82 protein-coding genes, 3 pseudogenes and 1 riboswitch (1 of these 86 only partly in view) are annotated in these 104,590 nt (G+C 39.9%); of the genes and pseudogenes, 47 read left to right on the forward strand and 38 right to left on the reverse strand.

Translation table 11 applies throughout. The annotated features are described in order from the left end of the window. The 3 genes in view from H6G28_RS18830 to H6G28_RS18840 are tightly spaced (each overlapping or abutting the next) and all read right to left on the reverse strand, a layout consistent with a single transcriptional unit that may run on beyond the window. A protein-coding gene (locus H6G28_RS18830) for a hypothetical protein (protein ID WP_190673237.1) crosses the window boundary here: on the reverse strand, positions 1-72 show its beginning. 102 nt of this gene lie to the left of the window's left edge; the window shows 72 of its 174 coding nt (coding positions 1-72); the start codon lies at positions 70-72; the stop codon falls past the left edge of the window. Further along, entirely contained in the window at positions 69-1,085 is a 1,017-nt protein-coding gene (locus H6G28_RS18835) for a DUF6745 domain-containing protein (protein ID WP_190673054.1), read from the reverse strand. The genes H6G28_RS18830 and H6G28_RS18835 overlap by 4 nt, the downstream gene beginning before the upstream one ends. Then, entirely contained in the window at positions 1,072-1,365 is a 294-nt protein-coding gene (locus tag H6G28_RS18840; RefSeq protein WP_190673056.1) for a DUF8820 family protein, read from the reverse strand. Before H6G28_RS18840 ends, H6G28_RS18835 begins: the two co-directional genes overlap by 14 nt. Positions 1,366-1,836: 471 nt before the next feature. Here H6G28_RS18840 and topA point away from each other — a divergent pair, with 471 nt between their 5' ends. From topA to H6G28_RS18870, 6 genes are all read left to right on the forward strand, one after another. Further along, positions 1,837-4,485 carry a type I DNA topoisomerase gene (gene topA, locus H6G28_RS18845; protein WP_190588780.1) on the forward strand — a complete coding sequence of 883 codons (2,649 nt, stop codon included), beginning with the start codon at positions 1,837-1,839 and terminating at the stop codon, positions 4,483-4,485. A 561-nt stretch (positions 4,486-5,046) separates the two neighbouring features. Beyond that, positions 5,047-5,145, forward strand: coding sequence for a DNA topoisomerase I (locus H6G28_RS18850; protein WP_162491113.1), 99 nt, complete (start codon positions 5,047-5,049; stop codon positions 5,143-5,145). Positions 5,146-5,169: 24 nt separating this feature from the next. Beyond that, positions 5,170-5,622 (forward strand): type II 3-dehydroquinate dehydratase, encoded by a 453-nt coding sequence (gene aroQ / locus H6G28_RS18855; RefSeq protein ID WP_190588925.1) that lies wholly within the window; start codon positions 5,170-5,172, stop codon positions 5,620-5,622. Between the two features lie 164 nt (positions 5,623-5,786). Continuing rightward, entirely contained in the window at positions 5,787-6,713 is a 927-nt protein-coding gene (locus H6G28_RS18860; RefSeq protein ID WP_190673059.1) for an ADP-ribosylglycohydrolase family protein, read from the forward strand. Positions 6,714-6,781: 68 nt separating this feature from the next. Then, entirely contained in the window at positions 6,782-9,244 is a 2,463-nt protein-coding gene (locus H6G28_RS18865; protein ID WP_190673062.1) for an HD family phosphohydrolase, read from the forward strand. Positions 9,245-9,485: 241 nt separating this feature from the next. After that, positions 9,486-10,061, forward strand: coding sequence for a Uma2 family endonuclease (locus H6G28_RS18870; protein WP_190673065.1), 576 nt, complete (start codon positions 9,486-9,488; stop codon positions 10,059-10,061). 28 nt (positions 10,062-10,089) lie between these two features. On the opposite strand, the gene H6G28_RS18875 is transcribed toward H6G28_RS18870, so the two are convergent. The 3 genes from H6G28_RS18875 to H6G28_RS18885 all read right to left on the reverse strand — a co-directional run bounded on the left by H6G28_RS18875 (position 10,090) and on the right by H6G28_RS18885 (position 13,160). After that, a complete protein-coding gene (locus H6G28_RS18875) occupies positions 10,090-11,325 on the reverse strand; it encodes a DUF445 domain-containing protein (protein ID WP_190588927.1) in 1,236 nt (411 codons plus the stop codon). A 106-nt stretch (positions 11,326-11,431) separates the two neighbouring features. Then, on the reverse strand, positions 11,432-12,130 hold the full coding sequence (gene ubiE / locus H6G28_RS18880; protein ID WP_190673067.1) for a bifunctional demethylmenaquinone methyltransferase/2-methoxy-6-polyprenyl-1,4-benzoquinol methylase UbiE: 699 nt from the start codon (positions 12,128-12,130) through the stop codon (positions 11,432-11,434). Between the two features lie 73 nt (positions 12,131-12,203). Next, on the reverse strand, positions 12,204-13,160 hold the full coding sequence (locus tag H6G28_RS18885) for a response regulator (RefSeq protein WP_190588785.1): 957 nt from the start codon (positions 13,158-13,160) through the stop codon (positions 12,204-12,206). A gap of 242 nt (positions 13,161-13,402) precedes the next feature. On the opposite strand from H6G28_RS18885, the gene H6G28_RS18890 reads away from it, so the two are divergent. Beyond that, positions 13,403-14,494: a RuBisCO accumulation factor 1 gene (locus tag H6G28_RS18890; protein WP_190588786.1), complete on the forward strand. Its 1,092-nt coding sequence runs from the start codon at positions 13,403-13,405 to the stop codon at positions 14,492-14,494. 19 nt (positions 14,495-14,513) lie between these two features. Here H6G28_RS18890 and H6G28_RS18895 read toward each other — a convergent pair whose 3' ends face one another. The 3 genes from H6G28_RS18895 to H6G28_RS18905 all read right to left on the reverse strand — a co-directional run bounded on the left by H6G28_RS18895 (position 14,514) and on the right by H6G28_RS18905 (position 17,077). Continuing rightward, on the reverse strand, positions 14,514-14,969 hold the full coding sequence (locus H6G28_RS18895) for an HNH endonuclease (protein ID WP_190673070.1): 456 nt from the start codon (positions 14,967-14,969) through the stop codon (positions 14,514-14,516). Positions 14,970-14,981: 12 nt separating this feature from the next. Further along, a complete protein-coding gene (locus tag H6G28_RS18900) occupies positions 14,982-15,230 on the reverse strand; it encodes a hypothetical protein (protein ID WP_396019795.1) in 249 nt (82 codons plus the stop codon). Positions 15,231-15,337: 107 nt separating this feature from the next. Beyond that, positions 15,338-17,077 carry a glycosyltransferase family 39 protein gene (locus tag H6G28_RS18905; RefSeq protein ID WP_242054613.1) on the reverse strand — a complete coding sequence of 580 codons (1,740 nt, stop codon included), beginning with the start codon at positions 17,075-17,077 and terminating at the stop codon, positions 15,338-15,340. A gap of 260 nt (positions 17,078-17,337) precedes the next feature. Here H6G28_RS18905 and H6G28_RS18910 point away from each other — a divergent pair, with 260 nt between their 5' ends. The 4 genes from H6G28_RS18910 to H6G28_RS18925 all read left to right on the forward strand — a co-directional run bounded on the left by H6G28_RS18910 (position 17,338) and on the right by H6G28_RS18925 (position 21,709). Further along, positions 17,338-19,848, forward strand: a complete 2,511-nt coding sequence (locus H6G28_RS18910) for an ATP-dependent helicase (RefSeq protein ID WP_190673073.1) — start codon at positions 17,338-17,340, stop codon at positions 19,846-19,848. Between the two features lie 140 nt (positions 19,849-19,988). Continuing rightward, entirely contained in the window at positions 19,989-20,822 is an 834-nt protein-coding gene (locus H6G28_RS18915) for a metallophosphoesterase (RefSeq protein WP_190673077.1), read from the forward strand. A 98-nt stretch (positions 20,823-20,920) separates the two neighbouring features. Next, positions 20,921-21,310 carry a hypothetical protein gene (locus H6G28_RS18920; RefSeq protein WP_190673081.1) on the forward strand — a complete coding sequence of 130 codons (390 nt, stop codon included), beginning with the start codon at positions 20,921-20,923 and terminating at the stop codon, positions 21,308-21,310. Positions 21,311-21,430: 120 nt separating this feature from the next. Further along, positions 21,431-21,709 carry an acyl carrier protein gene (locus tag H6G28_RS18925; protein ID WP_190588791.1) on the forward strand — a complete coding sequence of 93 codons (279 nt, stop codon included), beginning with the start codon at positions 21,431-21,433 and terminating at the stop codon, positions 21,707-21,709. 138 nt (positions 21,710-21,847) lie between these two features. Here H6G28_RS18925 and H6G28_RS18930 read toward each other — a convergent pair whose 3' ends face one another. From H6G28_RS18930 to H6G28_RS18940, 3 genes are all read right to left on the reverse strand, one after another. After that, a complete protein-coding gene (locus H6G28_RS18930) occupies positions 21,848-23,341 on the reverse strand; it encodes a hypothetical protein (RefSeq protein WP_190588792.1) in 1,494 nt (497 codons plus the stop codon). 73 nt (positions 23,342-23,414) lie between these two features. Continuing rightward, the gene (locus H6G28_RS18935) at positions 23,415-24,176 is read right to left on the reverse strand and encodes a TIGR03943 family putative permease subunit (protein ID WP_190588793.1); all 762 of its coding nucleotides are present in this window, start codon (positions 24,174-24,176) and stop codon (positions 23,415-23,417) included. A gap of 117 nt (positions 24,177-24,293) precedes the next feature. Then, entirely contained in the window at positions 24,294-25,340 is a 1,047-nt protein-coding gene (locus H6G28_RS18940; RefSeq protein ID WP_190673084.1) for a permease, read from the reverse strand. Positions 25,341-26,174: 834 nt separating this feature from the next. Here H6G28_RS18940 and H6G28_RS18945 point away from each other — a divergent pair. Then, complete coding sequence (locus tag H6G28_RS18945; RefSeq protein ID WP_190588795.1) at positions 26,175-27,533, forward strand: sensor histidine kinase; 1,359 nt, start codon at positions 26,175-26,177, stop codon at positions 27,531-27,533. A 96-nt stretch (positions 27,534-27,629) separates the two neighbouring features. Here the strand turns inward: H6G28_RS18945 and H6G28_RS36905 are convergent, their stop codons facing one another. The 7 genes and pseudogenes from H6G28_RS36905 to H6G28_RS18975 form a co-directional block, all read right to left on the reverse strand. Further along, a complete protein-coding gene (locus tag H6G28_RS36905) occupies positions 27,630-28,169 on the reverse strand; it encodes a DUF2808 domain-containing protein (protein ID WP_396019796.1) in 540 nt (179 codons plus the stop codon). A 51-nt stretch (positions 28,170-28,220) separates the two neighbouring features. Next, positions 28,221-28,997, reverse strand: a pseudogene (locus H6G28_RS36910) (caspase family protein); the annotation flags it as partial. Between the two features lie 319 nt (positions 28,998-29,316). Further along, a complete protein-coding gene (locus H6G28_RS18955) occupies positions 29,317-30,810 on the reverse strand; it encodes a polysaccharide deacetylase family protein (protein WP_190673090.1) in 1,494 nt (497 codons plus the stop codon). Between the two features lie 77 nt (positions 30,811-30,887). Beyond that, the gene (locus tag H6G28_RS18960; protein WP_190588798.1) at positions 30,888-31,769 is read right to left on the reverse strand and encodes an SDR family NAD(P)-dependent oxidoreductase; all 882 of its coding nucleotides are present in this window, start codon (positions 31,767-31,769) and stop codon (positions 30,888-30,890) included. Between the two features lie 877 nt (positions 31,770-32,646). After that, a complete protein-coding gene (locus H6G28_RS18965) occupies positions 32,647-33,180 on the reverse strand; it encodes a ComEA family DNA-binding protein (protein ID WP_190673093.1) in 534 nt (177 codons plus the stop codon). A gap of 83 nt (positions 33,181-33,263) precedes the next feature. Further along, the gene (locus H6G28_RS18970; RefSeq protein ID WP_062291837.1) at positions 33,264-33,638 is read right to left on the reverse strand and encodes an NINE protein; all 375 of its coding nucleotides are present in this window, start codon (positions 33,636-33,638) and stop codon (positions 33,264-33,266) included. Positions 33,639-33,975: 337 nt separating this feature from the next. Next, the gene (locus H6G28_RS18975; protein WP_190673096.1) at positions 33,976-36,525 is read right to left on the reverse strand and encodes a dynamin family protein; all 2,550 of its coding nucleotides are present in this window, start codon (positions 36,523-36,525) and stop codon (positions 33,976-33,978) included. A gap of 1,479 nt (positions 36,526-38,004) precedes the next feature. Here H6G28_RS18975 and acpP point away from each other — a divergent pair. Further along, positions 38,005-38,262, forward strand: coding sequence for an acyl carrier protein (gene acpP, locus H6G28_RS18985; protein WP_190673218.1), 258 nt, complete (start codon positions 38,005-38,007; stop codon positions 38,260-38,262). Between the two features lie 120 nt (positions 38,263-38,382). Here acpP and H6G28_RS18990 read toward each other — a convergent pair whose 3' ends face one another. From H6G28_RS18990 to H6G28_RS19015, 6 genes are all read right to left on the reverse strand, one after another. After that, positions 38,383-40,854: a BsuBI/PstI family type II restriction endonuclease gene (locus H6G28_RS18990; protein ID WP_190673099.1), complete on the reverse strand. Its 2,472-nt coding sequence runs from the start codon at positions 40,852-40,854 to the stop codon at positions 38,383-38,385. 133 nt (positions 40,855-40,987) lie between these two features. Next, complete coding sequence (locus H6G28_RS18995) at positions 40,988-41,692, reverse strand: DUF4058 family protein (RefSeq protein WP_190673102.1); 705 nt, start codon at positions 41,690-41,692, stop codon at positions 40,988-40,990. 60 nt (positions 41,693-41,752) lie between these two features. Continuing rightward, positions 41,753-42,646 carry a hypothetical protein gene (locus H6G28_RS19000; protein ID WP_190673105.1) on the reverse strand — a complete coding sequence of 298 codons (894 nt, stop codon included), beginning with the start codon at positions 42,644-42,646 and terminating at the stop codon, positions 41,753-41,755. 145 nt (positions 42,647-42,791) lie between these two features. Continuing rightward, positions 42,792-44,165 (reverse strand): phosphomethylpyrimidine synthase, encoded by a 1,374-nt coding sequence (gene thiC, locus H6G28_RS19005; protein WP_190673109.1) that lies wholly within the window; start codon positions 44,163-44,165, stop codon positions 42,792-42,794. Between the two features lie 7 nt (positions 44,166-44,172). Beyond that, positions 44,173-44,269: riboswitch (TPP riboswitch) on the reverse strand. Positions 44,270-44,668: 399 nt separating this feature from the next. Continuing rightward, the gene (locus H6G28_RS19010; protein WP_190673112.1) at positions 44,669-45,436 is read right to left on the reverse strand and encodes a Uma2 family endonuclease; all 768 of its coding nucleotides are present in this window, start codon (positions 45,434-45,436) and stop codon (positions 44,669-44,671) included. Positions 45,437-45,602: 166 nt separating this feature from the next. Further along, positions 45,603-46,475, reverse strand: a complete 873-nt coding sequence (locus H6G28_RS19015; protein ID WP_190673221.1) for a phosphodiester glycosidase family protein — start codon at positions 46,473-46,475, stop codon at positions 45,603-45,605. Positions 46,476-46,596: 121 nt separating this feature from the next. On the opposite strand from H6G28_RS19015, the gene H6G28_RS19020 reads away from it, so the two are divergent. From H6G28_RS19020 to H6G28_RS19035, 4 genes are all read left to right on the forward strand, one after another. Then, positions 46,597-47,214 carry an rRNA large subunit pseudouridine synthase E gene (locus H6G28_RS19020; RefSeq protein ID WP_190673115.1) on the forward strand — a complete coding sequence of 206 codons (618 nt, stop codon included), beginning with the start codon at positions 46,597-46,599 and terminating at the stop codon, positions 47,212-47,214. Positions 47,215-47,403: 189 nt separating this feature from the next. Further along, the gene (locus H6G28_RS19025) at positions 47,404-48,693 is read left to right on the forward strand and encodes a PAS domain-containing sensor histidine kinase (RefSeq protein ID WP_190673225.1); all 1,290 of its coding nucleotides are present in this window, start codon (positions 47,404-47,406) and stop codon (positions 48,691-48,693) included. Positions 48,694-48,936: 243 nt separating this feature from the next. Next, on the forward strand, positions 48,937-50,934 hold the full coding sequence (locus tag H6G28_RS19030) for a serine/threonine phosphatase (RefSeq protein WP_190673118.1): 1,998 nt from the start codon (positions 48,937-48,939) through the stop codon (positions 50,932-50,934). An 85-nt stretch (positions 50,935-51,019) separates the two neighbouring features. After that, positions 51,020-52,279, forward strand: coding sequence for a protein kinase domain-containing protein (locus H6G28_RS19035; protein ID WP_190588805.1), 1,260 nt, complete (start codon positions 51,020-51,022; stop codon positions 52,277-52,279). 77 nt (positions 52,280-52,356) lie between these two features. Here H6G28_RS19035 and H6G28_RS19040 read toward each other — a convergent pair whose 3' ends face one another. After that, positions 52,357-52,575 carry a DUF4327 family protein gene (locus tag H6G28_RS19040; protein ID WP_062291811.1) on the reverse strand — a complete coding sequence of 73 codons (219 nt, stop codon included), beginning with the start codon at positions 52,573-52,575 and terminating at the stop codon, positions 52,357-52,359. Between the two features lie 760 nt (positions 52,576-53,335). Between H6G28_RS19040 and H6G28_RS19045 the strand changes: the two genes are divergently transcribed. The 3 genes from H6G28_RS19045 to H6G28_RS19055 all read left to right on the forward strand — a co-directional run bounded on the left by H6G28_RS19045 (position 53,336) and on the right by H6G28_RS19055 (position 59,371). Continuing rightward, positions 53,336-53,719 (forward strand): tetratricopeptide repeat protein, encoded by a 384-nt coding sequence (locus tag H6G28_RS19045; RefSeq protein WP_190673121.1) that lies wholly within the window; start codon positions 53,336-53,338, stop codon positions 53,717-53,719. Positions 53,720-53,798: 79 nt separating this feature from the next. Continuing rightward, complete coding sequence (locus H6G28_RS19050; RefSeq protein WP_190673124.1) at positions 53,799-57,167, forward strand: glycosyltransferase; 3,369 nt, start codon at positions 53,799-53,801, stop codon at positions 57,165-57,167. Between the two features lie 92 nt (positions 57,168-57,259). After that, positions 57,260-59,371 (forward strand): O-linked N-acetylglucosamine transferase, SPINDLY family protein, encoded by a 2,112-nt coding sequence (locus H6G28_RS19055; RefSeq protein WP_242054614.1) that lies wholly within the window; start codon positions 57,260-57,262, stop codon positions 59,369-59,371. A 160-nt stretch (positions 59,372-59,531) separates the two neighbouring features. Here the strand turns inward: H6G28_RS19055 and H6G28_RS19060 are convergent, their stop codons facing one another. Beyond that, positions 59,532-61,796, reverse strand: a complete 2,265-nt coding sequence (locus H6G28_RS19060) for a RelA/SpoT family protein (protein ID WP_190588809.1) — start codon at positions 61,794-61,796, stop codon at positions 59,532-59,534. 282 nt (positions 61,797-62,078) lie between these two features. On the opposite strand from H6G28_RS19060, the gene patD reads away from it, so the two are divergent. The 5 genes from patD (at position 62,079) to H6G28_RS19085 (ending at position 66,351) form a co-directional block, all read left to right on the forward strand. Then, positions 62,079-62,438: a heterocyst frequency control protein PatD gene (gene patD, locus H6G28_RS19065; RefSeq protein ID WP_190588810.1), complete on the forward strand. Its 360-nt coding sequence runs from the start codon at positions 62,079-62,081 to the stop codon at positions 62,436-62,438. 450 nt (positions 62,439-62,888) lie between these two features. Beyond that, positions 62,889-64,520 carry a DEAD/DEAH box helicase family protein gene (locus tag H6G28_RS19070; protein WP_190673128.1) on the forward strand — a complete coding sequence of 544 codons (1,632 nt, stop codon included), beginning with the start codon at positions 62,889-62,891 and terminating at the stop codon, positions 64,518-64,520. After that, positions 64,450-65,664: a DUF790 family protein gene (locus tag H6G28_RS19075; protein WP_190588812.1), complete on the forward strand. Its 1,215-nt coding sequence runs from the start codon at positions 64,450-64,452 to the stop codon at positions 65,662-65,664. Before H6G28_RS19070 ends, H6G28_RS19075 begins: the two co-directional genes overlap by 71 nt. A gap of 11 nt (positions 65,665-65,675) precedes the next feature. Continuing rightward, the gene (locus H6G28_RS19080) at positions 65,676-65,918 is read left to right on the forward strand and encodes a hypothetical protein (protein ID WP_190588813.1); all 243 of its coding nucleotides are present in this window, start codon (positions 65,676-65,678) and stop codon (positions 65,916-65,918) included. Next, a complete protein-coding gene (locus H6G28_RS19085) occupies positions 65,899-66,351 on the forward strand; it encodes a type II toxin-antitoxin system VapC family toxin (RefSeq protein ID WP_190588814.1) in 453 nt (150 codons plus the stop codon). Before H6G28_RS19080 ends, H6G28_RS19085 begins: the two co-directional genes overlap by 20 nt. 77 nt (positions 66,352-66,428) lie before the next feature. Here H6G28_RS19085 and H6G28_RS19090 read toward each other — a convergent pair whose 3' ends face one another. Then, complete coding sequence (locus H6G28_RS19090) at positions 66,429-66,731, reverse strand: hypothetical protein (protein WP_242054615.1); 303 nt, start codon at positions 66,729-66,731, stop codon at positions 66,429-66,431. Positions 66,732-66,832: 101 nt separating this feature from the next. Here H6G28_RS19090 and H6G28_RS19095 point away from each other — a divergent pair, with 101 nt between their 5' ends. From H6G28_RS19095 to H6G28_RS19110, 3 genes and pseudogenes are all read left to right on the forward strand, one after another. Next, the gene (locus H6G28_RS19095; protein ID WP_242054616.1) at positions 66,833-69,214 is read left to right on the forward strand and encodes a tetratricopeptide repeat protein; all 2,382 of its coding nucleotides are present in this window, start codon (positions 66,833-66,835) and stop codon (positions 69,212-69,214) included. 331 nt (positions 69,215-69,545) lie between these two features. Beyond that, a pseudogene (locus H6G28_RS37825) lies at positions 69,546-70,500 on the forward strand (Rpn family recombination-promoting nuclease/putative transposase). Between the two features lie 303 nt (positions 70,501-70,803). Beyond that, positions 70,804-70,992, forward strand: a complete 189-nt coding sequence (locus H6G28_RS19110; RefSeq protein ID WP_062295433.1) for a hypothetical protein — start codon at positions 70,804-70,806, stop codon at positions 70,990-70,992. An 80-nt stretch (positions 70,993-71,072) separates the two neighbouring features. On the opposite strand, the gene H6G28_RS19115 is transcribed toward H6G28_RS19110, so the two are convergent. Continuing rightward, positions 71,073-71,255: a hypothetical protein gene (locus H6G28_RS19115; protein WP_190673130.1), complete on the reverse strand. Its 183-nt coding sequence runs from the start codon at positions 71,253-71,255 to the stop codon at positions 71,073-71,075. 272 nt (positions 71,256-71,527) lie between these two features. Between H6G28_RS19115 and H6G28_RS19120 the strand changes: the two genes are divergently transcribed. Together H6G28_RS19120 and H6G28_RS19125 are read left to right on the forward strand one after the other, a co-directional pair. Continuing rightward, positions 71,528-75,253 carry a HEAT repeat domain-containing protein gene (locus tag H6G28_RS19120; protein ID WP_190673133.1) on the forward strand — a complete coding sequence of 1,242 codons (3,726 nt, stop codon included), beginning with the start codon at positions 71,528-71,530 and terminating at the stop codon, positions 75,251-75,253. Between the two features lie 74 nt (positions 75,254-75,327). Further along, on the forward strand, positions 75,328-75,579 hold the full coding sequence (locus tag H6G28_RS19125) for a TIGR03643 family protein (protein WP_062290197.1): 252 nt from the start codon (positions 75,328-75,330) through the stop codon (positions 75,577-75,579). Positions 75,580-75,732: 153 nt separating this feature from the next. On the opposite strand, the gene H6G28_RS19130 is transcribed toward H6G28_RS19125, so the two are convergent. Further along, positions 75,733-75,924: an RNA-binding S4 domain-containing protein gene (locus H6G28_RS19130; protein WP_190588819.1), complete on the reverse strand. Its 192-nt coding sequence runs from the start codon at positions 75,922-75,924 to the stop codon at positions 75,733-75,735. Positions 75,925-76,107: 183 nt separating this feature from the next. Between H6G28_RS19130 and H6G28_RS19135 the strand changes: the two genes are divergently transcribed. Continuing rightward, the gene (locus H6G28_RS19135; RefSeq protein ID WP_190673135.1) at positions 76,108-76,476 is read left to right on the forward strand and encodes a DOPA 4,5-dioxygenase family protein; all 369 of its coding nucleotides are present in this window, start codon (positions 76,108-76,110) and stop codon (positions 76,474-76,476) included. A gap of 12 nt (positions 76,477-76,488) precedes the next feature. Here the strand turns inward: H6G28_RS19135 and H6G28_RS19140 are convergent, their stop codons facing one another. Next, complete coding sequence (locus H6G28_RS19140; protein WP_190673139.1) at positions 76,489-77,157, reverse strand: class I SAM-dependent methyltransferase; 669 nt, start codon at positions 77,155-77,157, stop codon at positions 76,489-76,491. Positions 77,158-77,400: 243 nt separating this feature from the next. On the opposite strand from H6G28_RS19140, the gene H6G28_RS19145 reads away from it, so the two are divergent. From H6G28_RS19145 to H6G28_RS19175, 7 genes are all read left to right on the forward strand, one after another. Beyond that, entirely contained in the window at positions 77,401-77,910 is a 510-nt protein-coding gene (locus tag H6G28_RS19145; RefSeq protein ID WP_190673142.1) for a GNAT family N-acetyltransferase, read from the forward strand. Between the two features lie 51 nt (positions 77,911-77,961). Next, on the forward strand, positions 77,962-78,732 hold the full coding sequence (locus H6G28_RS19150) for an SDR family NAD(P)-dependent oxidoreductase (RefSeq protein WP_190588825.1): 771 nt from the start codon (positions 77,962-77,964) through the stop codon (positions 78,730-78,732). A gap of 423 nt (positions 78,733-79,155) precedes the next feature. Further along, positions 79,156-81,915: a hypothetical protein gene (locus tag H6G28_RS19155; protein WP_190673146.1), complete on the forward strand. Its 2,760-nt coding sequence runs from the start codon at positions 79,156-79,158 to the stop codon at positions 81,913-81,915. Between the two features lie 35 nt (positions 81,916-81,950). Next, complete coding sequence (locus H6G28_RS19160; RefSeq protein ID WP_190673149.1) at positions 81,951-82,652, forward strand: TIGR04283 family arsenosugar biosynthesis glycosyltransferase; 702 nt, start codon at positions 81,951-81,953, stop codon at positions 82,650-82,652. 74 nt (positions 82,653-82,726) lie between these two features. Further along, entirely contained in the window at positions 82,727-83,476 is a 750-nt protein-coding gene (locus H6G28_RS19165; protein WP_190673152.1) for a TVP38/TMEM64 family protein, read from the forward strand. Positions 83,477-83,536: 60 nt separating this feature from the next. Continuing rightward, positions 83,537-84,349, forward strand: a complete 813-nt coding sequence (locus tag H6G28_RS19170; RefSeq protein ID WP_190673155.1) for a TVP38/TMEM64 family protein — start codon at positions 83,537-83,539, stop codon at positions 84,347-84,349. Positions 84,350-84,464: 115 nt separating this feature from the next. Continuing rightward, positions 84,465-86,015 (forward strand): mercuric reductase, encoded by a 1,551-nt coding sequence (locus H6G28_RS19175; RefSeq protein ID WP_190673157.1) that lies wholly within the window; start codon positions 84,465-84,467, stop codon positions 86,013-86,015. Between the two features lie 134 nt (positions 86,016-86,149). Here the strand turns inward: H6G28_RS19175 and H6G28_RS19180 are convergent, their stop codons facing one another. The 4 genes from H6G28_RS19180 to H6G28_RS19195 form a co-directional block, all read right to left on the reverse strand. Then, positions 86,150-87,400, reverse strand: a complete 1,251-nt coding sequence (locus tag H6G28_RS19180; protein WP_190673160.1) for a RuBisCO small subunit-like domain-containing protein — start codon at positions 87,398-87,400, stop codon at positions 86,150-86,152. A gap of 87 nt (positions 87,401-87,487) precedes the next feature. Then, positions 87,488-87,868 carry a type II toxin-antitoxin system VapC family toxin gene (locus tag H6G28_RS19185; RefSeq protein ID WP_190673162.1) on the reverse strand — a complete coding sequence of 127 codons (381 nt, stop codon included), beginning with the start codon at positions 87,866-87,868 and terminating at the stop codon, positions 87,488-87,490. Next, positions 87,868-88,092: a type II toxin-antitoxin system Phd/YefM family antitoxin gene (locus H6G28_RS19190; protein ID WP_190588834.1), complete on the reverse strand. Its 225-nt coding sequence runs from the start codon at positions 88,090-88,092 to the stop codon at positions 87,868-87,870. Before H6G28_RS19190 ends, H6G28_RS19185 begins: the two co-directional genes overlap by 1 nt. 85 nt (positions 88,093-88,177) lie before the next feature. Beyond that, on the reverse strand, positions 88,178-88,858 hold the full coding sequence (locus tag H6G28_RS19195; protein ID WP_190673165.1) for a Uma2 family endonuclease: 681 nt from the start codon (positions 88,856-88,858) through the stop codon (positions 88,178-88,180). A gap of 385 nt (positions 88,859-89,243) precedes the next feature. Between H6G28_RS19195 and H6G28_RS19200 the strand changes: the two genes are divergently transcribed. The 4 genes from H6G28_RS19200 to ssuE all read left to right on the forward strand — a co-directional run bounded on the left by H6G28_RS19200 (position 89,244) and on the right by ssuE (position 93,158). Further along, positions 89,244-90,572, forward strand: coding sequence for an FAD-dependent oxidoreductase (locus H6G28_RS19200; protein ID WP_190673168.1), 1,329 nt, complete (start codon positions 89,244-89,246; stop codon positions 90,570-90,572). Positions 90,573-90,769: 197 nt separating this feature from the next. Then, positions 90,770-91,930, forward strand: a complete 1,161-nt coding sequence (gene ssuD, locus H6G28_RS19205; protein WP_190673172.1) for an FMNH2-dependent alkanesulfonate monooxygenase — start codon at positions 90,770-90,772, stop codon at positions 91,928-91,930. A gap of 28 nt (positions 91,931-91,958) precedes the next feature. Further along, a complete protein-coding gene (locus tag H6G28_RS19210) occupies positions 91,959-92,561 on the forward strand; it encodes a beta-class carbonic anhydrase (protein WP_190673175.1) in 603 nt (200 codons plus the stop codon). A 30-nt stretch (positions 92,562-92,591) separates the two neighbouring features. Then, positions 92,592-93,158 carry an NADPH-dependent FMN reductase gene (gene ssuE / locus H6G28_RS19215; RefSeq protein ID WP_190588843.1) on the forward strand — a complete coding sequence of 189 codons (567 nt, stop codon included), beginning with the start codon at positions 92,592-92,594 and terminating at the stop codon, positions 93,156-93,158. A 117-nt stretch (positions 93,159-93,275) separates the two neighbouring features. On the opposite strand, the gene mgtE is transcribed toward ssuE, so the two are convergent. Next, positions 93,276-94,676, reverse strand: coding sequence for a magnesium transporter (mgtE, locus tag H6G28_RS19220; protein WP_190588845.1), 1,401 nt, complete (start codon positions 94,674-94,676; stop codon positions 93,276-93,278). Between the two features lie 438 nt (positions 94,677-95,114). Between mgtE and H6G28_RS19225 the strand changes: the two genes are divergently transcribed. The 5 genes from H6G28_RS19225 (at position 95,115) to H6G28_RS19245 (ending at position 104,066) form a co-directional block, all read left to right on the forward strand. Next, positions 95,115-100,628 carry a translocation/assembly module TamB domain-containing protein gene (locus tag H6G28_RS19225; protein WP_190673187.1) on the forward strand — a complete coding sequence of 1,838 codons (5,514 nt, stop codon included), beginning with the start codon at positions 95,115-95,117 and terminating at the stop codon, positions 100,626-100,628. 386 nt (positions 100,629-101,014) lie between these two features. Further along, positions 101,015-101,773 carry an ATP-binding cassette domain-containing protein gene (locus H6G28_RS19230; protein WP_190673202.1) on the forward strand — a complete coding sequence of 253 codons (759 nt, stop codon included), beginning with the start codon at positions 101,015-101,017 and terminating at the stop codon, positions 101,771-101,773. Beyond that, positions 101,770-102,399 (forward strand): ABC transporter permease, encoded by a 630-nt coding sequence (locus H6G28_RS19235; protein ID WP_190673206.1) that lies wholly within the window; start codon positions 101,770-101,772, stop codon positions 102,397-102,399. Before H6G28_RS19230 ends, H6G28_RS19235 begins: the two co-directional genes overlap by 4 nt. Before the next feature lie 3 nt (positions 102,400-102,402). Then, positions 102,403-103,332: a glycine betaine ABC transporter substrate-binding protein gene (locus H6G28_RS19240; protein ID WP_190673209.1), complete on the forward strand. Its 930-nt coding sequence runs from the start codon at positions 102,403-102,405 to the stop codon at positions 103,330-103,332. Between the two features lie 11 nt (positions 103,333-103,343). Beyond that, positions 103,344-104,066 carry a phytochelatin synthase family protein gene (locus tag H6G28_RS19245; protein WP_190673212.1) on the forward strand — a complete coding sequence of 241 codons (723 nt, stop codon included), beginning with the start codon at positions 103,344-103,346 and terminating at the stop codon, positions 104,064-104,066. A 4-nt stretch (positions 104,067-104,070) separates the two neighbouring features. Here H6G28_RS19245 and H6G28_RS19250 read toward each other — a convergent pair whose 3' ends face one another. Next, a complete protein-coding gene (locus H6G28_RS19250; RefSeq protein WP_190588855.1) occupies positions 104,071-104,307 on the reverse strand; it encodes a hypothetical protein in 237 nt (78 codons plus the stop codon). Between the two features lie 149 nt (positions 104,308-104,456). After that, positions 104,457-104,590, reverse strand: a pseudogene (locus H6G28_RS19255) (IS630 family transposase); the annotation flags it as partial.

Raw genomic sequence — 104,590 nt, forward strand, 5'->3', positions numbered from 1 at the left:
TAAAAACGCCGTCTCCGACATAATTGGTATTACACAGTTGAATTTATTTTCACCCACATACTTATCTTTCAAGTTTCTATTATAAAATCATCTGGCTCAAGCCCCCAATTAACCCAGCGAATTGCTTCACGGGCTGACAGCATATTTGGGGGAACACGCAAAACATGAATAAAACCTGTACTGGGACAAGTCATTTTTAATAACAAAATTGGTTCAATATCAATAAAATCATTATCAATTCTTAACAGGGTATATCCGTCCCAATTATCTAATTCAATAGCTTGTAAATCTTGGCAAATGCGACTGTAACCTATACCTTGAATCAACACGCGCCGCAGTTCAGCATTGGTTTCTGTTAATAGCCATTGGGCTTGCCATTGTTGAGGATGTATCTTACCGTATTTTTCAGGTAAGGTAACACCGTGATAAGAGTAAAGGCTATAGCCATCAGCAAATTCAATTGCTGGTTCACCTTCGGCGTGGAGGCGGTTTTGATTATCGAAGCGGATATGAATCGGGCGATCGCATATTATACAAGCTTTTTTATACAAAAAAATCCAGCCACAAGATTGAACTAAAAAAACGTAATTAGACCATTCTCTCTGGTTGTGATGGCATTGCAAAACAGAAATACAGTAATCAAACGCACAAGAATCCACAGCTAATGCTTCTGTTTTTAAGCAATTCAGAACTAGTTCAGTATCAAGCGTTTCTCCTATTTGCTTATCTAACTGCCAACCAATAGTATTGATTTGTCCTGATAGTCTACCTCTAGCTTCATTCAGCAAATAAGTTAGAAGTTCAGGCTTTAACTGTTCATAAATTTGACTTAAAAAATCAACCCATAATTCTTGACAAAGTTGTTCACTTAGTTTGTGGTATGAATGAATTAAAGCTGCATAAGGACTAGCACAAAAAATAATTTCAGGCTCATTTAAATTAATATGTTTATATATTTCTTTAACTGCCTGGGCCGCTTTCCCTCTATCAATCCGTTCAGTAGACAGCGCAATTTTAAGCCACTTCTCTCGATAAACCGGAATTAAAGCTTCTTGCTCAGGCGTGAGTTTTTCAATCTGCGACATATCGCCAACCTTCCGGTTCATACTCACGCTGAATTTTAACTATCCAGTTACCTTGAGGAATAGGAATCGCTTGATGTTCTTCATGAGTTAACAATGCTATATCTGATAAAACACGCAGATAAAGGGTGCCATCCTTTTCATATAACTCTGCCTCTCCTTCACTAATTTTATGCTTGTGTCCTGTAACCTCACCTTCTGCCAAAATTAAATCAAGTTTCTTTTGTCCGTCAACCTGCTCCACAGGTAGTAAAATAACATCACCTTGGCGAATCGCTTTCATAGTCTTAACTTTGAGCTATACAGTAATGAACCCTACTTTGCTTTTAATCGCAATTTTGATTTAATTTTGGCACAACCTAAAAAATTCCAGAGGTCGCAGCACGCCAGCCAGAACCGCAGCAAAAGAATGTCAGATTGGGTTTTCCTATCGTTTTACCCAACCTTGCACCCCCACCCCCTGATAAAAAAAGTATCGTGCCACTACACTTGAACAGTATTTTGCCAACGGTAGTCGCCAATTATGCTTGAGATAAGTTAAAGATTGAAATAGTTGGAAATTCACCACCAACGTTTCTTTATCTTATGCTCTAAGAAAGACTGCTTCTGAAGTTTTGCGAATTTTCGCATTTCCAGGCAGTTTGTGTGAGGATGAATTCACAGCCCCCAAGCTCGAATTTTCTCTTGACATTTCACAGAACTTGCTTCAATTTGACTGTTTAGCTTGACAGCTATTCTTTTTTTTGAAATTTCCATGTCAACTCTCGTCATCGTCGAATCTCCCACCAAAGCTCGTACCATTCGCAACTACCTACCAAAAGACTATCGGGTAGAAGCGTCTATGGGTCATGTCCGTGACCTCCCCCAGTCAGCAAGTGAAATCCCCACGACCATCAAAGGGGAAAAATGGGCGCAGCTAGGGGTAAATGTGGACGCAGACTTTGAACCGGTGTATGTTGTCCCCAAAGACAAAAAGAAAGTTGTTACTCAGCTCAAAGATGCCTTAAAAGAGGCAACTGAACTCATCCTGGCAACTGACGAAGACCGGGAAGGAGAAAGCATCAGTTGGCATTTATACCAATTGCTGAAGCCCAAAGTTCCGACCAAGCGGATGGTGTTTCACGAAATCACCCAAGAGGCGATAAAAAAAGCCTTGAAAAACTGCCGCACTATTGATGAACAACTAGTCCGCGCCCAAGAAACACGCCGAATTTTAGACCGTTTGGTAGGATATACACTCTCGCCCCTGCTATGGGAAAAAATCGCCTGGGGATTATCTGCTGGGCGAGTCCAGTCTGTAGCTGTGCGGTTATTGGTGAAAAAAGAACGCCAACGCCGCGCCTTCCATGAAGGGACATATTGGGATTTAAAAGCCTATTTAGAACAGGCAAAAGCACCGTTTACCTCCCAGTTAGTGACCTTGGGTGGGACAAAAGTTGCCAGTGGCAGTGATTTTGACCCCAACACAGGACAAATTGCAGCTGGGCGCAATGTGGTGTTACTCACAGAAGCCGATGCTGTGGCGTTGAAAGAACGGTTAACAGGCAAAACCTGGAATGTTACCGAGATGGAGGAACGGCCAGTTACCCGTAAACCTGCGCCACCGTTTACTACCTCCACCTTGCAACAAGAAGCGAACCGGAAACTGAGGCTGTCGGCACGGGATACGATGCGGATTGCTCAAAACTTGTACGAGCAAGGGTATATTACCTATATGCGTACAGACTCGGTGCATTTGTCAGATCAGGCGATCGCAGCTGCTCGTGATTGTGTAGAAAAGCTGTACGGTAAGCAATATCTCAGCCCCCAACCCCGGCAATACACCACCAAATCTAAAGGCGCACAAGAAGCCCACGAAGCCATCCGCCCAGCCGGTAGCACTTTCCGCACACCCCAAGAAACAGGTTTAAGCGGTCGAGAACTCGCTGTTTACGACTTAATTTGGAAGCGTACCGTCGCCTGTCAAATGGCTGACTCCCGCCAAACCCAAATTACTGTGCAGTTACAGGTTGAGGATGCTGGCTTCCGTTCCTCTGGAAAACGCATCGACTTTCCTGGTTACTTACGCGCCTACGTCGAAGGTTCCGACGACCCCGAAGCCGCGCTAGAAGACCAAGAAATTATCTTGCCTAACCTGAAAGTAGGGGATCATCCAAACTGTAAAGAACTCGAAGCAGTTGGTCACGAAACCCAACCCCCAGCCAGATACACCGAAGCCACTTTGGTCAAAACCTTAGAAAGTGAAGGTATAGGTCGTCCTAGTACCTACGCCAGCATTATCGGCACAATCATCGATAAAGGTTATGCCCAATTGGTGAATAATGCTTTAATTCCCACCTTCACCGCCTTTGCCGTCACCAGCTTATTAGAAAAACACTTCCCCGATATTGTTGACCCTAGTTTTACCTCCAAAATGGAGCAAACCTTAGATGACATTGCCGAAGGTGAAGTTAACTGGCTACCTTACCTGCGGGAATTTTATTTAGGTGACAAAGGGTTAGAAACCTTAGTTAGAGAACAGAAAAGTCAAATTGATGCGACTAAAGCTAGAACCGTAGAACTAGAAAATTTAGCAGCAAAAGTCCGCATTGGCAAATACGGCCCTTACATCGAAGTGGAAAACGGTGATGCTGTAGTCACAGCCTCCATTCCCAAAGATTTAACCCCGGCTGACCTCGACCCTAAACAAGTAGAAGTTTTACTCAAGCAAAAAACCACAGGCCCCGACGAACTCGGTCGCCATCCCGAAACAGGTGAGCCGATTTATATCAAAATTGGGACTTACGGCCCTTACGTGCAATTAGGTGACAAAACAGAAGAAAATCCTAAACCAAAACAAGCTTCCATTCCCAAAAACGTGCCGAAAGAAAATGTCACTCTAGAAATAGCTGTTGGTCTTTTAGCACTTCCTCGGACTTTGGGAACCCACCCAGCGACAGGAGGCAGAATTCAAGCTAGTATCGGCCCCTATGGCCCTTACGTAGTTCACGACCAAGGCAAAGAAGGCAAAGATTACCGTTCGTTAAAAGTTGCGGATAATGTTTTAACAGTTTCTTTAGAAAGAGCTTTGGAAATATTATCAGAACCGAAAAAAGGACGGAGTTCGGCTAACAGTAAGTCCAAAGCGGCGTTAAAGGAACTAGGGAACCATCCCGAAGATGATTCACCAGTGAATATATATGATGGCCCTTATGGCCCTTATATCAAGCATGGCAAAACTAACGTCAGCATTCCTGAAGGACAGTCGGTGGAAGAAATGACCCTATCTCAAGCCCTGGAATTGTTAGCCAGTAAAGCTTCATCTGGGAAAAAATCTACCCGCAAAACTACTAAAACAACTAGTACCCGCGCTAAATCAACTGCTAAGTCATCTAAGACCACAGCTAAAAAGAGTGAGGGGTGAGGAGTGAGGTTGAGTTCAGGGGCTTCTACGTGACTCTCTTTATTTAGGGACAAGGGGGACAGGAAGACAAGGGAGACAAGGGAGACAAGGGAGACAGAACGATTAGTCGCGGCTACAGGAATAAAGCCTGCCTTTGCAGGCTGAAATTTCTCATTAGTACTCACACTTCGACTTACCTCGACTTCGCCCAGTGTACAGTACTCAGCACTCAGCACTTAGTGTACAGCCGTCTATTAAGTCTAGAAATCATAACTAATTTCCCATGACAAATGACCATTGACCATTGACAAATGACTCTTGACTATTTTGACAACATACCCATCTTGAGAGAGATGCAGTTCATTAGGTTGTGGATGTGATACTCTAAAAAGTAAGGGAAATCACAACTCGCAACTTTTAAAATGGCTAACCCAGAATCAGAAATTCGGGAATCAGCCAAGTTAGCAGCAAAACGTGTAATAATAAGCCAATTTCCGCGTAGCTGTTAATTAAAGTAGTTAGTAATTCAGGAGCGGTCAGTTCATGGACTATATAGAAAAGGTACTGGAAAGGCTGAAAGAAATGGCTCGCAAGCTAATTGAAGCCCTGCTGGGGCCAGAAGCTGAACCGGAACCGGAACTGATTCCGATTCCAGTCAATGAACGCTCCCGTCGTCGTTAAATCTGAAGGGACTGACAATTGCTGGTGCAACCTTTAAGCATTTTGGTACTGCATGGGCCAAACCTAAATTTGCTGGGACAGCGAGAGCCGGGGATTTATGGTGCTGTAACTTTGGCTGAAATTAACCGTTTATTGCAAGAACAAGCGGCAAAGATGCAAGCAAGTGTGTTTGCCATGCAGTCTAATCATGAAGGCGCTTTGGTAGATGCGATTCATGAAGCTTTAGGTAAACACCAGGGGATTTTAATTAATGCTGGGGCGTATACACACACTAGTGTGGCACTAAGAGATGCGATCGCAGCAGTTAATTTACCAGCAGTTGAAGTACACCTCAGCAATATTTACCGTCGAGAAGATTTTCGCCATCATTCTTACATCGCGCCTGTAGTGATTGGTCAAATTAGTGGTTTTGGCGCACAAAGTTATTTTTTAGGCTTACAGGCTTTAGTGCATCATTTACGAAAGGATGAAGTTTAGCAAGGTATAAATTACTCATACCAGTTCCATAAAAGGCTGCATATTGCCTTCGCTGGCAAATTATCTGCTTCTTCATATCGATTTGGTATAACTTATGCTGCGACTGCTATAAATTGTTAAGGCTGAAATTTCAGGCTTAACACTTTACACTTCATACTTGAGATATGCGCTATTCACTGTTCAGCCGCTTTAGAGGTACTATACTCGGAGCGTTATTAGGTGCAAATTTAGCTAAGTCGGGAGACAAATCACCTCAAGCTGTCTCAGATATTGGCAAATTAATGCTACTGGGTACCGAAAGTTTGGTGAAGCTAGGCAAATTAGATTTGGATGACTGGAAACAGCGTCAGCAAGAAGAATTGCCTAGTTTTTATCTTAATAATCATGCCACTTCTGAAATTATTTTAGCCGCCTTACCAGTGGCACTTTTTTTTCATGACAATTTGCTGAAGTTAAGAAATAATTTACTACACACGTACCAACTTTGGGGAGAAGATCCAGTGGTACGGGATGGAATATTAGCAGTAGGCTACGCGATCGCTTTATCTTTAACCGAAAAATTAGATCCGCAAACTCTTATAGCTCAAATTATTAGTTTTATTGGCGACACACCAACATCATTACCAAAAAAATTATTACAAGTTAATGATTTGTTATCTAAACATGCTGGGTTAGAAACAGCTAAAGCAGAGTTAAATACCAAAGACAAAACTAGCAGTGCGATCGCATTGGCATTTTATTGCTTTCTCAGTACACCAGAAGACTTTCGCTTAACAGTTTTACGCGCAAATCGATTGTTACCTTCACCGATAATAGGTGCGATCGCAGGTGGTTTATCGGGAACCTACAATAGTACAGCCGGAATTCCTACACAGTGGCGAGTTTTATATTTATCAACCGATAACTCTACTGGGATACTGGTCAATTATCCACAGATGTTAGAATTAACCGATGCACTTTTAGCTGTGTGGTCAGGAGTATATAACCTGTCCCTACATCCCAAACCATTGACTTTAGACGGATGTGTGATGCTGGACAAACAAAATTTTGTTTCTGTATTTGCTGCACCGCGCGTCATTCGCTCACGTTAATTAAGCCTTGATCAATATAACTACTTACATAAAATTAAATTTATAAACGCCCAACGGTACCCAGAACAATGACAAAATCGTTCAAAACTCAGACTGGAATGATCGCAGTCGGTTTAGGCTGGGTACATGAAAAACGTTCTTCTGTGGTATTTGCGATCGCAGTTGTTTCGTTAACCGGGGTACTGGGTCATAAGCTATACAACCAACCCCAACTGCAAGTAGGAACCGACGCACCACAAACTTTTAAAGCACCTTACGCCACCAGCATTGAAGATAAAAAACAAACTGAAGCTCAACGGAAAGAGGTTAGTAACAGTTCTATACAAGTCTTAAGGGTTGATGACAAGATTACCAACAAGATTAACCAAGAACTACAACAAATTCTCGACCAAGGTAATGAACTTCGTGCTGTTGCTGGGCCGTTTCCTTTTTTTGACACCGCAGTTTTATCTTTACCTACCCAACAATATCTCCGTGCTTGTTCTGACTCAGAATGGAAAGCACTATTAGTCACTGTCGAAAACAAGAGTAAACAGAAATTAGAACTCTCGCTAGGATTTCCCCAAAAACCTCGCTCTCCTAAATATCTTCCCTTATTTCCATCTGCCACAGGTTCATCTACCGAGCATAACCAGCCCATAACTATCATCCCCATACCATCTCAGTCACCCCAACCGAGCAACATTACCCAAAACAAAGACTTTCAAATAGCTGTAGGAGAATTAGAAGCTTACCGAATCACCACCTCAGCCCAAAATTTAGCTTCTTTGGTGCAGCAGATATCTCAAATCCGCCAAGCTTATATCCAAGCCAAGTCACAATTTTTACAACTAGATACAACTAACCCAGGGATAATTTATCAAGAAACAGTCATCTTAGATTTATCAGATGATGATTGGTCAAACACTTACACACAAATCAGCCAAATTGCCGATCGCATTTTGACCCAGGGCATTCCCGAAGGACTGCCAGATAAAATTTTACAAAATGCAGTCAGTACTCATGTGCAGTATGTTGTGCCGAAAGATGCGGAAGCTTTAGCATCTAAGTTGTTGTTGGCAGTTTTAGAACCCAACTTAAAAAAAGATGAAGAAAAAACGCAACTCAAGGCGAAACAAGCCGCAGAAGGAGTTTCACCCGTCTTAGTTCCGGTGCGCCAAGGTCAGATAATTGTCAACAAAGGGCAGAAAATTACTGAGTGGCAATTTGATGTTTTAGAAAAGTATAAATTAATTCGTCGGGAAAATAATTGGCTAGGACTGGCGAAGGTAGCCACGATGGTGACAGGCGCAATTGGGTTTTTTGTTTGGGTAGAAAGGCGCAATAAGTACCGCTTACGCCAACGCGATCGCCTGTTAATATTACTCCTAACTTTGAGTACCCCTGGTGTGATCGCAATGGGAATATTTCATACTAGCTGGAGTGCCGTTGGTTTACTACTAGGCAGTTTTTATGGACAGACTTTAGGTGCAACAGTCATAGGGTTATTGTTGCTAGTTATACCCTCAAGTGTGGAAGTTAGTAAAGTTGCCTTGGTGGCTGGTGCAACTGGAGGAATATTAGGTAGTTACATTGCCCAAAAATTGCGATCGCGGGAAGAATTAGCATTATTAGGTGTAGCGATAGCAGCGACCCAAGGTAGTGTTTATCTCATTGTGAGTTTATTGATAGGTACAGCATTTAGTACAGGCTGGTACATGGTATTTCAAGCAGCCGGACTGTTTGCTTTATCAGGTTTAGCTTGGAGTATCATCGCCTTGGGCGTAAGCCCTTATTTAGAAAAATTATTTGATTTAGTTACACCAATTCGGTTAGCAGAACTAGCAAATCCTAACCGTCCCTTATTAAAAAAACTGGCTACAGAAACTCCTGGAACTTTTCAACACACTTTATTTGTCGCCACCTTAGCAGAAGCGGCGGCGAAAAAATTAGGTTGTAATGTCGAATTAGTCAGGGCTGGGACTTTATACCACGATATTGGTAAAATGCACGACCCTTTAGGTTTTATTGAAAACCAAATGGGGGGGGCGAATAAACACGAAACAGAAATTCAAGACCCTTGGAAAAGTGCCGAAATTATTAAAAAGCACGTTAGTGAAGGGTTAGTTATGGCGCGTAAACATTCTTTACCCACGGCAATTCAAGCATTTATTCCCGAACACCAAGGTACAATGCTGATTGCTTATTTTTACCATCAAGCCCAGCAGCAAGCCCAAGCCGACCCCAGCATCAAATTAGACGAAGCTGATTTCCGCTACGATGGCCCCATTCCCCAATCACGGGAAACGGGAATTGTGATGTTAGCAGATGCTTGTGAAGCCGCCTTGCGATCGCTCAAAGAAGTCACACCCGAACAAGCTTTAACTACACTCAATAATATTTTGCGTGCCAGATGGCAAGATAATCAACTGCAAGAATCTGGACTAACGCGGGATGAAATGAAGCAAATTGCTGAAATTTTTGTTGAAGTTTGGCAGCAATTTCACCACAAGCGTATTGCTTATCCGAAGTTAAAGGTTAGTAATAAGTAGTCAATGCTAGGCTACATATAGCGGTAGTCATACCAATTCTATGTGAGACTGCATTTAATCTTTTATCTTTTTTTTCTTTGTGTCCTTTGCGCCCTTTGTGGTTCGTTCTTTAATTTAGTGCATCTTCATACAGAATTGGTATCAGAGATGTTAGGACGATTTGGGAATCGTAAAACTTTTACTCCTGCCTTGTGCCTCCTGCCTCCTGCCTTCTGCTATATATCAAGATTGAGGAACAAATATGACTGCTTTGATTCTTGACCTCAGCCCCGTCATTGAGTTAACGGATGAGCAGTTTTTTCAAATTTGTCAAAATCATCGAGACTTACGTTTTGAGCGAACAGCGCAAGGGGAAATCATTGTTATGCCGCCTACGGGATGGGAAAGTGGAAATCGTAATAGTCGTTTAAGTCAACGATTGAATAATTGGGCAGATATTGATGGTACTGGCTTAGTTTTTGATTCTTCCACGGGATTCATTCTTCCTAATGGTGCAACGCGATCGCCTGATGCGGCTTGGGTAAAAAAAGAAAGAATCGCAGCTTTAAATCCTGATCCTGCCAAGTTTTTACCTATGGCTCCTGATTTTGTGGTAGAGTTGCGCTCTGCTACAGATAGCCTAGAAAGATTGCAACTTAAAATGCGGGAGTATATGAATAACGGTGTGCGTCTAGGCTGGCTAATTGATCCGCAAAATCAACGAGTAGAAATTTATCGACAAGGAAAAGAAGTTGAAATTTTACAATCTCCTAGTAGCTTGAGTGGAGAGGATGTTTTACCAGGGTTTATTTTGGATTTAGCACAAATTTTGAGTTAGGCGTTTCAGTGCAATTTCATATCCATAATTACTGCTGACTCAAGATTAAAAATGCTGTTTGGCATAACCCGACAATAAAACCCAAAACTCCACCTAAAGTTACGATAGCCTGTAATTCATTTTTGACAATTCCTTCGATAGCTGCTTCTAAATCAGCCGGAGAAGTTGACTTTACACGGTCAATAATTACTTGGTCGATGGACAAAATTGGAATGACTTGCGCCACAATAGCTTCTAAATCTTTTTCTAAATAACGTTCTAAAATCAAAGCTAATTCTAAGCTGACCACTTCTAAAGAAGAATTGACCACAGGTGAAGCACTCAAGCGATTCAGCAATAATGTAGCGATATTTTCCCAATTTACAGAATCAGTGAATCCTTGTAGTAAGTCGCCGCCAGTACTTTGAATATATTGGCGGACTGTTTCGCGGGTGGTTTTGCGTAACTGTCTGACTGTACCAATGGGTAAGTTTTGTAATGATAAATTTTGCAGGATTTTTTTCAGGCGATCGCGCACTTGCAAATCTTGGGTTAATTCTTGCAACCGCGCATTTGTGGCTTCTTTTTCATCCAAACAAAAAGTTCTCAGTCTGGTAAGGGTGTTGCGTAAGCCGAACAAATTAGCGACTACCCAATAAGTACCACTAGTTTTTTCTCGAAAGCTTTCATCGATAATTTGAATTGTGCGATCGGTTAAAAAATCAACTATCGCCTGACGCAACACATCAGGAGGTAAAACTGTCTGCAATAACCAATCAGCTAATCGTGTAGCTTGCTCATCAGTCAATTGCAAATCTAGCAGGACTTGATCAAAAATTTGATTGATTTGCGCTTCTAAAAAGTCTTCTCTTCTGGCTAAGACTTTTAACAAGCGCGGTAGCGATTCGCCTAGCAAATCACGCAAAATTCCGGCGACTATTTTAGCACTTTTTTGGTCTTTATCTGCTTTAATTTGTTCAATTGCTAACCGTAACAACCACAGAATTGCCCCTTGGACTCGTTCTGTTTGCAACAAGCGCCGCGCCAGATTTTGTAATTCTTCTGGCGTGAGCAGCGAACCCATAATGGTATTAGAAATATTTGTAGCCAAACGCTCCTGGTTGCGAGGAATCAAACCGGGAGTAAAAGGCACTCGTCGTCCACCAATATAAATTGCTCGGTAGGGACGAAATAACATTTTGATGGCTATATCGTTTGTGAAATAGCCAATTACCCCACCTAATATCGGGGGAGATACATAAAGCCAAAGATGAGACCAATCCACAGGATTTTGGACTTGCCAATTTTGAACTTGGAAATTTAGACTCGGATATTGATTTCTCAAAGACTTCTGCTTCTTTGCCAGCAGCGCCAATCAAAAACCTCAAATCTCAAATCTCAGATTTACCAACTACCAACACTCCCATCATACCGTTCACAATGGGGTAATGTGTAACCGATGCAAAACCAGCTTGCTGGGCTAGTTCTTTTTGTTCATCTCCTCTAGGGAAACGATCTAAGCTGGGACTGATGTAGGCATACTGTTCTTTTAAGCCCAGACTCTCAGCCATTGGTACAACCATAGAATTTAAGTACCATTGTTGAAACGCTCTTAATTGCTCGTTGTTTGGGCGATGAAAATCTAAAATTGCCGCCTTTCCACCGGGCTTGAGAACGCGGTGAATTTCTCTCAGGCTTTGGGGAATGTCTGTAACATTTCTTAATCCATATCCCATTGTCGCTGCATCAAATTGGTTGTTCGCAAAAGGCAAATTGAGAACATCAGCTTCTACCCAAGTGATGGCGGGTTGGGGGTATTGTTGTTGAGAGCGTTCTTGAGCAGTGGCGAGTAGGTTGGGTGAAAAATCCACACCATAGACATTTCCTGTATTACCTACACGCCGTGCTAAACGCAACGCTAAATCACCGCTACCACAACACAAATCAATACAGGTGTCTCCAGGTTTAGCGCCACTCCATTTAATCGCCATTTCTTTCCATATCCGGTGTTGTCCCAAACTCAACCAATTATTTAGCTGGTCATACACGGGAGCAATACTGTCAAAAATGGCACGAACTTCTTGATTCATTGGTGATTAGTCATGGGTCATTAGTCATTAGTCATTAGTCAATGACCAATGACAAAGGACAAATGACTAATAACTACAGAGTTCCTTGATAGCAGCGACTACTAGTCAGAGCGATCGCTACTAGTTGAGCTGATAAATTAATCAGGTTCAGTTCATCTTCTCGCAAAGAGCAAGGTTGTTGCCATTGGAGTGACAACACACCTAACATATCATTCCGGTAGGTAATTGGGATAACTAAATGTGCTTGCACACCAGTTTCTTGATAGTGGGATACAGCAGCGAGTTTAGGATCTTTAGCAACATTTAGGGCGACTTGGACTTTGCCAGTGGCGATCGCTTCGTTTACCAAGGGGTCTTTGTCTAGCCAGTTGAGAGTAGTACCAGCACGGCTATGAGAACCAGAAACGCCTGCTAATTGATTTCCCTCTACTAACTGCAAAATACAGCCATCAGTAGCAAAACTATCACTAAAGGCTGTAGCAATGGGTTTGAGAATTGATTCTAAATTTTCTGCGGCTTGGGTAACTTGCACTAACACAGACAATAACGCCATTTGAGCATTAGCGCGGCGTAATTCTTCTGTGCGTTGCTTTAACAAATCATAGGTTTCTGCGGCTCTTTGGACGACTGCTTTGAGTTCGCCAGGGTCCCAAGGCTTGGTGATATATTTATAGACTTGTCCAGCGTTGATGGCTTCTACCAGGTCTTCAATATCAGTAAAGCCCGTCAGAATAATCCTAACTGTATCGGGAAACTGCGGCACAGTTTTGCTCAGAAACTCTGTACCCTTCATTTCTGGCATTCTTTGGTCAGAGATAATGACTGCCACTTCTCCTTCTGCTGCCAAAACTTCTAGGGCATTGATACCGCTATCAGCTTTTAAAACGTGAAAGTCGCGCCGAAAAGTCCGATAGAGTAAATCCAGATTATCTGGCTCATCATCCACTACTAATATTTTGAGTTTTTTTGCTCTTTCTAGAGTAGCTGTTTGCCGACGACTTGTATTTAATTCCTGCGTGGGATTATCCATGAGATAATTCCTGTAAATAATTTACTATAGTGTTATATTCCACACCAAGCTTAGTTGATAGATGGTGCGTAAGCCTTGCGTGAAGGTACTGATCAGTTCTAATCCAGAACTTGCGTGTACTATTGATAACCTATAATTTTGTTTGGTGCTAGAGTGAGAGATAGTCCGCTATTAAAGATTAGAATAAGACTTGCCGATCAGGTATCGGTAGTTTTATTTAGTTCAAGTTGCTCCTGCCAATTATGACTGACTTACCACTCAACGCCCCAAACCCTGACACCTCTGGAAATGACAACGCCCAGGAGTTACTGCGTCAGCTCAGGCAAAAGCAAGGTAATTGGGTAGAATGGGGAATTGCGATCGCCACTCTGCAAAAGTCTGGCTATAATCAGCAAGAAATTTTTGAAGCAACTGGATTTGAGCCAATTCAACAAAATCAAGTTGTGGTTGGCGCTCAAGTTTATAATTCTATAGAAAAAGTCGGGGCATCAGAAGCGGCGCGATCGCACTACAGTACAAGAGGTAGTGATGTTTTATATGAATTACGCTTACTCTCCCAAGAAGAACGAGCAGCAGCAGCAGAATTAGCCTTTATACATAAACTGGATGTTGATGGGGCGAGAGAAATAGCCAAGGCTATTAAAGATTATTCTTGGTTACGCAATTTACCCGAAGGATTTTCATCTGATGCGGGGGATGCGGTGGCTTATCAAGCTTGGAAATTAGCCAGACAAAATTCTGATTTGACAGAGCGATCGCGTTTAATAGCTAAAGGATTGCGTTTTGCTCACACAGATTCCGCAAGAACGCAACTAGAACAACTGTTGGTAGATTTTACCCGTGTTCCCAAGCGTCCGGTTCCCTTGCTGCCATTTTACCGCTTTGACTCTGAAGATGAACTACCACGGATTTTAGCGGTGGCGGGAAAATTACCTTTAACGCCCCAAGATTTGCAAGCTGTACCTTTAATTACCGCTAGTGAACCATTCCAAATGGTCAAGTTTGCTGGCGAACAAGCATGGGTTCCCTTACCGGGTTGGCAAGCCTTGTTAAATGCCGAAGATCCAGTAGTAATATTAGCAGATAGCGATCGCCTGCCCAATCAAGCCCAAACACAAAACAGACGAGAAGAAGTACTCTTAGTTGTTGACCGCGCTCAAAGACAATGGGATAACTCTAGCTATTTTGTGATTGATAATAACGGAACTTTAGATATTCAATGGTTAGAAACAGAACCAGAAATTTCTATCTTGGGTAAATTAATTGTTATTGTGCGTCCAAAGAAAATTTTGGATGAGGAAGTAACTAAAGAACCTTGGTTAATTGACGAATAGTTTATTAGTTAAAAACTTCTTATGACTCCTCGCTTTGAATTGGGTCGTTTTCTGGTGGATGCCTGCCAATTTCTCTATCAGCAGCACGAATATTAATTATTCTTTCTCGATTAAATGCTAATGCTGCTACTGTGGCGCATCCTATAGGTGTCAAACCAATAAGATATAGTGTATCTTTTGACCAAATAAAGTGTTCTGTCCAATTATCAGTGCGAGGATTAAATAAAGGAATTTCTGATGACGTATTTTCATCAAATACTTTGATTTTATCAGATTTCTTGCGATTGCAATGAAAACAAGCCAAAGCTAAATTATCAATTGAGTTAGCACCACCTTTTGCTAGAGGAATTACATGGTCTACTGTGAAAGAAACATACTGCCATTTTTCAGAAGCATGACAATATTCACATAGAAATTTAGCTCTTTCTCTCACTTGAGTTTGAATAGCTTCACTGATATAACGATTAGTAGACAAATATCTATTCCCTTATATTTGATTAATGGATATATTTCTGATAAGTCGATTAATCAAACTTAAATAATCATCTAACTCTTCATACTCAGTTAATTCTTGTTCCTCTTTGTTAGTAAGTGGAACTTCTTTTTGTTTAGCTAGTAATTCTTCAATTCTCTTCTGAACTAAAATAGAAGCCCGAAATATTGGTACTCCTTCCACTAACTCTATGCGAACAGCCCCCTCTAATGGCAAACTGTCTGGTAAGTGTGATAATTTCATAGGAAAGTTTATCGTCATATTAATCTGCTCATATACTGCTTGAAACAAGTAAAAGCATCACTGATTAGCAGTCAAAGTGCAGGTAAGGACATTTAAAAAATGGTTATTCAGTACATAGTAAGACTTTTAACTTCTGCCTTCTGCCTCCGGTTGGTGAGCGAACTTGTACTGAGCGCAGCCGAAGTAGCCGAACCACTTCCTCCTACTATACAACGATAAAGTTGATAAGGAATGCCTATCCGATAATGTTGTGTCGGGTCGATATTACAAATTATTTGTTCATTAGATAACTTAACTTGTGGTTGATAATCCCGTCTTCGTAAACCAGGGGCGACTATCCATAAGTTTAGCTGAGATACATCTTTTACAGAGAATTGTGCAAGCTTTTGCCAAAAAGGAATTACAGGCGAGTTTTGATTAATAAAGGCAAAGTGATCTGATTTATCAGCATTTCTTAATGGTTCTAAAGCTAAAGCAAAACTTAAACCCAATGCTACATCTTGATAACTACCATATCCAGTAACTAGCATTGTGGGAATAGTTGGATCTAAATTCATATTTTGAGCTACCTTGTCCGGTAGAAAAGGCTTTTGGAAAGCGAAGTTAAAAATTACAAAAATACAGCTAATAATACTAATAGTTAAGAAAACCAAAATTGATTTTTGACTTTTCCTGGTGTAATTAATCCCGGCTGCTAATAAAGCACAAAAGCTTGGGTAATAAACAAAGTGATATCGGGGAACTACAGAAATATCTTTTTGGGAAATGTAAATAATAATGAAAAATTCTGAAACTACACCAATAGTAAAAGTTAACAGAGTAATAGTTGAGATATTATTTTTATTATTGGATAATAAAAAATCTAATCCTTGAAAAACTTTTATTCCTGCCCAAATAGAAAACGATACCATGATTAAAACACTAATAATTGCCACTGGTAGAGGTTGCTTTTCTACAGGGAAATTAATGAGCATCAAAACCCAGTTAATTAAAGTTTGATATAAGGGGGAAATGTAGCTAGGGGTTGGCAACCAATTGGTTTCTGTACGCTGGGCATGATTGAAAATAACAAATAACCAAGGAAGAAAACTGATGCCAATAGTAGTCAGAGAAAGCAATAAAAATAGCCAGATTTTTTTGATAATTGCAATATGAAGTTGATATCGATAAGCTATAAATATTAAAGTAGCAATTTCTGAAATCAACGCAAGAACGAAAAAATAGTGGACATAAAAACCAAGAATATTCACAACTGTCCAAGATAGCCAAACCCAAAACCGCAAACGCGATCGCTCAAATATATCGCGCTGAATCTGGATCAATCCGAGTAACGACAAAGTAATCAGCAACATTGGTGCAGTATAGTGTCTCGCCTCTTGGGAAAGGTAGACAGCAAAGGGGGAAGTCGCCATCACCAAAGCAGCGATAATTCCCGATGACTGGGAAAAAGCAATACGATTTAAGCAATATATCGCCGGGATAATGGCGACACCTAATAAAGCAGGTAGCGATCGCAATTTAGTTACCCACTCTGTTCCTAAAGGAGTCATCCAGCTTAACCACCGATACATCGCACAAAAAAATAAAGGTGGGTGGGTAGACTGTGTATCAACATTAGTAGCGATTTGTGAACAACTAACGCCAGGATGAAAGGTGAAAATTTCCTGGACACGTTCTAAAGGAAATAAAACATCTAAAGGCAAATCATGATAATTTTTACCTAAACTAAAGATGGCTGTAATCACTTCATCCATCCACAAAGGTTTTAAATCTAAATGCCAAAAGCGCAAAATTGCACCCAGGGCGATCGCCCCAACTAAACCGAGATAATGTCTACTATTAGTCATTTGTTATTTATCATTGGTCATTGGTTAAAAGTAGGAAGCAGGAGGCTAAATAACGCTGTGTGCAACTTTATCTCAAACCTAACCCCCAATCCCTTCCCTACAAGGGAAGGGGAGCAAGAATCAAAGCTTATCTCCTCGCAGGGAAGAAGTTTGGAGAAGGGTTTAAAAATAAGTTGCAAATTGTGTTAAATAATCAAATTTCAGACTTCATAATTCACACTTCAGACTTCATACTTTTCCCCTCAGCCTCGGATTGTGATATGTCAGATACCAACTTTACTGCTACTGTGCCTTTAGAATCTGCTCCATCGGAATTATCTCAGTCATCGCCGCAGGTTTTGTCTTTGCGCGAAAAAATATTGGCGATTCGTAACGGCTTACGCCAAGGACAACAACAGATGGCTGATTGGGAATCAGGGCCATTAGCGGTTTCTGCGGTTCCGGGTGCGGGGAAATCGACGGGGATGGCGGCGGCGGCGGCGATCGCAATTGCGCGTCAGTATGAACGTTTGGCGCGATCGCGTTCTTCGGTTCACCGTCAGTTGGTAGTTGTGACCTTTACTCGTTCTGCGGCTGCCAATATTAAAGCGAAAATTCGGAAATATTTACGTGACGATTTATCTTTGCCGCAAACAGGTTTTGCTGTTTACACATTACATGGTTTGGCGCTGAATATAGCCAGTCGTTATCCTAATTTATCGGGGTTGGAATTAGAAAATCTGACATTAATTACCCCTAGTCAAAGCCATCGCTTAATTCGCACAGCAGTTGAACAATGGATTAATAATAATGCTGAAATATACTTCCGGTTACTGGAAGGACAACAATTTGACGGTGAAGAAACAGAAAGGTTGCGTCGTCAATCTGTATTGCGAACTGAAGTTTTACCAGACTTAGCAACAACAGTCATTCACGAAGCCAAAAGTTCAGGAATATCGCCAGAACAATTACAAAATTGGAGTCACGAAACTTCAGATAATTACGCCATTTTAAGCATAGCGGCGGGATTATACGAACAATACCAAAACTTAATGCGATCGCGCGACTTCATTGACTACGACGATATGATTCTCGCCGCCCTGCGCGTATTAGAAAATGACAGCGCCCGTCGCATTGAACAAAACCAAGTTTTCGCTGTTTTTGAAGACGAAGCCCAAGATTCTAGCCCTTTGCAAACTCGGTTGTTAGAGATTTTGGCAAGTGATGATCAGGGGGGTGAGGGAGACAAGGGGGACAAGGGAGACAAGGGGGACAAGGGGATTTCTTTAAACTCCCAACTCCCGGTTGGTGAGCGGAGTCGAACCACCACTCAGCACTCAGCACTCAGCACTCAGCACTCAGCACTCAGCACTCAATACTCAGCACTCAACCTCGTGAGAGTTGGTGATCCTAACCAAGCAATTAACTCTACTTTTACACCAGCCGACCCAATTTATTTTCGGCAATTTTGTGAAGAGTGCGATCGCGTGGCAAAATTGGCAACGATGAATCAAGCTGGGCGCAGTACAAGAATTATTATTGCTGCGGCTAACTTTGCGCTGGAATGGGTGAATAGTTTTTATGGTGCGAAAAATCAAAAATCGCCACGTCTTCCGGCTGCTTCTCCCTTCCGCCAACAGATAATTTACCCAGTGAGTACGAATGATCCGCAAAAAAATGCCAACCCAGCACCAGAAGGTAAAGGGTTAGAACTATACACACCGCGCGATATTCATCACACAGTTGAACTGCTGGGTAAAAGGGTAGTGGAGTTATTTGCACCAGACCCCAGTAATACCCGTGCGGCGGTGTTAGTGAGGGAAAATCGCCAAGGTCGATGGTTGGCAGAAATGTTAGCACCTGTATGTAAAGAGCATAATATTACACTTTACGATGTGGGCGAACGCGATCGCCGTTCTCATGTACCCCAAGAAATTTTAGCATTATTGCAATTTTGCGATCGACCCCACTCCCCAGATTACCTGAAAGCTGCCTTAGAAGTACTAGTACAACGGCAATTAATTCCCACCCAAGACCTCAACGCCTTAGCTAGTTTACCAGAAGAATTTTTATACCCAGGCCCCTTAGCTGCACCCCAAGCCGAACCAGTCGAAAAAGCGGCTCATCTTTGTCGTAGCTTACTCCGCGCTCGTATGGAATTACCGCTTTATCAGTTAATTTCCTTTCTCGCTTTGGCGTTGAATTATGACCAAGCAGAATTGGCGACTGCTGACAAACTTGCAGAACGAGTCAATCAGCAAATATCTGGCGGTAGTTCAATGGGTGCAATGCTCTCAGCTTTAAGCGAAATTGTCAATTCCGAACGCTTTGAACCTGTGGAAACCGAAGACTTAGAAGCACATTACACCCGTCCGAATCAACTCACCATTATTACCATGCACAAAGCCAAAGGGTTAGATTGGGACTATGTTTTCATTCCCTTTCTGCATGAGAATTTGATTCCTGGTCGTTTTTGGGTTCCACCCCAAAGCCAGTTTTTGGGAGACTTCACCTTATCAGAAGTCGCCCGCGCCCAAATTCGCGCCGCCCTTCACGGAGAATCGGGTATACCTGATGTCAGCCAAGCTTGGGAACAAGCCAAACACTTAAAAACTGCGGAAGAATATCGTTTACTTTATGTGGCGATGACACGCGCCAAACGTTTGTTATGGATGTCTGCGGCGCAAAAAGCACCCTTTACTTGGAGTAAACCAGAGAATTTACAAGAACAAGCGCCTTGTCCTGTGTTTCCAGCGTTAAAGCGCCAGTTTCCTGAATCGATTGAAGTGTGAAATAAAACTAGTACAACAAGGCAAAAGAAAGAATAGTTATCCCACAAACATTTTAGCAATTCTAGATGGTGTGTTTATTTCCGCCGTGGAGTACTAGCTATAAACTGCGATCGCACCTTATTTCTGACAAAGCATCGATAATGTTACAAAGTACAACAAATGATTTTTATTTTGCAGCAGTTGGTGATGTGCATGGACAGATGCAAAATATGGTTAAACTACTGAGTAAATGGGAATCTCGGTTGGGAATTAAATTAGCATTTGTGCTACAGGTTGGCGATTTTGAGCCTCATCGTCATGAAGCGGATTTATCTACAATGTCTGCACCAACAAAATATAAAAAACTAGGAGATTTTCCTGACTATTACTCTGAAAAAAAATTTTTCCCTTGGCCAATCTACTTTATTGGTGGCAACCATGAACCTTACGGATTCCTCGAACAGTTTCCTAAAGGACAAAAAATTATTAATAACTGTTATTATTTGGGTAGAGTTAGCAGTAATATTATTAAAGGATTAAACGTTGTTGGACTTTCTGGAATCTATCAGAAGGATAAATTTCATAGTCTAAGGCCACACTTTTTAGAGATTTATACAAAATCAAATAAAGAATATATCTACTTTAACGAAGATGATATTGCTCAGGCAATAGATTACAAAAATGCCGATATTTTATTACTGCATGACTGTCCATCTGAAATAGTAAATCCTAGCATAATAGCTGAAATTATAGGCTTTAGCATAAAATATGGTGATGAAATAGGTAATGAATTTGCTCGTATGTTAGTAGATTTACTTTTACCAAAAGTAGTATTATGTGGGCATATACACTATAAACACTATACTCACATTGTTACCAGTGATAATAGAAAAATAGAAATTTATTGTCTAGCTGATATAAACAAAGGTGATGCGGCAATTGAATTATTTCGTGTAACACCTGATGGTGAAATACAAAAGGTTCTAGTGGACTGACATAGCTACAAATTTAGCTTGAGTGGAGGAACGGAACCCAAGCTATATCTGAATCGGTGAAAGTGTGATTTCTGTAAAATCTAATTTAAAATATTTGTATGGATAAAATAGAACTGAATAAAAAACTAAATAATGGGGAACAATGGGGTTTTAAAAAAGATACAAATGACCCTGAATATTTGGGCTGGATTTTAATTAATAAGCTTCCAAAACTCTCATTCACGCCTAAAAAGGAAGATTACTTAGAAGAATACTTATATTTAATCAAAGTTAGAGAAGCAGAAAAAAGAGAAAAAACACCATATCATGTAATTATTAAAGAGTTACGGCGGGATGTTCACGAAAGTGGAAAATATGAAACAGGAGATGATATTCGGCAAAAAGATAACTATTATTTTTCTTGTATTGATGATGTAGAAAAGTTTATGCACGAATTAGGATACAGCTTTGACAATATTAAACACCGAGTTGAAATAGATGCACCTTAATATTTTAGCTACAAATGTAGAACATTATCAAGATTTTGTTGGGTTTCGCTATCGCTACATCCAACCTACGTCTGTGGTTAATTTCTATTAATAAATGATGATTAAATCTTACTTTATATTATGTCTAATATAGAAGAATCAAATATTGAAAAAATTGTTTTAGAGCTTTTAGAGTTCTTCGTTTGTATTCCAGGAACAAAGCCACAGTTAACAGACAAATTAATTCATGATTTGAGGGCAGACGGAGACGATTTTATGGATTTTGTTCTAGAAATTCAAAAAAGATTGAAAATTAAAGTTCCAGTTCATGAATGGGATAAAGTGTTTAGTGTTCAAGATGTTGTTAATTTAATCACGCAATTTTACAAGCTACAACACACAGCCTACAGTAATTCCTGATATATTGTCGTGAATTTTTATCTGAGAAAAGAAAGCGCACCGGAAGATTACCAAGCAACATCAGCAACCATCAACCCGCAACATCTGTTACTTTAGTGCTGACAAACTACGAGAGACGCGAAATTTCGCGTCTCTAAATTAAGGTAGCCAACGGGGATGAAAGCCAACTAAGGGTAGCTTTTCTGGTTTAATGGTGGTCACGGCGGCATCAGCAATAGGTAATAATGGCATTAACCACAAACTGCTAGTAGCGATCGCTTCACCGTCATCTGTCTTTAAACTATTAGCAGGTGCTGGTGCGTTATCGGCCTGTGGCACTACTTGGTCAAACAATAAACCCAGCCCATCCGGTGATAAACTCATTTCTACATTTCGCTGATCAACTGGTAAAACTAATAACGGTCTTTGTTGTCCAGTTTTCAAATCGATGGCAACTAAATAAGGTTGCTCTACATATTCTGCTTGGGTGATTAACTGAGTTAACAAGCAATATAAGGTGGGTGAAGCTGGGTCAAATTGACAATCGATAATTGAACCTGTGGTTTTTACCAAAGGTTTCTGCACACCTTGATTAGTGACTAAAAATAAGTCACGGGTGTAGTCTGTATTAAATTTGACCATCGCTGCTTGAGAACCATCTTTAGAAAAGGCTTGCACTAAGCCAAATTGCGGTAAAAAATCTAAGGGTTTACTCGCATCTTTTTGTAGTGGTAGTATCGCAGCCCCTTGACCCTGGGCAACGGCTACAGCTTTGCTATCGGGAGTAATCATAAAATCGCCCCCTGGCTGGCTTTGTAGGCGCTGGGGAGCAGGTTTGGGACTGGATTTATCCCAGGTGGTTGGTAGATACCACAAGCCAAAGTCACCGGGATTATTTTTATTCCCACGTTGGACAACGATCGTTTGTCCGTCTGCTGATAAGTCAAATTTTAAGTTTTGATAATCTTTATTATCTAAAATCAAATCAACTTTCGCGGCTGGTTCTGGTTTGGTGTCCGACTCGCCAGCAATTCCGGTGGTGACGGTATATAACTGGGCAGAAAGTAAATCTTGGTTGTTGGCTGTGCGAGCCGAAAATAAGATTTTTTCACCGTTGGGAAATGGTTTAAAATCCATTACCGTCACGTCTTTGGGAGTCAGGACTTTTTTCTGCTCTTGGGTTAAGTTATAGAGAATTAATTGCCCTTGTTCTTCTGGGTTAGCACCGATGTAAATAATCACGCGATCGCGGCTGCGAAAACTGCCAACAAAAGGCTGAATAACTTTACTGTTAGTACCTTTTTGAGCAAATTTATCTTTTGCTTGTTGTAGCTGAACTTTATAGTTTGTACCGTAGGGAGCAGGTGTTAACAGTGTATAAACCATCCGCCTACCTGCCCAACTAAATTTTCCGGCTAAGGGTGGCTCAATTTTTAAGTTATCCTCAACACTTTTAGTATTCATTGGACGGCTAAAGGTGAGGCTAAAGGCAATATCATCTGCCCCAATTTGCTGATTTTGCCAAGTAAAGGTGCGGACGCGGGGAGACACAACATCACCTTGGAAGATGATAAAGCCAATCAGCAAACTCAGCAGCAGCATCAAGGCGATCGCTACACGGTCTAGTGGTTGGATCAGGGTTTTGCTAGTCATTGGTCATTAGTCATTGGTCATTGGTCATTGGTCATTGGTCATTGGTCATTAACAAAGAACAAAGAACAAATGATTAATAACTATAGGGATTTTGGGGTTGGGGAATCTTTTTGACAGAGTTCGCCACAATGGTGAGTTGGCGTTTCCCGTTGAGGTTGTCTGTAACCATTTGTCCTTCGACTTCTAACCAGGTATCAGGGGTGTATTGTTCGGGATTTGCTGGTAATTTCACGGGTAACCCGACGGGGTAAGCATCCGCCGCACAGCATGAGAGAATAAATCGGGCGAGAAATATATATTCTTTGCTTAAATCTGGAGGACGAATTACAAAGCCTTGGACTTTGGCTTTTTGTCCTGTGTATGCGTCGGGTTCGGGATAAACATTGAGAGTTCTTACCCAATCTACTAGCGATCGCTCCTCTGGACGAACCGAAGCGCGGAAGGCTTGGGGTTTAATTCGGGAAGTTCCCAGTAAATCACTCACGCCACGGTTGAGGGCTTTGTCACTGGCAAAAACTTGCGGTGTAATAATGAAACCTAAAATGGCCGCCGTTAACAGCAACGCACCACCCCAACCAGGTGGAAATAAAGTTATATGCTGGACATTTGGCAAAATATCGCGGCGATGACGTTGCCAAAGTTCTTGCATTTTGAATAAGCCAACAATAATTAAGGCAATACCAGCTACTAACACCAAACCAAAATAATTTGGGTGAATTAGCAAATTCAGCTTGCCAGTCAGCCAGTATTTCAACATTAAAATTCCCCAAGCTGTGATGGCTATGACATCCAGCCAAGAGAGTAATAAATTCAGGCGTTGAGCTTTAGGTGTCATTGTCATTTGTCCTCTCTTACAAAGTCTGATTGGAAGAAACCTCCAATCAGACTTTGCATTTTGTCCTTTGTCATTGGTTATCAGACGTATCCATCTTTTAACTCAGCACTCAGCACTTTAAAGAACGTGCAAGTTAATAAACAGCGTGAATAAAAATGTCAATTGTCCGGCTAAGGCAAAGAGGTAGAAAATTGCTCTTGGCTTGAAAATGGATAACATTAACCCAACGCTTTTAATGTCGATCATTGGCCCAAATACCAAAAATGCCAGCAAGGAACCACTACTAAATGCTGATGCAAAGGATAGGGCAAAGAAGGAATCGACTGTGGAACAAATTGAGACAACGGCTGCCAAAATTAGCATCACGATGATGGAACTAACCGGGCCAGCACCGAGGTTCAGGATTAAATCGCGGGGTGCAAAGACTTGGATAGCAGCTGCGATCGCACTCCCAATTACCATAACTCCGCCCAGTTCGCGCAATTCTTGGATACTGTTATCCATCAACAGCCGGAGTTTTGCCGCCAGTGGTTTATTTGAGTTTGCTAGGGGGTCATCTGCTGTGCCATCCATCCGGTTGGGTGTACCTGCTTTCCCTCCCAAAATATATGTCCCAGATTGCAACAAAGTTGGTGTTGTTGATTCTGGGGGAAGTTGGTAACGTTTACCTCGCCGTTGGGTTTCGACTTTCGCTGGGGGATTAAACTTCATATAACGGGCGATCGCAGGTTGGACTATGGGAGTCAAGTCCTTTTGAAAACTAAACACAAAGCCAACAGTTGTGGCAATCAATAAGGAAAATACTACCCGTAAAACCACGATTTCTGGCTGATCGCGGAACGCCGTCCAAGTTGCCCAAATCACAATCGGGTTAATCGTTGGCGCTGCTAGTAAAAAACCAATTGCTACAGGTGTGGGTACGCCCTGAATCAGCAAGCGCCGCGCTACCGGCACATTGCCACACTCACACACCGGAAATAAAAAACCCACCATACTGCCAACTAAAGCCCCCAATAGGGGATTTTTGGGCATTTTTTCGACTAATTTGCGCTCATCAACAAAAAACAGCAGCAAACTAGAGAATAAAACCCCTAGAAGCAAAAACGGCATCGCTTCGACTAGCAGACTCAGAAATATCGTGAAACCATTGTTCAGTTGATTCATGGGTGTCGCAGTCAAAAGCGGTTGAAAGTTTTGAGGTTATGTCTAGTCATTTTATCGAAATGGGGATCAAAATCATGTACGGATAATTCAACATCATTGACACAACCAGACTATCTTTAATTCGTAGTCTTGCTTAAGCGCCAACTAGCGCCCGTGAGTTTTAGTATAGTCATTTTACATGAGTGCATTTACGGATGATTGTTTTGCTTGAGATTGCCTGATTTCCGAAATAGTTCTGAATTATCGGTTAACAGGCATAGGATTAGGTGACGTTTAATTACCTAATGTTTATACTTACTGTAAATTAGCTGATTAGTGTGTTATCTTCCACGCATTTTCATCAAGGATTCACAGTCTTTAAACATTTGGGGATCACTCTGAGTTGCTGATATGCGTGTTTTAACTTAATTTGGCTCAACTCAAGAGTGTCTGTGGTTGATTTCTACTACAAAAATCAGCAATCCGCAATACCAAAATGGAATAATTTTAGTAAACATTATGTATGGCGCTAATTTTCCGCAAGACTCCAAGTATTTTCACGGCCACTACTACCTAAAATCTGGCAAATTCTCATTTTTGTTATTATTAGTTAATATTTTGATGAATTAAGTTGTTTAAATTATCCTTCTGTTAATAAAATAAGAATCTAAGTCAGTTAGGACAAATAAAGCTAACGCACGAGGTTCGCTAAGTTCCTATTAGTCAGGGTTTTTGATATGTTTAACTTGCGTTACATCGTTATATTGATAGCTGCATACTTACTGAATAGACTTTAAAATCTCAGTTTTTTACCTATTAACTAGTTGTTAAAACTTATATATCTCAGGGTTGCCAGTGTCATCAGAATTAACTGCTTTAATTTCACCACCAGTTTTATCTATTGCCAGTAATAACTATCTCAGTTTAGAGTCAAATTTACAAGAATTACCTATGTATGACTTTGCTGTAGATATTAGTTGTACATGCACTGAAGTAGCTAATTTTTTAGAAAGATACCCGCGCTTACCAGGTGTAGTTTTACAAGAACGGGGAAAATTTTTGGGGATGATTTCGCGGCGACGTGTTCTAGAATTTCTGATTCGTCCTTTTGGACAAGAGTTATTTGCTAAAGCCAACATTAACGAGCTTTACAGCTATGCACGTACAGAAATTATGCTGCTACCAGAGACGACGACGATTTTAACAGCAATGCAGCATACACTCAAGCGATCGCCTGAACTTTTTGCCGAACCGATTGTTGTCAAAACAGAAACAAATACTTACAAATTATTAGATATTCACGACTTGAGTTTAGCAGCTTGGCAAATTCGCGGCATTGAAACTCAAGTACGCTACGAACGTAGTCAAGCCCAAATGATTCAAAATGATAAAATGGCACGTTTAGGGCGTTTAGTTGACGGCGTAGCCCATGAAATTTTAGACCCCGTTGGTTTTATTTGGGGCAATTTAACTTACATCTCAAAATATAGTCAAGACTTACTCAAGCTAATAGCTGCTTACTCCGAAGATTTACCCGAAGCTTCCGCCGCCATTAACTATCTCAAAGATGAAATTGAATTTGATTTTTTAGAAGAAGATTTATCCAAAGCTTTAGCCAGCGCCCACACTGGTGCAGAGAGATTAAAAAAACTCGTCACCAGTTTACAAAATTTCTGCCATATTGATGAAATTTATCCCAAACCAGTAGACATTAACGCTTGTATAGATGGGATTATTCTTTTGTTAAAAAGCCGTTTAAAAGGTGAAATTGAAATTGTCAAGAAATATGGCAAAATTCCCCCAGTTCCTTGCTTTATGGGACAACTGCACCAAGTATTAATGAATATTTTTAGTCAGACTGTAGATGGCTTATTAGATGAAGCTGTTCGCCAACAGTTTCAACAAGCATCTTGTTCTGACATAAATCAACCTCAAATTATCATCACTACAGCCGTTATTTCTCAAGCACCAACCCACCCAAATGCCCCGGATTCTCGTTGGGTTTGTATTAGCATCGTTGATAATAGCCCCGGAATGTCAGAAGAAGCACAAAAACAAATTCTTGATTCTTTTTCAACGGAAAAACGGGCTGATGTAGAAACTAGTTTAGGCGTTAGTTACCGAATTATCACCGCAAGACATGGCGGTAAATTAGATTTTCGTTCCCAAGAAGGGGTGGGTTCGGAATTTAAAATACTTTTGCCCTTGGTGTGATTTTGGTGAAGTTCATCGACTGAGGGCAAGGTGGACAAGGGTGACAAGGGAGATAGCGTTATTTTACTTTATAAATTTTTCCTGCCTCCTGCCTTTTTAAATATGTTGATAAAACTGTAATCTACCAAAACCTAAAAATTGACTGTGAGGTTTTTCTCCAATTGGCGATGCGGTCACACCAAAGAGATAAACGCCACCTCTTTGGGGATTTTGTTGGGCTTTTAAACTAATGGTAATTTTTGTTCCAGGTGAAACTGGCGGATCAAAAGTAAAAGATATGGTTTGGGTTTTGCGATCGCTGCTAATATCTTTTAGTTGCAGTTTCTCTCTTGTTTGAGAACGCCCTCCTTTAAAGGCGACAGTTTCTTTGAGACGAAAGCGGATATATTCTGCACCTTCACGCTGGTTAATTGTAATTTGTTGGAGAGATGTCCCCGCACCTTCTGGCAAGTTAATTGTAAAGTAATAAGTTGCGCCTAAAGCTTTGGCTTGATTGTCGTCTGTTGTGACTTCTACTAAACTCGGCTGTTGAGCAAAATATGTTGTTTTGGGTGAAGTCAAAGGCTGCGGAGTCGGCGGGGTGGTGATGATTTCTTGATTGCGGGGTGATTGAGGTGTGGTAACAGAAGATGTCATATTATTTCTGTTACGATCATTTGTTGAATTAAAAGTAAAAGAACCAATTAAAGACGAAGATTCCCAAGGTGTTTGTTTGCCATTAGTTGTATTGAGAACATCAGCCCTTACTTGTTTAAACATTTGTTCCACATCTAGGTTCGGAGCCTTCATATTACGTAATAAAGCTGTAGTATAAGGGCTATTGCGTCCATCGCCATCAAAAGCAACTGTCCCTGGTGCAGTAGAATAAGCAATGAGCGTGCCTTTAACAGCTTGCGTCGGTGCTGCTAACCCACGTTGGAGCGATCGCCATTGACGAGTAAAGGGATTATTCCGACAAGCATCTAAAATAATAAAATTGACATCGTTGTTTGCATCTTCCATCACATTCAGAACTTTACCCATCGCCATCGCTTCATAACGCACATCTTGTTCCCGTTCTAGTCGCGCATTGACAGGTATTAAATAATTTTCTCCGTCTACTTGCACTCCATGTCCAGCAAAGTAAAATAACCCTACTCCGCCTTGGCGCAGTTGGCGATTAAACTTTTCAATGGCTTCTTCCATCTGTCTCAAATCTACATCTTTGAGGAGAGTGACATCAAATCCCACTTGACGTAAGGAATTAGCAATGTCTGTAGCATCGTTGACAGGATTAACTAATGTATCGGCTGATTTGTAATTGGAATTACCAATAATGAGTGCTGTACGATGTTGGCGTTTTACTGGAATGGGATTTTGAGCGATCGCCTGATTTATCCCTATCCTTGGGTGAGCTAAACTAAACGTTAATGGCAATACTAATGCCGCAGTTCCTAACAATAGTTGCCATTGGTGCCACAACATTTTTTTACTCAATATTTTTATCTAAATTAAAATTATTTGCAATAATTTTAATTCAACTTAAGTAATTATTTGAATAACATTTAATTAAATTTACAAGCCCCGAAGAATGTAATTCGCGGCTATAAAAACGCAGTCCGCCTAGGCTGCGGCGACAGCAAAGCTGAACGCGGACTAATATAAAATAAAGGGTTTTGTCTGTATAGCCGTGACTTACTCAATATTCCTCTACAACTCTTATTCCTCTGCGCCTCGGCGGTACCCTACGGGAAGCCGCTTGCGCGTCTACGATATTACAGCACTTGTGTGTCAGCCCTAGATTTTAAAAATTTGCGTGCAGTAAAGCTTCTCCTTGTTGATAAATTGCTTTAGCATAATCTGTCCAAGTACCTTGTCCCCAATAGCGAAAACAGCTAGTTTGCAGCAATAAATTATAGAGTAATGCCTGCCGATATTGGGATTGTTTAGTAATTACACCAGACTCATCGTTGACTAAAATTTTATCTGTCTTTTCATGAAATAAACTGCTGAGTTTATTCATAGGAGATAATACATTTTCATATCCTTTTACCCAACTAATATGATTTGTCCAAGAAGCACCATCAACATGAAAATTAGGGTTGCTTTGCTTTAATTCTTGAATGGCATTTTCCACAGCTTCGGGGTGATAATTATCGGATGCAACTCTTTGCCAAATGAGATGCTGTCCTACTGGCTGACAAGTTGGATAATCTTCGGGGTTACAACCTGCGGCTGTAATTAACTCTAAATATTCTGTACCGCACACTCCGACAACGCCAGATTTACCACCGCCATGATTAACCATATCCCACCAAGCTTGTTTGAAAGCACTGGGAAATTCATTCATCATCACGCCGCCATTTTCCCCATCACCAATTTGACTGACTATCGGTGGTACTAATACATTATCTATTTGTTGTTTAGAGAGTGTTTTAGCTTCGTAGTATGGCTGCATTTGAGCAACTAATTTTGTATCAGAACCTTGAGTTTTAATTAAGGCTGTAATACTAATTGTTTCACCTTGAGAATTACGCGCTATTAAACGGTGTGGTAGATGTTTATATCTCAGAGATTCACCATTGATTGTTTCTACAGAATGTTCTTGGACTAATAACCAAAGATAGCCACACTCTTTGAGAGATTTGACAAATTCAAATAAAGTATCAGGGTGATTTGGTAGGTGCATTTCTGGCGGTGAAAATCCTTTGACTCTTGCCAATGCGTCCCAGCCAAAAATAGCAGCAAAATGTTGTTGCCAAGCTAAAATATGCAATTTAATATCGGGTATTGGTGTGGAAGGAACAACAGCATGGCTCCACATTGTTCCTAACCATTCAACATAAGGTTGATATTTGGAATCGCAAGTAATTTTTTTGAGGTTGTCAAGGATGTCGTTGCGTCCCATCTGGCGTAATCCCCACAACAAATTGCCAGAGTAATCTAACATGACGCGGGGATTGCAACCTTGGCTGACAAGTTCGGGAATGAAATCACCCATGCGACTATAGCAATAAGCAAAAGGCGCGGCGTTGTGGTTGTCGCCTTCGTTGGGATGTTCAAACATATATTGCAGATTGCTGATCAGTCCGCCGTTGTATCCTGCGGGGATAGTTGGCTGGTGCATGTGTAAAGCGATCGCAAATACCGCATTCACATCCTCTAACCTCAGATTGGTTGAAGGTAAAAAAACAGGTTCGTTGTGGTTCACAACCGCAAGAACTTCTTTCTCCCAACCAGAAATATTTGGTAAGCCGTCAACGATTTCAGGCGGGAGAGTCGTAGGAAAGGAAATCATAAGTGTGAGGAATAAAACTTTTCATCCCTCATACTGTATCTTTATTGTTGCAGTAGGCGATCGCGTCCCAGAATCTTTTAAGACTTACGTGCAGATACTAATGGAGTTACGTTTCGATTTAACAAAACATCGCAAAAACGATTGATCCGGCTGAATAAACTTGGTTTTTCGACAACTTGCTGCTTTCTTGGTGCTGGTGGCGCGGCAATTTTTAAAATCAACTCTAACAACCAAGGGGCTAGGCGTTGACACCACACAGCTAAATGACTTTGCCATCCAACTAAAATTTCTGGTGCATCATTCTGCAATCCGACGATCAATGCTTGCGCTACTTGTTGGGGTGTCATGGGAATCACCCAACGGAATAGTTGCAAGTCACGCACCATATCTGTGTCGGTGAGAGAAGGTAATAAGGCTTTGACTTGAATATTGTACTCGGCTAATTCTTGACGCAAGGCTTGGGTAAATCCTAAGATGGCAAATTTTGTAGCTGAATATGTTGCCATTGTTGGTGCAGCGACTTTCCCCATTAAACTAGAGACGTTAACAATTGTCCCCTGTTTTTGGCTGGCCATGCGTCGGGCTATCAAACTGGTGAGGGTGTACATTCCCAACAAATTCACAGACAGTTCTTCTTGGAGTTGGGGAAGTTTGGAACGCAAGAATGAGGTTTGATAAGCAACACCAGCACAATTCACCAGCAGATGAATCGGGCCATGATTGCGCCACAATTGGGCTACAGTAATATTTACTTCTGTGGCGCGAGTTAAATCTAGTGGGATGATGACGGCTTCTGTTCCCATCGCCGTAATTTCTTGGGCGACTTCAGTTAATTTTTGGCGATCGCGTGCTACTAAAATTAATCTTTTCATCCCTTGTTGTGCTAGAGCAAGGGCGATCGCTCTGCCAATACCGCGAGAAGCCCCTGTAATTAGAGCAACATTACCTTGAATCTTCATCGGTTTTTATCTCCAGAATTTAAGTCTTAACCCGCGTTTTGTGTTTTTAGATAGACGCAATTACGGTTACTCATTTTCCGCAGGTAAGACAAATCATCTATCCTTGTTGACTTCAGAAGAAAACTCAGCTATTTGCAATGGAGATTTGTGCTTTAATCTGCATTGCGGAAATCCTCTGACTTAAAAGTGCTGAGTGCTGAGTACTGAGTGCTGAGTAAAAATCCTAGTACTTAGTGATATAAAACTTGTCGAGTCCATAGCCTGTAGTACCTTTTCTATGCAAGGCTTCGGAACTTCATCAATACTTCCAGCAATTGGCTGAATGGATATGGCTCATAATTTTTACCTCTTCTTAGATTCAGAGCATTGATCAGCAGCGTTGCTAAACACACGTTAACAACAAAATCAAGTATCAGCAATATTTTTTAATAAGAATTTCTTAACGCTTTGTAACCAAGATGATATATATATCAAATATTTCGGGAAATAAGTTTTTATGAACCATACTAGATAAATGTCATTCTTTGGTGACATTTAGTGATAAATTCCCTAGAGTCAAGAAAATATATCACCTATTGTTAGCAAGATAGAAGAAGCTGATATGGGTAAACAGACATAATAAAGACACAAAAAAGTCATATACTAGAGAATAGGAGATAAGCTCAAAAGTCTCTTGGTATAAGTGTTTGATGATAAATCTTATCTTAATTTAGCTGGCAATGGCTATAAAATTTATTATCCCTGCCCGATAGAATAAAACAGGGATCAATGATTTCATATAAGGGATCTTTTAATTAATAAATAATTTGATAAAGCTGTGTATGCTTACTGAATTTAGTCCAGAAATAGCCGATGACCAAGAGCAACCCACCATGAATTAAAACCGCAGAAAATACATTAATTGCGCGATCGCTTCGGCAGGTAACTGCAATCGTTGTTGAAAATCAGCGATATTACGATATAGTCCATAAGCTTGGCGATTTTCCACTACTGCTTGAGCAAGGGACAAATCAATCAATGGCGTTTGCGCCAACATCTCGACTGTAGCAGTGTTGGGATTCACTAAATGATTTGTATGCACCAGAGACTCATTGTCGTAGTAAACAAAGTGCAGCAGTGGTTCTAATGGCTTGAGACGCTGCACTGGTAAACTCAAAGCGGCGGCAATATCTTCGATACAGTAAAATTTAACCCCAGAACGAGAAAGTTCGACAAGCGATCGCGCTTGGTGAATCGACAAACCCGGTAAGCGCAACCAATCATCCACCGTCGCTTGATTCACATCAATCCGAATACCCAATTGCGCCGCTATTTGAATTTCTTCACCAGACTGCAACCGATAGTAAGGATCATTCAGCAATTTGGCGCGGAGTTTTTGTAACTTAAAGTTTAGAGGTAGCCAGTTGTGCATTATCTTTGCTTGTATGGCAGGTTACAGGTTACAGGTGACAGGTTACAGGTGACAGGTTACAGGTGACAGGTTACAGTGCTATATCAAGAAATTTGGTCGAGTAGCTGGCGGCGTTTTTGCTCAAATTCATATTCTGAAATTAGACCATCTTGACGCAGCGCATCGAGTTCGCGCAAAGCATTCGCCACTGTTTCTACCTGATTACTGGCTGATTGAGAAAACTTAACAGCCGACTTACCCTGATTAAAATTCCGGTCAAAAGCTTCCTCATCTAAAGCTAAATACCACACACCTTCAATTGCACTAGCCACCTTGGGGATTGGTGTCCAAGAAAGCAGCACATATAAAATCCCCCACAACGGCTGACCTAAATAGAACTTGTGTAATCCTGAGACGGTGAGCGTACCAGAAAAAGCGAGAATAGCAGCGATACTGCGGCTTTTGCGTTTTACCAACATATTTATTATAAAGTTACCACTATCACAGTTAGGTTAATTAAACAGCGATCGTAGCAAAATACCTACATAAATTCAGTATCATATCGTCTTTAGAGATAGCCCAAATCCAGCCCTATCCTGATGCTATATTAAAATATTTCCAGTAAAGTCGGGCTATATGGGTGTTGAGGGTGAGATTCCAGGCGATCGTGAAGCTGGATTTCAGCCAAAATTTTTAGACGACTGGCGATGCTGGGTTGATAAAGACTTGGCTCACTATATAAAAAGGCTCATTGACTGTATAAACTCAGCCTCCAAAAGCGAGCTTGATCAATGGAGTATTTATAACTAGCACCCTTTACAGGATTGCTTCAATAGAATTTTTTATCTTTTCTAATTCTTGAGATTTTTGAAATATCCATACCTTTTCTGCTTCACGTTGTTCTAGAGTTTCTTGATGCGCTTTTTCGTGTTGTTCTAGCAGGTTCTCGTAAAGCAATATAGCCTGGAAAATGACTCGACTCGCTGATTCCACTTTAGTATCAAAAACTGAGGTAGTGATTTCATGCAGTTTTTCAGCAACTTTATCTGTTGATTCGTTTAACTTTTGAAATCCTATATTAATAACTTTCAACTTTATTTGGTTACGAAGTCCATCAACATCAAACATTCCGAAACCAAATGAACCAGCAACTGTAGCCGCTAAACTAGCAATAATTATTGGGATTAATCCAATTCCTGCAAATACTAGTAGTCCAGCCGCTAAAGCACCACCTATACCTAATCCACCACCAAATCCTCCAAAACCCATAAAATCGTCAGTTATGCCGTCTATAGTTAATTGAAGTTGTTCACTAAAATCAGTTTTTACCTGTTGTTCTATATTCCTAAATTCTGCTTGAACTGCATCTAGTTCATACTCAATATTTGCATCTAAAATCTTAATATTTTCGTTTAAAATAACATCTTTAAGTGTTTTGTTACCCCAGTCGTCTATCTCTTTAGATATGTCTCGAATAAATTGATTAATATAATCTTGGATTAACCTATCTTGGCTCCAAGCAGGATTATGTTCTGAATGCCAATGTTGACTTTTTTCTGTTATGCGTTTTTCTAAGCATTCCCACCACTCATCCCAAGATTCAGCAGCTTGTTCAATTACTTGCTCTACCAATTGAGAAGCTACCAAACGAATTCTGACATCACGCCCACTTGCTTCACCAATCTGTTCAAATATTTTCTGCTTTTCAGATTCAGAAATATTTATCTTACCATCTAATATCTTTTCTGCTTGTGATAGTCCACTTCTACATTTTTGGATTAAACTGTTGATTTCAATTAGAGAGAGGTTTATTTTTAAAGTTCCACGTTCATCTGTTAAGAATTTTTCAATAGCCTGAGTAAAATTTTGAAACGTAGTTAAATATTCATTTTCTTCTCCTCCTAACATCGCTTCTAAGGCAGCCTGAGCAGAAATAAAATGAATTCTATTTTCACCAATAATTAGAGGATTTTCACCTTGTAAGAATCTTTCCACTCTCTGCTTAACTTGTTCCCGTCCCTTTTCTGTCCGTACCATATCCATAAAATTACCCACTACAAAAAGATTATTAGCAGGTTCATCATCCTTACCACCATTTAATTGAATTCTTAAATCTTGCAGTAATTCGCGTTCACTTTGTGTTAAAGAACGAGATACATTAGTTAAAAAAATTACCGCATCCGTATCTTTTAATAATTGTTGAGTAACTCCTGTCCGATCAGGATGTTCATTCAATCCTGGAGAATCTATAATTTCTACTCCACTACTACATAATGCTAAATCAGGATGTTCAAAAACTATTTCTTTAACTTCAGAGTTTGCTAGTTCATCACTCAGACAGCCAAGTGCTGCATCTTCAGAAATACTTGCTTTTAGTTGATATTCACTAAAAGGAATTTCTTCTTCGGTGCCATTTTTATATCGACAGATTATTCGTTTACAAGTACCATATTTTAATACTGTTACCGTTCCACTACAGGGAATTTCTCTGACAGGTTGAATGACTTCGCCTAGTAAAGCATTGATTAATGTTGATTTTCCTTGGCTAAATTCACCTATCACTGCTAGACGAAATCGCTGAGATTGCAATTTTTGAGATATTTTACTAACTTCATTAATCAAATTATCTGCTAAAAAACCATGCTCTTTACAATCAGTAATTAACTGATAAAGATTATGACAAAAATAATCTAATTGTTTTTGGTAATCTTGAATTTTTTTTAAATTACTGTATGAATACTGCGTTTTTTGCTTAAGTGCTTTGCGTTCATTTTTAGCAGGTAAAGCTGCCAAAATATCAGTTGTAGCTTTGATAAATATCACATCTAATTCAAAGAACCTTGATGGGTCGAGTAGAAATTTTACCTCATCTAATGCGGTTAAGTCTATATCAGTTTGATGAGTAAAACCAGTTTCTAAAACAGCTAAATGTTTTTGGTTAATCCCTAAATGATTACCTACTATTTCTAAATATTGCTTTTCTCGTGGATCTATTACACCATCTGTTGCTGACATTTCATAGCCAAAAGCAATCAATAGTAGTTTTTCGGAATTGGACAGTGAGTCACTAAGAAGGAGCAAATCATTCACTCTTTTATAAGTTTGATTTTCTTTAATACCTTTAATCATTAAATGCGTTAGTCGCCGAACATTGCTTTCTGGTGTACTGAATAAATAAAGAGTTTTTAGCAGCCTTTGTTTCTCTTCTTCTGCTACTGTACCGTCAACAAATATGACTCCTAGTAGTATCGTTACTAAATTTGCCAGAAATATCACAGGTCGAGAAAGTTCTCTTTGAGTAAGTTTATGCCCAGATATCTGTGATAACCAATCAAGAAGTTGAGTATTTGCTAGGGAAGTATCCATAGTTTTAGTGACACTAGTAATTTCAAATTTAGTATGCCCAAGTTTTAGGCAAAATTCACTTATATACCGAGTAATTACGGTTATTTACACCTTTGTAAACAAGCTAGTGTAGAGCCAAGTAATCTCTAATAATCTAAGAAAATGCAATTCCAATTTGCTCCTGTGATTGAAGCTGGAATTCAAGCTGGTAGATATGCCCAAGTCTTGAGTAATGGTGTACCAATAGCTATGGCTAGAGATACTGTTACTGGACAGTTTGTTGCTCATGCTATTGGTGCTACGGTCAAAAATAGTCCTCTATCGCCACTGTTAGTTGCGTCTCAATTAATTAGCAGTGGAGCGCAAATGTATCAAATGAATAGAGGATTTACAGAAGTTCTCAATGGCTTACAAGTTATGCAATCTACTTTAGGAGTATTACAAGCTACTACTGCATTAGTTGGAGTAGGAACAGTAGCAGGTGTAGCTTTGACTGCCATTAACTTACACCAAACTTTAAAACTGCGAAAAGAAGTTGAACAAATGCGCCTTGAGGTTAAAAATGGCTTTATTGACTTAAGGCAAGCCTTAAAAGACCAAGGGGTAGAAATTAGGCAAATAATTGAGCAGATATCCCAAGATATTAAATTTGAGCAGCATCGTGTGGTTTTAGTTCGGGCTTATGGATTATTTATACAAGCTATAAATCGCTTTCGTTCTGCGATGCAATTACAAGATTTAAGCCGGAGAAATGCTGAAATTGATGGCGCAAGAGAGATGCTGTTTACAGTTTTGGCAGATTATAACAATCCCCATTTGTTAGAAGGAACCTGTGCTGCTGGACAACTCCGTAGAATGGAATGCGCTTGGGTAATTGAACAAGCAATTATTACCACTTATCAAGTACAAGATGAGAAATCAGCAGTCAGTGATTGCCTCTGTCAACTTCAAGATAAAATTCGTCAAGATAGCATTACTGTGATTAATCGCTGCGACTCACACGATGAGCTTGATTTTCTTTTTCCTGAAATTAATCGCATTTACAACCATGATTTAGCAGTATTAGAATCATGGAAAAATCATATTACTTGGATGGCTTCGCTTCCTGCATCAGAATTAAAACTTTTAAGTAGTGCTGATATAAATAATACTGATTTTATAGATAGGAAAGATGTCAACCTAGCTACACCACCAGAACAGTTAATATATGAAAGTCTAGCAGAAAAATCTCACTTTTATTCTCTACGTGACCAACTATTATTTTTGTTTGATGCTGGCATGAGAAAAGAATATGAACTATATATTAATCAACAAGCTTTAAAGACGGGATACAAGACTTTAGTCTTATCCAATTTGCAACAAGCATCAGATTTAGCTGTAGCTAATCTTTATTATTACCTTCATATCAAAGATGAATCTGAAGATGAAATAAAAATAAATTTAGAAGAAAATTATCAATCTATTCAAACAACTAGATTAAACGTAGACTTGGATATATCTATCAACAGAGATTTTAAAGAGAGTTTATTTCAAAAAATTAAAGTAATTATTGCTGAACAGTTAGTAGTGGATGCTAATAAAATAACTAGGAATACTAATTTTATTCGAGATTTAGGAGCAGATTCTTTAGATGCAGTAGAACTCATCATGGCTTTTGAGGAAGAATTTGAAATTGAAATTTCTGATGAAGTTGCTGAAAAAACTACACATGTTCAACAGGTGGTTGATTATATTAGTCAACAAGTCACTGTTAAATAATATTGGTATAGACAGTACGCAGGATGGGCATTTTCAGTAAGATTCTCAATTAGCCTGGAGTATAGTAGTGAATGCTCACCTTATAGATGCCTAAGCTTTTTCAAAAATTAAATATGAGTACTATATATCTTCATACGGGCCAAGAAATCTTTCCCCATTAAAATGAATCATGTGATCAGGTTGATCTGCTATCCACACTTCTGTTTCCCAAGAAATCTCAGCTAGATAACGAGTCATTTCTTGGCGACTGGGAAAGGCAGTTACAAACACTAATCCTTTACGGCTAGACTGAAACAGTTGCTTTAATTCATTGCGACGTTTCAAGTTTACTGGGCCATGACTTGTCACAGCCTCTATTAATATCAGCCAGTCTTGTTGTTCATGGTAAACTACAACATCTGGCATTTTACCGTGAGTGTCTATCTCAATTCCCAGTTCTCGGAATTTCTGAGTTTCATTGATAATAAACTTATCTCCAGCATCACCTACATAAATCACAAAACCTCCTGGTGTAAATTTGGGACAGAAACTTTCTAAAATGTCCTTGATTAATAAGTTCTGTCCACCTGATGAAAGCTGAATAGCTTGACCATTAGGTAGCGTTACAGGAATTATTGGTCGATTTCGCTTTCTGTCCTGCAATAAATTTGTCACTGAAATAGCATAATTGTGACGAGCTTCTTCCCATTGTGCAGAACCGTAAGATTTAATTAGTGACAATGCTTGTTGATGAAGTTGATAACACCATTTTGGGCTATTAATCGGTCGCTCCGGTTGATCTGGATTCCCCACAACTATTCTCATCTGCACAAACTGGTGCATTGTCTGTCGTCGCACTGTTTCGCGTGTATTCGGTGCGTATTGTTTACCGTAGTGATCACGAAACCAATCCATCATTTCTGTGATTCTGCGTCTTGGTGCTGTTGCTTGATACCAAGGTGTTTCCGGGCGAATGTCTGCTAAAGCTAGTAAACACAATGCAGATCGTTCATTCTGTTGAGCTTTAGGAGCAGAAATAGCTTTGAGAATTGCTAACGCCTCCTCAATTCGGTTACTCGCCTGAATTGTATTTATGGCTTCGCTCATAATCGACAAAGTTTGATGTACAACTTGATCAAGTTGCTCCTGATCTAAGTGAGAATCACCAATTTGGCTTCCTAATCGAATTAAATCATCTTTGCTGGGGTATTTAAGTTGACGCAAATCTGTGGCGTTAACTTGTGTGTGTCCACTAAATTGGCGGAAGTAACTATCTAATAAAGTTGAATTGAGAAATGCTGTTAAACCTCGTGCTAAATCGGGGTTCATTCCTTGGCCTTGAGCATGGTAGTAATTTAAGTGGTTTTCTATACCAATCACAGGGGAATCGCCAGGAGAATACACAGCAGCCACAACACGACGTTTTTCTTCCTTAGCAGAAAACCGCTTGGTGAAAACATACCAACCTGAAGGGACTAACCATTTTGCTGTTTCTGAGTTTTGTGTAATAGCGATCGCTTTACGGGGATTACTAGGGGGAAAATATACTTTCCCTGCCTTGATCGCTTCTGGATAAATCAATGGCACACTTTTATTATCCCAGGAAGTTTTCAACGCTGATTTGAGCCGAAAATCCACAACTGGCCCCGTTGAAACTTCTAAGCCAAGGTCATCTAAAGTAAATGAGAATTTATTAATTTGCGCTCTCAAATAATCTTCAAGAGAGTTGGTCACAATATGAATAAAACTTTCAGAATCATGAGGATCAACAACTTGGCTATAAGGAACATATCTTAATTCTGAAAATTCATCTAATTTATTTTCAACATTTTTAGCAATTTCAACGTAATCCGGAAGAATTTTAGTTTTATTTGCATGAAAAATAATATTTTCTTGTAATACCTTATCTTCTATAAAAGCTGCTGAACGACTTTCAAAAATATGAATGTTTGAAATTACCATATTTTGCAGAAAAGCTTGCCGAAAAGGTCTAAAATAAAGACCATTGCAAAAACTCCTAGGTGTAATTGCAACTATTTCTCCATTGTCAGACAAATTTAAAACAGTTAGCCAAACAAATGCGCTATATAAATTTACAGTTTCTATTCCTAATTTTGACAAGATTTTTCTTTCTATTGATTGGCTATTAATTTTTTTATAAGGTGGGTTAAGAATTGCATGGGTAAAGATATTAGATAACTGATTAAAAAGTGGTAAATCTATTTCACTAATATCCTGAATAAAACTTTTTTGATATAAGCAATAATTTGCTGTAATTCCGATTTTTTCTAAAGCGATACAACACTCTGTCAGGCATTGTCTCAAAGCTGGTATAAAAACTGATTCAATTTCATAAGCTGTGAGCAAACAACTTTCGACATTATGAGGATTTGCTAATAGTTGTTCGACAAATGCAGCAGTTAACGCACCAACTCCAGCCCCCGGATCTAAAAGACTAATATGACCAGATAAATTGCTGAATTGTCTCGCCATCAACCGAGCAACTGAGGCGGGAGTGAAAAACTGTCCCAATTCACTACGCTGCTTTAAATTCAGTTTTGAGGAGAAATGAATCCGGTTAATATCAGTGGAGTCTGTGAGGAATGTCGTCATTTTGATATGAAAAAATTAGCCTGCGAACTTCGTCCCACAAATGAAATAACAATCAGTATTTTTTTGACTGGTGATGCACTTTCAGTTAAAAACTATTTTTGAAGTTGACTTAACGCAGTACTATCTACAACTCCTAAGCAGTGTAAATGGTAATTCGCTGTTCTTGACAAGTACGCTCATAAATATTATCTAATTCTACGGGTAAGCAGATTTCACCATGTAACCACAATGGCAGAGTCGGTAGCCGACAACCCACAGTCAATTTTTCCTCCCAAATATCAATTTTATACTGTTCATTTAGCTGGATAGGTCTATAAGCTGTAGCGTAAAGTTCAGCATTGAACAGTGATACATTGCTTTCTGTAATACGTGTTAATAATTCATTGTGGAGGTTTGTCTTACGTTCAGTGACAACATCAACAATAACTAAACCAATTCCCTGCCGTAAATAAGTTTCACACTTAGAAATAAAAGCATTACGATGAGTAGCTCGGTCTTTATTTGCAGGACTAACTAATTCTATTGCGCCTGCTAAAACAGGGCCAGCCTCAGTATTAAATATATTTATTTCGACTGTTTCATCTGTTGGTATAAATGCTATTGTTTTACTTGGTGGCGGAGGCATCCAAATATTAGCTGAATCTCTTGATTCCTGCCATGACTCTTCAAACGCAGCTATATCAATTTCAATCCCAAATTGTACATTTGGTTCCGCAAAGTAGCCTTCTGGTAATTTAGAGTTCAAATCAGAAGCAATATAAGTTGCCCAAGCGTTATGAAATGCGTGCCAGTGACGGCGGACAGATAGTGGTGGACGAAAATGATCTTGCAGAATCATTGTTTATAGATTACTAATTTGAGGGCTATAAACTCCAAACAAATTCCTTATCATATATGTCTAACTTTCATCGTTACTCAGTCTTTGCAACAATTCCTCACGCGATAAATTACTCAAAGAAAGAAGTAACTGAGTCCGTTCTGAAACCGGAATTTGGGCAATCTTTCCTACCAAAACAGATAATTCAGAATCTAAAGTACCAAAGCGTGCTTCTAGAAGAGAAGCTATCATTGAAAATCTTTCTTCTTGCTTCCACTCTTCCCGTTGTTGTAAATAAGCTGGTGATAAGTTCATAATCACTTCCTGTTCTTCTCTAGTTAAATTATCTCTCAACTCTAAGTTTTTACGCCAGTCTGCTAAAATTTCTAACAAATTCTCTCTAAAAGGATTCTGTTCTGGCAATTCTGTTAACTCTTCTACTGCTCTTTTTTGTGTTCCTCCTTTCCCCAAAACCCTCAACCATAAGGTATCTGCATTTTCTGGTAATTGATGAATAACAACTATTGCGGTTTTCAGAATATTCGGCAAAAAATAAACACCTTTCACCCAATTTTCTAAAATCTCAGTCGCACCTAATCCGGCAATCATCCGAGATGAAAACGTTGGTGTTAAAATCCATAAAATTGGTAACTCTGATTCAACAATATTTCTGTTTTCTCGTTTCGCTTTCCTGACTACATCACCATGAACAGCATATAATTTTAGTAAACAACTACGAATTTCTATTTCAGATGGTGGATTGCGAAAAGGTTCAAATAAACACTGAGTTGTTGCCATTTTTCCTAATAAACCCAAAGGTAAATTGTTTTTGGGTGGAGGAGAAAATGGCTCAAACCAAACATCAATTTCTTGAACTTCACTTTTAACTTTTTCGCTATTTTTAATCGTTCCTAGACCTGTTAATAACTCTTCTAAATATTCTTTAGCAAATTGGTCATGAACTTGACGAGTCATTTAAGTAAATAATATTTTTATATCAAGTATGTAGTTCTAAAAGCGATCGCGTGGCAACTACAATAAATTCTGTATGTGGGCTTGAAACCCTTGGAAAACATCGTTACTAGGTTCAACCCAATAACGATGTTTCACGAAAATTATCTTAACCTTGTACTACAGCTTCTTTAGCCAAGAACTTCTCTAGTTCAGTCAACGCATCAGCATCAACTTTGGTTTGCATCGGACAGAACTTCGGCCCGCACATTGAACAAAACTCAGCAGTTTTGTAGATGTCTGCGGGTAAGGTCTCGTCGTGATATTCCTTCGCTCTTTCGGGGTCGAGGGATAATTCAAACTGACGGTTCCAGTCGAAGTTATAACGAGCTTTCGAGAGTTCGTCGTCTCTGTCTCTTGCACCTGGGCGATGTCTGGCGATATCGGCGGCGTGGGCTGCTATTTTGTAAGCAATTAACCCATTACGAACATCTTCTGCATTCGGTAAACCTAAATGTTCTTTGGGTGTGACGTAGCACAGCATTGCTGTACCATACCAGCCAGCCATTGCTGCGCCAATAGCAGAGGTGATGTGGTCATAGCCAGGAGCAATATCTGTTACCAAAGGCCCCAACACATAGAATGGTGCTTCGGAACACTCTTCCATTTGCTTGCGGACATTAAATTCAATTTGATCCATTGGGACGTGTCCAGGCCCTTCTACCATCACCTGTACATTGTGTTCCCAGGCTTTGCGCGTTAACTGTCCGAGGGTTTTTAATTCTGCCAATTGTGCAGCGTCGGAAGCATCATGGGTACAGCCAGGGCGCAGAGAATCACCTAAGCTGAAAGAAACATCATATTTCTTGAAAATTTCAATGATGTCGTGGAAGTGGGTGTAAAGCGGGTTTTGTTTGTGGTGATGCAACATCCACCGTGCCAAAATACCACCACCACGAGAAACTATTCCTGTGATGCGGCTTCTGACTAAAGGTAAATGTTCCATTAAGATGCCAGCGTGGATAGTTTGATAGTCTACACCTTGCTGGGCATGTTTTTCGATGACGTGGAGGAAGTCGTCGGCGGTGAGGTTTTCAATTCTGCCGTGGACGCTTTCTAATGCTTGGTAGACTGGAACTGTACCAATAGGAACGGGTGAAGCGTTAATAATCGCGGTACGAATTTCATCTAAGTTACCGCCACCTGTGGATAAGTCCATCACGGTATCAGCGCCATACTTCACCGCCAACTGTAATTTATCTACTTCTTCTTGAAGGTTAGAAGAGTTGGGTGAAGCACCGATATTAGCATTCACTTTGCACTTAGAGGCGATACCAATAGCCATCGGCTCTAGGTTGGTGTGATTAATGTTAGCTGGGATAATCATCCTCCCCCGTGCTACTTCCTCACGAATTAGGTCAGCAGGAAGATTTTCCCGTTGAGCAACATAGTGCATTTCTTCGGTGATAACACCCTGACGTGCGTAGTGCATTTGAGTTACATTGCTCTGCCCACGCCGCTTGGCAACCCATTCTTTCCGCATGATTGAAATCCTCAATAAACAGCTTCCCTCCGCTGGTATTACCCAGACTCAGGTGTTAAGGGTGTGATCTCAGCCTGAAATCTCAGGCACCCCTAGCATGGATGTAGATTGTACCATTTTGCTTAAGGTTGAGGACAAAGAGGTTAACAATTTATGAGGTATGGGGGAGTGCGATCGCTATTTCTGTTATTACTTTATGAATATGCTGTGGTGTGATTGAGGCGGTATAACTCACTGTTAGATGTTTTGTGAGCCAACAATATTTTTTATCTCACGCAAAGGCAAGGCAGCGCGTTGGGCGGGTTCCCCGACTTGAAGCGACTGCCGCGCAAAGGCGCAAAGAATAGCGCGGAAGATGTCTATAAATTCACAAAAATAGATGGAGTGCAGTACTTCCTAATGAGGTTTCTAGCATTCTCACGACCTTCTCCTGTAAATAAGTTCAATACTACTACTTCTTCACTCTGAACTTAATCTACGTGAATGCTGAAAGCGATCGCTCTCTACAATTGATTAGGGTCAATCCCCATTTGACGCAACTTTTCTGCCAAGCGTTCGGTTTTTTGCTGTTCTTGTTCTAATTGTGATGATACTTCTTCTAACTGGGATGTTAATTGTTGAGACTTTTCATCACTATTCAACAAAAGATTTCCTTCTGTATCCCACCAGCGCAACCAAGGTGCTGCCATATTTTTATACTGTCCTTGCCAAATCCCTAATTCCACACCCATCGGCGGAATAGAATAGTGGCCTCTTTCATTTGCTGGCAGTAATTGATACTTGCCATCTACTAAGTGATAGACTTCCACCGCAGCTTTGCTAAACTCATAAATCCCGTAAAATGGCACTCTAATTGCCTGCTCATACACCCAAAATTTACCAGTTAGGGGTGTTTTGTCCCGTTCTTCTGAACCATCACCAGAGACAAATTCTAGGACAATTAAGGGTGCGACGTATTCTTGCCACAAGACATAAGAACGGCGAAACTTACCGTTTAACATTGGTGGTACATTTGGTACATAAAACCAATCTGGTGCTTCTGCGCCTTTTTCTGGTGGTTCTGTTAAACGCCAGTAAATACCGCTATCTTGACCAATGGCAAACTGCTGATCAGGATGTAGTTGCTGTAATACGTCTGTGATAGAGTCTGTGAGTAGGAGACTTTGAGGATGTTCTTGAAAGTTTTTCACAAAGGTTCCGTCGGACTCTGGTAATTCAGTATGGTCGGGGAGATGGGTAATGCCTAGTTCAGAAGATTTAGCAAGGGTCATAGAACTTTGGCGTATTTGAGTTGGAAATAATGAAACTGGTGGACTCGCTTACGTAATTATTTTATCTCGCGCATAGACGCAAAGTAATAATATGGAATCCCAAAGTTGTCAGTTATTGGAATTCCAAATTTATTATTGCTACTGAAATCGATCGCACCTCGCCTTGCTAAACACCAGATATTTTTGGGCGTTCGCCTTGTTGAAATCTCGTCCAAGCTTGTTTTAAAGCTGCTGGAGCCGGATTTTTAGCATCATAGACAACAATCACATTTGTTAGGGGTCTGCCAGCCGGGACTAAAATTTTATTGTTTGCTGCTAAAGCTTTGGAAGCACCACCATCTAAATTCATGGCTTCGTGACAGCCGATTGTTTTCATGGCTTGTGCTGTTTGCTGCAAACTTAAGCTACTGTCAAAATTCACCAAAAATAACTTTTTGCCGTCGGAGGGGAAACCAATGGCTGTACGTGCGCCTTTACCTAAAACATGAGGATCTTTAAATCCTTCTAGGCCTGGGTTGAGCCAAATTTGTCCCTGTCTTAACAATCGGGGGCCGCAGGTTAAAGAAAACCAATGTTGATGCCATTCTGGTTTACCATCCACCCGCGCCGTAATCATTTCTGGTTGATTGCCAACTCGCAAACCCAAGGTAGTGCCGAAATTTTCCCATTGGCTGTATTTCAAAAATCTACCGCCTGCTACCATATTACCCATCACTGTTTTTTGGGCATTTTTGGCGAAAAAAGTGCCGTTGGCAATCACGGCTGCTCGATAACGAGATACGATTTTGCTAAATTCTTCATCTCCGCTACTTTTCTGCTGTGTATTAGCAAAAGAGGCATTCTTGGCTAAACCAATGGTGATGAAAGTTTGGGGGTCAGTCAGGTCAATAATTGTTTGGTAAAAAGAAATACCGTTTATCTTGGCTTTTTTAATTTGGACGGTTTGAGCCGTGGCGGGGAGATCCAATGTTAATCCTTGAACTAGAGAAGCACCGCCTAGGAACAAGAAAGAACGCCGACTAATCTTAGAGTTCAGCATCATCAACTCATCTTTAATCTGGTTTTTATTAAAGTTCCCAAATCTTTGGATAATTTCACTCAATCAACCCTGTTAAGTCTAAATTGAGACTTCTAGGAGTAGCAAAAATCTGTAATATCTAATGAGCAATAGCTTTCGGTATTTAATCTTTCACAAACCCTACGGTGTTCTCAGTCAATTTACGCAGGAAACACCAAACCATAGTACCCTCAAAGATTATATTGATGTGCCTGATGTCTATCCGGTGGGGCGTTTGGATTGGGATAGTGAGGGGTTATTACTGTTGACAAACGATGGTAAATTGCAACATCGGCTTGCTGATCCGCGTTTTGGCCATCAGCGAACTTACTGGGTACAAGTAGAGCGGATTCCCGATCCAGATGCTATAACCAAATTGCAAAGGGGTGTAGAAATCAAAGATTACCGCACGCGCCCTGCCCAAGTGAGGCTGTTAACCGTAGATCCACCAGTGGGCGATCGCCACCCACCGATCAGATTTCGCAAAAATGTACCAACGGCTTGGCTAGAAATGACTTTAACAGAGGGTAAAAATCGTCAGGTGCGGCGAATGACGGCGGCTGTAGGTTTTCCCACTTTGCGACTGATTAGGGTAAGCATAGCCCATCTTAATTTAGACGGACTACAACTCGGTCAGTGGCGCGACTTGAGCGCATCAGAACTTAAATTACTACTGAACAAGTCTTCTGAATCTAAAACTCAAAAGTCTCAATTCTCTTAATTAATAAATAGATGTAAATAAACGTGAGAATTAATCTGTGAATGTCAGCTATTCAAGGAAAGCATTAAAAACTGGGAAAGATATTTTTTGCCTGTAATTGGCTAAATTTTGCCAAAAAAATTATAATGAACTTTTTTCTTCCCTTTCCCTATTAATGAACGTTAGCCTGTGAGTACAAGTTTAGGTCTTATGAGCTTAAATCAGCGATCGCTCTGGCATCAAACACACACACAACAAGATACCTTGTCAGCCTCTCCGGCTCGCTTGGAACTTGTGCCTGAACGCACCTCGGATTTAGAACTGTACACAGCAGATATGCTGCGGCGTACACAAGCAGAACTCCATTGGTATCGCAGTCTGTATGAACATACTCCAGCAATTTACTTGAGTGTAAATGCAGCCGGGATAATTCTTTCTATCAACCAATTCGGCGCTAACTTGCTGGGTTACAAACCAGAAGAATTGATCAAAACCTCTGTATTTAATTTGCTGGAATTATCAGACAGACAAAGATTATCGGAAACATTCATTGAATTGTTCAGTGCTGTTTACCCCAACCATTCGATCAAGGCAGAATATCGCCTCCACTGTCCTGATAGTAAAATTACCCAGGTGAAAACAACTCTCAAAATCTTACCTGATGGTGAATATCCTGAGAAAAGTCCGGTAATTTTGATGGTGTGTGAAGAAGTCAGCCAAGCAACTAACCAAACTGCAAAGCAGGTACAGTTAGCAGAAATGGAAAGTCTGACTCACCTCAAGGAAGAATTTCTCAGCACAGTTTCCCATGAACTCCGCACACCACTGACAAACATGAAAATGGCAATTCAAATGTTAGGAATTGCACTACAGCCAGAACATTTTGTGCAGGAAATGGCTAAACCGCCAGCCGAACGCTCAAAAGCCGCCCGCTATTTTGCCATTTTAGATAACGAGTGTGAACGGGAAATCAACCTGATTAATAACTTTCTGGATTTGCAACGCTTAGATAGCAACGCTCAACCTTGGGTGCTGGAAACTATTCAAGTCCAACAATGGCTGCGACGAGTTGTAGAGCTATTTCATGCCCGTAACCGAGGTATCTGCAAGCAAAAAATCCACCTACGTATAGCTCCGCATCTACCGCCATTGGTTTGTGATCCTTTTAGCCTAGAGCGCATCTTTATCGAACTGCTGACCAACGCCTGTAAATTCAGCCCTCCAGAGGCTGAAATCACGGTTGCTGTGGCATTAAATTGCCAAAATATGCAGTTTCAAGTGATTAATGCGGGTGTAGAAATCCCTAGTTCGGAGCTACCCCATATTTTTGACAAATTCTACCGCATTCCTAGTAATGACCCGTGGAAGCAAGGCGGTACAGGCTTGGGATTGGCATTAGTCCAGAAATTAATTAAGCAATTAGAAGGAACAATTGAGGTAGACAGTAGGTCAAATCGTACTTGTTTTATGGTGCAATTACCATTGCAGCGTCAAGTATAAAAGGGAGTATAATTATACCAGTTTCTTACTAAGAAATTGCTGCTCCCCTTGGACAAGAACAAAATTTATTTGCAGGTATCTGAAATATTTAGCTAAGATGCGTCACAATTAATACTGCCACCAACATTCACTGGTGAAACCACAATCTCTTGTAGGTCTACTGTAGGCAGGGGCAGTTAATTGTGGCACTTTGGATATTAGTGGCTAGAAGCACCTTGGAACGGGAATAAAGGAACTTCCACTATGCTGATTTGCCCTCAGTGTAAATTTGAGAACCCCAATGCTAATAAATTTTGCCAAAACTGTGGCACTTCCTTGACTCATCATGCTTGTCATGAATGTGGCACGGAAGTGCCATTACATGCCCAAAGTTGTCATAACTGCGGTGCTGAATGTGGGACAGTTTGGTGGGCAATTGTCACTAAAGAAGAAGGCGGGGACTGGGAATTAGGCAGTTGGCAAGATGATCAGGATGATTTACCAACTTTACCTCTTTCCACGGAATATACTTTACCGCTTGCTGCTAGACCTGTGTTGAAAGCAGGTTCTTACATAGATAAAGAACAACGCTATCAACTGCTAGAACCCTTGGCAATCTTTGATGACAATGCCCAACGAACTGAAGTAGGTGTACGAGTTTTAGATTGTCAGCCGTATCAAATATCACCAATCGGAGCTATTTTAGACAATCAAAACCAAGGATGGCTCACCGTAACAGGTCAAGAAATTGACATTCCTAAATTAGCTAAAGCTTACGTACAATTACAGGCGAAATGTCAAGTAGAAATACCAGTAATCCACGATGCTTGGCAGGAAGGAAATACCCAGGTTCTCTTAATTGAAGACCGTTCTGATTGGCCTTTGTTAATTGATTTGTGGAAAGAAGAGACAACAAGCTCGTTACAAATTTTACATTGGTTTTATCAAATGACCCAACTGTGGGCTGTGTTGGAACCTGTGAGATGTCGCCAAAGTTTGTTGGAGTTATCGAATCTGCGCTTGGATGAAGACCAAACATTAGCTTTGGCAAGATTGTATAGGGAAAGTGACGCAGAAGCCGATGACATAGCCGAAGACGAAACATTATCACTAACAGAACAGCCGTTTAGTGTAAAAGTTTTGGGGGAAATTTGGCAGGAATTATTTAGACAGTCCCAACGGACGCAGTTTGGTGCGGTATTGCAGATTTTGGAGGATTTAAAACTAGGGAAAATTCAAATGATTGCCCAGTTGCGATCGCGCCTAGAAGCGATCGCCTCAGACCTGGAAACCTCAGCAATTCCTAGTTTTTCTCCCACCGCTCACCAACATCCCACAGCACCCACGATCATTCAGCTAGAAGATGATCCAGACGAAGACAGTTCTGGAAGAAGCGACGACTTACCCACCATCGTGCTGTCAATGCAATTAAGCAGTCTCGAAGATGTGGGATGCACCGATGTAGGTCGTCAGCGTCAACACAACGAAGACTACTTTGGCATCGACACGAAAATTGAGAAGCTAGAACTTCCCAGAAACCGCGTCTACCAAGCCCGTGGTTTATATATTCTCTGTGATGGAATGGGTGGTCATGCGGGTGGGGAAATAGCGAGTGAATTGGCTGTTAACACTGTCAAACAATACTTCCAAGAATTCTGGCAAACCAACCAGCGCCCAACCGAAGCAAATATGCGTGAGGCTGTTTATTTAGCTAATCAAGCAATTTATCAGCTAAATCAACAAGATGCGCGATCGGGTATTGGGCGGATGGGTACAACTTTGGTAATTTTGGTAATTCAAGATACCGAAGCTGTAGTGGCTCATGTGGGCGATAGCCGTCTCTACCGCTTAACCCGCAAACGCGGACTCGAACAAATCACCGTAGACCATGAAGTTGGACAACGGGAAATTGCGCGGGGAGTAGAACCCAGCATAGCTTATGCCCGTCCTGATGCTTATCAATTAACCCAAGCTTTAGGGCCGCGTGACGAAAGCGCCCTCGATCCTGATGTAGAGTTTTTTGACATTAATGAAGATAGTTTGCTAATTCTCGCCTCTGACGGTTTATCAGATAATGATTTACTAGAAACCCACTGGAAGAGTCATTTACTTCCTTTATTAAGTTCTGGCGCAAGCTTAGAACGGGGTGTCAATGAATTAATTGATGTGGCAAACCAAAAAAATGGTCATGACAACATTACTGCAATACTGGTGCGGGCAAAAGTCCGACCAAACATGGACAATTCCGGGGCTAGAGGCTAGAGATTAGAGGTTAGCTTCGAGTTTTTCCTCATCCCTACTCCCTACTCCTTACTCCCTACTCCCTATTTTTTATGCAGGTTTGATTGTGGTTATTGTGACGCTGTTAGAACCGCAACACAAAACACCCCTGAAACAGTGGTGCTTTGATAACTCCGCCGTCATTCGTATTGGTCGAGCGGCAGACAATCATGTGGTTTTATCCGATAGTTTGGTTTCCCGACACCATCTAGAACTCAGGCAAGTCAGTACTGATAATCATGAAGAATCTTGGCAGATATATAGTCAAGGTACAAATGGTACGTTTCTCAATGGCATTTTGGTAATTCAAAGTCCTCTACCGCACAATGCAGTTTTACAACTGGCGCAGGGAGGGCCAATACTGCAATTTCAAATTCAGGAGATATCGCCAGCGACTAATGCAGAGTCAGAAAAGTTGGCTGGATTTGTGCCGACAAATCAAGACCCTGCTAGGGCGGCTTACACTTGCACCCATGAAGGTAATTCTCCGCAAAATTTATTTTGTATTCATTGTGGTCAACCTCTTTCAGTGCAACAGACGATTCGTCAGTATCAGGTGTTGCGAACTTTGGGACAAGGAGGTATGGGAACCACATATTTAGCTTGGGATACACAAGGCTGGATGAGTGGAAATCCCCAACTTTTGGTCTTAAAGCAAATGAATGCTGATATGGCAAAAATAGCTAAAGCCCAAGAATTATTTGAGCGAGAAGCCAATACGCTGAAATCTCTCCATCATCCAGGTATCCCCAGGTATTATGACTTTTTTGTTGACGGTGGTAAAAAATACTTGGCTATGGAATTAGTACATGGGCAAGATTTAGAAAAACGAGTCCAGATGACTGGGCCTGTAACGCCTAGCCAAGCGATCGCCTGGATGATTCAAACCTGCGAAATTATAGACTATTTGCATAGCCAAGAACCACCACTGATTCATCGTGATATTAAACCCGCTAACCTGATGGTGCGAAATGCCAATAATCACATCGTGGTGTTAGATTTTGGTGCTGTGAAAGAAATTGGCACAACACCAGGTACACGCATTGGTGCAGAAGGTTATTGCGCCCCCGAACAAGAACGGGGACAACCTCTGATTCAATCAGATTTATATGCCATTGGGCCAACACTAATTTTTCTGCTGACTGGGGAAAATCCCTTTAAATTCTTCCGCCAAAAAGGACGAAATTTTCGGTTTGATGTGGCTAACTCTCCCACGATTACACCCCAAATTCGAGAGGTGATTGAACGTGTAACAGAGCCGTTACCACGCGATCGCTATCAAACCGCTAGGGAATTAGCCAATGCTTTAACAGCTTGCAAGGTATAAATTTGGAGGTGGGGAGTCGTAAGTAGGGAGTCGTGATTTTTCTTAGTCCCTACTCCCTACTCCCTATTCCCTATTTCCTATTCTTCATCCCAAGCTTCCACTGCCAACAGTTCACTGATTGGGTCTTGCATACTGAAGCCAAAGTCCAACAGTTCCTGTTTCCAGTGCTGCCAGTCATTGCCATAGAGAAAGGCAATTTTCCAAATGCTATCAGTGGGTTTGATGATATTTGATTCTACGAGTGATTGCACGTTACGCTGCAATTTCACCATTGGGTGAATTACTTGCTGAGTCATAACCTATGATTAAGTTCAGATTTCGTTTAGGTAAATGCTTAATCAAAACTGCTTTCCGCTAGGCAATTGTTATCGATGCGTAGAGCGTTGGAATTGGTAAAGCTAGTCTTAACTTTCTAACTATACCATAACAAACCCTGCTTGTTTTTGCATAAATTCGGTTTTGTACGGTAATTACCACCACAAAACTGAAATTTTTACTCACAAGCGATCGTCTATGCGTCACGAAAAAACTAACTGTTTTGAAAGTTGCATTGATAACACAAGTTGAATTTGCAGAATTTTATCTACATCAGCCATGAGTATGTGAGTACTTGTTAGAAAAACAAGAATTTTAGGCTGGTTTGAAGTCGTTTAAGACACGGCTAAGGAGAGTTTACCGCGTATATTTAGACGTAATATACAATATCGCAAACACCTGACATTAGATAGATTTATTACAAAAATTTATAAAAAATTAATTCTTTAGCAGAGATTAAACTAGCGCACAAAGCTTGTCTTGAATAATGGGTGTAAGGGTGTAGGTGTTCAAAACCTAGTCCGTTCGGTTGAAGCTCACGGTGAAGCCTTATCTCCCTTGTCCTCCTTGTCTTCCTTGTCACGCGAATAATTGCAAGTCTTCATTCAAGTAGTTCTTACGTACCGTCTGAAGAATTTTCAAAACTTTACAGCCATCATGTTAGTTTACCTGGGGTGGTGGGTACTCTGATAACTGGAGGCTTGCTGGTATCTCAGTATTTTTGACAGCAACTATTGAGACATGTCTAGTTCTGGGGATGACTATATTATTTCTCGCCAAAAGAAAATTGACCTAAAGAAAAGGATTTTAACGGTAGTAGGTTTAGCCTCTTTCGTTGGTTCTACGGTATTTGGTGTGATTAGTGGAATACCACAAGCTCATCAGCAGTCTCAGAAAAAGAATGTATCTGTTGAGTCTTCTTTACAGGAACAAGCACGGGGTTATGAACTAGTTTTGCAACGAGAACCAAACAACCAAGCGGCTTTAGAGAAATTAGCTATAGCTAGAGTGCATTTAAAAGATCCCAAAGGAGCGATTGAGATTATGGAAAAGCTAGTTAAACTGCATCCTGACAGGCAAGACTACAAAACTGTTTTAGAGCAGATTAAGAAACAGCAAAATTAGAGCGATCGCTATTAATTTTTCTTGGATTTCAATAAGCAAATTTACTATCAGTAATCTTTCAAAAAGATTAATCATATCTATGAAATGTAAAATCTGTAATTCTAATAGTCACTTTTTTGGGAAAAATCTTTTATTAAATAAATATAATGTCAATTATTTTCAATGTTCTAATTGTGGTTTTGTTCAAACAGAAGAGCCTTACTGGCTAGAAGAAGCTTACTCTGATGTTATAGGCAAAAGTGATAGTGGTTTATTATTTCGTAATCAATATTGTTCTCAAAAAGCATATCAAATTATTTTTAATATATTTAATCATCAGTCCCGATTTTTAGATTATGGTGCTGGCTATGGTTTATTTGTGAGAATGATGAGAGATTCAGGATTTGATTTTTATTGGCTAGATAAGTTCTGTAATAATATATTTGCAAAAGGTTATACAACAAATGGAAATGAATCTTATGAATTAGTCACCGCGTTTGAGGTTTTTGAGCATTTTGTTAATCCTATAGAAGAGATAGAAAATATTTTAAAATTTTCTAGAAATATTTTGTTTAGTACAGAAATTCTACCTATAAATAATCCTAAGCCTGATGAATGGTGGTACTACGTACCGCAAGAAGGACAACACACATCAATATATACATTAAAATCTCTAGAAATAATTGCAGACAAGTACAATTTAAACTTTTATTCCAGTAATATATCTTACAACGGAATTACTTTACATTTACTTACAGAAAATAAGCTTGTACCTAATGTTTTTAATAATTTATGCCAGAGTCCTATTAAAGAAATAAGAAAAGTTTCATTATTGAATCAAATAACAGAAATTAAAATAGCATTAGATATTGCTGTCCTAGGTTTAGGGACTATCTTAGAAACTGCTAAAACTGGAGTTTTTAGAGTTACAGAAAATCTTTTAAAAGGACTACTAAAATCTCCACAGTGTTGTATTTATTTATGTACTAGTGAGCCTGATTTATTGGAGGCTTGTCAAATTTATATAAATCAAAATTTAGAGTATAAAAATCTTCCCGTATTTTATTTATCACAACTACAAGATTTAAATATAGACATTTATCACTCGACTTATTATCCTTTACCTCACAATATCTACTTTGCTACCAGAATCATCACACTGTATGACTTAATTCCAATTCTTTATCCACAATATTTTAACTATAATTCAGAACATATAGTTAAAACAATTATAGACCAGATAGATCCAAATGATTTTGTCTGCTGTATTTCTGAATCTACACAACAAGATATTTGTGCATATCGACAAAATCTCAATCACAATCAAGTCTTAGTTACACATTTAGCTGCTGATCAAGAAAAATTTTATCCTTGTACTGATTCAGACGTAATTAACCAAGTTAAACAAAAATATAAAATTCCTAATCAGCCTTATCTCTTAACTTTATCAACCCTAGAGCCAAGAAAAAATATTGCTCATGTTATTCGGGCTTTTTTGAGACTAATTCAAACCCATAATATTCATGACCTCAATCTAGTATTGGTAGGTACAAAAGGATGGCAATATGAAGAAATTTTTGCAGAAATAGACAAATTCCAAGAATTAAAAGACCGAATTATTATTACAGGTTTTGTACCTGATGAAGATTTAGCACCTTTATATTCCGGTGCATTAGCATTTTTATATGTGTCCTTTTATGAAGGTTTTGGCTTACCACCATTAGAAGCTATGCAATGCGGAACTCCGGTAATTACATCGAATACTTCTTCTTTACCCGAAGTTGTTGGAGATGCTGGAATTATGCTTGATCCTAATGACACATCAGGACTTGAGAATAATATACTGCGATTATATTCTGAACCTGAATTGCGAAAAAACTTAGCGAAAAAATCCCTTCAACAAGCTCAGAATTTCAGTTGGGATAAATATATTCAAGAAACTATTAAAATTTACGAACTAGCTAAAGCCAAATCTCAAACTTTACCTCGACGTAATATTTTAATTGATGGTGTCTTCTTTCAACTCTATCAAACAGGAATTGCTAGAGTTTGGCGGAGTTTGCTAGAGCAATGGTCAAATAGTGAATTTGCTAATCACATTTTAGTATTAGATAGAGGCAATACAGTACCCAAAATTAATGGTATCCGTTATCGTACAATTCCTGTTTATGACTATAACGATACCGATACAGATAAACAGATGCTTCAAGAAATATGTGATGAGGAAGGTGCAGATTTATTTATCTCTTCTTACTATACAACCCCATTAACAACACCTTCTGTATTCATGGCTTACGATATGATACCAGAGGTGTTGGGATGGGATGTAATTAATAATCCTATGTGGCGAGAAAAGCATTTAGCGATTCAAAGTGCATCTGCTTACATTGCTATTTCTCAACATACAGCGCGTGACATTAACAAATATTTCCCAGAAATATCTGTAGATTCTGTTACTGTTGCTCATTGTGGTGTTAATAGTAATTTTTCACCAGCAAAATCTGAAGAGGTTAATAGTTTTAAATCGAAGTATGGTATTACAAAGCCTTACTTTATTGTAGTTGGGGCTAGTAATGGTTATAAGAATAGTATGTTATTCTTCCAAGCATTTTCTCAGCTTGCCAGTAGTTATGGATTCGATATTGTTTGTACAGGTAGTGGTGGGGTATTAGCGCCAGAATTTAGAGTTTGTACGTCGGGTAGTTCTGTTTATATGTTGCAACTTAGTGATGAGGAGTTAGCAACAGCTTATTCTGGTGCAGTGGCATTGGTTTATCCTTCTAAATATGAAGGTTTTGGGATGCCAATTGTTGAAGCAATGGCTTGTGGTTGTCCGGTAATTACTTGTCCGAATGCTTCAATTCCAGAAGTAGCAGGAGAGGCTGCAATATATGTGAAGGATGATGATGTAGATGGAATGGCAAGTGCTTTATGTGATATCCAAAAGCCGAGGGTTCGTCAAGCATTGATTGAGGCTGGTTTGGCGCAAGCACAAAAATTTTCTTGGACGAAAATGGCTGATATTGTTAGTACTACATTGATTAATGCTAGTCTGATATCTTTGAAGTTGAAGGAAATTAATGTTATTGTTTTCCCTGATTGGTCGCAATCGGAAGAGTTGCTGGGGTTAGAATTGGAATCTGTAATTAAAGCGATCGCAACTTATCCAGATAGTCAAAAAACTACTTTATTAATTAACACCAGTAATATTTCCACTGAAGATGCAGAACTATTACTTTCTGGCATCACTATGAATCTTTTGATGGAAGATGACTTAGATATCAGTGAGGGATTAGAAATTTCTTTGGTTGGTAGTTTAGCAGATATTCAATGGCAAGCTTTATTACCTCGTCTCAGCAGCCGAATTATTTTAGGATATGAAGATAAGGCAATTGTGGCAGAACTCCCAATAGAAACACTACCAGCTTATGAACTAGAAAATTTTATTAATCAACTTTGTGTTTTATAAAGTTTGAACTAACAGTTTGAATAATTTTAGTTAATGGTGAGTGCTTTAGTATTAAGGCACTCACTCTAGTTTAAAAAGAAGGAGAAGATAACTTGATTAGCACCACAGAAGAATTGAGTAATGATTCAGATTTTCTAAATACTAACGATATTAATATAATTGTTTTTCTTGACTGGTCACAGGCAGAAGATAATCTTTATCAAGATTTAGAAAAGGTAATTTATGCAGTCAATAATCATCCTGCTAGTAGTCAGATAAATCTAATGATTGATATTAGCGATGTTGCGGAAGATGTTGCTAATTTAGTATTGTCTGGTGTATTGATGAATCTGCTGATGGCGGATGATGCTGATGTTAGTGCAGGTTGTGAAGTTTCGCTAGTTGATAGTTCGGATTTTCAGCAATGGGAGATGATATCTCATCAAGTTCATGCGCGAATTATTTTAGATAACATTCATCCAGCCTCAATCACTAATATTTCTGAATATGCAATTGATGAATTTAGTACTATATCAATAGTGCAATTGATTTATGATTTAGCAAATAGATTATTTCAAATAGGATATTGGCAAGGAGCGATCGCACAATATCAAAAACTGCTAAAATTGCAAATCAATAACTTAGAAATTTACAGGAATTTAATTCATTCCTACAGAAGTTCTCAGCAAAATGAGGCTTATTATACAACACTACATCAGGCGATCGCACTCTATCCCACAGAAGGGAGTTTGCATTTTTCTTTAATCATCGACTTGCGGCGTGATGGTAGAACACAAGAAGCAATTGCTAGTGCGGAACATGCTTGTATATGCTTGCCGGATGATTATACTTTTAAACTGCTGAAATATTTAACAGTACCTAGCATTTATAATTATGTAGATGAAATAGAATTTTATCGTCAGCGTTACACCCAAGGCTTACAAGATTTAATTCAAAACACTAGCTTAAATACTCCAGAAGAAAAAATTAATGCCTTCAATGGTATAGGTCGTCTAACTAACTTTTATTTATCTTATCAAGCCCAAAATGACCGAGATTTACAACGTCAATATGGACAGTTAGTGCATGACATTATGGCGGCTAACTATCCCCAATGGGTTGCGCCTTTATCTATGCCAAAACTCCAGCCACAGCCAAAAATCCGCGTTGGCTATCTTTCACATTATTTACATTCTTATAGTGGCACATTATGGTTAACTGGTTGGCTACGTTATTGTAATCATCAAGACTTTGAAATTTACTGTTACTATACAGGTAATGACCCAGATCCAGTTACAGAACAATTTCAAGAATATAGTGATGTTTTTCACCATATTCCTTATAACTTGCCGGGAGTTTGTGAACAAGTAATTGCTGATAATTTACATATTTTAGTGTTTCCAGAAATTGGCATGAACCCACAAACTATGCAAATTGCTGCACTCAGACTTGCGCCTGTGCAGTGTGTAGCTTGGGGACATCCGGTAACAACTGGTTTACCAACAATTGATTATTTTTTATCAAGTGAGTTAATGGAACCGGAAAATGCCCAAGAACATTATTCGGAAACACTAATTCGTTTACCTAATATTGGTGTATCTTACCCCAAACCTTATATTCCGCCAATCATCAAAACTCGTTCAGATTTTCAGCTTTCAGATGATGCGGTGATTTATTTATGTTGCCAAGCACCGTTTAAATATTTACCCCAGTATGATTTTATTTTGGCAGAAATAGCCAGTCGCATACCGCAAGCGAAATTTGTATTTTTGCGAGGAACTTTACTTCGGTCGCGTTTACAACGTGCTTTTGCAGCGATAAGTTTAAACAGTGAAGATTATTGTGTATTTTTAAATATTCCCGATCGCCTCGATTATCTGATGATTAATTTATTATCAGATGTTTATTTGGATACTTTTACTTGGTCTGGTGGTAATACTACCTTAGAAGCGATCGCTTGTAATCTCCCTGTTGTCACTTGTCCAGGAGAATTTATGCGTGGTCGTCACTCAGATAGCTTTCTGAAAATGCTGGGAGTGACTGAAACCATCGCCGCCAATGAAGCAGAATATATTGATATCGCCGTTAAGTTGGGACTAGACTCAACTTGGCGAAACCACATTGCCGAAAAAATCAGCCAGCGTCATCATTTATTATTTGATGACCAGGCTTGTGTTGCTGGGTTGGAAAGTTTTTACAGGAAAGTGCTGAGTTTTGAGTGCTGAGTTTTGAGTGCTGAGTGCTGAGTGCTGAGTGCTGAGTGCTGAGTGCTGGGTTTGGAGTGCTGAGTAAATATTGTCTACTCCTGTCACCTATCACCTGTCACCTGTCACCTGTCACCTATCACCTGTCACCTGTCACCTGTCACCTGTCACCTCAAAATATCTACTCCTCTGCTTGACCGACGCGGCGAATATTGATGATGTCGCTCATTTTTTTAATTTGGACAAAGACTTGTTCAAGTTGGGAGCGATCGCGTATATCTATGCCTAAGTCCATTAATGCTGGTTGTCCACTGGCTGTTTTAACTTGGGCATGACGGACGTTAATACCTTGGTCACTTAACCGCGATAAAATATCCTTTAAAACGCCTACACGGTCTAGGGCTTCAATTTGGATATTGACTGGGTAAGTGTGGGGGCGAGAACTATTTTCTACTGCCAAATTCCATTTTACCGGCACTAGGCGATCGCCTTCAACACTATCCAAATTGTGACAGCCTTGGCGATGGATAGAAATTCCCCGACCGCGTGTCACTACGCCAATAATTGATTCTCCGGGAATTGGTGTACAACACCCCGCCAGATGATACACCAAACCCTCAACACCGAGAATCGGCGAATCGCTGGCGCGGGAACTGCTGTGGGGAACATCCCGTAAAGCTTTGGCTGATGATTCTTTGGGGACAAATGGTGGTATGACCATTGTCGCAGGTTGCTGTGCCTTGACCACATCCCGCCAGCGATTTAGGACTAAATTTAAGGTAATTTCGCCGTAACCCAAACCTGCGAGTAAATCTTCGACGCTGTGATAGTTGCACTTTTCGGCCACAGTCTGCATTGCATCGGATTTTAGCAAATTATCAAAACCTGTTTTACCGAGTTCTTTTTCTAACAAGTCTCGCCCACGGGTGACGTTTTCTTCGCGGCGCGATCGCTTGTACCATTGTTTAATCCGATATTTTGCCGTGGAAGTTCTGACAAAATTCAACCAGTCTAAACTCGGATGACCATTCTTTTGGGTGAGAATTTCGACAATATCGCCATTTTGTAACCTTGTAGATAAAGGTACTATCCGCCCATTTACCCTTGCACCTGAACAATGGTTTCCAACTTCTGTATGAATGCGATAGGCAAAATCTATACTAGTAGAACCAGGATTTAAAGAAACAACATCACCCTTGGGCGTGAACACATAAACATCGTCTTCAAATAAGTTATCTTTAACGCTATCTAAATATTCTTGGGCATCTTTCAGGTCGCTTTGCCATTCTAATAATTGCCGTAACCAAGTAAACTTTTCATCAGCCGCCGTCAACGGACTATTAGAACCACCTGTTTCTTTGTACTTCCAATGGGCTGCAATACCATATTCGGCGATATGGTGCATTTCCAGAGTGCGAATTTGAATTTCTAAAGGACGACCGGTTAAACCAATAACCCCAGTGTGCAGAGACTGGTAACGGTTGGGTTTAGGTAAACCGATATAATCTTTAAATCTGCCGGGAATGGGGCGAAACGCATCATGAACAACCGCCAAAGCCCGATAACATTCTTCGTTAGTTTCGACAATAATTCGCAGCGCCGCTAAATCATAAATTTCATGAAATTCCTTTTGCTGTCGCTGCATTTTTTGATAAATGCTGTATAAATGTTTGGGACGACCACTAATATCTAAACAGCGAATTCCAGCTTGTTGTAAACGTTCTCGTAAAATATCTGTGGCTTTAGCTAATTTTTCTTCTCGCGCCGTGCGTTTTTCCGAAACATGCTGCTGCATTTGGCGAAAAGCTTCCGGTTCCAGATATTTAAAAGCTAAATCTTCCAGTTCCCACTTAATATGCCAAATACCCAAACGGTTGGCTAGAGGTGCAAAGATATCTCGTGTTTCTTGGGCGCTGCGACGACGGCTATCTTCTGACATATATTGCAGAGTTCGCATATTGTGCAAACGGTCTGCTAACTTGACTACAATTACTCTAATATCTTGCGCCATTGACAAAAACATCCGGCGGAAATTTTCGGCTTGGCTTTCGGTTTTACTTTTGAAATTAATTTTAGAAAGTTTGGTTACACCTTCCACTAACCGCCGTACTTCTGAGCCAAATAGCTCTTCTATTTCTTCAATTGTGACATCTGTATCTTCAACTACATCATGAAGAAATCCAGCTGCTATCATAGCAGGACTACCCCCTAAATCGCGTAGCAGCCCAGCTACAGCAACGGGATGATAAATATACGGTTCTCCAGATTTGCGAAATTGTCCATGATGGAGTTGATAGGCAAAAGAAAATGCTCGACAAATTAACGACGCATCATTCTGTCTTCGGTCTTCTGGTTCGACACTTCTGGGTGATGACTCGCGTAAACATTTATTGAGCCATTCTGGAAGCGTAACGTCAATTGAAGTACTAGTAGCTATGCCGCTCATACAAAAGGTGATCGGTAAATAGTAAGATGGACGAAGTTTACAGCATCAACTAATGGTGATCCTGTGTCCCTGGTGGGGCGGTAAATGCAGTGTGAGGATGATGAGTCTCTTGCCTTGTGGTAGTCCTCCATTTTAGCTTTCAACAAGCATCATTTGGAAAAACCTACGATGGCGAATAAGCCTCAAAAGGGGATTTGAGGCTTGTGATAGTGATAGTGGTTCAAGAAGATATACTGTAGAAGAAAAAATTCTTGTCATTAATACTATCTTAAATGGCACTAGATGTCTTTAAATTGTGATAAATATCAAGCACTAGCAAAGTTATTAGTGCAGTTACGGTCTGATGTCACTGCTGGGGAATTTGACAAAACCCAACTGCGACAGCGTGTTGCTGATTTGCAGCAGTTGTTTCAACGCGAGATTGTGCCTTTAGCAACAGCAGATTCCAAAGAACTGTCTTATCAAACGGAAATCAGTAAACAATTGCGCTTATTGGAAATTGATATCACATTTTTCCAAGGCGCAAGGCAGGCAGCCACAGCAAAAACCAGACTTCAAACCATGAGCGATCGCCTCACTACTTTAATTCAATATTGCCATGCCATACTGCAACAAGAGACACCAGAAGTTTCTGAGGATTAGTCTGTCTGTTAAGTTTTGCCGTTAAATTCATCAGGATCAAAGAAATCTGGTAGCGAACATAGTCTTTCTAAGTTGATGAAGATTTAATGCTGATATTTAGGGTGTAGGGGTATGAGGGTGTACTTCGACTGCGCTCAGTAACCAGGGTGTGGGTGTGGAGAAAGCGTCACCGTTGGCTTTGTCACCCGCCTTGAACTCAAGTTCAAGGCTAATAGCTCAAGTCGACTAAAGTAGACTCAAAAATTTAGGGTACATTGAGTCATCTTTAGATGACTTTTGCTGTGAGCAAGGAACTTAAGTTCCTTGCGGGATATGTTTATACACATATCTTGCATACTACACCCTACACCCTGGTTACTGAGCGCAGTCGAAGTACAGCCTTCCACCCATTACTTGCTCAATAACTGTAGGATTGTTACTTAGTACAGGACAATCCCCAAGCAATTCGGAATGGCTCGCATCTCCAAATTAACCTTCGATCGCGGTACATTAATTCTGCACCCACCACCACGCGGTAAAGCTTGGATGGATTATGCTACATGGGATGACCGTGTGGAAAAATTTCGCATTCCGGCGATGCGTTACCGGGCTGTGGTGGAAGCACTGCAAGGGGAAGAAGTAGAGTTTATTGATGAGGCGAAGGAATTTTACCCGATAGAATTGGTTCCGAGTTTGGAAATGGAACCTTACCCCCACCAAAGTGAAGCTTTAGCGGCTTGGAAGTTGGCGGGAAGACAAGGTGTAGTAGTGCTACCAACGGCGGCGGGTAAAACTTATCTGGCGCAGATGGCGATGCAAGCAACACCGCGTACTACGTTAATTGTTGTCCCGACGTTGGATTTAATGCACCAGTGGTATGCACATTTAGTTGCGGCATTTCCCGATGCGGAGGTGGGGTTACTAGGCGGCGGTTCGCGGGATAAGACAGCGATATTAGTAGCAACTTACGACAGTGCAGCCATTCATGCTGAATCTTTGGGAAATAAATATGCTTTGATTATTTTTGATGAGTGCCATCATCTACCGACAGATTTTAGCAAGGTAATTGCCGAATATGCGATCGCACCTTATCGGTTAGGATTATCAGCCACACCAGAACGCACTGATGGGAAACACGCTGATTTAAATATTTTGATTGGTCGAGAGGTATATCGCAAACGCGCCGAAGATTTGGCGGGGAAAGCCTTAGCCGAACATGAAATTGTCCAAATAAAAGTGAAATTATCCCAAATTGAGCGGGAAAGATACAATCAATTAATTCAAACCCGCAATGATTTTTTGCGTCAATCTAAAATTTCTTTGGGAAGTATTCAAGGTTGGCAAATGTTTGTGCAGATGAGTGCGCGATCGCAAGTTGGGCGTAGAGCCATGTTAGCACACCGCGAAGCCAAAGAAATTGCTTTAGGAACTGATGGCAAGTTGCGAATTTTAGCTGATTTATTAGCCACTCATTTTCCTGAACGAGTGTTAATTTTCACGGCTGATAATGCGACAGTTTATAAAATTTCCCAAGACTTATTAATTCCAGCAATTACTCATCAAACCCCAGTCAAAGAACGCCATGAAATCTTAACTAAATTCCGCGAAGGTGAATATAATACTTTGGTGGCTTCTCATGTGTTGAATGAAGGTGTTGATGTCCCGGCGGCTTCAGTGGCAATTATTCTGTCGGGAACAGGTTCAACGCGGGAATATATTCAACGGTTGGGGAGGATTTTACGCAAGGGAAATGTGGAGAATAAACAGGCGATTTTGTATGAGGTAATCGCGGAAGATACGAGTGAGGAAGGGACTTCGGCGCGGCGGCGGGGTGAGGAGAAATACGAACCGCAAAGACGCATAGACGCGTCAGCGACTTCCCGAAGGGTAGAGCGCGAAGGGAAGAAAGAAAAGAAAGGGAATTTACAGGTTATCTATGGAAGTGGTCAGGAAAAAGGTTTAAAGGCGGCGGAACAATTAGAAATTAATTATTCAATCCAAAATCCAAAATCTAAAATCCAAAATTCAGAAGATGTTACCAACGGAGTTACTAAGTCATCGCCTAAACGGAGAAGAAATCATTCCGAAAAGGCTGAAGATTGATGATAAACATTTGGCGTTGACTAATGAATTAATTGCTTGTTTTCAAGCAGCACAAGGTAAAACGCAAGGGGAATTAGAAAAGCAGCTTTTAGATTTAGAAGGTGATGCGACAGATTATCGTGTCAAGCGGGGATTAGCTTATATTATCAAAAGCAATTTTTGTACTTTTGAAGTGGTTAGTCCTTTAGAACCGCCAATGTTAAGAGAAAGAGTGTTTGCTTTGGCGGCAAAATCTGTAGCGAGTCGAGAATCAACCCAAGCAACTTTAAGCAAAATTGCTGATGAATTAAGTCAGGAATTAGAGCGAGAAGTTTTGTTAGAACAGGTGCGGACTGGTTTGTATGCTGACTTATCAGAAAATAAAATTTTGACCCAATTTGATACACCTTCGCCTGTAGATATTTTAAATAGATATAACTTGTCCCAGGTGCAGGGAATTTTTTATAAAGCGAGTCAGTTAGTGTTAAATGCTCATCGCAATGTACCGGGAGAATATAAGCTGTTATTTCGCTATTTAAAATTATTTCAACTCATGGCTTATATAGAAGGTGATGCTGACCACGGCTTTACAATTACAGTGGATGGGCCGACGAGTTTATTTAATCCTAGTACACGATATGGGCTGGCGATCGCTAAATTAATTCCGGCTTTACTGCATGTCACCAAATGGAGTCTGTCAGCAACATTACAAACCCGTGATGTTTACACAGATACTTGGAAAACTGGCAGATTTACCCTCAATTCTGAATGTGGTTTAGTATCGCACTATTCTAAAGGTAAGCCTTACGATAGTATGCTAGAAGCTTCCTTTGCTGATAAATGGGATGCTTTAAAAACTGACTGGGTATTAGAGCGAGAAGTTGATTTAATTCCCATTCCTGGTAGCGTGATGATTCCCGATTTTCGCCTAGTGCATCCTGATGGCAGAGAATTTCTATTAGAAATCGTCGGTTATTGGCGACCAGAATATTTACAAAAGAAATTTTCTCAGGTGCGGCGTGCAGGTTGTGATAATTTGATTTTGGCAATTTCCGAACGGCTGAATTTAGAAAAAGCTGGAGTGAAATTAAATGATGTCCCTGCGAGAATTGTGTGGTTTAAAGATAAGTTATTACCCAAAGCTGTGTTAGCTGTAATGGATTAAGGAAGAACAAGATGAAAAGTATAGAAACAATTGTCACAGTTACTAAAGATGGTAAGATGACAGCCCAATTACCGCTAGATATTCCAGAGGGTGAACATCAAGTAGTAATAGTAATTGATGAACAACCCTTAGTCAAGAAATTAGAAAGCAAACAAAAACGTCTTCCTCTCAATTTTCCAGTAGATAATTACGGTTCTTGGCCTGAAAATATTTCTTTAAGCCGTGAGGATATGTATGGTGACTGGGGACGCTAACTCTGTTTTTTTAGACACAAATATCTTAGTTTATGCGAATGTTGCCGAGTCTCCCTTTCACCAAGCAGCAATACAGAAAATTCAAAATTTCTATGATACAGGAATTGAGTTATGGATTAGTCGCCAAGTTTTGCGAGAATTTTTGATGGTTCTGACTCGTCCACAAGCATTCGTAAATCCTCGACCTGTTGCCATAGTAATTGAGCGTGTTAGATTTTTTCAAACTCAATTTCGCGTAGTTGAGGATACACCTGAAGTTACAGAACAGCTTTTATCTTTGATGACTGAAATTGCTATTGGTGGCAGACAAGTTTATGATGCCAACATTGTCGCCACGATGTTAGTTTACGGCATTCCTCAGTTACTTACCCACAACACAAATGATTTTGCGCGATTTTCTGAATTAATTACTGTGTTGCCATTACAAGATTAGAAAAGTAGGTTGGGTGGAGCGATCTCGTAACCCAACAAAGTCTGGATAATGTTGGGTTTCTTTTCTCTGTGCTAAGTTTAGTTTTTAGCTTTGCTTGAACTGGATTTAGTTTGGTGGATTGTTGGTGCTAAAGTTTTGACTAATCCAGTTATTGCCATAATCAAAGTCGCAGTTCCTCCCATCAATAAAGAAGTTAAAAATGCTGCTGCAAGAAGGATTTCTGTAGGACTGTAACCGTCACGTATCCAAGCAGAGGGATTTTCCATTGTTGAGGAAGATACTGGAATTAACTGTGAAGTTTGGGTAGAAGCTTGGGGGTTAGTGGAAGTTGATAAAGAAGTATTCATGGCGCGAACCTCAGTGAAATTTACTGTTTTCATAGTATTTCTGCCTTTAAAGCCGGAGATTCCTGATAAATAGAGACAAAGTAGAAGCAAGGTGTAAGATAAGTAGAATCAAGCAAAGTTTTGTCAGGCTGGCTATGCAATGGGATGAGTTTTTACGACAAGAAGCTATTACTCATGAGTTATCCCCAGAGCAAACAGAGGCCTTTTTAGTTCGGTTACAGACTGAAAACTTACGTACAAGTGAAGCGAAACTAGCCAGCGAGATTGATATCAGTGTGGCGGCGTTTAAAAAGCGGATGACTGAGGTGTATGACAAATTTGCTCGGAGTTGTCCTGAGTTAGCCACCTCTAAACGCGGAAAGCTGGAAATATTAAAGGCTTACCTGACAAAAAAATATAACGGTGTTCCCAATACTTCACCAACAAAAGAGATTCATCATAATATTCCCCTGGCTTTACCTAGGGAAAAGTTTGTCGGACGTGACGAGAAATTGCAAGAACTCCATCAGTTGTTGAAAAAGAATCAACAGGTAGCTATTGCGGGGATGGGCGGAGTCGGGAAGACAGAACTCGCTTTGCAATACGCTCATTCTCACCGCACTACTTATCAAGGCGGGATTTGTTGGTTATCCGCAGTGCAGGATGTGGGGTTACAACTGGTGCAGTTTGCAATGAATAAGCTGCAATTGAACATCCCAGATGATTCAGAGTTAGTTCCAAGAGTCCAATTCTGCCTGACAAAATGGCCTGAAGGTGAGGTTTTACTGATAATTGATAACGTCACTAACTATCGGGATGAAGTTAGGTGTTATTTAGATTCTGTTCCTGCGCGGTTTAAGCAGTTAATTACCACGCGGGAAAAATTACAGTCGCCGATAGTGCGTTTAGATTTAGATGTGCTGACACCACTAGAGGCGATGCAGTTATTAAAATCCATAATTGGTAGGGAAAGACTGCAACATGAGCCTTTAGTTGCGAGAAAACTTTGTAAGTGGTTGGGATATTTACCACTGGGTTTGGAATTAGTTGGGTGTTATTTGTTGGGTGATGAGGAGTTATCCCTAGCGGATATGCTGCAAGACTTGGAAAATGAGCGTCTAAAAAATCCGGCTTTAGTCGAAGTTCCACAAGAAATGAAGACTGAATTGGGTGTTGCTGCTGCGTTTGAATTAAGTTGGCGACGGTTGCGAGAAAATGCCCAATATTTAGGCTGTGTTTTGAGTTTATTTGCTTTAGCCCCCATTCCTTGGGAGTTGGTGGAGAGAATCACAATAAATAATGAGGAGCAAAATTGGAAACAAGCTAGACGTGAGTTGTTACAGTTACATCTAGTTCAGCCCAAAAGTGATGGAACTTATCAACTGCATCCCCTATTGCGGGAGTTTTTTCAAGATAAGCTCGAAGGTTTAGAGCAGAAAGAGGAATTTAAGCAAAGTTTTTGTGGGGTAATGGTAGGGGTTGCTAAAGATATTCCTGAAATTCCCATCCTTGAGCAAATCGCCGCCTTATCCCCCGCCATACCTCACATAGCAGAAGTAGCGAATCATCTCATTCAATACGTTAGCGATGATAATTTAATTTCACCATTTGTCGGTGAAGCCTATTTTTACAATGGTCAGGGGTTATATAACCAGGCTTTACCTTGGTATAGGCAATGTCTAGAAGTTGCCAAAAAACGTTTAGGAGAAGAACATCCAGATGTCGCACGTAGCCTCAACAACCTAGCGGCATTGTACTTATCTCAAGGCAGATACAGCGAAGCCGAACCCCTTTACATTCAAGCATTGGCACTCAGGCGCAAAATGCTGGGAGAAGAACATCCATCTGTCGCAATTAGCCTCAACAACCTAGGGGTACTTTACAACTCCCAAGGCAGATACAGCGAAGCAGAACCCTTTTTAATTCAAGCATTGGCACTCTACCGCAAGCTGTTGGGAGAAGAACATCCATCTGTCGCACGTAGCCTCAACAACCTAGCGTTTCTCTACAACTCCCAAGGCAGATATAACGAAGCCGAACCCCTTTACATCCAAGCATTGGCACTCAAGCGTAATTCACTCGGAGAAGAACATCAAGATGTCGCACTTAGCCTCAACAACCTAGCGTTTCTCTACAACTCCCAAGACAGATACAGCAAAGCCGAACCTCTTTTAATCCAAGCATTGGCACTCTGGCGCAAGCTGCTGGGAGAAGAACATCCATTTGTCGCTACTAGCCTCAACAACCTAGGGGCATTCTACCGTTCCCAAGGCAGATACAGCGAAGCGGAACCCCTTTTAATCCAAGCATTGGCACTTAGCTGTCAACTGCTGGGAGAAGAACATCCAGATGTTGCCTCTAGCCTCAACAACCTAGCGTTACTCTACTACTTACAAGGACGTTACACCGAAGCTGAACCTTTTTATTTGCAAGCTTTGGAGATTTTTGAGCAACGATTAGGGGTGAGTCATTCCTGCACTATTAAGTGTCGTGAAAATCTATCAAATCTTCGAGATCGCCTCAACTCACAACAGTAAAATTCAAGTTCTCAACCTAATCAATCAAGCTTTTATCTCCAAGTTCCATGTTCTGAACTCGAAGTTTCATGTTCCAAACGAGAACGTTCATGTTCTGAACTTAAAATTTCAGGTTCCGAACTCGAATGTTTCTGTTCTCAACGAGAATGTTCATGTTCTACACTCGAAGTTTCGTGTTCTGCACTTGAAGTTTTGTGTTCCGAACTGGAATGATGCTGTTATGAAGGCGATTTTTTCACTTAAATTGTAGATTTATCAGCAATCTATCAAAACATTACTCAACTAAATCCAGTATCATAATTTTCACATTTAGAGCGTATCCGTTATTTCTATGCCAAAACCAGCCGATATCAGCACCAAACGCTTAATTAGCCTTGCACCTAATAATTGGGTCAAATGGGTAACACAAATTCCTGATATCATTGCTGGGGAAATCCTCAACTCTGAATTTCAGTGGATTAGTAGAGAAAGTGATGTACTCATCCGCGTCGAAAGTCAAGAGTATGGAAAATTTCTCGTCCTCAATGAATTGCAATTGCGCTACAATCCCGAAATGCCACGAAGGATGCGGGCGTATGCAGGGTTAGCAGAGGAAAAATATAAATTACCTACTTATCCTGTACTAATCAATATTCTTAAAACGAGTGATGTAGAAATACCCACAAAGTATGAGTCTAATATTGCTGGGTTACAAGTGCGCCAAGACTACCGCGTTATTAACCTCTGGGAAGTAGATGTTAAGTAGTTAAACATAATTAATTACACAAAGTCATTGCGAATGGAGCGAAGCGAAATGAAGCAATCGCAAGGGCTGGGATTGCTTCGCTTCGCTCGCAATGACTGTAATTAATTTTGCGTGTTTACTTAGCATTGCCTTTGAACAACCTTTACCCTCGTTACTTCCATTTGTGCCAATTCTTCAAGGTGGTGGAAACGAGTCTACAATTCGAGAAGCATTGCATTTATTGCAAAGAGATGAACAATTAAATCAACTCGAAACTGTCTTGGCGTTTTTTGCTACGTTTGTCATAGATAGTGCTTTAGTCCAACAAATTATGAGGTGGGATATGACAGTATTACGTTCTTCACCCTGGTATCAAGAAATTATGCGAGAAGATAGGTTATCCAGCATTGAATTAACTCTAGAAGTCAAATTTGGCAATGAAGGATTGAATTTCATGTCAAAAATCTCTCAAATATCTGATATTGAAGAACTCAAGGCAATTCAACGTTCTATCCTCATTGCTCAGAATCTAGATGAATTGAAGCAATTACTCGAAGATTAGAAAATGACAATTAAACTTCATGATTTTATCTCACGCACAGGTGCAGGGATGTGCTTTTAAATGAGAATATTCTGGTTCTGAGGTGGAATGCTGGTGTTTTACAGTCGGGTTCTGCTTTCTCAGTGTATGTATTTATACGCTGATTTTAGTGAAACAGAAGTGCGATCGCACCGGAGAATGAGGATCATTGCAATACTTAAAAAAGCCTTAAGTATTTTAATATATCTATCTTAAGTGTAAGTAAATAAAGAGATGGATTTGGGAAATATGGAGATATAGGTAAATTCTTAAGGAGGTCTTCAAATGCAGAACTTACGCCTTTACTCCACAATTTCAAAATCATTGATTCCTGAAACTCACACAAAAAAGCTGGCAGTTTTAATTGAATGGTGCAAAATTATTCATGGTTGCATCGAAGCTGGGCAAATAGAAGATGCCAAAATTTTTCTAGAGCAAGCAATTCAGGAAGCTGAAATGCCAAGTAGAGAATAAATTAATTCACATCGGCATCAGATAAAACTGGAAATGCTAAACATACTTAATATACTCACGAAATCCGAAACATAAAGGAGTCAGAAAATTTTTCTGGCTCCTTTTAACTGTAAAAATATACAACGCAAATTCTCTATATACCAATACGGTTCAGTTAAGAGAATAGTAGGTTGGGTGTAGCGATCGCGTAACCCAACAAAGTATGCGTAAATGTTGGGTTCCGTTCCTCCACCCAACCTACACAAATCTATTGCGAATTGCAAATTGGTATTATTAGCTGCTCAGGTAAATTGACTTATTTACGGTTATTACTAATAATTGAAAATCTAATCTATACATAGTATAAAAATTCATATATTACCTTGAAATTAATCTCATCAAGAAAATTATTTATATATTATCTAAATAAAAATAATTGGTTACAATTAAATATAAAGTACTTTTTAGAGAAAAATGCTCATAATCTTTTACCTGCCTTAGTTCACTCCTGAAACGGTTGGAAATCCTGTAAGTTTAAACTTGGGTAAATGCGATTATGATAATAGATTGGTTGGCTGTTTGGGGCGTAACTCAAGCTGTCGGGTTTGCTTTTAAACCGATTTTTGAGGAATTAGCCAAAGATGTAGTCAAGGACTGGGCTAAGGATATATTAAAGTGTATCCCGAAGAACATTTTACAGCAACTTAAAAAGGAAGAAATCGAAATTATTGCTGGCAAAGCCTTAAAGGAATTTTTAGAATTAATCCAGCAGGAATTAGAAGATGCAGATATCGAAGAACTAGCACTGCAACAATATACTAAAACTTTAAAAGAGTTTATTAGTAGCCACTTTATTAGAGAGATTCTCGGTTATCCTTTTCAAGCAGAATGTCACTCTCTAGATGCTCAAGTACTTTTTCGTACTTGGTATGAAATGAATTTACCAAGTTTACCCCAGGATTTTGAATGGGAAAGACTCACTAAAAGATATATCAAAAAAGTTAAGGCGATTATTCGTGAGTCAGATAAGTTACGCTCTCTTTTAGATAGTCAAAATTTAGAAGAAATAACTAAAAGTCTGCAAGATATATCTGGTATTCCGACAGATTTTGATTTACAGAAGTATCAAGAAGGACTATGTGAGCGTTACGGAAATCTGAAGTTAGATAGTTTAGATACCACTGGGTATGCTTATAACGAATTGAAGTTATGGCGGATGTTTATTGCTCAGAATGTGCGGGAAGTACATCAAGTTTTACCCCAAGTACATGAATTACCTAAAGAACATCTCAAAAAGCAGCGAGATAGCAATCAAATAGAAGCGGAAATTTTACTAGAAGAGTTAGAAGGCTACCGCCGAGTTTATTTTGAGCAACCAATTGTTTCTGTATTAGATATTATTAATGATCCGGTTTATAAATATATAGTTATTTTAGGTGATCCAGGTTCTGGTAAATCGACATTATTGCAATTTTTAGCGTTGAATTGGGCGGAAACACCGCTAAACAATATTGTTTTTCAACCTATCCCTTTATTAATTGAGTTACGCACTTATATTAGAAGACGTGAGAATAATGAGTGTAGTAATTTCTTAGAGTTTTTTCATAAATGTAGTGGTATAGTTCATCATCTGAATCAAAATCAACTCCACGAACATTTAAAAGCGGGAAATGCTTTGGTGATGTTTGATGGTTTAGATGAAGTTTTTGAGTTGGGAAAGCGTGAAGATGTAATTACAGATATTCATCGGTTTACGAATGTCTACCCCAATGTGCGAGTAATTGTAACTTCGCGGGTAATTGGCTATAAACCGCAACGGTTACGAGATGCGGAATTTCGCCATTTTATGTTGCAAGATTTGGAGTCAGAACAAATTCAAGATTTTATCTATCGCTGGCATGAATTAACTTTTCATGATGAAGAAGATAAGTTACGGAAACGGGAACGGTTACAAAGAGCGATTGATACTTCAAAATCGATTGCTGAATTGGCAGGAAATCCGCTATTGTTAACAATGATGGCAATTCTTAATCGTAACCAAGAATTGCCCCGCGATCGCGCCACACTTTATGAGCAAGCATCACGAGTATTGCTGCATCAATGGGATGTGGAACGCGCTTTAGTAGAAGATTCGCGCTTAGATCCGAAAACGATTGACTATAAAGATAAGCAGGCGATGTTGCGTCAAGTCGCTTATCACATGCAAACTAGTGCTAAAGGGTTGACTGGCAATTTAATTAGTGTGCATGATTTAGAAAAGATTTTGATTCGCTATTTAAAAAATATTGAATTTGAAAACCCAACTAAAGTGGCGCGGGTGATGATTAACCAATTACGGACTCGCAATTTTATGTTGTGTTTTTTAGGCGCAGATTATTATGCTTTTGTCCATCGGACTTTTTTAGAATATTTTTGTGCTTGGGAGTTTGTCTGGCAGTTTAAGGAAACACAAACACTGTCGATTAAAGAATTAAATAATGAGGTGTTTGGCAAACATTGGCGTTATGAAACTTGGCATGAAGTTTTGCGATTGATTGTGGGAATGATTGAGCCGAGGTTTGTGTGCGAAATTCTCGAATATTTAATGGCGCAAGATGGAGAAGGGGAAAAGTTTATTAATTTGTTTTTAGCGGCTAAATGTCTTGCAGAGGTACGGAATCGCTTGTTAGTCACAACAACGGCGAATAAATTATTAAATCGGCTGAAAGATTTAACGAAATATGACCTTGGTTATTATTATCAACCTTATCGAGATGAGGAAGAAACAAAATTAGTCCAAGAAATTCGGACTAAAGCAGTGACATCTGTGGCGACAACTTGGAAAGATGATGCTGATACTTTAGTTTGGTTGAAACAACTGGCTAATGCTGATGAACATGAAGATGTCCGCCGGACTTCTGTCCAAGAATTAGCGAGAAGTTTTCGAGATCATGTTGATACTTTGGTATGGTTAAAACAACGGGCGATCGCAGATAATGATTGGACAGTCAGACAAGTAGCATTGCAAGAACTCGCACGGAATTTCAAAGATGATTTAGAAATTCTCCCACTGCTGCAAACACGCGCCACCAGCGATGAAAATGAATATGTGCGCCAAGCGGCTGTGCAGGAATTAGCCAGGGGTTTTAAAGACAAACCCGATATCTTACACTGGCTAAAACAGCGTGTGACAGCCGATAATTCTGGAACGGTGCGCCAAGTAGCCGTGCAAGAATTAGCACGGGGGTTTAAAGATGATTTAGCAACTTTACCTTGGTTAAAACAATGCACCACAGATGATGACTGGACTGTGCGCCAAGCGGCTGTGCAAGAATTAGCTAGAAGTTTTAAAGACGATGCTGATACTCTCTTGATACTGAAACAACGCGCCATTCATGATGAGAATGAATATGTCCGCCAAGCGGCTGTGCAAGAATTAGCCAGAAGTTTCAAAGACGATGCTGATACTTTCTCCATCCTCCAACAATGCGCCATAACTGATCAATATTCTGGTGTGCGCCAAACAGCCGTTGAAGAATTGGCGCGGGGGTTTAAAGATGAACCGGAAATTTTACCTTGGCTAAAACAGCGTACGACGGCGGATAATGACCAGTATGTCAGACGTGCGGCTGTGCAGGAATTAGCCAGGGGATTTAAAGATGATGCCGAAACACTGTTGATTTTGCAACAAAGAGCGATCGCAGATCAATATTCTGATGTTCGGCGTGCGGCTGTGCAAGAATTAGCGAGAGGGTTCACAAATCATCCCGATACTTTACTCATTCTCAAACAAAGCGCCACCACCGATGAAAATGAATATGTCCGCCGCACAGCATTGCAAAAACTCGCCAAAAATTTCACCAATGACCCTGATATTCTCCCAATTTTAAAAAAACACGCGACAGCAGATAAATATGCAGATGTCCGTCAAGCTGCTTTGCAAGAATTAGCTAGAAGATTCAAAAATGACCCTGAGACGCTGGTAATTCTCAAGAAACGCGCCATTGTTGATAAATCATCGAATGTCCGACAAGTGGCTGTACAGGAGTTAGCCAGGGGTTTTCAAGACCAACTTGATTTATTTGAATTATTTTATAACTGTGCTGTTAACGACCCCTTTACGCGGGAATATAGTTTTCAAGATAATCCCCGCCAAGTCGCACTAGAAGCCATTACCGAACAATATCCCCACTATCTACAGACATTACCATTGTTACGCGATCGCGCCACCAATGACCCAGATGAGCAGGTGCGGGAGTTGGCGAAGAAAAAGTTAGCTGATTTAGGCGAGAAATTTTCGTGATTGTTGAGATGGAAATTAGTATGAATCAAAAAGTAAAATAAATTTAACCCGCAGTAAAAATTCTTAGCAAAAGAATGAAACTACCAAATCTTGAACTCCAAACAATAGATCGAATTATTGAAATGGCTTGGGAAGATAGAACCCCATTTGAAGCCATTGAGGCACAGTTTGGACTGGAAGAAAAACAGGTAATTGCCTTAATGCGTCAGCAAATGAAACCATCTAGTTTTCGGATGTGGCGAGAACGAGTAACTCAACGCAAAACTAAACATTTAAATAAACGAGAATTTGTTGCCGGCAGATTTAAATCACAAAATCAAAAATGATGAATATGAATAACGATGTTGTAATTTTTTTGCTCAGTGCTGGGGCGCTAATTATATATTTAATTTTCTCGGCCTTGACCGAGATGGGGACAAAGCTACCTTGGAAGAAGTGAGCGATCGCTCATCTTATCCCATAAACTGTAGACAATGCTGCTACTCAATTACATCCTCAACTGTAAAAACTTTGCCGTCTACTGTTACTTGGTCGCTGGAAACTAATTTCCGTCCGCGACGGGTTTCGACTACCCCATTAACTTTCACATCACCATTAATAATCATTAGTTTGGCTTGTCCGCCAGTTGGGGCGATACCTAAAAACTTTAAAAACTGGTCGAGTTTAATCATCTGGCTACTTGTTGAATGTAGTTAGCACTGTACATCAACTTTATTTTATCGATGAGCTTAACGCTTGGTTGAAACAATTTTGATGAATATAGGAAATCTAGTTGTGTAGGTAGGGAGTAGGGAATGGGGAGTAGGGAGTAGTGAGTGTACTGATTTTTTTCATAAATCAAATATGAGTCCTATATGACACAAAATAATCTGAGTCAGTCCATAAGAGAAAACAGCAGCATCATCGGGTTTCATGCTCATATTTACTATGATCCCGAAACTCGTGATGTTGCTGCTCAAATCCGCGAAGAGTTAGGTACTAGATTTGAAGTTATCTTGGGACGTTGGCGGGATCAGCCAGTTGGGCCACATCCCAAATCTATGTATCAAGTCGCCTTTGCGCCAGATCAATTTCCCCAAGTTGTACCCTGGTTAATGTTGAACCGTAGGGGTTTAGATGTTCTCGTTCATCCTGAGACTGGTGATGATGTTACAGATCATACAGCCCATGCTTTATGGTTGGGAAATAAGCTGGAATTGAATATCCAAGTCCTGCAACGATAACGATTCAGATAATTAATGACGCTTGCGTGCTAAAGTTAGCCCATCTGCGATCGCAATCAAACTCAAGTCAATGCGATCGTCTTCAGCTAACTTGCTATTAAACTCACGAATAGCTGTGGTAGATGAGTCCTGTAGTTCTGGTTGCAGTACCCTTCCCGACCACAACACATTGTCAATCGCAATTAAACCACCAGGACGGACTAACTGTAATGCCAATTCGTAATACCGATAATAATTTTCTTTGTCAGCATCAATAAAGGCAAAGTCAAAGGTTTCTGCTTGACCTTGTGCTAAAAGAGACTCTAAAGTTTCCGTCGCTGGCGCAAGTCGCAAGTCAATTTTATCTGCTACACCGACTTTTTCCCAATAACGCCGAGCCACAGATGTAAACTCTTCGCTCACATCACAGGCGATAATTTTGCCATCAGGTGGTAATGCTAAAGCAACACTCAAAGAACTATAACCAGTAAAAACTCCTACTTCTAAAGTTTTTTTAGCACCAATTAATTTGACTAAGAACGCTAAAAACTGTCCTTGTTCCGGTGCAACCTGCATATTTGCACGGGGATGTTGAGCAGTTTCTTGTCGTAACTGTAAAAGTACTTCTGGTTCACGTAGAGAGACAGACAAAAGATACTCGTACAAATTTTGTGTCAGGTTCAGAGTTTTACCAGTAGACATATTTTTCTATCTTGTGTTTACTGCTGATTTGTGTAATTATTCTACCAAATAACTGTATATCGCTCGATTTAACGTAGTATTACTTATGCTTATAAGCTCAGTGAGGTACAGACAAAAATAATTAATAGCAGATAAATTAGAATCTCAGCAGGCGAGGAGATAGTATAGCAGTCTTGTTTGATATGGGAACAAGGGAGACAAGGGAGACAAGGGAGAGAAACGCCAATTTATTGGATAAAAAATATGCAGTCATTAGAGACATTTAAGACGCATCGACTGTTAGCTGAGAGGCTGCAATTTCAACATTTAAATGAATTAAATCGGATGCACCAAAACAAACAAGTTATGGCAACTTTAGGTGGTGTACGTTCTGATGAAGAAACGCGGCTATTTATTTTCAATAACTTGCATCATTGGCAGCGTTATAGATATGGTTTATGGATATTTAGAGATAAAGTCAATCATCAATTTGTCGGGCGGGCTGGTCTTCGTAATACTGAGATAGATGGAATTAATGAAGTTGAACTCGCCTATGCTCTGATGGCTAAATTTTGGGGACAAGGTTTAGCTACCGAAATGGGTGAGAAAATCTTGCAAATTGGTTTTGAAATCTTAAATTTACAAGAAGTTGTTTGCTTTACCCTAACCACAAATCAAGCTTCGCAAAGAGTGATGGAAAAGTTAGGTTTTAAGTATGAGCGGGAAATGATTTATGCTAATCTACCTCATTTATTTTATCGGTTTAAAGCTTGATAATTAAGCAAAAAATGTAATATTATAAACTAAATTTACCACCTAAGTAAAATGCCTTTTAAAGAAAACTTTAATAATGCCAATGCCATAATTATCGGAGCTAGTCAAGGCATTGGGTTGGGTTTTGTTAAACAATTGATTCAAGATATAAGAGTTAACAAAATTTACGCCACATATCGGCAAGAAGAAACTGCTCAAGAATTACTAGACTTAACTGAGGAATATCCTGATAAATTAACTTCCCTACAGATGGATATTACTGATGAATCACAGATTGTTACAGTGGTAAAAAATATCAGCGCCCAAATCAATAAGCTGCACTTAGTAATTAACTGTGTTGGACTGTTACACGAAGGTGATTTACAACCAGAAAAAAGCTTAAAACATATTAATCCAGAAAATTTACTACGCTACTTTCAAATTAACAGTATTGGTGCGGTGTTATTAGCTAAACATTTACTACCTTTATTTCGTCATCCAGAACCCAGTGTATTTGCTTCTATATCGGCAAAAGTGGGCAGCATTGGCGATAATCAACTAGGTGGATGGTATGGTTATCGTGCTTCTAAAGCGGCGCTGAATATGTTGATGCGAACAACTGCAATTGAGTATGGTAGAAGTTCTCCTCAAACTTTAGTTATCACTTTACATCCAGGAACAACCGATACACGTCTTTCTCGTCCATTTCAGCGCAATGTACCCCCAGAAAAATTATTTTCTGTAGAACGTACTGTAAGTCAATTATTAACTGTAATTGAAAAATTAGAACCAGGTGATAGCGGGCAATTTTTTTCTTGGGATGGGAGCAAGTTACCTTGGTAAAAATCTGAAGCTAGAGCTTAAATTGGGTGGATCGCTAAGTGCGATCGCCCATTAATTAATCATATAATATTTTAGTTTATAATTCGAGTATTTAAACATATTTTTCAGACATTATTCCTGAATTAAAAGCAGCTAAAACTATTTAATATAACTGTTGTGGCTGATAGTTAATTCAGTCTTTAGTTCAATATGATTACAGAGTGCGATCGCCTAAAATTTTCAGCAACACCTAGGGCGTATCTCCACTTAATAGAAGACATAATATTCTACCAAAGAGGACACACAACCATATCAAGTTTTTAGGACTTTATTGCTGTAGTAAAGTCCAAATTTATGTGCTAAAAAAATATGTGAGTAAATCTTGAGCAACTGCTGAAATATTTTACCTATATTGCCACCTAAAATCATATATTGGGTTTGCTCATGTTTAACCAATTATTACATAAGCAGCAATATTATTATCTATTGCTGTTCACATTGTTATTTATATCCCATTTAATCCCTGAAAAAGTAGAAGCTAAAACTATACCAATTCAAGGTTTAATCAATTCTCAGCCTACAGATAACCAAACTTTCGCTAATTATAAGTCTGGGAATAACATTAGATGTAATTCTATAAATACATGCACCGCACAAAGTATAAAATTAGAACCAGTTCAAGTTTTTCCGAATATTAATGATGAAAATATTCCAAACTTCTTTAATCCAATTCTCAACCCAGATTTTTATAATAATGAACCAGACACTATCAAGCCGACTAATCTAAATGAGCCACAACAAAATTTTGTTGACAACAAAAAAAAGTTACAACTATTAATACTCAATGCTCTGACTAACAGTGCGACGAGATATCCTTGGATAATTGACCCCAGATATAACTTAAATTTCACTACATCCACATTTAACCCTTTTAAAAATGCCAATTACATTGATTTTTCGATTAAGTTTTCTGCAAAAGATCCCATAGTTGAGCGATTCAATTTTGCACACTTTCAGCCAGCAGAGCAATTTTACTGGGTATTACCTAATAATCGAATTGTTGTAGAAACTCAGGGTTGGCAAAGTGGGATTTCATATCAAGGAGAAACTACAGACTTTCAACGTATTCAAATTGTACGCTTAACGCAAAGACTGTGGGGAATGCAAGTTGTTTCTTCCCTTCCGCCAGACTTTCAAGAACTAGTAGGAGGAACTAGCTTCAATCAATTTTCTATTCAATCAATTGCTGCTGAATTAATTAATCCAATAGGTATTCCTGCACCGTCTGTTCAAATTAATAGTCCACTGACAGCCAATAGTTCACAAATAAATTCGATAGTTCCTAATCTTTCTAGCTTGAGTACTAATCGTCCTCCTTTAATTTTACAATCTTTCCCTACGAATAACTTACAACCATTATTAGGAGATGTTAGCCTACATAGAGGTGAAATAATTCCTCAAAATAATTTAAAACAAGCTGGTTTTATTTGGGGAAATCCTTTAACTGGTGAATTAACAAGATTTCAAGCCCAAACTACTTCGATACCAGGAATCAAACAAGGGAGTCGAGAACAATTTGATAACTCTGATTTGTTTGATATTTTGCTAAATCCTGATATTAGCAATCAGCAACGTAATTTATCTTACTTAAATTCACTATTTTGGGTGACTTTAGGTCAACAACAAACTTTACTGAGAACTAGAGATAAAACAGAAAATCAAAATTGGCAGAGATTTTATTTCAGTCGTCCCCATAATCGGACTTTATTACAATACGATTCATTAGTCAACAAAGCAACTTACACTAATATTTATAGTAATCCTGGTGTTTCTCTGTCTTTTTCTCTTGATCAAATAGATGTAGATCAAATCCAAACTGCTAATACTTCTCTGGGAATGCTATTGGGAGGAGTTTTTGAATTTATTCATCCTCCTGAAATAGCCAACAGTTTAGAAGAAGCTAAAACGCGATTGTCTCGACAAGAAAATTTTGCACCTATTAACTCAAAAGCCACGCCAGAACAAAGAAGAAAAATTAATCAACTTCTCAACAGAACATTGTTTTTAGGTAATCGAACAAGTAGTTTAGAGCAAATTTCTGGAAGTTATACTTTTCCCGGTACAATTACACCAACTAGTTCTAGCATTTTTCAAATTCGCGCAGGAAATTATCGTCGGGCTGTGCAGTTTATTCGTGGCGAACGTACTTGGAGAGAAGGTAAAACTTATATTTCTAAAATAGATGTTTCCAATCGCAGTTTTGGACGTTTAAGTTCTGTAAATGTGCCAATTCCTGCAAAACAAATACCGATAAGTACCAATAATCGCTCGTCAGCTTTACAAGTAGCTTTAATTAGTCCTAATGGTGAGAGTTTTGTTCAGAACTATAATTCATCTGATACTACAACAGTTCCAGTAAATATTCGTTCATTTGATTTAGCATTTGATAATATTGAACTCAGCCAAAATGGACGACTGATTACCCATATACAAACGTTTAATGGTTATTTATCTTTACCTGCGATCGAAACTTTATGGGCTGGGGCTTCTGGTAATTGGAACTATAGCATTAATTCTGGGATTTGGTTGAATTTAAATTCTAGTAATGCTTTTAATATTACCAATGAACTTGGAAATTCCGAGCCAACTTTAGGCTTTTATACTAATGGCTTATTAAACTATATTAATACTCATCTAGAATTAAATGCTGCTGGGCAAACTCAAGCTATTACTAGCCATATTCCTGCATTACGGTTTCATTGGAATAGTGGCAGCAATTATCAAAATCCTGCTTATATTAATTTGAGTTATTCTTTGATTCGCCAAGATAAAGATAGAAATAACTATTCATTGACTACGGGAATGATATTTTATGATGCAACTCGTCGTCTAAGACAATCAGGATTTTTTCAAGGTGCATGGGAATTTAGTACAGGAGTAGAGTTGAAAACTATGGTAGAAATCAGTGAAAATTTTTTCTACACTTTAGAAGGCACGCAAAAGATAAATGATAATTGGTATTTGGGTACTTATTTGCAAAACTTTAGAGATATTAGCCGTGGTATTAGAAGCAGAGTTAATGATTTTTCTTATGGGTTATTAATTAAGCGTGATATTCCGAGTAATGGTATGTTTTGGGAATCTCGCTTAGGTATGAGTGGAAATACATTTGAGGTGCGTTTTGAAGGGGGATTTCGGTTTTAAGTAAAGTAGATAATTTATTTTTTAGGGCAATCTCAATGCAACAAACTGCTAACATTTCAATTATTATTCCTACTCTCAACGAAGCCGATAATATTTCAGGCGCGATCGCCAGCACTCAATCTGGTAAAAATATAGAAGTGATTGTCGTCGATGGTGGCTCGTCTGATGACACAATCAAAATTGCTCAGTCTTTGGGAGCGAAAGTGATTTCCTCACCGCCTGGACGCGCAAAGCAAATGAATGCAGGTGCGGCGGTGGCTAGTGGTGATGTGTTGCTATTTCTTCATGCAGATACTCGTTTACCTGTTGGCTTTGATATTTTGATTTGCACAGCTTTACAACAACCGGGAGTAGTGGCTGGTGCATTTGATTTGCAGATTGATCACCCAGCTTTTGGGTTAAGGTTGGTGGAGTTGGGTGTAAAATTGCGATCGCGTTTTTTCCAAATGCCCTACGGTGATCAAGCAATTTTTTTAACTCCAGAAATATTCCAAAAAATTGGCAATTTTCCTGAACTCCCTATCATGGAAGACTTTGAATTAATCCGTCGGTTAAATTCTACAGGACGCATTGTAATTATCAATACGCCAGTAGTAACTTCAGCGCGGAGATGGTTGCAAAAGGGAATTGTGAAAACTACCTTACTCAATCAAATTATTGTGCTTGCTTATTTGTTTGGCGTGTCACCAGCCCGCATTCGTAGTTGGTATCGTCGGGAAAAATTTAAGCAGAATTAAGCTATTTCTTATTTAAATGGAGTATTTTAGTTAAAAGAGAGATACCAGCACAAATAATTTAGGATGAAAAAATTATGGTGACACAACCACAGCCTAAATTCCAAGGTAAGCTTAAATTTATTTTATTAGTGATACTTGTCGCCGCCTTGGTTATTACTGCTAGGTTTCTTAATTTTTCAGTATTTTTTACTAATTTAGTTACCTATGTCAACAGCCTGGGAATTTGGGGCATTGTTGCATATATAGGTATTTATAACTTAGCGACATTATTATTTATTCCTGGTTCAGTTTTAACTTTAAAAGCTGGCTGTTTATTTGGCGTATTTTGGGGTTCTGTATATGTATTAATTGCAGCCATCATTGGGGCAGTTTTAGCCTTTATGATTGGGCGTTATTTTTCTAGAAATTGGGTATCCAAGCAAATTGAGCAACACCCTAAATTAAAAGCCATTGATGTCGCAGTAGCCAAAGAAGGATGGAAAATTGTCTTGCTAACAAGATTATGTCCTTTATTTCCCTTTAACTTATTAAATTACTTTTTTGGTGTCACGCAAGTTTCCCTTAAAGATTATATATTAGGTTCTTTTGGGATTCTGCCAGGGACAGTTATGTATGTCTATATGGGGACATTAGCGGGCAATTTAGCTATGACTAATATGTCCAGTCAAACACTTACACCTGAAGCCAAAACTTATCAATTAATTATGCAGATAATTGGCTTAATTGCAACTGTGGCTGTAACTATTTATATTACCAAAATTGCCCAAAAAGCTTTATCGCAGAGTATGGCAGTTACAGAAACAGTTCAAGAAAAGAATCAATAATATTTTAGACTAATGGCAGAAGTCCAGAATTTGTAAATAAATATATTTTGATTTAATAAAATGAAAAACAAATTTTTAGTAAATAATTATCATTGGCCGAGCTTGGTTAAAGCTTACCAATTACTTATATTAGCTGTAATGACTGTGGCGATCGCCATTTTATTTCATCCAGAATCAGCCATTGCCAAAACAGCAGTACAAAGTAATACATTGAATCCCCAAACCCTGTTACGTGATGCTTTACAATGGATTGATAGTCAAGGAACAGTAGGTGCGATCGCGTTTATTGGACTGTATATTATTGCCACTGTGGCTTTCTTACCTGGGTCAATTCTTACCTTGGGCGCAGGCGTTGTGTTTGGTGTTGTTTGGGGTTCTTTATATGTATTTATTGGTGCAACTTTAGGTGCGACAGCAGCATTTTTAGTAGGACGTTATTTAGCGAGAAATTGGGTTGCAAATAAAATTTCCAATCATCAAAACTTTGCCGCCATTGACCGCGCCGTTAGTCGAGAAGGATTAAAAATTGTTTTATTAACTCGACTTTCGCCTATATTTCCCTTCAACTTATTAAACTATGCCTTTGGTGTTACAGGAGTTTCCCTAAAAGATTATTTTATCGGTTCAATCGGGATGATTCCTGGCACAATTATGTATGTTTATATTGGTTCCTTAGCCGGGAATTTAGCATTAATTGGTACTGAAGGTCAACCGAGTAATTCTACCGTACAATGGGCAATTCGGGTCATCGGTTTTATTGCCACAGTTGCAGTTACTGTTTATGTTACTCGCATTGCCCGGAAAGCTTTAGCAGAAGAAGTAAAAATAAACGATGAAGCACCTAGCCCCGACGAATGGAATTCGCGGCTATAAAAACGTAGACGCGCAAGCGGCTTCGTTTGGTGCAAGATGTAGAATATACAAATTTATTCATATTGATTTGGTATTACATTTCACACTTCATACTTCATACTTCACACTTCAAACTATGTCTAATTCAGAATTATCAAGAGTGATCGTCCGTCCAGTAGATGAATACAATCAAAAATTAGTTTCTTATGTACATCCGCCAGATTGGGTAAATCCACAGCCTGCCGATTGTTATGATTTAGTAGTTATTGGTGCGGGAACAGCCGGCTTAGTTGTTGCTGCGGGTGCAGCAGGTTTAGATTTAGGTTTAAAAGTCGCATTAATTGAAAAGCATCTCATGGGGGGAGATTGCTTGAATGTGGGTTGTGTACCATCAAAATCTATTATTCGTTCTGCGCGGGTAATTGGTGAAATTTGGCACGCCAAAAATTTAGGAATTAATATTCCTAAACAACAAGTAGAAGTTGATTTTTCCGCAGTTATGGAACGGATGCGCCGTATCAGGTCGGGAATTAGTCATCATGATTCAGCAGAACGTTTTAAAAATTTAGGTGTTGATGTTTTTTTGGGAAATGGTCGTTTTACTAACAACAATACTGTAGAAGTCGATGGCAAAATTTTGCAATTTAAAAAAGCGGTAATTGCGACTGGTGCTAGGGCTGTAAAACCGTCAATACCCGGAATTGAAAATGTTGGTTATTTAACTAATGAAACTGTTTTTTCTTTGATTCAGCGTCCAGATAAATTAGCTGTGATTGGAGGCGGGCCAATTGGTTGTGAATTAGCCCAAACTTTTCAGCGTTTGGGTTGTGAAGTGACGTTCTTACATCGCGGTTCGCATCTGTTAAATAAAGAAGATGCAGACGCAGCCGAAATTGTTCAAAATGTGTTAATTCAAGAAGGCATTCGTGTAGTATTAAATTGCCAATTAGAAGAAGTGGTTGCTGTTACTGAAGGTAAGCGACTTTACTTTTCTAGTAACGGTTATCGAGATTCCGTCACCGTAAATGAAATCTTAGTAGGTGCGGGACGTGCGCCCAATGTGGAAGGTTTAAACTTAGAAGCTGTGGGAGTAAAATACGACACTCATCACGGCATACAAGTCAATGATTATCTACAAACAACCAACCCAAAAATTTATGCGGCTGGCGATATTTGTATGAATTGGAAATTTACCCATGCGGCGGATGCAGCAGCCAGAATTGTGATTAAAAATACGCTGTTTTCTCCCTTTGGGTTAGGGCGTTCTAAACTCAGTAGTTTAATTATGCCTTGGGTAACATACACATCCCCAGAAATTGCCCATGTGGGAATGTATGAACATGAAGCGAAAAAACAAGGTATTGAGGTAGCAACAATTAAAATTCCTTTTACTAGTGTAGACCGTGCGATCGCCGATGGTGAAGAAGCTGGATTTCTCAAAATTCTCCACAAAAAAGGTTCTGATCAAATTCTCGGTGCTACCATTGTTGCCAGCCATGCAGGTGAGATGATTTCGGAAGTCACCACCGCAATTGTGAATAAAATTGGTTTGAGTAAATTAAGCAGCGTTATTCATCCCTACCCCACCCAAGCCGAAGCCATTAAAAAAGCCGCCGATGCTTACCGTCGCACTCTCTTGACTGCGAATACCAAACGCATTCTCGGATTTTTGACCAAGTTTTCATGAATATAAAAAAGCGATCGCCTGTTGTGTTGGTGGTGCGATCGCCTTTAAAATCAATCTATAACAATCCTCAATGATGGACAAACACCTCTCCCTTGTCCTCCTTACCTCTATTGTTCACCTATCAAATAGGATGATTAATTTCTACTAGTCGGACGTTGAATAATTGTTTCCACAACTCGCCGTTTAGCTTTTGGGTCAATTCCTACCAAGCGGACATACTCACCGCTATATTCAGTAAGATGGGATTCTAAAGTTGAAATCGCATCAGATTCTGCATCAATGTGAATTGTCCCACAACTTTGCCAAGCACCTGTACGAAAGCGCCGTTCATCAACATGTTCAAAAGTAACTTTTAAACCTTGAGACAAAATTTGCCGAATTTGTTCTTGTGTTTCTAGTGATACATGCGTATTTAATGTTGATTGTTGACGAGATCCATTTGTTGACGGCTGAGGAGTTGGTGTTTCCACCACAGATGATGCTGGTTGATAATTTCTTCTACCTCGATTCAAGCGATTATATTCATCCACCAACTGCGAATTTTCCACCCGTTTTTGTTCACCAACCATAAAATTACCAGACTCAATTAAGTGAGATAAAGTAAAATCTGGCTTTTTAAATTCTGGCGGCCCTTCCACACTATTTACCACACGTAAAGATATGCGTTCATAACCAATTTGATGAATAAAGTTGCGGATTTGTTCATCATAAATTCGAGAACGCAACGCACTAAAAAAGTCAATTGATTGATTAGGAAAAGTATCAACTAACTGTTCAATATCCCGGTTAGAGAGTCCATCTGGTGCAAAAATTCCGCCAACAATTCCAATTTTGTCATCACGGTCAGGTTCCCAATAAAACTTTTCCATCCGTCCGTCTCGAATTAACGGTGCATACAACGTGGAAAAATCATTACCTGTAACAATAATTGGTACACGCCGGATGGGATTTGCATCATAGCTTCCTGGTAACTGCACATCTGTGGGATTATCCGCAATATTCATCAGTGTGGCATTTACCAACTGTGTGTTTACAGTATATTGAGTTCCTTCGTCAAAGCGGCCTGCACCTGCATCTAAATCGTTAATCATCAGCACGCACATTTTACCGCGCACTTTAATCAGTTCTGCTGTTTCTCGATAGCGTAGCCGAATCAACCGCGCCGGGTCTCCCGCGTCGGGACTTTCTAATTCGCCGCCAGAAATGAGTGTCACTTCCACACCCATTTTTTCAAAAGCTAATTCACACTGAAAGGTTTTTCCTTCACCTTTACGTCCATGAATGCCTAAAATCAAAGGAACTCTCACACCAGGAAGATTTAAGAAGTTCTTAGTGATGTGAACAGCAATTTTATCCAAAAATCGAGGAGCAATATAATAACTCATGAATATCCCTGGTGAAGACTGATTCAATAATGCTAAGTTTTTTTGGTAACGAATGTTTATTAATCTTGCGGTAGAATTTCAGCATCGCTACCACAAACGCTTGACCGGATAAGTATCAAAAATTGTATCAGCACTTAATATAGGTAGATTTTCTACTATTGCCTGAGCAATTAACATTTTGTCAAAAGGGTCACGATGGTGTAATGGCAGTTGGGAAACAGTTAAAATATGCTCAATTTCGATATTAATTATTTGAATACCATTCATAATGATTTGCTGATCAACAAACTCAGCAAAGCTTAAATTAAAATTTAGTTTGCCAATGCTGTGTTTGATTGCCATTTCCCAAATGCTGGCAATACTAAGAAAATTATCATTGTTTTCTATTTGCGATCGCAGACTATTACTAAGTCTTGAACTACCCAGAATAAACCAGATAAAAGTATGAGTATCTAAAAGTTGCTGCACTACATATACTCCTGAAATTCTTCTAATGGTTCGTCAAAGTCATCAGATATTGTCACTATTCCCTTAGCACTACCAAATTTGGGACGGCGTTTCACTGGCAATATAGGAATTAATTTCACAGCCTGCTGATTATCTTTTGTGATGATAATTTCTTCACCATCAAGCGCCGCGTCAATCAATTCTGATAAGTGTTGAGATGCTTCAGCTAAATTAATTTGCTGCATAAATACCTGTGAGTAATTGGGAGTTGGGAGTGAATTTGATTATTTTATATTCACAAATTATATAGCTTAAATTTGAATGAAAAATTTAAGATTTATTAGCTAATTCTTGTACAAATAGTTGATGTTCTTGTGAGTTCAAACCTCTTTGCAGTACTGCTAACACTTGGGTCATTTCTCCAGTTAACAGCGCAGTTACATCCAACCATAAACCAGGAAAGACATAACTTTTGATAATCCCATCTATATCAGATGTTAATGATTTATATTCACCATTCTCTAAAATAAACCAATCAAATTGATTCTCAAAAACCTGCCAAACAATATATTCTTTTACACCATTGCGTCGGTATACTCGCTTTTTATCATACAAGTCATTAGCCGCACTACTCGCAGCAACTTCGGCAATTAATTCTGGTGCGCCTTCTATATAATCATCTTCACTAATACTTGCTTGTCCACCCAGTTGTTCATCAATTAACAGCACAACATCCGGCTGTAGTTCATTATCTAAATCTAAGCGGACTGTGGAATTATCACCCAACTCCACGCCAGGGGTAGCAACTTTGTAAGTTCCTAGCCAAATTATCAAGTTTCCGTGGGGTTTTCCATGACTTTTAAAACGTAAGGGTGAGGCCACGTATACAACTCCTTCAATTAGTTCTGCTTTTTTAGTATGAGGCATGGCATAATAACGACGTTCAAATTCTTGGCGAGTTAGGCGATCGCCACTTTCTAAAGGTGGTATTTTAATATCTGATGCTGTCATAGTCAGATTCCTCGTAGGAGTTTTACTGCATCTAGTATAAGCAATTCTTAATTACAAAAAATTAACCAAGAATCCCAATTAGTAACAAAATGATTCGCCCAAAAAGCAAATTCTTACTTCTGACAGTGGTTGATTATTCATTTTTTGTATTACCATATAAGTTTGATTAGTGATTTTTTAATTCGCCATAAATATTATAAATTAATTTAATAATTTAATATAGTTATTCAAACTATGATCATTTCATAGACCTAGGAATCTAAAATTACTTGGATTTTGATAATAATTAATATGAGACTATGAAACTTTCTATCTAGCAGAATACGGAATTTTGACTGGCAAACTTGCAAATTATTCTCATCATCCATATATCAATTCTAAACTTATGCTAAAAAAAGTAGTGATTGTTGGCGCTGGCCCAAGTGGACTTTTATTAGCTCAGTATTTGTTACGTCGTGGTGATAATTATCAAGTAGAGATTTATGAGCGTCGCAGTGATCCTAGAATTGTAGCTTTTTCTAAATCCAGGACTTATCCTATCTCTCTCAACGAGAGAGGTATGTATGCTTTAAGACAAATTGAGGGATTAGAAGCAGCAGTCAAAGATATAAGTTTAGTTATGAATGGCACGATTTTTCATCAAAGGAATGGGAAAACTAGATATAGTCCGCGACAAAATCCTTTATTCACCCTTGATAGAACAAATTTAGCGATCGCAATTTTAGAAGACTTAACTAATAAGTATCATCATCGCTTAAATATTCACTTTGACTGTCAATGTCAGCAAGTTGATTTTGCGACTAAAACTTTAACAGTTATCAATAAATCTGAAGTATCAGAAGAAGTTGTTACTGTTCATTATGATTTTTTAGTTGGTGCTGATGGAGCCTGTTCGGCGGTTAGAGAAAGTTTGAAGTTGACCGCAAATTTTCCCTGTGAACAAAAATATATTCCCACAGATTATAAATCGTTTTTCTTACCTAATCTTGATGCTAACTCCAAGATTAATTTAGCCGCAGATAAAATCCATTCTTGGATGCTGAAAGATGGCACAGTTGTGTTCTTACTCCATCAATTAGGCAAAACTATGAGTGGAATTATTCACTTTCCTCGTCAGCAAAATCAAGTAGCTAATCTTGCCACCCAGCAAGAAGTATTAAACTTTTTTCAAGCAAATTTTCCAGACATTGGTCAATTAATGCCAGCATCAGAGGCGGAAGCTTTTGGTAATAAACAACCATCAACAGTGTTAACAGTTCGCTGTCAAAGTTACCATTATGGTGATAGTGTATTGCTAATAGGTGATGCGGCTCACGCTGTATCTCCATCCATTGGTCAAGGTTGCAATGCTGCTCTGGAAGATGTATTGATATTTGACCAGCTTTTAGATGAATATTCTGATAATATCCCACAGGCGATCGCACAATTTACTGTGCGCCGTCAGCCCGATGGTTATGCTTTAGTAGAACTGGGAAATCATGCGTTTCCTTTATCCCAGGGTTTATTTATTGAGTATCTGATTAGAGACATTTCCGCCAAAATTCTCCACAAATTATTCCCCAAAAATTTTGCCCAGCCGCTATTTTATTTAATCTCAGAAACTACTGTTCCTTATGCAGAGATTTTGAATTTATATCAAGGTTGGATTGCTAAAGTCAAGAAATCCAATGAAAAATTCCAAGACTTACCCAATAACTCCCTCAACCTCTTATAACTTTGCGTCCTACCCTGCGGGAAAGCGTCTCCTTTTGGGAGAAGACTCGCTAATGGGTTCAGCAGTGAGGGAGTCGGGGACTAAAAGCAGAAATTTGCCAAAGTCCCTTGCTTCCCTGGGTTCAATGTGTGATACTCTTAATCCAAGATAAAGTACGGTAAATCGATAAAGTTACCGAGTTAAAAAGGATAGGATTCATGCAGCTACTCTGGTTCATCCCTACCCACGGCGATGGGCGCTACTTAGGAACAGCAACAGGCGGTAGAACTGTTAGCTTTCAATATTTTCGGCAAATTGCACAGGCAGTGGATGACCTGGGTTACACAGGGGCTTTATTACCTACGGGTAGGTCTTGCGAAGATGCCTGGGTTGTGGCATCAACTCTAGTATCATTAACTCAACGGATGCGTTTTTTGGTGGCGATACGTCCGGGTTTGATGTCGCCAACGTTAGCCGCGAGGATGGCGGCGACGTTTGACCGCCTGTCTGGGGGGAGGTTGTTGATTAATGTCGTGACGGGTGGTGATCCGGTGGAGGCGGCTGGAGATGGCTTGCATTTGGATCACGATGAGCGTTATGAATTAACAGATGAATTTTTGACGGTATGGCGATCGCTTGTTAGTAGCGAAACAGTTGACCTCAAAGGTGAGTATCTAGATATTCAAGGCGGCAAAATTGTGTTTCCGCCTGTACAGCAACCCTATCCGCCGTTATGGTTTGGTGGTTCCTCAGCCATTGCCCAAAAAATCGCCGCCAAGCACGTAGATGTTTATTTAACTTGGGGTGAACCACCAGCGCAAGTTGCTGAGAAAATTGCCGCAGTTCGCAAACTTGCAGAGATTGAAGGTAGAACTTTACGGTTTGGCATTCGGCTGCACGTTATTGTGCGGGAAACTGAAACTGAAGCTTGGGACGCAGCTAATCAATTGATTCGCTATGTGGATGATGAAGCGATCGCCAAAGCCCAAAAAGTTTATGCGCGGATGGATTCGGAAGGGCAACGCCGCATGAGTCAGCTACACAAAGGTAGCCGCGAAACACTCGAAATTAGTCCAAATTTGTGGGCGGGTGTGGGTTTAGTGCGCGGTGGGGCAGGTACAGCACTGGTAGGTGATCCCGATACAGTCGCCGCCAGAATGCAGGAATATGCAGACTTGGGAATTGAAACCTTTATTCTTTCTGGCTATCCCCATTTAGAAGAAGCTTATCGCGTTGCAGAATTATTATTCCCCCGTTTGCCGTTAGAAAACTTGCCCAAAGTTGAAGAACAACACATCATCAGTCCCTTTGGCGAGATTGTTGCTAATGAAGAATTTCTGAAGCAGCAGCCTCAGCACAAAGCTGCGTCCATATCCTAAAAAGTCAAGGAATGGGAGATTAGCCGCTATGTTACATCAACAAATTGACGAACAAATTGCCCAAAAAGAAGCTTGGTCATTGCGGCGACAGTTAGGCATACCCAACAATAAACGCTTGTGGGTACTAGCCTGCATGGACGAACGTTTACCAGTAGAAAAAGCTTTAGGAATTGGCGAAGGCGATGCACATATTTTTCGTAACGCTGGCGGGTTAGTTACAGATGATGCCATTCGGTCGGCGATGTTAACCACACAGTTTTTTAACACCAAAGAAATTATTGTGATTAACCATACCGAGTGCGGCATGATGAGTGCTTCTGGAGACTTTCTGAGTGAAGTGTTACGCAGCCGAGGGATTGATGTAGATGCAGTTGCAGTTGATCCCGCCTTACCAGAGTTGAAACTACCCAAAGGTGTGTTTTCCAAATGGATTAAAACCTTTACCGATGTGGACGAAATCTGCAAACAGCAGGTGGAATTGTTACGTCAATCTCCGTTGATTCCCGATGATGTGGTGATTCATGGCTACATCTGGGAAGTTGAGACTATGAGTTTACGCCGCCCCTACGAACGTTTAAGTGAGAAGGTCAACACAGCCGAGGCTATGCAGACCAAGACAAAATCACCGTGAATTAATTGTATAAATTAGGAGTGTATTTACATGACTCGGATTTTAGCGATCGCTGGTAGTCCTTCCCATCCTTCCAGAACCTACGGAATTTTGGAATATGCTGCCAAACTATTAGAAAAAGAAGGTCTACACATAGATATTATTTCTGTGCGCGATTTACCTGCGGAAGATTTAGTCTTTGGCAAGTATGACAGCCCCGCCTTAGAACAACCCAAAGCTTTATTAGCCCAAGCCGACGGCGTAATTATTGCCACCCCAATCTACAAAGCTGCTTATACAGGCATACTCAAAGCATTTTTAGACTTACTCCCGCAAAAATCATTGACTGGCAAAGTCGTGTTACCCTTAGCAACTGGCGGCACAATTGCCCATTTGTTAGCCATTGAATATGCCCTGAAACCCATCTTAGGCGAGTTAGGCGCACGGCATATTCTCGCCACCGTGTATGCAGTTGACAAACAAATTCAAAAGCAACCTGATGATAGCGTCCTGCTAGATGAGGAACTGGAACAACGGCTAAAAGACGTGCTGCAAGAGTTCGCCAAGGCTGTGAAATTCTCCGCGATTGAATCTCCACAACTAGCACACGCTAACTAATACACAAGTTTATACCTCCGCTTACTTGCTACAGATGGGTAAATTTTATCCATCTGTTTACTTTTGACTTTTGATTTTTTACTTTTGACTTCTCCGGCTTTGCCGGAGTGCCTCTTGCTATAACTTTAAAATTACCCGTGCCAAATTGAAATAAATCAAGACCCCTAAGACATCAACGGCTGTGGTGATAAATGGTGCAGACATCAAAGCCGGGTCTAAACGTAACATCCGAAATAAAAATGGCAGTGTGGAACCAGAAACCGAAGCTAAAACCGAAATCGCCACTAAACTAGTACCGACGGCGATCGCAACTTCAATTCTGCCTTGTAAAAAATATGCCCAAATTGTAGCGATAATCCCCAGCATACCACCCAAGAGTAAACCAGCGATCGCTTCTCTGCCAATTACTTGCCATGTGCCGAGTGAGCGAATTTCTTCAGTATTCATCCCCCGAATTACTACTGTCGAAGATTGAGCGCCAACGTTACCGCCTGTTCCTGTTAATAACGGAATAAATGCTGTTAGCGTAACTACTTTGGTTAAAATATCTTCTTGGGATTTAATAATTGTGCCTGTAACAGTATTAGTAATTAATAAAACAAATAACCATACGACTCGTTTACGAGCAACTTCCATCAAGTTCATCTGGAAATAATTATCGCCACTCGACTGTACACCACCACCTAACGCATAAATATCTTTGGTGGTTTCTTCTTGTAAAATATCAATTACATCATCAACCGTAACAATACCAACTAAAAGCTGTTGTTTGTCTACTACAGGTACAGCTAAAAAGTCATATCTTTGGATAACTCTTGCTACTTCTTCTTGGTCTGTATCTGTGCGAACAAATATCACATCACGGGTCATAATTTCCCCAATGATTTGTTCTGGTTGAGATGTTACCAAATCTCGCAAAGATACAATCCCTGTCAAGCGTCTTTCTGCATCTGTGACGTAGAGATAGTAAATTATTTCGCTGGCATTAGCTAAACGACGAATCCGCTCTAGAGCCTGAGTAACTGTAATATTTTCCTTGAGAGAAATAAACTCTAAAGTCATAATTCGTCCGGCTGTATTAGGTTCATAACCTAACAGCAAAGCCGTAGCTTGACGTTCTACCGGACTTAATTGTTCTAGTAAACGGTTGACAACTTTGGCAGGTAATTCATCAAATAATCTTGCTCTGTCATCCGAAGACATTTGATCGACAATATCACGAACTTCTTGACTTTTTAATTCTTCAATTAATCGTTCTTGTACACTATAGTCAAGATACTCGTAAACTGCGATCGCTTCATCTTTAGAAAGTAAACGAAAAGCTAAAGCGTGCATCGCTTCCGGTAAACCTTCAATTGCTTCAGCAATATCCGCAGGTTGTACGGGTACAAGAATTGATTTTGCCGCTTGTAAATCTGCTGCTTCTAACAGCATTTGCAGTTGAGTTCTGACTAAATCTCGCAATTCTCTACGGGACACATCCTGGAACGGAGAATTTAAGTTGTTTGTCTCAGTCAATTTCCACTTTCCTCAGCCAGTTTTAATAAGGTTGCTGCCCCTAGTCTATGAGACAATGCCGGAAGATGAAACCTTAAATGATGTAACTTTTTTTACTTTAAATCAACTTTTCTCAAATTTTTCCTATTAACGTAGCAAATAGACTGTTAATTAATGCTCAAAACTTAGTCAGGAAGATGAGGGTGTACTTCGACTGCGCTCAGTAACCAAGGTATTTTGGTGATGAGGATATAAGGATATGAGGGTATAAAACTTAAAAAGCAAAAATCCTAACTTTTACCTCCTGCCTTCTGCTTCCTGCCTTCTGCTTCCTGCCATCCCTCATTAGAAGGAACTACTAATCTATCTAGAACAAGTTTTGAAAACTTCGGCAAAACAACTATGGTGTTTTCGGGTAATAATAAACTTTGTTACTCGATAGCGTTGCTGGTAACGGAAATGACGCGCCCTCCCAACTCAGAGAATGATCAGGAGCCAATTAACCGTCGTTTATATCTCCTACTTTTCAGTCGTAGTAGTTTAGTTATAGGAATTTTCTTGCTTGCTGGTATTGCATCAGGAATTTGGTGGGCAAGAAATTATGTATATAACGATTTAGCGCCGTTAGTAGAGACAAATCTAGAACAATTACTAGGACGACCAATTAATCTAGGACAAGTGGAGTCTTTTTCACTTTCGAGCCTGAGATTTAGTTCTTTATCCATACCTGCAACATCTACTGATGCTGACCAAGTAACAGCAAAGGCTGTTGAGGTGCAGTTTGCGCTGTTACCAGTCATTTTCAGCCGTACACTACCGTTAAATGTCACTTTGGTGCAGCCGCGTGTGTTTATTCAACAAGATCAAGATGGTCGTTGGGTGACAGCAGAGGTGAACAGTGGCGAAGGTCAAGGAATTATTCAAACGCAATTACAAACACTGCAAATTGTTGATGGCAGTGTAGAACTTTTACCAGCCCCTGCACCAACTAAACCAAAAGGTTCTGTAATAATTAATCAATTCGCTGGTGGGGCGCGATTTGCACCAAATAATACAGAGATTGGTTACGAAATTAATGGTCAATTTGCTAGAGGTGGTGCGGTTAAAATTACTGGGTCAACACAACCAAAAGCACAAAAAACTAATCTACAGGTTGTCGCCCAAAGTTTACTAGCATCTGATGTTAGTCGATTAATTCAGTTACCCATTGTTTTGCAAGCAGGAAGAGTTAGTGCTGACTTGGGTGTGCAGATTCCTGCAAATGCGTCAGAGATAGCGATTACCGGGACAGCTACTCCGTATCAAGTCACAGCCCAAATTCAAAATATACCCCAACGCTTCATTAATTCTAACGGTAGATTAGTATTTCAAGGTCAGGCGATCGCATTAGATAATCTCACCACAAATTTGGGCAAAGTTCCTCTCCTGGCAAATGGTACAGTCAATCTCAAAACAGGTTTTGACCTTTCTGCCCAGGTAAAACCCGTCAGTGCGAAAAATCTTTTAGATACCTTCAACGTTAAATCTCCCGTTGTCGCCACTGGAGAAGTCCAAGCCAAGGTCAAGGTGCAAGGTTCTCTGCAACAGCCAGTTCTTAGCGGTACAGTCAGCAACACCAAACCTCTGCAAGTTGACCGGGTGCAGTTCCAAGCTGTCAATACTGACTTTCGCCTCAATGTCAATAAAAATGCTTCTCAAATCACCGTCTCAAATCTCAAACTTGTTCCCGCCGCAGGTGGAATCATTACAGGTGGTGGTCAAGCAATATTAGGGGGTCGAGTAAAATTTGACCTACAAGCCGAAGGTATTTCAGGAGATATACTGGCGCAAAGATACGGGTTTACACCACCAATTAGCATCGGTAATGTCTCAGCTAATACACAAATCACTGGCTCCCTCGGCAAACAACCTTTAATCCTCAACATTGCCAGAATCTTAGTGCAACCACCAGCCGGAGGGCAAATTGTCGGCGGTGGTCAAGTGCAACTAGCGCCCCAAGGTAGAGTATTGTTGAATGTTCTCGCCCAAAATTTGCCAGGGGATGTCATCGCCAAAACCAACAACTCTGCATCTAGCATCAAAGTTGGGAATGTCTCAGCCAATGCTAGGGTGTTTGGCTATCTGGGGAATTTGCGGACAGTCGCCCAAGTACAAGCGCCGAATGCTACCTACCCAACTATCGGTGCAGCAGTAATTGAGCAACAAGGGCAGAATCTTGTTTTGCCAACGGCTGTGTTTGATGTAGCAGGTAATACCATCACTGCTAAGGGGCGGGTTTCCCAAAACCGTTGGCAAGCTGTTGTTAATACCGAAAAAGTTCAGTTAAGCCGATTTAAAGAAATTCCCGCCCAATTCCAAGGTGTATTAACGAGTGCATCGGTGAGTTTGTCGGGTAGTACGAAATCTTTTCAAGCCACAGGGGAAGCAAATCTCAACCTGGCGGGGGGTAGAGTCAATATCAGGGATATTAACTTGAATAATAGTCGCTGGCAAGCAGTGGCGAATGCTTCCCAAATTCAACTCAGCCGTTTTTCCCAGATTCCTGCCCAATTTCAGGGAGTATTAACTAGTGCTTCTGTGAATTTATCAGGCAGCACGAAATCTTTCCAACCAGAAACTATTCAAGCTTCTGGACAAGCAAACTTGAGTGTGGCGGGGGGTACAGTTAACATTAGGGATGCTAACCTGAATAATGGTCGCTGGCAAGCAGTGGCAAATGCTTCTCAAATTCAACTCAACCGTTTTTCACCCCAACTACGCGGTAGGCTGAATGGGAATGTGCAGGTGGCTGGGAATACAAAATCTTTTGCCTTAGCAGATATTCGCGCCGCCGGACAACTCCGCGCCAACCAAGGAATAGCACAGTTAGCACAACCATTGTCAGCCGAGTTTCGCTGGAATGGTCAGCAAATTATTGTGCCACGGGCGACGACACCGGGGGTAAGTGCGAGTGGTGCGATCGCTGTACAATTACCAGCAACAGGTACACCGAAAATCACCGGCTTTAATTTTGATGTCCTGGCGCAGAATTTCAACCTCAACAATACTGGTGTGCAAGTTCCCGGAGATATCGCCTTATCAGGTTTTATCGATTTTAATGGGCGAGTCACAGGTACTCCAGAAGTCCCCCAAGCCACAGGTAATGTACGACTGCGGAATTTCAATGTCGGAAACGTGGCATTTGACCCCGTTTTAACTGGTAATGTGAATTTTCAAGGCGGACAAGGGGGAAGTCTGCGCCTCGCAGGTACACAAGATAGGATAGCTTTGAACCTCGATGGTAATTATCGCCCAACTTCCTTTTTAGTCCGGCGTGATGGCGCTGTCACCACAGGTAGAACCGAGGGAGATAATTTAATTATCAACGCCCAACAATTTCCCATCGCTTTGGTTGGCGGCTTTTTACCTAACAATAATTTAAAACCCTTGGGTGGGCAATTATCAGGCAATTTAGTAGTTAATCTGAATAATTATGCCTTGGCGGGAGATGTGGCAATTTCTCAGCCCCGTGTTGCCAGAGTTTCAGCTGAAGAATTTCGTGGTAGTTTTAACTATGCCAATGGTTCGGCTAACTTAACTAATGGTCTCTTACGTCTGGGAGAAAGTAGCATCGCCCTGAGTGGGAGTGTGCAAACTGGCAATAACCCCCAATTTCAAGTCCAAGCGAATTTAGTAGAAACGAGAATACAAGAACTTTTACAAGCGTTTAATATCTACGATTTTCAAGATTTAAGTACAGGTACAGAACCACCCACACTAGCAGGTGCAACCGCACTCAACACCACATCTGTGCGCTTACCAAATGCAGACTTAAAAACCCAACTCGAATATTTCTCTAAAATTGCCACAGTCGCAGAACAGCAACAACAGCAAGACAAAAAACAAGCGCCGCCTTTACCCAGCTTGGCAGAATTAACGGGTGCTTTGAATGGAACCTTAGTAGCCAGTGGTTCTTTAAAATCTGGGTTGAATGCTGGGTTTAATCTCCAAGGTAATAACTGGCAATGGGGACAATATACGATTAATCAAGTGATAGCTCAAGGTAATTTTGCCAATGGTGTTGTGACACTTTCACCCTTGAGTATTGGCATCAATCAAGGACAGGTAGCTTTTGCCGGCAAATTAGGCTTGAATCAACTGGCGGGACAGTTGAATGTAGAGAGTTTACCGCTATCTTTATTTCAGCCGTTTATTGCCCAATATCCGCTAGATGTCACAGGTGAAGTGAATGCTGTGGCTAATTTACAAGGTAATTTCCTCAACCCCAGCGTAAATGGTGAAGTATCACTGGCGAATGCGACTCTGAATAACCAACCAGTGCAGACAGGACAGGTAAAATTTGCCTACGAAAATGCCCGCTTAAATTTTGACAGTACGCTACTGCTGACAGGAACTCAACCCATCACAGCTACAGGTAGTATTCCTGCACCCTTACCTTTTACCTTTGCCAAACCAGCTAGTAATCAAATTAGTGTCCAGGCGAATGTGAGTAACGAAGGTTTAACACTGTTAAATCTGCTGACTAACAATCAAGTCTCATGGCTAGATGGACAAGGACAAGTGGCTGTGAATGTTGGCGGGACTTTAAACCAGCCAATTATTAACGGCAATGCCACATTGAATAATGCTACTATTCGCGCTCAAGCTTTATCGGAACCGCTCACAAATGTCACGGGAACAGCCCAGTTTAACGGCAATATAATAAATATAGAAGGTATTCAAGCTAATTACAATCAAGGGTTAGTCACAGCATCGGGAATTTTGCCAATTTTTACACCCCAGTCCAATACAACCAATCCTTTGACAGTATTAATAGAAAAACCCCTAGATTTTCAAGTTCCTGGTTTGTATGCAGGTGGTGTGAGCGGTAATGCGGTGATTCAAGGAACAGCACTCAAACCACAAATTGGCGGTGAAATTGAACTGAGTGATGGACAGGTAATTATTGGCAACTCCACCACTGCTAACACTCAACCAACAACAAACGATAATATTGACATCAATATTAGTGCCGTTACACCCACAGAAACTAAACCTAACTCTACGACTACTGCTGCTGTAACTAGACCTAATTTACCTGTGGCGTTTGACAACTTACGCTTGAGTTTGGGTGATGATGTGCGGGTGACAAGTCAATCTTTACTCAGTTTTGTACCGGGAGTAGGCGGCTTTAGTCAACCCATACTCAGTTTTAACGCCAAAGGTGACTTAACAATTAACGGTACATTAGCCAAACCTCTCCCCGAAGGAGAAATTCGATTAACAGGCGGAAGAGTCAGTTTATTTAGCACCGAGTTCACCTTAGAACGCGGCTATGAACAAACAGCCATCTTTACCCCCAGTCAAGGACTTGATCCTACCTTGAATGTGCGACTGTTAGCGATCGTCCCTGAAACTTCAGCAATCAATAATCGGATTTTAAGATCCCCTGCATCGGCAGAAATCAGCGATGCTTCTGCGATCAATTTTGGCACTTTACGCACCGTGCGCGTACAAGCAAGGGTGACAGGACGTGCTAGTAGATTAAACGAAAATTTAGAATTGACAAGTCAACCCCGCCGCAGTCAAGGAGAAATTGTCGCTTTACTGGGTGGCTCAATTTTGAATAATTTTGCTCAAACCGGAGATATCACCCAAGGGTTAACTAATTTTGCTGGCACGACGATTTTAGGTAGTTTACAAGGTACGATTACTGCGATCGGTCAAGCAATTGGTTTTAGTGAATTTCGCATCTTTCCTACTCCCATTACAGATCAAACAGCAAGACGCTCATCAGTTCTCGATTTATCAGCCGAAGGTGTATTCAACCTAAATCGAGATTTTTCTGTTTCTTTATCACGACCATTATTTAGTAGTGATGCGTCCTTCCGTTACAACGTCCTTTATCGACTCAATGACGAAATTTTAGTACGCGGCGCAACCGATTTGGGCAATGAAAATCTACTGTTCTTTGAATATGAAACTCGATTTTAACATCAACATTACGCACAATGGTTGTCTGTGAGGGTATAGCAATCCTATCTGAAGTTGTGAAAAAGTATTTTTTTTAACGTAGACGCGAAGCGGCTTCCCGTTCGCGTAGCGTCTCCCTTTGGGAGAAGGGTACCGCAAAGGACGCAAAGGACACAAAGAAAGAAAAGAAAGAGAATTTCACAAATGATTTAGGATTGCTATATAAGGGTTTTGAACACTTACAGACCTATACCTCCTCGTAATGACATCTTACTCTTTGCGCCTTTGCGCCTTTGCGCCTACCCTGCGGGAAGCCGCTACCGCGTCTATGCGTGAGACAAAAGTCTATATTTACTTATTAGCAAAATCAGTAATAATAGCTTCAAGTTAACGACCAACAGTCAACTATGTCGCAAAATCGCTCAATTGCTGTTGAATTCCGCGATGTCAGCTTTAGCCGCAACCGTCGCAATTTAGTATCAAATCTTAATTTTTCGATTCGTCAAGGAGAAGCATTAATATTACTTGGACGCAGTGGTAGCGGTAAAACTACCACGATGAAATTAATTAATCGTCTGTTTACGCCAACCACAGGTGAAGTCGTATTTGATGGAACTCTGACAAGTCAATGGGATGAAATTAAACTGCGGCGCAAAATTGGTTATGTAATTCAAGAAACTGGTTTATTTCCCCATTTCACAGTAGAACGTAATGTTGGTTTAGTTCCTAGTTTAGAAGGTTGGAAACCGAAACAAATTAAAACAAGAGTTTATGAATTGTTGCAATTGGTAGGGTTAGATCCTGTGCAGTTTGCTGGGCGTTATCCCCATCAACTTTCGGGGGGACAGCGACAAAGGGTAGGCGTAGCGAGAGCGTTAGCCGCAGATCCCCCAGTTTTGTTAATGGATGAGCCTTTTGGCGCACTTGACCCTATTACGCGCTTAGAATTGCAACAGGAGTTTCGGCGGTTACAGCAAGAACTCGGTAAGACGGTGGTGTTTGTAACGCACGATATCCAAGAGGCGTTTGTCTTAGCTTCTCGAATTGGGTTAATGTATGACGGAGAACTGGTAGTATTAGGTACAAAGGAGGAGTTTCTGCGATCGCAACATCCAGAAAGCCTGGCTTTTCTTCAATGTCTGCGTTCTCTGCAAGACAATTTATGAAAGACTTTTTCTTGATTAAGTATGCCCCAGAAATTTTACAGCACACGCTGGAACATTTATTTTTGGTAAGCATTGCCATTACAATTGCCACACTTGTTGGCATTCCTTTAGGTATTTTAATTACCCGTCAAACTCGTTTGCGTCAACCCATTTTGGGTATTGCCAATGTATTGCAAACTATTCCAAGTTTGGCATTATTTGGTTTACTAATTCCTGTCCCGATTATTGGTGGAATTGGTGTTGTCCCAGCTATTGTGGCTTTGACTTTATATTCTTTTCTGCCGATAATTCGCAATACTTACACAGGTATTACCAGTGTAGATCCGGCAATTATCGAAGCTGGTAGAGGCATGGGAATGACTGATCAAGAATTATTATTACAAGTCGAAATTCCCTTAGCAATGAGTGTAATTTTGGCAGGTGTAAGAGTTGCGGCAGTGATAGGTATTGGTGTTGCTACAATTGCGGCTGCTATTGGCGCTGGTGGTTTAGGCGTGTTTATTTTTCGCGGTATTGCGGTAGTAAATAATGATTTAATTTTAGCTGGGGCAGTACCAGCCGCCGTAATTGCTTTACTGGCAGATTTGTTAATTGGGTTGTTGGAAACCAGATTAAAAGTTAAATAAGTAATGAAAAGATTTTTAATATTTTTTATTTTAACTTTTACTTTAGTAGTGGCGATCGCAGCTTGTAACCCTAGCGCGAATAATACCACGGGCGATATTGTTGTTGCTTCTAAAGATTTTACCGAACAAGATATTTTAGGCGAACTCTTAGCCCAACAAATTGAAGCAACAACTAATCTCAAAGTTGTCCGTCGTCCCCGTTTAGGCGGTTCTTTTGTTTGTCATAATGCTATTCTGGCTGGAAAAATTGATGCTTATATTGAATACACGGGTACAGCTTTTACTGGTATTTTAAAACAAAAAGCCGTCAATGACCCAAAAGTAGTTTACGAGAAATTAAAACAAATATATGACCAAAAATTTAAGCTGGAAGTGATGCCTAGCTTAGGTTTTGAAAATACTTTCGCAATGGTAATTCGTGGTGAAGATGCCAAGAAATATAATATTCAAACTTTATCTCAGGTTGCCCAATATACACCCCAATGGCGCGGCGGGTTTGGCTACGAATTTTTAGAACGAGAAGATGGTTTTCCAGGTTTAGCTAAAACTTACGATTTGCGTTTTTCTAAATCACCGCAAATTATGGACTTGGGTTTAATATATCGAGCTTTGGTGCAGAAGCAAGTAGATATGGTGGCGGGAAATTCGACTGATGGACAAATTACGCGCTTAGGTTTGGCTGTATTAAAGGATGATAAACAATATTTTCCCCCTTACGAAGCTACGCCAATTGTTAGACAAGAAGTGTTGAATAAATACCCGGAGTTGAAAAGTGCGATCGCTCAACTTTCTGGTAAAATTTCCGCAGATGAAATGCGGCAGTTAAATTATTTAGTTGAAGGGGAGTTACGAGATATTAAAGAGGTTGTGCGTGAGTTTCTTAAATCTAAGGAGTTAGGTTCACGAAGAGGAGCAGAGGCGCGAAGTTTTTAAGTGGGAAATTTATGAAGTTAAACACAACTTTTCAAACTGCAATTATCTGGTTTTTTGTTTCTAGTGGAACTGTTATTGCTCAAACATTACCCCTTTCCAATAACTTGATTGCTTTTAATTCTAAGGAGGGAGAGAAGTTATTAATTCAAAGTCGCTCCAGAGAAGATTTCTTTTCTTTGAGTATGCAGTTTGTCACGCAACATAATCAAGCTTTTTGTGGTGTTGCTAGTAGTGTGATGGTGTTAAATGGTTTAGGAGTTGTCGCACCAGAATCACCACAATATTCTCCTTATAGAGTGTTCACCCAAGAAAACTTTTTTAGCAATGAAAAAACTAAAAAAGTCATTGCACCTGAAGTTGTCGCTCGTCAAGGAATGACTTTAGCAGAATTAGGCGGATTAATTGCTAGTTATGATGTCCAAGTCAAGGTTTATCATGCAGCCGATACGAATTTAGAACAGTTTCGTAAGCTAGTTTCGACAAATTTAAAGCAATCTAATAATTTTGTCATAGTGAATTATTTACGTAAAGAAATTGGTCAAGAAAAAGGTGGGCATATTTCACCAATTGCTGCTTACAATGAGCAGACAGATAGATTTTTAATTATGGATGTTTCTCGTTATAAATATCCACCAGTGTGGGTGAAAGCCGCGGATTTATGGAAGGCGATAAACACCACAGATACAGTTTCCGGTAAGACACGCGGCTTTGTTTTAGTGAGTAAAGTTAATTAAGTTCCTAAATCCCCGGAGCATTGTCCATCAAAGCATTTAACATCTGCTGGAATTTTTGGCGGAACACTACAGCTAATAAACCGCAAAATATTGTAGTTGCTGCCATCACCCACCAAAAGTGAGTGATGTGCCATAGTCCGCCGAACAGGGCAAAGATGATTAGTCCAGCACCAGCCCCCCCTGCAAACAGTAGAGTTGTTTCTTTAGCGGTTTGTTTGAAGATGCGTGGTTTTGATTCCATAAGATTATCTCCTGCTCCCTTAAGCACTCGTTACTTTATTGTAGCGAGATGATATTGATATGAATTTAGAAAGTATTGATCTATGAAAATTTAAATAATTAACTGCGATATCAAGCGATAGGCTAAGACATATAGCAATCCTAAATCAGTTATGAGAAAACACCATAGGTATGGAGTTTGGGAAAGTCAAAAATTTGACCGTGAATTGCTAGTTCAAATAACGCTTTCACCACAGTAAAAGAATGACAGAAAAAATAAAACTCTCTGATGAATCGTTTGGCGT

This window comes from Nostoc sp. FACHB-190, from assembly GCF_014696905.1.
GTDB lineage: Bacteria > Cyanobacteriota > Cyanobacteriia > Cyanobacteriales > Nostocaceae > Nostoc_B.

Bases quoted from the DNA above. Each gene is read 5' to 3' on its own strand.
- H6G28_RS19010 (WP_190673112.1), bottom strand. From the start codon at position 45,436: ATGACCCTTGCTAAATCTTCTGAACTAGGCATTACCCATCTCCCCGAC.
- H6G28_RS19040 (WP_062291811.1), bottom strand. From the start codon at position 52,575: ATGACTCAGCAAGTAATTCACCCAATGGTGAAATTGCAGCGTAACGTG.
- H6G28_RS18900 (WP_396019795.1), bottom strand. From the start codon at position 15,230: ATGAAATTATCACACTTACCAGACAGTTTGCCATTAGAGGGGGCTGTT.
- H6G28_RS19030 (WP_190673118.1), top strand. From the start codon at position 48,937: ATGCTGATTTGCCCTCAGTGTAAATTTGAGAACCCCAATGCTAATAAA.
- patD (WP_190588810.1), top strand. From the start codon at position 62,079: ATGTCTTTAAATTGTGATAAATATCAAGCACTAGCAAAGTTATTAGTG.
- H6G28_RS18905 (WP_242054613.1), bottom strand. From the start codon at position 17,077: ATGACTAATAGTAGACATTATCTCGGTTTAGTTGGGGCGATCGCCCTG.
- H6G28_RS19150 (WP_190588825.1), top strand. From the start codon at position 77,962: ATGCCTTTTAAAGAAAACTTTAATAATGCCAATGCCATAATTATCGGA.
- H6G28_RS19015 (WP_190673221.1), bottom strand. From the start codon at position 46,475: ATGCTGAACTCTAAGATTAGTCGGCGTTCTTTCTTGTTCCTAGGCGGT.
- H6G28_RS19120 (WP_190673133.1), top strand. From the start codon at position 71,528: ATGATAATAGATTGGTTGGCTGTTTGGGGCGTAACTCAAGCTGTCGGG.
- H6G28_RS19195 (WP_190673165.1), bottom strand. From the start codon at position 88,858: ATGACAGCATCAGATATTAAAATACCACCTTTAGAAAGTGGCGATCGC.
- H6G28_RS19210 (WP_190673175.1), top strand. From the start codon at position 91,959: ATGTTACATCAACAAATTGACGAACAAATTGCCCAAAAAGAAGCTTGG.
- H6G28_RS18915 (WP_190673077.1), top strand. From the start codon at position 19,989: ATGTTACAAAGTACAACAAATGATTTTTATTTTGCAGCAGTTGGTGAT.
- ssuE (WP_190588843.1), top strand. From the start codon at position 92,592: ATGACTCGGATTTTAGCGATCGCTGGTAGTCCTTCCCATCCTTCCAGA.
- H6G28_RS18975 (WP_190673096.1), bottom strand. From the start codon at position 36,525: ATGGATACTTCCCTAGCAAATACTCAACTTCTTGATTGGTTATCACAG.
- H6G28_RS18850 (WP_162491113.1), top strand. From the start codon at position 5,047: ATGGCTCGCAAGCTAATTGAAGCCCTGCTGGGGCCAGAAGCTGAACCG.
- H6G28_RS19130 (WP_190588819.1), bottom strand. From the start codon at position 75,924: ATGATTAAACTCGACCAGTTTTTAAAGTTTTTAGGTATCGCCCCAACT.
- H6G28_RS19070 (WP_190673128.1), top strand. From the start codon at position 62,889: ATGGCTCGCATCTCCAAATTAACCTTCGATCGCGGTACATTAATTCTG.
- H6G28_RS18920 (WP_190673081.1), top strand. From the start codon at position 20,921: ATGGATAAAATAGAACTGAATAAAAAACTAAATAATGGGGAACAATGG.
- ubiE (WP_190673067.1), bottom strand. From the start codon at position 12,130: ATGAATCAAGAAGTTCGTGCCATTTTTGACAGTATTGCTCCCGTGTAT.
- H6G28_RS19230 (WP_190673202.1), top strand. From the start codon at position 101,015: ATGTCGCAAAATCGCTCAATTGCTGTTGAATTCCGCGATGTCAGCTTT.
- H6G28_RS19085 (WP_190588814.1), top strand. From the start codon at position 65,899: ATGGTGACTGGGGACGCTAACTCTGTTTTTTTAGACACAAATATCTTA.
- thiC (WP_190673109.1), bottom strand. From the start codon at position 44,165: ATGCGGAAAGAATGGGTTGCCAAGCGGCGTGGGCAGAGCAATGTAACT.
- H6G28_RS18910 (WP_190673073.1), top strand. From the start codon at position 17,338: ATGTCAGATACCAACTTTACTGCTACTGTGCCTTTAGAATCTGCTCCA.
- H6G28_RS19180 (WP_190673160.1), bottom strand. From the start codon at position 87,400: ATGAGTTATTATATTGCTCCTCGATTTTTGGATAAAATTGCTGTTCAC.
- H6G28_RS18960 (WP_190588798.1), bottom strand. From the start codon at position 31,769: ATGAAGATTCAAGGTAATGTTGCTCTAATTACAGGGGCTTCTCGCGGT.
- H6G28_RS19110 (WP_062295433.1), top strand. From the start codon at position 70,804: ATGCAGAACTTACGCCTTTACTCCACAATTTCAAAATCATTGATTCCT.
- H6G28_RS19170 (WP_190673155.1), top strand. From the start codon at position 83,537: ATGAAAAACAAATTTTTAGTAAATAATTATCATTGGCCGAGCTTGGTT.
- H6G28_RS19145 (WP_190673142.1), top strand. From the start codon at position 77,401: ATGCAGTCATTAGAGACATTTAAGACGCATCGACTGTTAGCTGAGAGG.
- H6G28_RS19125 (WP_062290197.1), top strand. From the start codon at position 75,328: ATGAAACTACCAAATCTTGAACTCCAAACAATAGATCGAATTATTGAA.
- H6G28_RS19245 (WP_190673212.1), top strand. From the start codon at position 103,344: ATGAAGTTAAACACAACTTTTCAAACTGCAATTATCTGGTTTTTTGTT.
- H6G28_RS18940 (WP_190673084.1), bottom strand. From the start codon at position 25,340: ATGAATCAACTGAACAATGGTTTCACGATATTTCTGAGTCTGCTAGTC.
- H6G28_RS19160 (WP_190673149.1), top strand. From the start codon at position 81,951: ATGCAACAAACTGCTAACATTTCAATTATTATTCCTACTCTCAACGAA.
- H6G28_RS19175 (WP_190673157.1), top strand. From the start codon at position 84,465: ATGTCTAATTCAGAATTATCAAGAGTGATCGTCCGTCCAGTAGATGAA.
- H6G28_RS18955 (WP_190673090.1), bottom strand. From the start codon at position 30,810: ATGATTTCCTTTCCTACGACTCTCCCGCCTGAAATCGTTGACGGCTTA.
- H6G28_RS19200 (WP_190673168.1), top strand. From the start codon at position 89,244: ATGCTAAAAAAAGTAGTGATTGTTGGCGCTGGCCCAAGTGGACTTTTA.
- H6G28_RS19020 (WP_190673115.1), top strand. From the start codon at position 46,597: ATGAGCAATAGCTTTCGGTATTTAATCTTTCACAAACCCTACGGTGTT.
- H6G28_RS19045 (WP_190673121.1), top strand. From the start codon at position 53,336: ATGTCTAGTTCTGGGGATGACTATATTATTTCTCGCCAAAAGAAAATT.
- H6G28_RS36905 (WP_396019796.1), bottom strand. From the start codon at position 28,169: ATGACATCTTCTGTTACCACACCTCAATCACCCCGCAATCAAGAAATC.
- H6G28_RS19025 (WP_190673225.1), top strand. From the start codon at position 47,404: ATGAGCTTAAATCAGCGATCGCTCTGGCATCAAACACACACACAACAA.
- H6G28_RS18870 (WP_190673065.1), top strand. From the start codon at position 9,486: ATGACTGCTTTGATTCTTGACCTCAGCCCCGTCATTGAGTTAACGGAT.
- H6G28_RS19060 (WP_190588809.1), bottom strand. From the start codon at position 61,796: ATGAGCGGCATAGCTACTAGTACTTCAATTGACGTTACGCTTCCAGAA.
- topA (WP_190588780.1), top strand. From the start codon at position 1,837: ATGTCAACTCTCGTCATCGTCGAATCTCCCACCAAAGCTCGTACCATT.
- H6G28_RS18885 (WP_190588785.1), bottom strand. From the start codon at position 13,160: ATGGATAATCCCACGCAGGAATTAAATACAAGTCGTCGGCAAACAGCT.
- H6G28_RS19155 (WP_190673146.1), top strand. From the start codon at position 79,156: ATGTTTAACCAATTATTACATAAGCAGCAATATTATTATCTATTGCTG.
- H6G28_RS19095 (WP_242054616.1), top strand. From the start codon at position 66,833: ATGCAATGGGATGAGTTTTTACGACAAGAAGCTATTACTCATGAGTTA.
- H6G28_RS19135 (WP_190673135.1), top strand. From the start codon at position 76,108: ATGACACAAAATAATCTGAGTCAGTCCATAAGAGAAAACAGCAGCATC.
- H6G28_RS19075 (WP_190588812.1), top strand. From the start codon at position 64,450: ATGTTACCAACGGAGTTACTAAGTCATCGCCTAAACGGAGAAGAAATC.
- H6G28_RS18965 (WP_190673093.1), bottom strand. From the start codon at position 33,180: ATGCACAACTGGCTACCTCTAAACTTTAAGTTACAAAAACTCCGCGCC.
- H6G28_RS18835 (WP_190673054.1), bottom strand. From the start codon at position 1,085: ATGTCGCAGATTGAAAAACTCACGCCTGAGCAAGAAGCTTTAATTCCG.
- H6G28_RS19080 (WP_190588813.1), top strand. From the start codon at position 65,676: ATGAAAAGTATAGAAACAATTGTCACAGTTACTAAAGATGGTAAGATG.
- H6G28_RS18840 (WP_190673056.1), bottom strand. From the start codon at position 1,365: ATGAAAGCGATTCGCCAAGGTGATGTTATTTTACTACCTGTGGAGCAG.
- H6G28_RS19090 (WP_242054615.1), bottom strand. From the start codon at position 66,731: ATGAAAACAGTAAATTTCACTGAGGTTCGCGCCATGAATACTTCTTTA.
- H6G28_RS18970 (WP_062291837.1), bottom strand. From the start codon at position 33,638: ATGTTGGTAAAACGCAAAAGCCGCAGTATCGCTGCTATTCTCGCTTTT.
- H6G28_RS19235 (WP_190673206.1), top strand. From the start codon at position 101,770: ATGAAAGACTTTTTCTTGATTAAGTATGCCCCAGAAATTTTACAGCAC.
- H6G28_RS18865 (WP_190673062.1), top strand. From the start codon at position 6,782: ATGACAAAATCGTTCAAAACTCAGACTGGAATGATCGCAGTCGGTTTA.
- H6G28_RS19240 (WP_190673209.1), top strand. From the start codon at position 102,403: ATGAAAAGATTTTTAATATTTTTTATTTTAACTTTTACTTTAGTAGTG.
- H6G28_RS19190 (WP_190588834.1), bottom strand. From the start codon at position 88,092: ATGCAGCAAATTAATTTAGCTGAAGCATCTCAACACTTATCAGAATTG.
- H6G28_RS19225 (WP_190673187.1), top strand. From the start codon at position 95,115: ATGACGCGCCCTCCCAACTCAGAGAATGATCAGGAGCCAATTAACCGT.
- ssuD (WP_190673172.1), top strand. From the start codon at position 90,770: ATGCAGCTACTCTGGTTCATCCCTACCCACGGCGATGGGCGCTACTTA.
- H6G28_RS19250 (WP_190588855.1), bottom strand. From the start codon at position 104,307: ATGGAATCAAAACCACGCATCTTCAAACAAACCGCTAAAGAAACAACT.
- H6G28_RS19140 (WP_190673139.1), bottom strand. From the start codon at position 77,157: ATGTCTACTGGTAAAACTCTGAACCTGACACAAAATTTGTACGAGTAT.
- H6G28_RS18890 (WP_190588786.1), top strand. From the start codon at position 13,403: ATGACTGACTTACCACTCAACGCCCCAAACCCTGACACCTCTGGAAAT.
- H6G28_RS19000 (WP_190673105.1), bottom strand. From the start codon at position 42,646: ATGACTCGTCAAGTTCATGACCAATTTGCTAAAGAATATTTAGAAGAG.
- H6G28_RS18930 (WP_190588792.1), bottom strand. From the start codon at position 23,341: ATGACTAGCAAAACCCTGATCCAACCACTAGACCGTGTAGCGATCGCC.
- H6G28_RS18995 (WP_190673102.1), bottom strand. From the start codon at position 41,692: ATGATTCTGCAAGATCATTTTCGTCCACCACTATCTGTCCGCCGTCAC.
- H6G28_RS19050 (WP_190673124.1), top strand. From the start codon at position 53,799: ATGAAATGTAAAATCTGTAATTCTAATAGTCACTTTTTTGGGAAAAAT.
- H6G28_RS18925 (WP_190588791.1), top strand. From the start codon at position 21,431: ATGTCTAATATAGAAGAATCAAATATTGAAAAAATTGTTTTAGAGCTT.
- H6G28_RS18860 (WP_190673059.1), top strand. From the start codon at position 5,787: ATGCGCTATTCACTGTTCAGCCGCTTTAGAGGTACTATACTCGGAGCG.
- H6G28_RS18990 (WP_190673099.1), bottom strand. From the start codon at position 40,854: ATGACGACATTCCTCACAGACTCCACTGATATTAACCGGATTCATTTC.
- H6G28_RS18935 (WP_190588793.1), bottom strand. From the start codon at position 24,176: ATGACACCTAAAGCTCAACGCCTGAATTTATTACTCTCTTGGCTGGAT.
- H6G28_RS19165 (WP_190673152.1), top strand. From the start codon at position 82,727: ATGGTGACACAACCACAGCCTAAATTCCAAGGTAAGCTTAAATTTATT.